Source organism: Micromonospora sp. LOL_025 (assembly GCF_048060285.1).
In the GTDB taxonomy this organism is placed as follows: domain Bacteria; phylum Actinomycetota; class Actinomycetes; order Mycobacteriales; family Micromonosporaceae; genus Micromonospora.
Genome location: NZ_JBHMIR010000003.1, coordinates 281,302 through 394,874, shown reverse-complemented (window position 1 = coordinate 394,874; position 113,573 = coordinate 281,302). Strand labels below are relative to the sequence as shown.

Sequence of the window (113,573 nt, the reverse complement as noted above, 5' to 3'; positions counted from 1 at the left end):
GTTCACCGGGTTCCAGCGCGGCATCTCGCGCAGTGCGTACGCGACGACGTCGGCGGTCAGCCGCAGCGACGCCGCCGGCGGGAAGATGTGGGTGCCCCGGGAGAGGTACTCCTTGATGATGTCGTTCTGCGTGGTGCCGGCGCAGCGGGACAGCTCCGCGCCCTGCTCCTCGCCGACGGTGCCGTAGAGGGCGAGCAGCCACATCGCCGGCGCGTTGATGGTCATGGACGTGTTCATGTCGGCCAGCGGGATGCCGTCGAAGAGGGCCCGCATGTCGCCGAGGTGCGCCACCGGCACGCCCACCCGGCCCACCTCGCCGGCGGCGAGTTCGTGGTCGGGGTCGTAGCCGGTCTGCGTCGGCAGGTCGAAGGCGACCGACAGCCCGGTCTGCCCCTTCGCCAGGTTGCGGCGGAAGAGCGCGTTGGTCGCCGCGGCCGAGCTGTGCCCGGCGTAGGTGCGCATCACCCAGGGGCGGTCGCGCTCGGGCAGCCGGCCGGGGAGAGCCTTCTCGTCCATGGCGGGAGTCTAAGTTACCGTTCAGTCACCAGAGCTGTGGAAAACCACACAGCTCCATGGAGCGGAAACCCGGGTGCGAAGCGCCCGGCATGGGCGCGACCACCACACCCCGGCCGGCCTGCCGCAACGGCCAGGTCGCACACTTGACGCATGCATGACGAGCTGGCGATCTCCGTGCGGGGGCTGCGCAAGGCGTACGGGGACAACGTCGCCGTGGCGGGCGTGGATCTCGACGTCCACCGCGGCGAGGTCTTCGCCCTCCTGGGCCCCAACGGCGCCGGCAAGACGACCACCGTGGAGATCCTGGAGGGCTACCGGCGGCGCGACGCCGGCGACGTCGACGTCCTCGGCAGCGACCCGGCGCGTCCGGCCCCGGACTGGCGGTCGCGGGTGGGCATCGTGCTCCAGGGCACCGGCGAGTTCGACGAGCTGACGGTCGCCGAGGTGGTGCGCCACTTCTCCGGCTTCTACGCCGACGCGGACGACCCGGACAAGGTCATCGAACGGGTGGGGCTGGCCGGCAAGGCGAAGGCGCGTACGCACACCCTCTCCGGCGGGCAGAAGCGCCGGCTCGACGTGGCGCTCGGCATCGTCGGCCGCCCCGAGCTGCTCTTCCTGGACGAGCCGACCACCGGTTTCGATCCGGAGGCGCGCCGGGAGTTCTGGGACCTGATCCGCGACCTGGCCGCCGCCGGCACCACCATCGTGCTCACCACCCACTACCTCGACGAGGCCGAGGCGCTCGCCGACCGGGTCGGCGTGATCGCGGGCGGCCGGGTGGTCGAGGTCGCCACCCCCGACCAGCTGGGCAACCGGCGGGAGGCCCTGGCGACGGTCTCCTGGCGTACGCCGGAGGGGACGCGGGAGACGGCGGAGAGCGCGACGCCGACGGCGCTGGTGGCGGAGCTGGCCGCGCGCTTCGGCGGCGAGGTCCCGGGCCTGACGGTGACCCGGCCGACCCTGGAGGACATCTACCTGCGGATGATCGGACACCGATGACCACCACGACGAAGCCGGCCGCGCCGGCCACCACGGCACCGGCCCGGCGGCCCGGTGCGGTCGCACTCAGCCTGCGGCAGAGCCGGCTGGAGATCACCCAGTTCCTGCGCAGCCGGGAGTCCGTCGTCTTCACGATGGGCTTCCCGGTCATCATGATCCTGATCTTCGCGGCGATCTTCGACGACGAGATCGCCCCCGGGGTCAGCTACACCCAGTACTTCATCACCGGCATGATCGCCACCGGCCTGATGACGGTGAGCTTCCAGAACCTGGGCATCTGGATCCCGATCGAGCGGGACCGGGGGGTGCTCAAGCGCTACCGGGGCACGCCGATGCCGAAGTGGGTCTGGTTCGCCGGCAAGGTGATCATGGTGGTGGCGATCGGCATCGCCGAGACGGTGCTGCTGCTCGCGGTCTCGGTGGCGCTGTTCGACCTGGAGCTGCCCGGCACCGCCGCGAAGTGGCTGACCTTCGGCTGGGTGTCGGTGCTCGGCGTCACCGCCTGCACGCTCTGCGGCATCGCCATCTCGTCGCTGGCCCGCACCGCCCGCAGCGGCTCGGCGGTGGTCACCCCGGTCGCGCTGGTGCTCCAGTTCATCTCCGGCGTGTTCTTCGTCTTCACCGAGCTGCCGACGTGGATGCAGCAGGTGGCGGCGCTCTTCCCGCTGAAGTGGATGTGCCAGGGCCTGCGCTCGGTCTTCCTGCCGGAGGCCTTCGGCGCCCGCGAGCCCGGCGGCTCGTTCGAGCTGGACCGGGTCGCCCTGGTCCTCGTCGCGTGGTGCGTGATCGGCCTGGTGCTCTGCCTGACCACGTTCCGCTGGACGACCAAGCGCGACGGCTGACCCGGACGGGGGCGGGCCACCGCCCCCGTCCGGCTGCCCGTCAGTACGTGTAGAAGCCCTTGCCGCTCTTGCGGCCGAGGTCGCCGGCGGTGACCATGCGCTGGAGCAGCTCCGGCGGGAAGAACTTCTCGTCCGCCGTGTCGGTGTAGATGTTCTTCGAGGCGTGCAGCAGCACGTCCACGCCGGTCAGGTCCGTGGTGGCCAGCGGGCCCATGGCGTGACCGAAGCCGAGCCGGCAGGCGGTGTCCAGGTCCTCGGCCGAGACCACGCCCGACTCGACGAGCTTGACCGCCTCGACGACCAGGGCCGCGATCAGCCGGGTGGTGACGAAGCCCGCGATGTCGCGGTTGACCACCACGACGGTCTTGCCGATCTCCTCGGCGAACGACTTCGCCGTGGCCAGGGTCTCGTCGCTGGTCTTGTAACCGCGCACCAGCTCACAGAGCTTCATCATCGGCACCGGCGAGAAGAAGTGCGTGCCGACGACCGCCTCGGGGCGCTCGGTCACCGCGGCGATCTGGGTCACCGGGATGGCCGAGGTGTTGGTCGCGAGCACCGCGTCGGCCTTGCAGATCTTGTCCAGCGCGCGGAACACCTCGTGCTTGATCTCCAGCCGCTCGAAGACCGCCTCGACCACGATGTCCGCGTCGGCCGCCGCCTCCAGGTCGGTGGTCGGGGTGATCCGACCCAGCGTCGCCTCGACCTCGGACGCCTCGATCCTGCCCTTCTCGGCGAACCTGGTCAGCGACTTCCGGATGCCGTCCATGCCCCGCCCGGTGGCCGCGTCGTCCAGGTCCCGCAGCGTCACCTGCCAGCCCGCCTGCGCCGCCACCTGGGCGATGCCCGAGCCCATCAGCCCGGCCCCGACGACCGCGAGTCGACCCGCCATCTGCTTCTCCCTCGCCTGATTGAGTGTCTGCCAGCACCCTAGTCGGCGAGCCTGAACGGATGCTAAGGCGTGTGGCCGAAGGTGACGGCCCCGGCGGGATCCCCGCGCCTCGGGGGCGAGGTGTCGGTCGGGCGCGGCGGGCTCAGATGGTCAGGTCCGGCTCCTCCGGTGCGGTGCCCCGCTCCACCTCGACCCCGAGCGCGCGCAGGTCGGCCGCGAAGTCCGGGTAGCCCCGGTCCACGTGGCGCACGTGAGAGACCTCGGTGACCCCGTCGGCGCAGAGCCCGGCGATGATCAGCCCGGCGCCGGCCCGGATGTCGGTGGCGCGGACGGGCGCGCCGGATAGCCGGTCCCGGCCCCGAACCACCGCGTGGTGGCCGTCGGTCTTGATGTCCGCGCCCAGCCGCATCATCTCGTTGGCGAACATGAACCGGCCGTCGAAGATGTTCTCGGTGATCAGGGAGGCCCCGTCACTGACCGCGGCCAGCCCGATCGCCATCGGCAGCAGGTCGGTGGCGAAGCCCGGGTACGGCAGCGTGACGACGTCCACGGCCTTCGGCCGGTCGTCCATCCGGATCCGGAACGCGTCGCCCCGGGTCTCGACCAGGCCCCCGGCGGAGACCAGCTTGTCGAGCGCGACCTCCAGGAACGCCGGCTCCACCCCGGTCACGGTGACGTCCCCCCGGGTCATCGCCGCGCCGAACGCCCAGGTGCCGGCGACGATCCGGTCCCCCACCGTGGCGTGCCGCACCGGCCGCAGCCCCGGCACCCCCTCGATGTGCAGGGTGGAGGTGCCGGCGCCGGAGATCCGGGCACCCATCTGGTTCAGCATCGTGCAGATGTCGACGATCTCCGGCTCCCGGGCGGCGTTGTCGATGACGCTCGGCCCCCGGGCCAGCACCGCCGCCATGACCAGGTTCTCGGTCGCCCCGACGCTGGGGAAGTCGAGCACGATCTCCGCGCCGTGCAGCCCGTGCGGCGCCGACGCGATCACGAAGCCGTGCTCCCCGGAGATCTCGGCGCCCATCCGGGTCAGCCCGGAGACGTGCATGTCCAGGCCCCGCGAGCCGATGGCGTCGCCACCCGGGTGGGCCACCCGCACGTGCCCCCGGCGGGCCAGCAGCGGGCCCAGCACGCAGATCGAGGCGCGCAGCCGGCGTACGAGGTCGTAGTCCGCCTCGGCGCCGGGCTGCTCGGGCACGTCGATGACGACCGACCGGGACCGGGCCATCCCGCCGTACGCGACCATCGGGTCGACCGGGTCGTCGACGTCGAACCGGACGCCGCAGCCGAGCCGGCGGAGCACCTCGCCCATGATCGCGATGTCGGTGATCCGCGGCACGTTGGTGATGACGCTGCGGCCCGGCGCGAGCAGCGCGGCGGCCATCAGCTTCAGCGCCGAGTTCTTGGCGCCCACGACGTGCACCGAGCCGGCCAGGCGCGCGTCGCCGCGCACCCGGATGACGTCGAGGTCGTGGACCGCCGGGTCACCGGCGGCGCCGGGCCCCACCCCCGCCGTCCGGACGGCGGTGCCGCCCGGGCGCTCCGGGATCGTCAGGTCCGGTATCCGTAGGCTGTGCGTCATGGCCGTCCACCTCACGCGCATCTACACCAAGGCCGGCGATGCCGGCATGACCAGGCTGAGCAACAACGAGCAGGTGCCGAAGACCGATCCGCGCATCTCCGCGTACGCGGACGTCGACGAGTGCAACGCCGCGATCGGCGTGGCGCTCGCCCTGGGGCAGCTCGACGACGAGCTGCGGGCCGTCCTGGCGTCGATCCAGAACGACATGTTCGACGTGGGCGCCGACCTGGCGACCCCGGTCGAACCCGATCCGAAGTACCCGCCGCTGCGGGTCACCGAGGCGTACGTCGAGCGTCTGGAGGGCTGGTGCGACGAGTACAACGCACGCCTGAGCAAGCTCGACTCCTTCATCCTCCCCGGCGGCACCGCGGGTGCGGCGCTGCTGCACGTGGCGCGGACGGTCGCCCGACGCGCCGAGCGGGCGGCGTGGGCCCTGGTCGCGCACGACCCCGAGCGGACCAGCTCGCTCCCGGCAAAGTATCTCAACCGGCTTTCCGATCTGCTCTTTATCCTGTCAAGAACGGCAAATCCGGCCGGAGATGTGCTATGGGTGCCGGGCGGTAACCGCTGACCACGCGGCCCGGGTGCCCGCCGGAGACCCCGGTGGGCACGCTGCACCACGTCGAGGTCTGGGTGCCCGATCTGGGCGCCGCCACACGCTGCTGGGGCTGGCTGCTCGGCGAGTTGGGCTGGACGCCGTTCCAGGAGTGGCCGGGCGGCCGCTCCTGGCGGCTCGGCCCGACCTACCTGGTGCTGGAGCGGTCACCCGCGCTGCGCGGGCGACGGCACGACCGGCTCGCCCCCGGACTCAACCACCTGGCCTTCCACGCCGGCCCGCCCGCCGCCGTGGACGGGTTGGTCGAGGCCGCGCCGGCACACGGCTGGTCACTGCTCTTCCCGGACCGCCATCCGCACGCCGGCGGCCCCGGCACATACGCCGCCTACCTCACCGACAACCAGGGGTACGAGGCCGAACTGGTCGCCTCACCATCCGGGTAGTTCAGCGGGTCACCTGACGAGGCCGGTAAGGGTTCAGGTGGTGTCGGAGTGCGACGGCAGGGGTTTCGGGGAGCCTGCCCCGCGGGGGGATCAAGCCTGACCGCCCGGAGCGGGTGGGCTCCCCGAAAACCCCCAAGGACGAGGGGACGTCAGGCGGCGGGCCAGTCCTGGGAGGCCAGACGCGGCGAGACCGCCCCCGGAGGGGCGGCCTCGAGCCAGGAGAGGAACCCGGTGACGGTGGACCGGGCCATGGCGATCTCCACCGGGGCGTGGTCACTCGTACAGCGGAGGATGACCCAGTCGGCGGGCATCGAGAGGCGCTCCTGCCCCTCGGGCAGCCGCCGCCGTTCGACGGCCAACTCCTTGCGGGAGAGCACCCGCGTGGGTCGGATGGCGAAGCTGAACAGCCGGTACCAGCGGAGTTCGTCGCCGACGAAGCGACCGAAGCCGGGCGACCAGCCTCGGCCGTCGAGCATCGTGGAGGTCCGGACGCCGAGCCGGATGATGCCACCGCTACGGGTGACGACGGCCCGCCGGGCGAAGAGGATCAGGAGTGCGCCGAGGATGACGGCGACGCCGATTCCGATCCCTTCGACGATCTCCATCGGCGTTTCGGCTCAGCGGCTCTGCGCGGCGGACACCGGGGTGGCGCTCTCGGCCAGGACGGTGACGCCCTCGCCGGTCACCGACAGGAAGCCACCTGCCACCTCGTAGGAGACCTGCTCGCCGCCGGGAAGCTTGATGCGCACCTGGCCGGGCTCGGCAAGCTGGCCGAGCAGGGGCGCGTGCCCCGCCAGCACACCCAGCTCACCCTCGGTCGTGCGGGCGACGACCATCTCGGCCTCGCCGGACCAGACCTTCTCCTCGACGGCTACGAGCTCGACGTGAAGCTGCTTTGCCACGCTGTCTCCTTGCTGCGGCGGCGGATTGTCGAAAGTCTAGTCGTGCCGCCGACCCGTCCCCAACGCGGGTGGCGAGACCTGCGCCACGACTACTTCGCCTTGTTCTGGAAGTCGGGATGCTCCACCAGGAACGCGTCGAGCTGCCCCTTCTGCAGGGCCGCGAAGAAGTCGTCCACGGCGGGCTGGAACTTCTCGCCCCGGTAGTCCCCGTTCTCGATGACCGAGCCGCCCGGCAGCTTGATCATCTGAATCGTCTCCGGACGGATGTCCTTGAGGGCCAGGCCGAAGTCGACCACGCTGTTGCCCCGGCCGCTGAAGATGAGCGACTGCCCGGCCGCCCGCAGCACCCGGTCCAGCTTGACCGGGTTGGTCACCACGTCGGCGCTGAGCGCCTGACCGGCCATCGCCTTGACGAACTGCTGCTGGTGCCGCTGCCGCCCGTAGTCGCCGTCGGGGACGCCGTTCTTCGGGTAGCGCTGGCGGACGTAGTCGAGCGCCTGCCAGCCGTTGAGGTGCTGGTTGCCCTTCTTGTAGACCGCCTGCGGGCCGACGTAGCCCTCGCCGTTCGGGTTGCCCTTGCGGTGCTTGCCGTCCGGCTCGCGGTGCTCGGAGCGCACCTCGCGCTCGATGTACATGTCGACGCCGCCCATCGCGTCGACGATCTTCTTGAAGCCGTTGAAGTTGATGATCGCGCCGGCGTCGAAGCGCGTGATGCCGGTGACGTTCTGCACCGTCGTCGCCAGCAGCTCGAAGCCGCGGGCCGCGTCCGGGTTGCCGCCGGGCACCCGGCTGCCGTACGACATCGCGGCGTTGAGCCGGTCGGTGCCGCCCTTGAACTCCGCCCGGCTGAACTCGGGGATCTCCACGATGAGGTCACGCGGCATCGAGAAGAGGTAGGCCCGGTCCATCTCCACCGGCACGTGCAGCACCATCACCGAGTCGGCCAGCGGCGGCATCTCCGCGTTACGCGGGTCGATGCCCACCAGCAGGATGTTGAGCGGGCCCTTGATGTCGCTCTTACGCTCCTTCGCCCCGGCGGCCTGGTCGCCGAAGAGGTCGGCCTTGCCGACGGCGCCCTCGTAACGGGCCATCAGCGCCTCGGCACCGACCAGCACGGCCCCGCTGAGCAGCATCAGGACGGCACCGAACACGGTGCAGACCCGGGCCCAGCGCGGCACCCCCGACCACCTGGACGGCTTGCCGCCGCCCTTGTCGGCCTTACCCACGATCATCTCCGTTCGTCACGCCCACGATCAGGAGACGGGCGCATGCAGCCGATTCGTTGCGGATCGACGCCCACGTGGTGAGTGGGCGGATCGACGGTACCTCGCGTCCGGCATGATCGCCGACCACGCGGAACGGGCAGCGGTGATGATAGGGACCGAAGGTGAACGAAAGGCCGCCCCGGCATTGCCGGGACGGCCTTTCGTCAGGACCGACAGGTCAGCCCTTCATCAGCTCCGCCGCCTTGCGCTCCAGGTCCTCCAGACCACCGCACATGAAGAAGGCCTGCTCGGGGAAGTGGTCGTACTCGCCCTCGCTGATCTTCTTGAATGCCTCGATGGTCTCCTCGATCGGGACCGTCGAGCCCGGCACGCCGGTGAACTGCTCCGCCGCGTAGGTGTTCTGCGACAGGAAGCGCTCGATCCGCCGCGCGCGCTGCACGGTGATCTTGTCTTCCTCGGAGAGCTCCTCGATACCGAGGATGGCGATGATGTCCTGCAGGTCCTTGTACTTCTGCAGGATCCGCTTCACCTCGGTCGCCACCGCGAAGTGCTCGGCGCCGACGAACTCCGGGGCGAGGATCCGGGACGAGGACGCCAGCGGGTCCACGGCCGGGTAGATGCCCTTGTCGGAGATCGACCGCTCCAGGTTGGTGGTCGCGTCGAGGTGGGCGAACGTGGTGGCCGGGGCGGGGTCGGTGTAGTCGTCCGCCGGCACGTAGATCGCCTGCATCGAGGTGATGGCCTGGCCCCGGACGGAGGTGATCCGCTCCTGGAGCTCGCCCATCTCGTCGGCCAGGGTCGGCTGGTAGCCCACCGCGCTGGGCATGCGGCCGAGCAGGGTGGAGACCTCCGAACCGGCCTGGGTGAAGCGGAAGATGTTGTCGATGAAGAGCAGCACCTCCTGCTTCTTGACGTCGCGGAAGTACTCCGCCATGGTCAGCGCGGAGAGGGCGACCCGCAGCCGGGTGCCCGGCGGCTCGTCCATCTGGCCGTAGACCAGCGCGGTCTTGTCGATGACGCCGGACTCGGTCATCTCGGCGATGAGGTCGTTGCCCTCGCGGGTGCGCTCACCCACGCCGGCGAAGACCGAGGTACCACCGAAGTTCCGGGCGACACGGGTGATCATCTCCTGGATCAGCACCGTCTTGCCCACGCCGGCACCGCCGAACAGGCCGATCTTGCCGCCCTTGACGTACGGGGCGAGCAGGTCGATGACCTTGATGCCGGTCTCCAGCATCTCGGTCTTCGGCTCCAGGTCCGCGAAGGCCGGGGCCTTGCGGTGGATGCCCCAGTGGTCGTCGGGCTGGAGCGTCTCGCCCTCGGTGAGGTTGAGGCACTCGCCGATCGCGTTGAACACGTGGCCCTTGACCGTGTCGCCCACCGGGACGGTGATCGGCGAGCCGGTGTCGCGCACGTCGGTGCCGCGGACCAGACCGTCGGTCGGCTGCATCGAGATGGCGCGGACCATGTTGTCACCCAGGTGCTGGGCGACCTCCAGGGTCAGCGTCTTCTCGCCGCCGGAGAGCGTCACGTTGACGTGCAGGGCGTTGAACAGGGCCGGCATGGCGTCGCGCGGGAACTCGGCGTCGACGACCGGGCCGATGACCCGGACCACGCGACCCGTGGCCGTCTTGGTCTCTACTGGGGCAGTCATCACACTTCACTTCCCGACGCGGCGAGCGCGTTCGCGCCGCCGACGATCTCACTGATCTCCTGGGTGATCCCGGCCTGGCGGGCCGAGTTCATCTCACGCGTGTACTTCTCGATCATCTCTTCGGCGTTGTCGGTGGCGCTCTTCATCGCCCGCCGACGGGCCGCCGACTCGCTCGCCGCCGACTCCAGCAACGCCGCGTAGATCCGCGTGTTGATGTACTTCGGCAGCAGCGCGTCGAGCAGCGCCTCCGCGTCCGGCTCGAACTCGTAGGCCGGCAGCGCGCCCTCGGAGCGCGGCCGGTCCTCCACCTGCATGGGGCCCATGATCCGGGTGACCGGGGTCTGGGTCATCAGGGAGTGGAACTCGGTGTAGACGATGTGCAGCTCGTCCACCCCCAGCACCCCGTCCGCACCGGCACCGCCGTCGACGTCGTCCGCACCGGCGGTGAACGCCTTGATCAGCGTCTCACCCACGGCGCGGGCGTCGGCGAAGGTCGGCTGCTCCGAGAACCCGGTCCAGTTGGCCTCGATCGGCCGGTCGCGGAACCGGAAGAACCCCACGCCCTTACGCCCGATGACGTAGAGCACCGGCTCCTTGCCGTCGGCCCGCAGCCGGGCGATCAGTGACTCGGCCATCCTGATGGCGTTGGAGCTGTAGCCGCCGGCGAGGCCGCGGTCGGAGGTGACCAGCAGGACGCCCGCCCGCCGCACCCGCTCGCGCGGGGTGAGCAGCGGGTGGTCGATCCGCGCGTTGGACGCCAGCGCCGTGAGCACGCCGGTGACCGCCTGGGCGTACGGCAGGGACGCCTCCACCCGGGCCTGGGCCTTGGCGATCCGGCTCGTCGCCACGAGCTCCATCGCCTTGGTGATCTTCTTCATCCCCTTCGCCGAGCGGATCCGTTGGCGAAGAACGCGAACCTGGGCCGCCATGAATCAGCCCTTACCGCTTCTCGGCCGGGCTGTCGCCCGTGCCGTCGCGGAAGCGGCTCACCGTCTCGCGGCTCTCCTCGCCCTCGAGCGGCGCGGCCGGGGCATCGTTGATCCGCCGCTCGTCCTCCTTGCCGAGGAAGACCTGCTTGAAGTCGGTGATGGCGGAGTCGAGGGCGCCGATGACGTCGTCGTTCCACTGGTTGTCGGCGATGCTGGCCAGGACACCCTCGTGCTTGTGGCGCAGGTACTGCAGGAACTCCGACTCGAAGCGGCGGATCTCGCCCACCGGCACGTCGTCCAGCTTGCCCTCGGTGCCGGCCCAGACCGAGACGACCTGCTCCTGCACCGGGTACGGCGAGTAGTTCGGCTGCTTGAGCAGCTCGACCAGGCGGGAACCGCGGTCCAGCTGGGCCCGGGAGGCCCGGTCCAGGTCCGAGGCGAAGGCGGCGAACGCCTCCAGCTCACGGAACTGGGCCAGGTTGAGCCGCAGCGAGCCGGCGACCTTCTTCATCGGCTTCACCTGCGCGGCGCCACCGACCCGGGAGACCGAGGTGCCGACGTTGATGGCCGGCCGGACGCCCTGGTTGAACAGGTCGGTCTCGAGGAAGATCTGGCCGTCGGTGATGGAGATGACGTTGGTCGGGATGAAGGCCGAGATGTCGTTGGCCTTCGTCTCGATGATCGGCAGGCCGGTCATCGAGCCGCCGCCCATCTCGTCGGAGAGCTTCGCGCAGCGCTCCAGCAGGCGGGAGTGCAGGTAGAAGACGTCACCCGGGTACGCCTCGCGGCCCGGCGGGCGGCGCAGCAGCAGGGACACGGCGCGGTACGCCTCGGCCTGCTTGCTCAGGTCGTCGAAGACGATCAGGACGTGCTTGCCGCCGTACATCCAGTGCTGCCCGATGGACGAGCCGGTGTAGGGGGCGAGGTACTTGAAGCCGGCCGGGTCGGAGGCCGGGGAGGCGACGATGGTGGTGTACTCCATCGCGCCCGCCTCCTCCAGGATGCCCTTGATCGAGGCGATCGTGGAGGCCTTCTGGCCGATGGCGACGTAGATGCAGCGGACCTGCTTCTTCGGGTCGCCGGAGCGCCAGTTGTCCCGCTGGTTGAGGATGGTGTCCAGCGCGACGGTGGTCTTGCCGGTCTTCCGGTCGCCGATGATCAGCTGACGCTGACCGCGGCCGATCGGGGTCATGGCGTCGACCGCCTTGATACCGGTCTGCAGCGGCTCGTCGACGGACTGCCGGGCCATCACGTTCGGCGCCTGGAGCTCCAGCTCCCGGAAGCCCTCGTTGGCGATGTCGCCGAGCCCGTCGATCGGCTGGCCGAGCGCGTTGACCACGCGGCCGAGGAACGCGTCGCCGACCGGCACGGAGAGCACCCGGCCGGTGCGCTTGACGCGCTGCCCCTCTTCGAGCTTCGCGGAGTCACCGAGAACGACGACACCGATCTCCCGGACGTCGAGGTTCAGCGCCACACCCAGGGTGCCGTCCTCGAACTCCAGGAGCTCGTTGGTCATGGTCGAGGGGAGACCCTCGACGTGGGCGATGCCGTCGCCGGTGTCGGCGACGGTGCCGACCTCCTCGCGGGAGAGTTCGGACGAGTAGGAGGAGACGTAGCGCTCCAGGGCGCCGCGGATCTCCTCCGTCGAGATGGTCAGCTCGGCCATCCTCTGCTTCCTTAAGTATCAGGGGCCCGGGATACCTAGTACCGACCGGTCCGAATGGCGTCTATGTCACAGGCACTGGGCGGCGCTGCCGCCTCAGCGCTTCGCGAGCGCGTTGCGGCTCTCGTTGAGGCGGCGCAGGACGGTGCCGTCGTACAGGTCGGAGCCGACCCGTACGCTCACGCCACCGAGAACCGAGGGGTCCACCGTCTGCTTGACGGAAACCTCTCGACCGTATATCGCGGAGAGGCTGGCGCCCAGCCGGCGCTCCTCCTCTTCACTCAACGGGGCCGCGGCGGTCACGTACGCCACCTGCCGGTCCCGCCGCTCGGCGGCCAGCTCGACCAGCCGGCTGAGCGCACCGGAGAGGTTGCGTCCACCGAAACCGGCGAGCGCGACCCCGATGAGGTAGCCGGTGATCGGCCGGGCCTTGCCGGCGAGCAACTGGTCGACCAGCGTGGCCCGCCGGGCGGCGGGGACCGCCGAGTCGGAGAGCGCGCTGGACAACTGCGGCGAACCGGCGACGACCTGCCCGAAGCGGAACAGCTCGTCCTCGACCTCGCCCAGCTCGCCGGCGGAGTCGGCACTCGCCAGGAGCGCGTCGATGCCCAACTGCTCGGTGGCGCTGAGCAGTTCCGACGGCACCGACCAGCGGCCGGCGACCAGGGAGGCGACCAGGTCCAGCGCCTCGGCGCCGACCTTGCCGCGCAACACCTCGCCGAGCAGCCCGGCACGGTCGGCCCCGGAGCGGGCCGGGTCGGAGAGCGCGCGGCGCAGCCGCGGTTCGCGCCGCAGCAGGTCGGCGACGGAGAGGATGTCGCCGGCGGTGGTGGCCACCGCCGACGGCTCCGCGCCGCGGACGTACGCGTCGAGGTGCTCGACCGCGACCTTGTACGACTCCCGGCTGGCGGCCTGCATCAGCGGGCCCCCGCGCTCTCGAGGTTGCTCAGGAACCGGTCGACGGTGCCCTTGCGACGCGCCTCGTCGGCGAGGGACTCCCCGACGATCTTGCTGGCCAGGTCGACCGCGAGCGTGCCGACCTCCGTGCGCAGCTCGCGCACGATGGTGGCCCGCTCGGCGGCGAGCTGCTCCTTGCCGGCGGCGATGATCCGGTCGGACTCCTCCCGCGCCTTGGCGAGGATGTCCTGGCGGATGCCCTCGGCGTCGGCCCGGGCGTCGTCCCGGATCCGGGCCGCCTCGGTACGCACCTCGGCGAGCTGGGCCCGGTACTGCTCCAGCACCTGGTTCGCCTCGGCCTGGGCGGCCTCGGCCCGCTTGAGGCCACCCTCGATCGCGTCGACCCGCGCCTGGTACATCGCCTCCATGCGGGGCATGACGAACTTCAGCAGGACGAAGCAGAGCAGGGCGAAGGCGATGGTCCCGATGACCATCTCCTGCCAGATGGGCAGGATCGGGTTGTGCTCCACACCTTCTGCGGCGATGAACATGTCAGACCTCCGGGTCGGGAGAGAGCTCTCGTCAGCCCTGGACGGCGAAGGCGAGCACCAGGCCGAAGAGTGCGAGCGCCTCGACCAGGGCGAAGCCCAGGACCAGCCAGGTGCGGTTGTAGCCGGCGGACTCCGGCTGACGCGCGCTCGACTGGATGTAGGCCGCGAAGACCAGGGCGACACCGATACCGGGGCCGATGGCGGCGAGGCCGTAGCCGATGGTGTTGACGCTGCCGCCGATTTCGGCAAGAACAGTCATTGCGGGTATTCCTCCTGTTCGACGCGTGAGTTTTCACGCGTACGCGGGTCGGTACCAGAAGCTTGGTCGGGCCGGGCGGCCCGCCGAGCCCGATCAGTGCTCGTCGGCGAGCGAACTTCCGATGTAGTTCGCGCTCAGCGTGACGAAGACGTAGGCCTGCAGCACGGCGACCAGGACCTCGAAGAAGGCCATCACGATCGCCATCAGGAAGGAGAAGACCGAGGTCACCTGGATGAACAGGCTGCTCGAGTTCAGCATCACGAAGCCGCCGACGGTGAAGACCAGCAGCAGCAGGTGGCCGGCGAACAGGTTGGCGAAGAGCCGCAGGGCCAGCGTGACCGGTCGGACGATGAACGTCTGCAGGAACTCGATCGGGATCAGCAGGATGTGCATGGGCCACGGCACGCCCGGGATGATCAGGCTCATCTTGAGGTACTTGCCGAGGCCGTGCTTGCGGGCGCCGATGTAGAGGTACATCACGTAGGAGATCAGCGCGAGCACGATCGGGAAGGCGATGTGCGAGTTGGGCGAGATCTGCAGGCCGGGCACGATGGCGAAGAAGTTGGTCAGCACGATGAAGCTGAACAGCACCGTGAAGTAGGGCGCGAAACGGATGCCCGCGTTGCCCATCTGCTCGCGGGCGATGTTGTCCCGGACGAGGCCGTAGACCGACTCCGCGTACCACTGGGCCTTACCGGGGACCAGCTTGGGCTTCCGGTAGGCGAGCATGAAGAAGATGATCAGCAACGCGACCGCGAGCCAGATCATGATCCCGAACTTGGTGACCCAGGGGCCAGCCACGTCCGGCGGGTAGAAATCTCCGACGCTGGGGGGCCAGGGAAGCCCCTCGGCGGCGACGAGCTGTCCACTCACCGTGTCATCCTCCGCACTCGACAGACCCGCGCGTGCTGGCACTCAAGCACTGAGCCTCTTCATGATCAGGTAAATCGCTCCGGCCGCGCCGAAGATCATGCCGACGGCGGCCCCGACGCCGGTGGGCAGATCGAGAAGTCGCTCCGCCAACCACCCGAGGAAGCCCCACACCACGATGCCGGCGAGGAGGTAGCCCAGAACGGCCCCTGCCACGCCTTCCGACGAGTGCTCGTCGGACCTGCGGGGGTGTGGGTCTTCGGCCATGACGTGGCGAACAATATCAGCAGGGACGCGCGGGAGTGTGCGGCACCCCCCACACTGCGGACAGCGTGCGGGCCGTGGTGCGGGCGCGAAAGTCGTTGGTCAGGTTACTCCCGTGCGGCCCGCCGCGGCAGCCCGAAATGCCGGACGCAGATCCGACAGAACGCTCACTCACCGCGTCGCTCGAATGTGGGCAGCGGCGTACGCAGGGCCCACGTCAGGTGGGCGCCCGTCCAGACCACCACGGCCGCGATGATCGCCACCCCCATGTCCGGCAGGCCGGGCCAGCCGGTGGCCGCCACGGCGGCCATCACCACCCCGAGCACCACGATCTTCGTGGCGTAGGTGACCAGCCCGACCGACATGATCATCCGGGGGTTGACGGCGTCGGCCCAGGCCACCGAGACGCCGGAAACGAGGTAGCTGGCGATGACCAGCGCGATCCCGGCGGCCACCCCGGCCGCGCCCGTGGCGCCCCGCAGCACCGCCGCGGTCGGGACCGCGACCAGCGCGAGGACCGCGCAGGCCAGCAGCGGCAGGCGCAGGTGCGGCAGCCGGGCCCGGATGGCGCCCGGCTCGCCGGCGCGTGGCGCGCTCATCGGGGGTACGCCGGGAAGGCGGCGACCAGCTCGGCGACCTCGCCGGCGATCCCGGCGAGGGTGTCGGCGCCCCCGGGGGCGGCGGGATCGGTGCGCACGGCGCGGGCGATCAGCGAGGCGACCTGACGCATCTCCGGCTCGCGCATGCCCTGGGTGGTGACGCTCGGGGTGCCCACCCGGATGCCCGAGGCGACCATCGGCTTCTGCGGGTCGTACGGGATCGCGTTCTTGTTCAGGGTGATGGTGGCGGCGTCGCAGCGCGCCTCGGCGTCCGCGCCGGTCACCCCGGCCTCGCGCAGGTCGATCAGGGCGAGGTGGGTGTCGGTGCCCCCGGAGACCGGGCGCATCCCCTCGTCGGCCAGCCCGGCGGCGAGCGCCCGCGCGTTCGCCACCACCCGGTCGGCGTAGGACCGGAACTCGGGCTGGGCGGCCTCCCGCAGCGCGACCGCCTTGGCGGCGACGACGTGCATCAGCGGGCCGCCCTGGGTGAACGGGAAGACCGCCTTGTCGATGCGCTGGGCCAGCGGCTCCCGGCACAGGATCATGCCGCCGCGCGGGCCGCGCAGCACCTTGTGCGTGGTGAGGCAGACGACGTCGGCGTGCGGCACCGGCGACGGGACGGCCTTCCCGGCGACCAGCCCGATGAAGTGCGCGGCGTCGACCATCAGGTACGCGCCGACCTCGTCGGCGATCTCGCGGAACCGCGCGAAGTCGATCAACCGCGGGTACGCCGTCGCGCCACAGATGATCATCTTGGGCCGGTGCGCGAGGGCCAGGTCGCGCACCTCGTCGTAGTCGATCAGCTCGGTGTCGCGGCGGACGGTGTAGCCGACCGTGTGGAACCACTTGCCGGAGAAGTTGACCCGGCTGCCGTGGGTGAGGTGGCCGCCGTGCGGCAGGTCCATGGCGAGCACCGTGTCCCCCGGCTGGACCAGCGCGGCGTACGCGGCCAGGTTGGCGCTCGCCCCCGAGTGCGGCTGGAGGTTGGCGTGCTCGGCGCCGAAGAGTTCCTTCGCCCGCGCGATGCCGATCTCCTCGGCCCGGTCGACCTCGGCGCAGCCGCCGTAGTAGCGCCGGCCCGGGTAGCCCTCGGCGTACTTGTTGGTCAGGGTCGAGCCGAGCGCGGCCAGCACCGCGGGCGAGGTGAGGTTCTCGCTGGCGATCAGTTGCAGTCCGCCCCGGAGCCGGTCCAGCTCGCCGAGCACCACCCCGGCGATCTCCGGGTCGGTCGCGCGGAGCTGGTCGAAGTCCGGCCCCCAGAAGGTGCTCGTCTCAGTAGCCACAGCGCCAGAGTCTATTGGGCCGCACACTGGAGACCGTGAGATGCCTGGTCACCGGAGCGACGGGTTACATCGGCGGGCGCCTCGCGCCCCGGCTGCTGGCCGAGGGGCACACGGTGCGCTGCCTCGCCCGCAAGGCGGGACGGCTGCGGGACGTGCCGTGGGCGGCGCGGACCGAGATCGTCGAGGGCGACCTGCGCAGGCCGGAGACGCTGCCGGCCGCGTTCGAGGGCGTGGACGTCGCCTACTACCTGGTGCACTCGCTCGGCCAGGCCGGCTTCGAGGCCGCCGACCGGGAGGCCGCCACCCGGTTCGCCGACGCCGCGCGGGCCGCGGGCGTACGCCGGATCGTCTACCTGGGCGGGCCGGAGCCGGCGGCGGACTCGGAGGTCCCGTCGGCGCACCTGCGCTCCCGGACCGAGGTGGGGCGGATCCTGCTCGACAGCGGGGTGCCGACGGCGGTGCTGCGGGCGGCGGTGATCATCGGGTCCGGGTCGGCCTCGTTCGAGATGCTGCGCTACCTGACCGAGCGGCTGCCGGCCATGGTCACCCCCCGCTGGGTCCGCAACCGGATCCAGCCCATCGCCGTCCGGGACGTGCTGCGCTACCTGGCCGGTTGCGCGGGCCTGCCGCCGGAGGTCAACCGCGCCTTCGACATCGGCGGGCCGGACATCCTCACCTTCGAGGACATGATGCAGCGGTACGCGCGGGTGGCCGGGCTGCGCCGACGGACCATCGTGCCGGTGCGACCGCTGACGCCGTCGCTCTCCTCGCACTGGGTCGGGCTCGTCACGCCGGTGCCCAACGCGATCGCCCGGCCGCTGGTGGAGAGCCTGGTCCACGAGGCCGTCGCCCACGAGCACGACATCGCCGCCTACGTGCCGGACCCGCCGGAGGGGCTGACCGGCTTCGACCAGGCGGTCGCGGCGGCCCTGACGAAGGTCCGCGACGGCGAGGTGGAGACCCGCTGGTCGACCGCGAGCGGCCCCGACGCGCCGGCCGAGCCGCTGCCCAGCGACCCGGAGTGGTCGGGCGGGACCGCCTACACCGACGTCCGCGAGCGGGCGGTGCACGCACCGCCGGAGGAGCTGTGGCGGGTCGTCGAGGGCGTCGGCGGTGAGCACGGCTGGTACTCGTTCCCGCTGGCCTGGTCGGTGCGCGGCTGGCTGGACCGGCTGATCGGCGGCGTGGGGCTGCGCCGCGGCCGGCGCGACCCGCACCGCCTCCAGGTCGGCGAGGCGCTGGACTTCTGGCGGGTGGAGGAGATCGTGCCCGGCGAGCTGCTGCGGCTGCGCGCCGAGATGCGGCTGCCGGGCCGGGCCTGGCTGGAGATGCGGGTCGTCCGGGTGGACGGCGAGGGCAGCCGCTACCAGCAGCGGGCGGTGTTCCTGCCGCGCGGGCTGCCCGGGCACGCGTACTGGGGTGCGGTGGCGCCCTTCCACGCGGTGGTCTTCGGCGGGATGGCCCGCAACATCGCCCGCCAGGCCGAGCAGGCGGCCCGCCGGCCCGTAGCCGCGTCCCCGCGCCGCTGAGGCACGCGGCCCCGGTCGCCCGGCGCGGGGATCACCTACCGGCGCGGGCGCCGGTGCCGGCCCCGGGGTCAGTTGCCGGCGCGGGCGCCGGTGAGTTGGAAGGCGGTCGCCTCGCTGGGCGGCACGAAGTCACGGACCGGCTCGTCGCGCAGCGCGAAGGCGAGCACCTCCCCCACCGCCTCGACCAGCTGCCGCTGCACCCGCTGGCCGACCGCGTCGCGCGGGTCGTCGGGGTTGGCGGCGATCGAGGCGACCGCCAGCTGCGGGGTGAAGGCGACCACGGTCTCCGTCGCGTACCCGTCCGAGCTGCCCGTCTTGCCCGCCACCGGCCGGCCGAGCTGCCGGCGCAGGCCCTCCGCGGTGCCGCCGTCGCACTCCCGGTACATCGACTGGTCGCCGACCGCGCAGCGGGCCGCGTCGGCCGCCGCCCGGGCCACGTCCGCGTCCACCGCCTGTCGGCAGTGCGGCCGCGCGGCGGCCACCGGGCGGCCGGCGGCGTCGGCGATCGAGACGACCGGCAGCGGCGCGCACCACGAGCCCTCGGCCGCCACGGCGGCGTACGCGCCGGCCAGGTCGAGCGGGGTGGTGGCGGAGACGCCGAGGGTGAACGGCCCCCACTCGCGCGCGCCGTGGCGGGCCAGCCGCGCGTCGTCCTCGGAGCGGAAGACGATGCCGAGCCGCTCGGCCATCTCCACCACCCGGTCCGCGCCGACCCGCTCGGTCAGCCAGGCGAAGTACGTGTTGACCGACTCGCCGAAGGCGGTCCACATGGTGTGCGGACCGTCCATGGAGGCGCTGGCGTTGCGCGGGCACCAGTACCCGTCGCAGCTCGCCGTCGCCTCGGTCACCGAGTAGTCGGTCATGATCCGCTCCGGCGCGTCGAACTCCGTGCTCAGCGGCAGCCCGGACTCCAGCGCGGCCAGCATCGTGAAGACCTTGAACGTGGAGCCGGCCTGGTAGCCCTCGATCGCCCCGCCCCCGGCGACCAGCTGGTTGACCGTGTTCGGGTGGTTCTTCTGCCCGGCCGGGTTGGCGGCCACGCCGTAGTTCCGGTTCACCGCCATCGCGAGCACCCGGCCCGTGCCGGGCTGGACCACCGCCGTCGGCGCCGCCCGGCGGTCGTCCACCGAGTAGATCCGGCGGATCTGCTCGGTGGTGGCGCGCTGCACCGCCGGGTCGAGCGAGGAGACGATGGAGAACCCGCCCCGGCGCAACGTGAGCTGCCGCTCGTCGACCGTCGCGCCGAACGCCGGCTGGGCGTTCCACCAGCGGGTGAACCAGTCGCAGAAGAAGCCCCAGTCGTTGTGCTCCGCCGGCACCGCCGTGCAGTCGTTCGGCGTCTGGCTGGGGCGCAGCTTCAACGGCTCGGCCCTGGCCCGGTCCGCCGCCTCGGCCGGGACCTGCCCGGACTCCACCAGCCGGTCCAGCACGTACGCCCGGCGGGCGAGCGCGGCGTCCGCGTCGCCGTTGATCGGGTCGTCGGTGTGCGGGGAGCGGACCAGGCCGGCCAGCAGCGCCGCCTCGGCCAGGGTGAGCTCCGCCGGCAGCTTCGAGAAGTAGCGGCGGCTCGCGGCGGCCACCCCGTACGCGCCCGCGCCGAAGTAGGCGATGTTGAGGTAGCGGGCGAGGATCTCGTCCTTGGTCAGCTCCCGCTCCAGGGCCAGCGCGTACCGCATCTCCTGGATCTTGCGCGCGGTGGTCAGCTCGGTGGCGGCGGCGCGCTGCCGCTCGCTCAGCCGGGGGTCGTTGCTGAGCACGTTGCGGACGTACTGCATGGTCAGCGTGGACGCGCCCTGCCGGGTCTCCCCGGCCCCCCGGTTGACGGTGAAGGCCCGCACCACGCCGCGCAGGTCGACCCCGCTGTGCTCGTGGAACCGGGCGTCCTCGGCGGCGATGACCGCCTGCCGCATCACCGGCGCCACGTCGGCCAGCGGGACGTCCACCCGGTCCTCCTGGTAGAAGGAGGTGATCAGCGTGGTGCCGTCGTTGGCGTAGAGGTTCGAACGCTGGGGCGTGGGCGGCGTGCGCAGCGTGTTCGGCAGTTCCGAGTACGGCGCGGCGAGCGCCGAGAACCCGATGCCGAAGACCAGCGCGGCCGGAAGGGCCGCCACCGCGAGCGCCAGCCCGGCCAGCACGCCGGCGATCAGTACGGTGAACAGTTTGTCGAGGCGTGCCCGGGTCATCAGCTCTCCCCGCAGGAGCCGGTCAGGACCCACCCAGAATGACCCGAAAGTCCCTCTTGACCGCCCCTTTCCCCCAAACCCGCAGGAAACTCACGCGGGCGGGTACCTCGGGCGGGTTACGGCAGGAGCACGGCGGCGAGGGGGTGGACGCTCTCCTCGATCTCGTCGGCGATCCGGCTGAAGCACTGGTCGCCGCGCCCCCACGGATCGTCGAGGTCGTCCGTGGGCAGCGAGGTGGTGCCCAGGCGGGCGGCGTGGGCGGCCTCCACCAGGGCCACGCCGCGCGCGTACACCGCGTCGGGGGTCGCCTCGGCCGCCGGCAGCGCGGCGGCGTCCACCCCGGCGAGCAGCCGGCCGAACTCGCCCAGCACGAACGTGCGCGACGCGGCGTCGGGCCGCAGCGCCACCACGTACTCCTGCTGGTCGGCGGTGGCGGTGAGGACGAGGTCGGCGGCGTCGATGTGGTCCGACCGCAGCTTGCGCGCGGCGAAGCCGGCGACGCTGCCGCCCCGGGACGTCACCTGGCGCGACGCCGGCGGGTTCATCTCCTCGCCGGCGTGCCAGCCGCCGGTGCCGGCGCTGTGGCTGTGCAGCAGCTCGTCGGCGCGGTCCGGGTCGACCTCGCGGCGGGCCAGCCGTTCCCGGACGGCGAGGGCCAGCAGCCGCTCGGCCATCGGGGACCGGCAGATGTTGCCCATGCACACGTGCAGCACGGTGAACGGAGGCACTCAGACCCCCTGGCCGACGAGGATGTCGGGCACCACGTCGCGGAGCTTCTCCAGCCCGACGGCGCCCTGGCGGAGGACCTGCGGCACCTCGCCGGTGAGGTCCACGATCGTGCTCGGCACCGGATCCGGGCAGGGCCCGGCCTCCAGGTAGGCCCGCACCGAGTAGGAGAGCTGGTCGCGGGCCTCCTCGGCGGTGAGGGCGGCCGGCTGGCCGGTCTTGTTGGCCGAGGCGACCGCCATCGGGCCGGTCTCGCGCAGCACCTCCAGCGCCACCGGGTGCAGCGGCATCCGCACCGCCACCGTCCCGGAGGAGTCGCCGAGGTCCCAGCGCAGGCTGGGCGAGTGCGCCACGATGATGGTCAGCGCCCCGGGCCAGAACGCCTCGACGAGGTCCCGGGCCGCCTGGGGCAGCGAGTAGACCAGGCCGTCGAGGGTGTGCCGGGAGCCGATCAGCACGGGCGGCGGCACCTGACGGCCGCCCTTGGCGTCCAGCAGGGCCTTGACCGCGTACGGGGTGAACGCGTCCGCGCCGATCCCGTAGACGGTGTCGGTCGGCAGGACGACCAGCTCGCCGTTCTTGACCGCCTCGATGGCAGCGGCGATGCCGCGGTCCCGGTCGGCGGGCGACCGGCAGTCGTAGAGCATCACGAGGAGTCAGTCTGCCACGTCGCGGCGGCGGCGGCGTGCTGGCCGTCCGTCCGCCGGGACGCGGTCGCGAAGCGGGGCCGTCCGGTCAGGTCCGGGTGGTCGGCGACCATCTCGAACCGGCCGTCCGCGGCGAGCAGGTCGGGCACCGCCGTACCGTGCGTGTCGTCGTGCTCCACCCCGAGCACCCCGCCCGGGCGCAGCAGCGCCGCCGCCCGGGCGATCACCGGGCGGATCACCGCGAGGCCGTCCGCGCCGCCGAAGACCGCGTTCGCCGGATCGTGCCGCCCCACCTCCGGGGGTACGGCCACGCCCGACGGCACGTACGGCGGGTTGCAGAGCAGCACGTCGACCCGGCCCACCAGGTCGGCGAGCAGGTCGGCGGCGGTGACGTCCGCCGCCACCACCTCGATCGGCCGGTCCCCCGCGGCGGCCCGGGCCGCCGCGTTGCGCCGCAGCCAGGGCAGCGCCGCCGCCGACCGTTCCACCGCCACCACCCGGGCCGCCGGCAGCTCCTGGGCCACCGAGAGCGCGATCGCCCCCGAGCCGCTGCACAGGTCCACCACCAGCGCGGCGCCCAGGCGTCGGCCCTGCGTGATCCCCCAGCCGGCGAGCAGCTCGGTCTCCGGCCGGGGCACGAAGACGCCCGGCCCGACGGCCAGTTCCAGGTGCCGGAAGCCGGCGCTGCCCGTGAGATGCTGCAACGGTTCCCGCCCGGCCCGCCGCGCGACCAGCTCGTCGAACCGGTCGAGCTGGTCGGCCGTGAAGTCGTCGGCCAGCGCCAGCCGCCCGCGGGGCACCGCCAGCACGTACGCGGCCAACTGCTCCGCCTCGGCGCGGGCCGAGGCGACCCCGGCGTCGGCGAGGGCCCGGGACGCCCGGGCCAACGCCACGGAAGGGCGCTGCCGTCTCGTCCCTTCGGACGGGTGTTGCGGCACGGTGGTCACGAGATAATCATGGGGCGTCGCGCCGGACATCACGAGCGGATGCGTCCGGACGCACACCGACAGGAGGTCGCGGTGGGTTGGCTCGACCGGGTCACCGACCAGGTTGACGCCCTGTCGCGGGCGCGGGCCCTCCAGGAGTCCAGCCGGTCCGCCGAGGCGTACGCGATCCTCGACCGGGTCGCCGCCACCACCACCGACCCGTACGCGCGGGCCGACGCCCTGGTGCAGCGCCTCTCCGCGGTGATCAACCTCGGGCGGACGGCGGAGTACACCCGGGCCGTCGAGGAGGCCTCCACCGCCGTCCGCGACCTCGCCGAGCCCTACCTGCTCGGGCACCTCAACGCGCTGGCCGCCCTCGCCGCACACCACCAGGGGGCGCTGGACCGCTGCGTCACCCACCTGGTGAAGGCCGCCCGGGCGCTGGGCGCGGTGGAGGACCCCGACCGGGACACCGCGTGGGGCTGGCACGACCTGGCGATGGCCTACTCGTACCTCAGCTTCCACGGCTACGCCCTGGGCGCGATCGAACGGGCCCGGCAGCTCGGCAGCGCCGCCGAGATCCCGGAGGAGACCTTCGCCGCCCCCGGGATCCGGCTGCGCAACGCCGTGGCGCTGGACCACAACGGCGACAGCGACGGCTGCCTGCGGGTGCTGCGGGACGTCGCCGCCGACCTGGACCGGTTCCGGCGCAGCGGGCGGGCCGGGAAACTGCGCCCGAGCAGCCTGGCCGCGTACGGCTACGCCGCCGCCCGGCGGGCGGCCCTCGGCGACCGGTGGGACGTCGACACGCAGGCCGCCCCCGCCCGGCTGCTCGGCCACGGCGGCGACAGCGCCCGGGCCCGCGACATGCGCCAGCTCGGCCAGGTCTGCCTGGCCGTCGCCGAGGGACGGCCGATCGAGGCCGTCACCCGGCTGGACACCGTCCAGGTCTCCACCGAGACGCTGGGCGCGGCCGAACCGGCCCGGCTGCGCAGCATCGCCCTGGCCCGCGCCGGCGACCACGCGGGCGCGCACCGGGCCGACCGGCTGGCGTTCCGGCTGGCCGCCCAGCGCAACGACCGGCTGCGGGACGTCTACATCGACGGGATCGCCGCGCGCATCGACCACGAGGAGATGCGCCGCGAGGCGGCCCGCTTCGAGGGCGAGGCGTTGACCGACCCGCTGACCGGGCTGCCCAACCGGCGGCGGCTGGAGCGCTACATCGCCACCCTGGTCGCCCACGGCGACCGGGTGGTGATCGGCGTCTGCGACCTGGACGGCTTCAAGGCCGTCAACACCCGGCACGGGCACCACTCCGGCGACCTGGTGCTCCAGCGCATCGCCGGGGTGATCAACCGGGTGATGCGCCGGGGCGACTTCGTGGCCCGCTACGGCGGGGACGAGTTCGTGGTGGTGCTGCCCGGCGCCGGGATGACCGAGGCCGCCGAGGTGGGCCGCCGCATCGACGCCGCGGTGCGCACGGAGGACTGGGAGTCGCTGGTGCCCGGCACCCCGGTCGGGGTCAGCGTCGGCTTCGCCGAGGTGGGCGCCACCGGTCCGGGCCTGCGCGACGCCCTCGGCACCGCCTTCGAGGCCGCCGACCGCGCGATGCTCCGCGCGAAGTCCCGCCCCCGCGCCTCCTGACCCCGGGCGCTTCGTCGGCCCCCGAGGGGCGGGTCAGCGGCGGGTCAGCTCGGTGTCGCCGGCGAGGCGGGCGGCGCGGTCGGCCTCGACGAGGGCGTCGAGGACCCCGTCCAGGTCGCCGGCGAGCGCCAGGTCGAGGTTGTACGCGGTGTAGCCGATCCGGTGGTCGGTGATCCGGTTCTGCGGAAAGTTGTAGGTGCGGATCCGCTCGGAGCGGTCCACGGTGCGCACCTGCGCCTTGCGGGCGTCCGAGGCGGCCGCGTCGGCCTGCTCCTGGGCCGCCGCCAGCAGCCGGGCGCGCAGGATCCGCATCGCCTGCTCCCGGTTCTGCAACTGGGACTTCTCGTTCTGGCAGGAGACCACGATGCCGGTCGGCACGTGCGTGATCCGTACCGCCGAGTCGGTGGTGTTCACCGACTGGCCGCCGGGCCCCGACGAGCGGAACACGTCGATCCGCAGGTCGTTCGGGTCGATGGTGACGTCGACGTCCTCGGCCTCCGGCAGCACCAGCACCCCGGCGGCGCTCGTGTGGATGCGGCCCTGCGACTCGGTGACCGGTACGCGCTGCACCCGGTGCACGCCGCCCTCCCACTTGAGCCGGGACCACACGCCGTTGCCGCCCTCGGGCACGCCCTTGGTCTTGATCGCCAGCGAGACGTCCTTCACCCCGCCCAGGTCCGAGTCCTGGGCGTCGAGCACCTCGGTGACCCAGCCGCGCCGCTCGGCGTAGCGGGTGTACATCCGCAGCAGGTCGCCGGCGAAGAGCGCGGACTCCTCACCGCCCTCGCCCGCCTTGATCTCGACGATCACGTCCTTGGCGTCGTGCGGGTCGCGCGGGATGAGCAACTCCGACAGCCGCTGCTCCAGCGCCGGCAGGCCCGCCGCGATCGACTCGGCCTCGGCGGCGAAGGACGCGTCCTCGGCGGCCAGTTCCCGGGCGGCGGCGAGGTCGGCGCGGGCCTGCTCCAGCTCCCCGGCCGCCTTGTGCAGCGGGACCAGCTCGGCGTACCGACGGCCGACCCGGCGGGCGGTGCCCTGGTCGGCGTGGATGGCCGGGTCCGCCAGCCGCTTCTCCAACTCGGCGTACTCGTCGAGGAGGGCGGCCAGGCGCTCGCTGCTCATGCGGGGGAGGCTCCTTCGACGACGAGGACGGGACCAGGGGAATACGGACGACGCCCGCGTCCGGCACGAAACCGGGCGCGGGCGCCGAACGAGGAGCTACTTGGCCTTCTTGGCCTGAACCTTGGCGTACTTCTGCTGGAACTTGGCCACCCGGCCCGCGGTGTCCAGGACGCGCTGCTTGCCGGTGTAGAACGGGTGGCAGGCGCTGCAGGTCTCGACGTGGATCGAGCCGCCCTTGGCGGTGCTGCGGGTGGTGAACGTGTTGCCGCAGGAGCAGCTGACCTCGGTGGTCACGTACTCCGGGTGGATGTTGGACTTCATCTCGCCTCGGTCCTCTCGTGGATGGTCGCCGGGTCGCCGTCGGTGTCCGTCGCGGCGCGCGACGGGCTCGGGCGTGAACCGGAACCGGTGGCCGATTGACCAGTGTGCCATGGGCGTACGCCGACCCGGCAGTCGGGCCGCACGGCTGGTCCGGCATCGACAACGCACGCCCCACCTCCCGCATTCCCGACGCCTGGCCGGGCATTCATCCCGGCACGGCCGCCGTCGGCGTCGTGCCCCGCCCGGGGCACGCAGCCGCGGGCGGCGGGACCGCCGACGACGTACGACACGGAGGACCTGATGGCCCGCCTGATCGCCACCCGGGGACTGCCCGCCTCCGGCAAGACCACGTTCGCCCGGACGCTCCAGCCGTCCGTGGTCCGGGTCAACCGGGACGACCTGCGCCGGATGCTGCACGGCGAGCGGCTGTTCACCCAGTGGGCGGAGTGGCAGGTCACCGTCGTGCAGCGGGCGCAGGTCGAGGCGCTGCTGCGGGCCCGTGCCGACGTCTGCGTCGACGACACCAACCTGCGGTCGCGGACCCTGCGCGACTGGGCCGACCTGGCCGCCCGGCACGGCGCCGAGTTCGAGGTGCACGATTTCACCGACGTGCCGCTCGTGGAGTGCCTGCGCCGCGACGCCGCCCGCCCCGAGGCCGACCGGGTCGGCGAGGCGTGGATCCGCCGGCTGCACGAGCGCTACCTGGAGGGTCGTACGCTGCCGCTGCCCGTGCCGCAGGCCCGCACGGGGCGGCCCGCCACGGTGCACGCCCCGTCGACCGGGCCGCCGGAGATCGTCCTGGTCGACATCGACGGCACGGTCGCGCTGAACGTCTCGCGCAGCCCGTACGACATGACCCGCGTCGCCGAGGACGAGCCCAACCCGGCGGTGATCGCGGCGGTCCGGGCGATGCACGCCGCCGGGTACGGGGTGGTGTTCTGCTCGGGCCGGGACGCCACCGCCCGCGCCGCCACGGAGGCGTGGCTGGCCCGGCACGTCCGGGTTCCCTACCTCGGGCTGCACCTGCGCGCCGTCGGCGACAGCCGGAAGGACTCCGTGGTCAAGCGGGAGATCTACGAACGCGAGATCGCCGACCGTTACCGGGTGGTCGGCGTCTTCGACGACCGCCAGCAGGTGGTGCGGATGTGGCGCGCCCTCGGCCTCACCGTCTTCCAGGTGGCCGAGGGCGACTTCTAGGGCCGCACCGGCGTCGGAAAGGGCCCCTCCCCCCACGCGCCAGGCGTCGGGGAAGGGGCCCTTCCGCACCTCCCGCTAGGCGGCGGGGGCCGCGGCGGCGGCCGTCAGGGTGACGGTCGCCTCGGCGCGTGCGCCGTTGACGTCGACGGCGAGCTTGACCTGCGCGCCGGGGCGCAGGGCGGTGAGCTTGCCGGTGGCCGGGTCGAGGCGGGCCACGTGCCAGGGCTTCAGCCCGAGGATCGAGCCGACGTGCACGTTCGGTGAGGCGGACCAGTCCGCGCTCACCGGCGCCGCCACCGGCACCGTACGCCCGCCGGGCTGGGTCACCGCGGCGGTGACCGTCGCCGGGGCGCCGACCGCGACGCTGGCCGGGGCGGCGAGCGCGAGCGCGTCGACGTGCGCGTGGAACTCGGCGGCGACCCAGCGGGGGCCCTCGACGAGGGGGTTGCGCCGGGCCCGGTCGGCCTCGGCCGGGCTCACCGGGTCCACCCCGAACTCCGTCCACCCCGTGAAGCCGCCCTGGTCGGCGGGGGCGGAGGGGTTCTTGCCCGAGTTGCCGTTGATCAGGTACGGCACCCCGTCGACCCGGTCGGCGTGGAAGGTGCCGACGTGCCCGCCGACGAAGGCCGCACCCTTGCCGGTGCGGTGCTGGAAGTCGGCCAGCCACTGCTCCAGCAGCGCCGCCTCCTTCCGGTCGCCGAGCTGGCTGGCCTTGGCCGGGCTCGGGTCGCGCGGCGGGTGGTGGTGCAGCACGACCACCGAGCCGACGGCCGGGTCACCGGCCGCCGAGTCGAGCGCCTCGCGCAGCATCCGCACCTGGTCGAAGCCGCCGCCGCGCAGCGAGCCGGTCGACGAGTTCAGCGTGACGAACCGGGTGCCCTTGTGGTCGAAGGTCCGCTCGGTGTCGCCGAAGGCGGCCCGGAAGTTGGCGATCGGCGCGCCCATGATCTCGTGGTTGCCGGGCACGTAGTAGTACGGCAGTTCCCCGCCGAGTTCCTCGTCCAGCAGCCGCTTGGCCAGCGCGAAGTCGGCCGGGTAGGCGGTGTCCACGAAGTCGCCGTTGATCACCAGAAAGTCCGGCTTCGCGGCCTTGACCTCGCGCAGCGTACGGCGGGCCTGGGCGACCAGGTCGCTGTCCGGGTTCGCCGCGACGAACTGCGCGTCGGACAGGACGGCGAAGCGCCAGGGCGCCCCGTCCACCGTGCCGTCACGCAGCACCACCCGGTCGGTACGCGGCTTCTCGGCCGGCGCGTCGACCGTCGGCGGCACCTTCGCCACCAGGTCGTCGATGACCACCTCGCTGCGGTACTGCGCGGCGGCGTTGGTCTCCGCCACGTAGAACCGGCGGACCCGCACCGGGTACTGCACCCCGGCGGGCACGGCGAACTCGACGTACTTCCAGCCCGTCCAGGTGATCAGCGGGCCGCGCAGCACGTGCTGGGTGTCCTGCGCGTCGTGCAGGTGCAGGCTGGGCCACTCCCCCGTGCCGTTGCCGTGGATCCACATGCCGAACGCCTGCGGCTGGCCGGCGACCGTGATCCAGGCCGGCGGGTCGGCGTACGCGGCCCGGGTGCCGGTGGACTGGCTGAAGTCGTACGTCATCTTCAGGCCCGTGCCGGTGCGGCCCGGCGCGGGCGCGACCGCGCCGCTGGCCCGGGCCTGGCTGAACTTCCAGGCCGCCGCGTCGTCGAAGCCGGCCACCGGCACGTCGGTGAGCCCGACGGTGACCGGCAGGACGGTGCTGCTCCGGCCGACGTGGACGGTGACCAGCGCCGAGCCGGTGTCCCGCAGGGCGGTGACGGCGAGGTTGCCGTCGGCGGTCGGGGCGATCTTCAGCAGGTCCCTGTCGTAGTCGAGCTTCAGGTCGGCCGGCTCGATCGGGGCCGTGTTGCCCTCGGCGTCGTAGCCGACGACGCCGAACAGCGCACTGCCCTGCGCGCCGGTCAGGCCGACCCGGTCCGCCGTGGAGTCGATCCGGGCCAGCGGCCCGAGCACGGTCAGGTCGAGGGTGCCACGGGCCGCGCCCCGCGAGGCGGTGACCGTGGTGCTGCCGGGCAGCAGGGCCCGGAAGCGGCCCTTGCCGTCGACGACGCCGTGCACCGCCGGGTTGGCCCGCCACGTCGGGGCGCCGGCCGCCGGGCCGTACGTCTCGTCGTGGCCGGCGGCGGTGAGTTGCCTGGTCAGGCCGGGGAAGACGCGGTCGGGCCGGCCGCCGCGCACGGGCGCGACGCCGGGGGCGCTGGTCGGGTCGCTGGCGGTCTCCAGCCAGTACCCGGTGAGCCGGCCGCTGCCCTTGGGCGCGTAGATGGCCAGGCCGTTGGGCACGGCGCGCTCACTGCCGTCGGACGGGCTGTTCTCCACCTGCACCGCTGCCGCGCCCGGCTCCCGGGCGAGCAGCGTCGAGGAGCCGCCGCCGTCGAGGTTGAGCGCGTGGTGCGCGCCGAGTTCGGCCATCATGCGGCCCATCTCGGTCTGGGTGACGCCGCGGCTGTCGACCTGCCGGCCGTCCACGGTCAGCATGATCATGCGGCGGCCGTCGGCGGAGAAGCCGACGGACGTGCGCGGGGCCAGCGACGCGTCGGCGATGCTCTGCACCACTCCGTCGCGGACCAGCACGTTGCCGCCGCCGACGGCCGCGTGCAGGGTGCTGCCGTCCGCCGCCTTGGGCTGGTAGGCGACCGTCACCGGGTCGCCGGGGCGCAGCCCGGCGAGGGCGTCCGCGCCGGCGTCACGGCCGAGCAGCACGGTGGTGCCGGCCGGGACCGCCCCGCTTCCGGCCGTGCCGCCGACGGTGGCGACGCGGCCGTCGACCACCGTGACCTCCGTGACGCGGGTGGCGCCCTCGACCGCACGTTGCCGGGTGTACGACCCCCAGAGCGCGGTGAACACGCCGATCCCGTTCGCCTGGATCATGTTGTTGAACTGGGTAAGCGTCACCGGACCGGTGGGCAGGGTCGCGGTGCCGTCGAAGTTCACCTCGATGACCCGGCCGAGCCCCTCGGTGGTGATCGCGACGGCGTTGCGGTGCCCGTTGACCGCGGACTGGACCAGCTGGCCGTCGCGGACGCCGACGCCCTGGGCGGCACCGGAGTTGTTGATGTCGAAGAAGTCACCGTTGACGGCGGCGACCGCACGGGCCGCGTCGACGGCGCCGCGCAGCGGCTCGGCCCGGCTGACCGCGCCGGAGTTGACGTAGTCCACGGTCAGGCCGCCGGTGAGGTCGGCGGTCAGCGCGTCCGCGCGCAGCCAGCCGTCGGCGTCGTACCGGTCGAAGGAGGTCAGTTTGAGGCCCGGGGCGACCGGACGGGTGGTCTTCGCGGTCTCCAGCCCGCCGGCCGGCTCCACGCCGGTCGGGGCCGCGGCGGCCGACATGCTCGCAGCCGGGTCGCCGGCGAGCGTCACGGAGCCCGTGGAGTACGAGGAGGCACGCGGTGCGTCCTCGGCCGCGGTGAGGGACGGGTCGGTGGCCGGCGCCGGCGCACCGGCGTTCGCCGGCACGGTGCCGGCCAGGGTGAGCAGCGGCGTCAGCAGCAGGACGCCTGCGAGCCGGGCGGATCGTCTGCGAGTACGCATGGGCGACAGTCAACCGGACGGTGAATAGAAGTTTCAATAGCTGCCGGCTAAAGCGAAGGAAAACTCCACCCTTCCGGCTGCCGTCCTCGCTGCCGTCCTCGCGCTGCCGGCACCGCCCTCCGGCTGGCGGCACCCGCACCACGCCTTCCCCTGCGCCGCGCAGGCGGGGCCGCGTCCCGGCAGGACCGGCCGCCGCACCCGCGCCGCACCGCCGCGCATGCCGCACCCGCATGCCGCACACCGCCGCACCCGCATGCCGCACCCCCCGCCCCGCGCCCCGCCGTAGCGGACGCTCGCGGCCGCGGGCACCACATTGGGTCACGGAGAGTGGGCGACCGTGGACCTCGCCCACTCCCGCTCCGTCCCCTTTGCTCTGCAGCCATCACCGCACCGCACACTGCGAGTAAGCGTTGCTTATGCGAATGCAGAGCAAAGGGAGCCGGGGGATGGTGCGACAGGAGCGGGCCTTGCGACAGAGTGCCTGGTCAGAAGGCCGCAACGGTGGCGGCCGAGCGGGGAAGCTCTTCGCACGACCAGGTTCGACCACGCAGAGTCACTTCGGAGCCGCTCCGAGACAGACGTCACCGATCGTCACCAACCCGGGCCGGCAAGGCGGATCGCTCCGGGCGGCCCGTCTGTGGACGCGGCACCGGAGCACTGGACGGAACCGGAGGCAGGGACGCGAGAAGGGCACGGCCTCGTGGCCGTGCCCTTCTCGCTGTCTCACCCGGGGAGGGTCACTCCCCCGGCGTCGACTTGGCGATCTGCATCAGGAACTCGATGTTGGTGCGGGTCTGCTTGAGCTTGTCCAGCAGCAGGTCCAGCGCCGCCTGCGAGTCCAGCGAGTGCAGGACCTTCCGGAGCTTGTGGATGATGGCCAGTTCCTCCGGCGCGAGCAGGATCTCCTCCTTGCGCGTACCGGACGGGTGGATGTCGATGGCCGGGAAGATGCGCTTGTCGGCGATCTTCCGGTCCAGCTTCAGCTCCGCGTTGCCGGTGCCCTTGAACTCCTCGAAGATGACCGTGTCCGCCATGGACCCGGTCTCCACCAGCGCGGTGGCGAGGATGGTCAGCGAGCCGCCGTTCTCGATGTTGCGGGCCGCACCCAGGAAGCGCTTGGGCGGGTAGAGCGCGGTCGAGTCGATACCACCCGACATGATCCGGCCGCTGGCCGGCGCCGCCAGGTTGTACGAGCGACCGAGGCGGGTCACCGAGTCGAGCAGCACGACCACGTCGTGGCCCAGCTCGACCAGGCGCTTCGCCCGCTCGATCGCCAGCTCGGCCACCGTGGTGTGGTCCTGCGGCGGACGGTCGAACGTCGCCGCGATGACCTCACCCTTCACCGACCGCTGCATGTCGGTGACCTCTTCGGGCCGCTCGTCCACCAGCACCACCATCAGGTGGCACTCCGGGTTGTTGTGCGTGATCGCGTTCGCGATGGCCTGGAGCACCATCGTCTTACCCGCCTTCGGCGGCGACACGATCAGCGCGCGCTGGCCCTTGCCGAGCGGCATGACCAGGTCGATGACCCGGGTGGTGAGGATGTGCGGCTCGGTCTCCAGCCGCAGGCGCTCCTGCGGGTAGAGCGGGGTGAGCTTGTAGAACTCCGGCCGGCGCCTCGCCTCGTCCGGCTCCATCCCGTTGATGGTGTCCAGCCGCACCAGCGGGTTGTACTTGTCCCGCCGCTGCTCGCCGTCGCGCGAGGCGCGCACCGCACCGGTGATGGCGTCGCCGCGCCGCAGGCCGTACTTCTTGATCTGCGACATGGAGACGTAGACGTCGTTCGGGCCGGCCAGGTAGCCGGTGGTCCGCACGAACGCGTAGTTGTCGAGCACGTCGATGATGCCGGCCACCGGGACGAGCACGTCGTCCTCGCCGACCTGCGGCTCGCGCCCGCCGTCGCGCCCACCGTCGCCGCCGCCCTCGGCCCGCTCGCCGCGGCCACGGCGGCGGTCCCGGAAGCGGCTGCGCCGGCCACGCCGGCCACCGCTCTCGTCGTCGTCGTCGTTGTCACGCTCGACGCGCTGACCCCGGTCGCCGCGCTCGTTGCGGTCGCGGTCGCCCCGCTCGGCACGCTCGTTGCGGTCACCACGCTCCGCACGCTCGCCGCGGTCACCCCGCTCGTTGCGCTCGCCGCGCTCGGCACGGTCACCACGCTCGGCACGGTCGCCCCGCTCGGCACGGTCACCGCGCTCCACACGGTCGCCGCGCTCGGCACGGTCACCGCGCTCGGCACGGTCACCGCGCTCGGCACGGTCGCCGCGCTCGGCACGGTCACTGCGCTCGGCACGGTCGCCGCGCTCGGCACGGTCACCGCGCTCCGCACGGTCGCCCCGCTCGGCACGGTCACCGCGCTCCGCACGCTCGCCCCGCTCGGCACGGTCACCGCGCTCGCGGCCACGGTCGGCACGCTCGCCGGCCTCGGCCTCGTCCGCACGCGTCTCCGCCGGACGGGCCTCCACCGGGCGGGTGGCCTCCGCCGGACGGGCCTCCGCCGGACGGGCCTCCGCGGCCCGCGCCTCGGAGGTGGCGGCCCGGCTGCGCCGGGTCCGGCCACGGGGCTCGGTCTCGGCCGCCGCAGGCTCCGCCGGAGCCTGCGCCGCGGTGCGCCGCCCGGCCGCCGGCCGCTCGGTGGTCTCGCGGACCTCGGCGTGGGCCTCTTCACGGGCGGGAGCGGCAGCGGCCTCGGCCCGCGGTCGAGGGGTCCCGGCGGCGGCGCCGCCCTGCCGCTCGGAGATCGCGCTGATCAGCTCGCCCTTGCGCATGCGGGCCGTGCCCGAGATGCCGAGCGACGCGGCCAGGCTCTGCAGCTCCGGCAGCAGCATCGCCGACAGGCCGGTGCCGCTGCGCCGACGACGGGCGGGGGCGGCGGCGGTGGTGGCATCGCCAGCGACGTTGGAAACATCCGACGTCACGTCGGTGGTGTCGCTCAATGGATTCCTTCCCTCGATAGGCCGGGACTGCCCGGAGTCGAAAAGCAAGGTGGCCGGGCGGCCTCGGTGCACCCGCCTCGCATGGACGCGTCGCGGGAGTCTGTAGCACAGCAGCCGGTCGGTTTCCCGACTCACCGGACGTCGGTGAGCAGGTCTCGCCGTCTGCGGCGACCTGTGAAGACTGCGGTGCGGCGTGGGCCTAGGCAGGGGTGACGGGCTGACCGCCGAAAGCTTCGGGGGTGCGCCGACCCGCAGGGAGATCGCATGCTTCGCGGCTGTGCTAAGTCTAGAGCGTAATCAACTCTTCCGACCTGCGGCAACAGGGTCCCGCTCTGCGTGTCCCAGTCTACCCCGGGCAACCTGTGCTCCGCGCCCGTCTGGATCCAACCGCCAGACCTCCCAACCTGTTCCCGGGTCGAAGCCCTCGGGCGGGGCGGTCAGGGCCAGGACGGTCGGGCCCGCACCACTGATCACGGCGGCCACACCGGCCTCACGCAGCGCTTCTACCAAAGCGGCACTGCCCGGCATGCCGTCGGCGCGGTAGTCCTGGTGCAGCCGGTCGACCGTGGCCGGCAGGAGCAGACCCGGGTCGGCGGTCAGCGCGTGCACCAGCAGCGCGGCGCGGCCGGCGTTCAGCGCCGCGTCGCCGTGGGGCACGGTGGCCGGCAGCGCGGCCCGCGCGGTCGCCGTCAGGCCGCGCTCCGCCGGCACGAAGACCGTCGGTCGTACGCCGTCGGCGACCGGCAGCGACACCGCCCGGGCACCGGAGGGCTCCGTCCAGGCCAGGGTGAAGCCGCCGAGCAGGCACGGCGCCACGTTGTCCGGATGGCCCTCGATCTCGGCGGCGAGGCGCAGCGCGGCGGCGTCGTCGAGCCGGGCCTCCCCGTCGGTGACCAGCGCGCGGGCCAGCAGCACGCCGGCGACGATCGCCGCGGACGAGGAACCCAGCCCACGGGCCTGCGGGATGCGGTTCACGCACTCCACCGCCAGCCCGGGCGGCTGCCCGCCGAGCCCGTCGAAGGCCGCCCGCATGGCCCGGACGACCAGGTGCCGGTCGTCGGCCGGCAGCTCCCCGGCCCCCTGCCCGGCCACGGTCACCGTGACGCCCCCCGCCGTCACCTCGGCGGCCACGTCGTCGTGCAGCGCCAGGGCGAGCCCCAGGGCGTCGAAACCCGGCCCCAGGTTGGCGCTGGTGGCGGAGACCCGGACCCGGACCGGGCCGGAGATGAAGTTCGTCGGCACGGGCTCATGGTAGGGCCGCGTACCGACGGGGCCGATCTCCGCCCGCCGGATGGGACCGGGCCGGACGGCCTCGTCACCGGGCGGTGGTGGCACCGCCGGTCCGTTAGCCTGGCCCGACCGACGGCGGCTGGAGGCAGGGATGCGCGAACTCGGGTACGTGGCGACGGCGGTCGTCTTCGAGGCGCCCACGGTGCTGGTGCTGCTGGCCGGCCTCGTACTGGCCGCGACGGCCGGGCAGCGACTGCCCCGGAAGCCCCGGCTGCTGGCGCTGTCCGGGCTCGGCGTGCTGCTGTTCAGCGCGCTGCTCAACATGGCCTGGTCCCTGCTGCTCCCCCGCGCGTTCAGCTTCGACTGGGGGTACTCGAACTTCCGGCTGATGAACCTGGCCTACGGCGGGGTGCAGGCCCTGGCGTACCCGATCGGGACGGGTCTGCTGATCGCGGCGGTGCTGGTCGGGCGGCGGGCGGGCGGCGCGGAGGCCGGCCCGTTCGGCGGACGACCGCTCGCCGACGACGGTCCGGTGCCGACCACCGCGCCGGCGCCCGCCGCCCAGCCGGCGCCGCCGACGGGCCCGGGGTGGACCGTGGAGGGCGGCGCCGACGTGCCGGCGCAGTGGGGCGGCCGGTCCCGGCCGGACGCGCCGACGGGCGCCGGCACGGGTCGACCCTGATCCCCGGCGGGTCCGCGGGCGGCTTGCGGGCGCGCGGCGCCCAGACTGGCCGCCGCCGGGTCAGCGGGCGGCGATCGGGGCCGGCTGCGCGGCCGGGTCCGTGAGCGAGAGCCGGCGGGTGGCGATCCGCCAGCCGATCGCGTAGACCACCGTGACCAGGCCGCAGCTGGCCAGCACCACCCGCTCGTCCACGGTGTCCACCACGGCGGCCACGGCGAGCTGGCTGACCGAGACGGCCAGGGTCGCCAGCATCATGTCGGTGGCGAAGACCCGGCCCCGCAGCCGGTCCGGCACCTCGCCCTGGAGGGCGAAGTTCGACATCACCCAGTTGCTGCCGCCCGCGAAGTGGGCGACGAAGACCAGGGCCAGCACCAGCGGGAACCAGTTGGCGACCGAGGTGCCGAGGTAGGCCAGGCCGTAGAGGGACATCGACAGCGCCAGCCCGGGCAGCAGCCAGGCCCGGTTGGTCAGCACCCGGCGCATCAGGATCGGCCCGACCAGCGCCCCCGCTCCGCGGACCGCGAAGAGCAGCCCGGTGCCGACAGGGCCCACGCCGTACACCGCCGCGAGCAGCGGGAACACCGTCAGCACGCCGTTGCCGAGGCCGACCGCCGACTTCACGGTGACCAGCGCCAGCACCCTCGGCCGGTGCCCGATGTAGCCCAGCGCCTCCCGGATCGCCGGCCAGGTGCGCTGCGCCGGCACGGCCGCGTCGCGGGGGGCCTGCAACGGCCGGCGGATCAGCGTGGCCAGGCCCGCGGCGACCACCAGGCCCACCGCCGCCACCCAGAAGCAGGCGTACGGGCCGACGGCGGCGCTGAGCACGCCGCCCAGGGAGGCGCCGACGACGGTCATGGTGCCCCAGGCCGACCCCGCGACGGCGTTGCCGGCGGCCAGTTCGTCCGGGTCGAGCACGTTGGGCAGGGCCGCCTGGGCAGCCGGGGAGTAGAACGCCTTGGCGACCGCCACCACACCGATCCCGGCCATCGCCAACCAGGCGGTCCCGGCGCTGCGCACCCCGAGCAGCAGCAGCACGCCGAGCAGGGCCGCGACGTTCGAGATGATCATGATCTTGCGTCGGTCGAACCGGTCGGCGATCGTGCCCGTGTACGGCAGCAGCAGCGCCACGATCCCCGTGTCGACGGCGAGCACCAGCGCGCCCCACACGCCACTGCCGGTCAGGTCCGGCAGCAGCACGAGCAGCGGCACCATGACGAACCAGTCGGCGCCGAAGACCACCAGCTCAGCCAGGAAGAGATTGCGGAAGTTCCGGTTGCGGGTGAGAACCGAGACGGTGGACGGCACGTCCGGATACCCTACCCGGCGCCGACCGGCGGGCCGGGCGTACGGCGGGTACCTGACCGAACGCGAACGCCCCCGGCGGGTGGGACCCGTCGAGGGCGTTCGCGGACGTACCGCTACTCGGTCGGCGGCAGCGGGGACGTGCGGCTCTTCGGCAGCCGCAGCACCTCGAACTGGTCGGTGCCGTCCACCAGCGCGCCCGACGGCGTCGGCCGGGACGCCGGGGCGCCGGCGGCGTCCGCGCCGGCGGTGGACGGGGCACCCGCGGCGGGCACCGGGACCGGCTCGGCGGCGGGCGCCCCGCCGTCGTCGCCGGCCGGCCCGCCGTCGCCCGTGCCGGTGGCCGGGGCCACCCCGCCGGAGCGGCGGGCCCGCCGGGAGCGGAACGACTCCTTGGTGTTCTCCGCCATGGCGTAGAGCGTCGGCACCAGGATCAGGGTGAGCAGGGTCGAGCTGAGCAGCCCGCCGATCACCACGATCGCCAGCGGCTTGGAGATGAAGCCGCCCTCCCCCGTGAGGCCGAGCGCCATCGGCAGCAGCGCGAAGATGGTGGCGACCGCGGTCATCAGGATCGGTCGCAGCCGGCGCCGACCGCCCTCGACCACCGCCTCCTGGACCCCCATGCCCTGGGCCCGGTACTGGTTGACCAGGTCCAGCAGCACGATCGCGTTGGTCACCACGATGCCGACCAGCATGAGCACGCCGATCAACGCCGGCACGCCCAGCGGGGTGCCGGTGGCGAGCAGCAGGCCGATCGCGCCGGTCGCCGCGAACGGGATGGAGATCAGCAGGATCAGCGCCTGGACCAGGCTCCGGAACGTCGCCACCATGATCAGGAAGACGATCGCGATGGCGGCGAGCACGGCCAGGCCCAGGTCGGCGAAGGCCTCCTCCTGGTCGGCACTGACGCCGCCGATGGCGAAGGTCGCCCCCGGCACGTCGATGCCGTCCAGCTTCTTCTGCAGCTCCTGCGTGATGGCACCCAGGTTCGAGCCGGTGGCCGTACCGGTGACGGAGACGCTGCGCTCGCCGTCGATCCGGCTCACCTGCTGCGGGCCCTCGGTCTGGGTGACGTCGGCGATGTCGTCGAGCTTCACCGGCCCGACCGGCATCGCGCGCAGCTCCTCCACCGTGGTCGGCGGCTTGCCCGCGAACCGCAGCACCACGTCCCGCTGCCCGTCGCCGAGCGTGACCTGCCCCAGGGGCGAGCCCCGGAACGCCTGGGCCACCACCTGGCCGACGGCGGCCTCGGTGAGCCCGACCCGACCGGCGGCGACCCGGTCGACGGTGACGTCGACGCGCGGCACCCGGGTGGCGAGGCTGGTGGAGACGTCCTCGACGCCCGCCAGCCCGGCCATCGCCGACCGGACCTCCTCGGCGGCCCGGGTCAGCGCCTCCGGGTCGGCGCCCTGCACGACCACCTCGATCTGGTTGGCCGCCGCCCCGCCCTGACCGGCGCCGAAGCTGACCTCACCGACGGCCGGGCCCAGCGCGTCGAACTCCCGGCGCAGCTTCTCCCGCATCTCCTGGGCGTCGGTGCCGTCGCCGAGGGCCAGCGACCAGTTGGCGACGTTGTTGCCGCCGCCGCCGAACGGGTTGTCCCCGCCGCCGGCCGTGACCTGGTACGTCTCGACGTCCTCGGTGCGCTCCAGCACCGCCTCGATCTGCTTGGCCGCCGCGTCGGTGCCGACCAGGCCGGTGCCCGCCGGCAGCTCCTGGGTGATGCTCAGGGTGTCCTGGCCGGAGTCGTCGAGGAAGTTGGTCTCCAGCTGCCGGGACAGGCCGAAGGTGCCGAACAACACGAGCACGCCCAGCCCCAGCGTGATCCACCGGGTGGCCCGCTTGCGGGTGGCGAACCCGATCACCGGCAGGTACGCCCGCTGCAACGGGCTGCGCAGCTCCTTGTCCTCCGCCGCCCGGCGCAGCGCGGCGTCGTCCGACGTGCCGCTCGGAGGCTTCAGGAACCAGTACGCGAGCACCGGGATGACGGTCAGCGAGACCAGCAGCGAGGCGAGCAGGGCCACCGTGACGGTGATCGCGAACGGCGCGAAGAGCTGCCCGACGAAGCCGCCCACCAGCGCGATCGGCGCGAAGACGGCCACCGTGGTGAGGGTGGACGCGGTCACCGCCCCGGCCACCTCGCGGACGGCGGCGAGGATCGCCTCCCGCTTCGGCTCGCCGTACTCCAGGTGTCTCTTGATGTTCTCCAGCACGACGATCGAGTCGTCGACCACCCGGCCGACCGCGATGGTGAGCGCGCCGAGGGTGAGCAGGTTGAGCGAGTAGTCGCCGATCCAGAGGGCGATCAGCGCGACCACCACCGAGAGCGGGATGGAGACCGCGGTGACCACCGTGGAGCGGATCGACAGCAGGAAGACCAGGATGACCACGACGGCCATGACCAGGCCCAGCAGGCCCTCGGTGGTCAGGGTCTCGATCGACTTCTCGACGAACGGCGCCTGGTCGAAGACGACGGTCAGCTCGGCGCCGGAGGCCTCCCGCAGCTCGGCGAGGCGGTCACGGATCTCGTGGGAGATCTCCACCGCGTTGCCGTCCGGGGAGGCGGTGATCGCGATGCCCAGGCTGTCCTTGCCGTTGGTGCGGGTGATCGCGGTGGCCGGGGCGAGCTGCTGCTCGACGGTGGCCACGTCGCCGAGGCGGACCGGGGCCGACCGGCCCGTCGCCGGCGCGACGACGACGCCCCGCAGGTCGTCCAGCGTGGCGAGCCGGGTACCGACCTGCACCGGGAGGGCGCGGGTGCCATCGGTCACGGCACCGGCCGGCACCGTCACGCCATTGGTCTTCAACGCCGCGCCGAGAGCGGTCGGCTGGAGCTTCGCCGCCGCCAGCTTGGCCGGGTCCGGGGTGACCACCACGACGTCGTCGCGGGCGCCGGTCAGGTCGACCGTCCGCACCCCCTCGATCGCCTCCAGCTCGGGCACCACCGTGGCGCGCAGCTTCTCCGCGAGGACGCGCTGGTCGTCACCGCCGGAGGCGGCGAGCACCACCGCGGGCAGGTCGTCGGTGCTGCCGGCGATGACCTGCGGGTCGACCCCCTCGGGCAGCTGCGCGTCGATCCGGTTGAGCGCGGTCTGCATCTTGTTGACCACGTCGTCCAGGTCGGTGCCGAACTCGTACTGGACCTGGACGGTCGTGGAGCCCTCGCGGGAGGTCGAGGTGACCTGGTCCAGCCCGGGGATGCCCTGGAGGGCGTTCTCGATCGGCTCGGTGACCTGCGACTCGACGACCTCGGGCCCGGCACCGGGGTAGACCGCCACGATGAAGGCCGCCGGGAACTCCAGCGACGGCAGGAGCTGCTGCTTCAGTGACGGTACGGCGAACGCCCCGAACAGCGTGGTCACCACCGCGATGAGGGCGATCAGCCCTCGGTTGGCGAGGCTGAATCTGGCGAGCAGCGACATCGGCGTGACTCACTCCTGGAAAAGGCGATTGGCGGGGGTACGGATTCTCCCCCACCCGGCCGGACCGGCCCCGGCCGGCCCTGCCTGAGTCCGATGCACAGGACTCGCCTCCGCCGCGCCGGTTTCCCCCGTCGACCTCGGCCGGCGGAGCCCGACCACCGACCGGCTCACGGTCGGCTACGACGCCTGACCGGTCCGCCCGATCCGCCGGCGACTCAGGCGAGGTCGAGGCAGCGGGCGGCGGCCAGGGGATCGTTGGCGATGGTGGTGGGCACGGGCGCGGTGGAGATGGCCCACTCCGGGTCCTTCAGGCCGTGGCCGGTGACCGTGCAGACCACCGTCGAGCCGGCCGGGACCCGACCGGCGGCGGCCTGCTGGAGCAGGCCGGCCACGCTGGCCGCGCTGCCCAGCTCGACGAAGACCCCGACCTCGCGGGCCAGCAGCCGGTACGCGGCCAGGATCTCCCGGTCGGTCACGGCGGCGATCAGCCCGCCCGAGGAGTCCCGGGCGTCGAGCGCCCTCGTCCAGCTCGCCGGGTTGCCGATCCGGATGGCGGTGGCGATCGTGGACGGCTCGCGGACCACCTGCCCGGTGACGATCGGGGCGGCGCCGGCCGCCTGGAAGCCGTACATCTTCGGGGCCCGGGTGGCGTTGCCGTCCCGCTGCTCCTCCGAGTAGCCCATCCAGTAGGCGGAGACGTTGCCGGCGTTGCCGACCGGCAGGCAGTGGATGTCGGGGGCGTCGCCCAACGCCTCGACGATCTCGAACGCGGCCGTCTTCTGGCCGTGCAGCCGGTCGATGTTGACCGAGTTGACCAGGGCGACCGGGTAGTCCTGGGCGAGCTTGGCGGCCAGCGACAGGCAGTCGTCGAAGTTGCCGGTGACCTGGAGCAGCTTCGCCCCGTGCACGAGCGCCTGGGCCAGCTTGCCCAGCGCGATCTTGCCCTGCGGCACGAGCACCGCGCAGGTCAGGCCGGCGCGGGCCGCGTACGCCGCCGCGGAGGCGCTGGTGTTGCCGGTGGAGGCGCAGATGATCGCCTTGTTGCCGGCCTCGACCGCCTTGGAGACCGCGAGCGTCATGCCCCGGTCCTTGAACGAGCCGGTCGGGTTGGCGCCCTCCACCTTCAGGTGCACGTCGCAGCCGAGCCGGGCGGAGAGCACCGGCGCGGGCAGCAGCGGGGTGTTCCCCTCGTGCAGGGTCACGACCGGGGTGGCGTCGGTGACCGGCAGCCGGTCCCGGTACGCGTCGATCAGACCCCGCCACATGTCGTTCTCCCTCGCCTCTACCGCCCCGCCGAGTCGGGCACGCCTCCAGCCTGGACCAGTCTCGCCTCGTCGCCGCCGCCGCACCCGCAGTTAACCATCAGGCGAGACGCGGACGCGGACGCCCCGCCGGGGCCGCACCACGGGCCCCGCACCGACCGGTGCGTGCCACGCAGCCGACCCGGCACCGCCCGGCTCCCGACGCCTGCGGTCGCGAGCCGACCCGCTCCCGCGAGCGGACCGCTCAGAGCCCGCCCTCGACCCGCAGCACGCTCGCCACCGAGCGGACGATGTCCAGCCCGCGCAGCTCCCCCACGGTGGCGGCGAGCGCCGCGTCCGGCGCCACGTGGGTGACGATGACCAGGTCGGCGTCCTCGCCCCGGCCCGCCGCGCCGCCGCCCGCCGGGCCCTGCCGCACGGTGGCGATCGACACGTCGTGCCGGGCGAACACCCCGGCCACCGCCGCCAGCACACCCGGCCGGTCGGCCACGTCGAGGCTGATGTGGTAGCGGGTCAGCGCCTCCCCCATCGGCCGCACCGCCAGGTCGGCGTACGCGCTCTCGCTGGCCGACCGCACCCCGGCGAGCCGGTTGCGGGAGACCGCCACCACGTCGCCCAGCACCGCGCTGGCCGTCGGCGCGCCGCCCGCGCCCCGGCCGTAGAACATCAGCGGCCCGGCCGCCTCGGCCTCGACGAAGACCGCGTTGAACGCGTCGCCGACGCTGGCCAGCGGGTGGCCCAGCGGGATCATCGCCGGGTGCACCCGCACGCTGACCGTCTCCCGGCCGGCGGCGTCGGCACCCCGGGCGGCGATGCAGAGCAGCTTGATGGTGCACCCCATCGCCTTGGCGCTGGCCACGTCGGCCGCGGTGACCTCGGTGATGCCCTCCCGGTGCACGTCGGCCGCGCCGACCCGGGTGTGGAACGCCAGCGAGGCGAGGATGGCCGCCTTGGCCGCCGCGTCGAAGCCCTCCACGTCGGCGGTGGGGTCGGCCTCGGCGTAGCCCAGCTCGGTGGCCTCCTCCAGCGCCTCCGCGAAGCCGGCGCCGGTGGCGTCCATGGCGGAGAGGATGAAGTTGGTGGTGCCGTTGACGATGCCGGTGACCCGGTTGATCCGGTCGCCGTGCAGCGACTCGCGCAGCGGGCGGAGCAGCGGGATCGCCCCCGCCACGGACGCCTCGTAGTAGAGGTCGCCGCCGCCCTCGGCCGCCGCGTCGTGCAGGGCGGCGCCGTCCTCGGCGAGCAGCGCCTTGTTGGCCGTGACCACGCTCTTGCCGGCCCGCAGCGCCTCCACCAGCCAGCCCCGCGCCGGCTCGATGCCGCCGACCACCTCGACGACCACGTCCACGTCGTCGCGCTTGATCAGGCCGAGCGCGTCGGTGGTGAACAGGGTCGGGTCGACGGGCAGGTCGCCCCGGTCGCGGCCGAGACGGCGTACGGCGATGCCGGCGATCTCCAGCGGGGCGCCGATCCGGGCGGCGAGGTCGGCCGCCTGCTCGTGCAGCAGCCGGACCACCTCGCTACCGACCGTGCCGCAGCCGAGCAGCGCCAGGCGCACAGGTGACGTCATCCCACATCCAATGCCAGCAGGTCCTCTTCGGTCTCCCGCCGGACGATCAGGCGCGCCTGGCCGTCCCGCACCGCGACCACCGGGGGGCGGGGCACGTGGTTGTAGTTGCTGGCCATGCTCCGGCAGTAGGCGCCGGTGCCCGGCACCGCGACAAGATCTCCGGGCTGCACGTCGGCGGGCAGGAATTCATCCTTCACCACGATGTCCCCGGACTCACAGTGCTTTCCCACCACGCGGGCGAGCAGCGGCTCGGCGGCCGACGCCCGGGACGCCAGCGTCGCGGAGTAGGACGCGTCGTAGAGCGCGGTACGGATGTTGTCGCTCATCCCGCCGTCGACGCTCACGTACGTCCGGATCCCGTCCACGTCCTTGACCGTGCCGACCTCGTAGAGGGTGAACACGGCCGGCCCGACGACCGCCCGGCCCGGCTCGATCGACAGGTGCGGCACCGCCAGCCGCTCGGCGGCGCACTCGGCCTCGACGATCCGGCGCAGCCGCTTCGCCAGGTCCTGCGGGGCGGCCGGGTCGTCCTGGGTCGTGTATGCGATGCCGAAGCCACCGCCGAGGTCCAGCTCGGGCAGCTCCACCCCGCGCGCGTCACGGATCTGCGCCTGGAGGCCGAGCACCCGGCGGGCGGAGACCTCGAAGCCGCTGGCGTCGAAGATCTGCGAGCCGATGTGCGAGTGCAGGCCACGCAGCTCCAGCACGCCCTCGTCGAGCACCCGGAACGCCGCCTCGGCCGCCGCCCCGCCCGCGAGCGAGAAGCCGAACTTCTGGTCCTCGTGCGCGGTGGCGATGAACTCGTGGGTGTGCGCCTCGACGCCGACCGTGACCCGGATCATCACCCGGGGGCGGACGCCCCGCTCGCGGGCGAGCGCGGTGAGCCGGCCGATCTCGTCGAACGAGTCGAGGATGATCCGGCCGACCCCGGCGTCCAGCGCCCGGCTCAGCTCGGTCACCGACTTGTTGTTGCCGTGGAAGCCGATCCGCTCGGGCGGCATCCCGGCCGACAGCGCGGTGGCCAGCTCGCCCCCGGTGCACACGTCGAGGTGCAGGCCCTCCTCGGCGATCATCCGGACCACGGCCCGGCAGAGGAACGCCTTGCCGGCGTAGTAGACGTCGACGCCGTCGAAGGCGGCGCGGAAGTCCCGGGCGCGCGACCGCAGGTCGTCCTCGTCGAGGACGTACACCGGGGTGCCGAACTCGGCCGCGATGTCGCGGACGCCGAGGCCGGCCACGGCGAGCACGCCGTCGCCGCCGCGCATGACGTTGCGCGGCCACAGCTGCGGCACCAGGGCGTTGACGTCGGCCGGGGGGCGCAGCCACGCGGGCCCCCGGACGCCGATGTCACCGTGCAGCGCACCGGCCTCGTGAGCACGCATCTCAGCTGTCTCCGCTTCGCGACTGCGGGGCTCGCAAGCTCACTCCTCGCGCTCGCACCTGGTCTCCGCTTCGCGACTGCGGGGCTCGCAAGCTCACTCCTCGCGCTCGCACGGCGCTCACATCCTCTCCGGGGCCGAGACGCCCAGCAGGCGCAGGCCGTTGGCGATCACGGTGCGGGTGGCGTCGTTGAGCCAGAGCCGGGCCCGGTGCAGGTCGGTGGTCTCCTCGTCGCCGCGCGGCAGGATCCGGCACTCGTCGTAGAACCGGTGGTAGGCCCCGGACAGCTCCTCCAGGTAGCGGGCCACCCGGTGCGGGCCGCGCAGCTCCGCCGCCGTGGCGACCACGGCGGGGAACTCGGCGAGCGCCTTGAGCAGCTCGTTCTCCTTCTCGTGCCCGAGCAGCTCCGGCCGGAACGCCTCGGCGTCGCCCCGGGTCAGCCCCACCTCGGCGGCGTTGCGGCCCACGCTGGCCGTCCGGGCCGCCACGTACTGCACGTAGTAGACCGGGTTGTCGCGGGTGGCCCGGGTCCACAGCTCGACGTCGATGTCGATCGGGGAGTCGCTGGAGTAGCGGGCCAGCGCGTACCGGGAGGCGTCCACGCCGATGGCGTCGACCAGGTCCTCCAGGGTCACCACGGTGCCGGCCCGCTTGCTCATCCGGACCGGTGCGCCGTCGCGGACCAGGTTGACCATCTGGCCGATCAGGATCTCCAGGCTGCGCTCCGGGTCGTCGCCGAAGCAGGCGGCCATCGCCTTCATCCGGCCGATGTAGCCGTGGTGGTCGGCGCCCAGCATGATCACGACCCGCTCGAAGCCGCGCTCCCGCTTGTCCAGGTAGTAGGCGCAGTCGGCGGCGAAGTAGGTCCACTCGCCGTTGGACTTGCGCAGCACCCGGTCCTTGTCGTCGCCGAAGTCGGTGGTGCGCAGCCAGGTCGCGCCGTCGGACTCGAACACCCGGCCCTGCTCGCGCAGCCGATCGAGGGCCAGGTCCAGCTCGCCCCGGTCGTGCAGGTCCTTCTCGTTGAAGTAGGTGTCGAACTCGACCCCGAAGCCGCGCAGCGAGGACTTGATCTCGGCGAACATGAGCTGCACGCCCTCGACCCGGAAGACCTCCTGGGCGGCGGCGTCGTCCAGCTCCAGCACGTCGGGGCGGACACCCCGGACGGCGTCGGCGATCTCGGTGATGTACGCCCCGGCGTACCCGTCCTCGGGGGCGGGCTCGCCCTTCGCGGCGGCCAGCAGCGACCGGGCGAACCGGTCGATCTGGGAGCCCGCGTCGTTGAAGTAGTACTCCGTGCCGACCTCGGCGCCGGTGGCGCGCAGGAGCCGGCTCAGCGCGTCGCCGACGGCCGCCCAGCGGACGCCGCCGATGTGCACCGGGCCGGTCGGGTTCGCCGAGACGAACTCCAGGTTCATCTTCTGCCCGGCGAGCCGGTCGCTGCGCCCGTACGCCTCGCCCGCCTCGACGATCACCCGGGCGAGCTGCCCGGCGGCGGCCGCGTCGAGGCGGATGTTGAGGAAGCCCGGACCGGCGATCTCCACCGACTTGACCCCCGGGGCCCGGCCGAGCTGCTCGGCGAGGGCCGTGGCCAGCTCGCGCGGCGGGACGCCCACCTTCTTGCTGAGCTGGAGGGCCAGCGTGGAGGCGTAGTCGCCGTGCTCGGGGCTGCGGGGTCGCTCGACCGCCGTCCGCTCCGGCAGGGCGGAGCGGTCCAGGCCACGCTCGGTGAAGACGGCGTGGGCTGCGGCGAGGACGACCTCGGCGAGTTCTGCGGGAGTCACCGATCCATGTTATCGGGGGTAGACTCGGCACCCGCGGCGGCGACCCAGTGTGTGAGACCGGCCCGCCGGATCCCCTGACCGACCGACCTGACGAGGCACGATGAGCATCAGCACACCGGGTGGCGGCCCCGAGCGGCGCCCGAACGTGGTCAGCACCGGCAAGAAGCCGGCGGCGGGCCGGCCGGCAGCAGGCGCCAAGGCCGGGTCCGGCGGCGCCAAGCCCGGGTCCACCGGCGCGAAGACCGGGTCCGGCAAGCCCACGGGCCCCCGCCCCGGCGCCGGGGGCAAGGGCCGCAAGCCCGTCACCCCGGTGAAGGTGAGCCAGGGCCGCTCCTGGGGCCCCATCGCCCTCTTCGTCGCCGTGGGTGTGCTGGCCGTGGCGATCATCGGCTACGGCGCCTGGGCGACGTTCCAGGGCGCCAAGCCCTGGGAGGACCGGGCGGACGCGATCGATGGCATCGTCAACTACCGCGAGAAGGACAAGGACCTCGTGGCCGGCGGAAACCACAAGACCGGGCCCATCACCTACACGGTGCTGCCGCCCGTGGCCGGCCCGCACAACGCGGCCTGGCAGAACTGCATGGGCGACGTCTACCCGGCCCAGATCGCCAACGAGCACGCGGTGCACAGCCTGGAGCACGGCACGGTCTGGATCACCTACCGCCCCGACCTGCCCGCCGATCAGGTGACGAAGCTCGCCGACAAGGTGCGGGGCAAGGAGAAGCTGATGCTCAGCCCGTTCGAGGGGCTGGACAAGCCGATCTCGCTCCAGGCCTGGGGCTACCAGCTCAAGGTCGACAACGCCGACGACGGCCGGATCGACGAGTTCATCAAGACGCTGAAGGTCAACGCCTCGGTGGAGGGCCCGACCGCGCTGTGCAGCCAGGGCATCACCGCCACCGGCACCGCGCCGCGTGACGACGCCCAGCAGATGCCGCAGGGCTGAGGAGAGCGATGAGCATCCCGACCATGACCGCGACCAGCGAGCCGGCCAGCCCGGCTCCGGAGGAGCGGCGGTCGCCGGCCCGCTGGGGCACGGCCGCGCTGGCCCTGGCCGTCGTGGTCGGGCTGCTCCTCGGGTACGCCGGTGGCCTGTTGACGCCCCGGCTCACCCGGCCGGGCGACGCCTCGGCGGAGGCGGGCTTCGCCCGGGATATGCTGACCCACCACGCGCAGGCGGTGGAGATGGGCCTGGTCGCCTTCGACGAGGGCAGCGACCCGGAGGTCCGCAGCATCGGCGGCGACATCGCCACCGCCCAGCAGGGCGAGATCGGCACCATGCACACGTGGCTGCGCTCGTGGGGGCTCGACCCGGCGGGCAGCGAGCCGTCGATGTCGTGGATGTCCGACGGCGCCGGCCTGGTCCGGAACGGCCTGATGCCGGGCATGGCCACCCCCGAGGAGATGGCGAAGCTGCACGCGGCCGAGGGCCGGGAGCTGGACGTCCTCTTCCTGCAACTGATGATCAAGCATCACCTGGGCGGCATCCACATGATCGACGGGATCCTCGAGGTCAGCGACGAGCCCGACGTCGTCAGGACCGCGCAGACCATGAAGAACACCCAGCGCAACGACCTCACCAATCTCCAGAACGCGCTGAAGCGGCTGGGCGGCTGATCCCGCGTCCACCGCACCGCTGTCCGTCGAGAGGTCCGCGTCGCCGCCGGCTCGCCCCGGCCGCCGCGGACCTCTCGCCGTTCCGCCCCGAGGCCGAAGCGGGCCGGCTCGGCGCCCGGCCGGTGCGGGGCGGCGTCGGAAGCGGCCCGCACCTCTGTCCGTTTTGAGAGGTAAGAAACCGTAGGCGTCATCCGACCGATTCCGACACTAAGAGAGTTTTCTCCACACATATCGTGACCAGTTGCGATTCGGGCTCGTTGCGCAGGACGTGGGGGTTGCACTGAGAGACGCACGGCGCTCGGTCACCAGCTGGTGCCGGCGCCACACCATCGGCGGTGACGGGGCGGTGGCAGCCGTCCGTCGCGGACAGCGGCAGGGCGAGCCGGGAACGCTCAGCCGCGAACAGGAGCTCGAACTCATCGACGTCCTGCGGGGCGTCTACCCCGACGAGCTGGGCCTGGACGAGGAGCTGTGGACGCGGCAGAGCCTGCACGCCCTCATCCAGCACCGCTTCGAGGCGCCCATGGACGCCGGGGCGGTCGGGGCGTACCTGCGGGCCTGGGGGCTGGGCCCACGGGAGCCCCGGGAACGGGCCTGCGGTCTCTGCGTCGGCGCGGTGGAGCGCTGGGTGCGCAGCGAGTACCCGGCCATCACCCGGGCGGCACAGGAACACCTCGCCGAGGTCTACTGGATCGGCCGCGTACGCCTGCGGGGCACGATGCCCGCGGCGGACGTCATCTCCGCCGTCTCCTCCCGCGGGCGCGTGCGCTTCATGATCACCACCCCGTCGGTCGACCCGCCGCTCCCCCGCGACTTCGTGCTGCGGCTCAGCGGCGAGGAGCAGCGGACCGTGCACCTGATCGTCGACGGCTCCTGGCCCCGCAACGAGTGGCCCCGCCGCCTGCCCCGGCGCATCGTGCTGCACCCGCTGCCGAGCTGCGGCCGCGCCGTCGCCGCCTGACCCCACCCACAGCGCCGGCGCCCGCACCACACGCCCGACATCGCGTGCGACGGCCCGGGCCGGGGCCGGCCCGCCCCGGCGCGACGGCCGAAGCGGCCGCCAGGCAACGACGGGTGGAACGCCATGGTCGCCTCGGACGACGGGACACCACCGTGAGGTTCCACTCGTGCCGCCCGAGGACGTCCGCCCTCACCTTGGAGCGGCGTGCGGCGCAGGCGGCACCGGGCAGGGCGACACGAGGGCGGGCACCGGATACCGATTCGGCGTTCGGGGAAGACGTTTGCTAGTCTTCTCCAGTCGCTGAGCCCCCGTAGCTCAGGGGATAGAGCACCGCCCTCCGGAGGCGGGGGCGCAGGTTCGAATCCTGCCGGGGGCACCACACCATCACCACCTCGCCGGTCGGCGCGTCGCCCACCCGAGGTCGACCGTTCTCCCCGCCGGTTTCTCGACTCCGACGACCACGCAAACGCCCGACGACAGGTGTCGTCGGGCGTCGCGCTGTTCGGAAGCAGGGCGAGGGCGTTCGCCGCAGTGGTGCGGCGGCCCGAGCCACACGCTGTCGAGCCCGGCCGGCGCCCCGTCCGAACACCGAGCCGCGCGGCGCCCCCGTTCGCGAACACCGACCGGGCGGCGCCCCCGTCCCGCCCGCGAACACCGAACGCGCGGTGCCCGCGCGGCAGGGCCGACATGGGCGCGTACCGCTGGGGCCCGGGTGTGACGCTGCCACCCGGGCCGCCCCGCGTTCGCATCCGCCGCCCGTACGGCTGCCCTGCCGGTGGCGGTGCCGCGCCGCCACCGTGGGTCAGTCGGCGGCGACGCCGTGCAGGAAGCCGTCCTGGTCGCCGACCAGCAGCAGGTCGCCGATGACGACCGGTGGGCTGTAGCAGTAGGCGCTGGTGGTGAGCTGCAACCGGGAGCGGACGGCCCCGGTGGCGACGTCGAGCCCGACCAGCAGGCCGGTGGTGGTGGGGGTCCACGCGACGCCGTCGTGGATCGCCGCGCCGGTGCTGACCGGGCGAGCCCCCAGCCCGGCCGTCCAGCGGGCCTGGCCGGTGGCCGGGTCCACCCGGGAGGCGGTGCGACCGCCGTCGTCGAACATCAGCACGTCGCCGTCGTCCAGCAGGAGCTTCGGGGCGTAGACGTAGGAGCCGGCCACGGACCAGCGGGGCTCCCCGGTCGCCGGGTCCAGCGCGAACGCGTTGGCCACGGTGGACACCAGGACCAGCCCGTTGGGCAGCACCTCCAGGTTGTCCGCCCAGGGACCGTAGATGAGCCGGCTGTAGGCGGTGGTGCGGGTGGTGGTGGAGAACGACCACCGTACGGCACCGGTGCGGGCGTCGTGGGCGTAGACGTTGCCGTCGCCCGCACCGGCGTAGACCCGGGTGCCGTCGCTCGCGGCGCGCCCGGCGAACATGCCCTTCCCTGCCACCCGCCAGACGGTGTCGCCCGTACGGGCGTCGACGGCCTGCCGGGTCTCACCGGCGGCGATCACCACCACGGTACGACCGTCGACCGTGGTGACCAGCGGGCTGCCGAGCACCGGAGCGCCGGCGTCATGGGTGAACCGGCGCCGGCCGGTGGCCGGGTCGAGGGCGTGGAGGCGGTGGTCGTCGGAGGGGACGTAGACGGTCCTGCCGTCGGGGGCGAACGCCGGCCGGCCGTGCACCGCGCCGATGCGCGTCTGCCAGCGCCGGGACAGTCCCCGGCGGGCGGGTCGGGCGCCGACGACGTCCCCGCCGGTGGTCGCCGCGATCAGCAGGCCGTCGCGGGCCGCCAGGCCGGCCTGCACCGGCGCGCCGAGCTGCTCGCTCCAGCGCAGCCGACGGGCGGTGTCGGGGAGACCGAAGGTGCGGGTCTGCTCGTGCCAGGCGCCGTCGGCGTCGGTGACTCGTACGGTCATCCGGTGCTCGCCGGGCGGCAGCGACGTGAGGTCCAGCCCACCGGTGTAGCGGCGGCCGGCGCCGTCGGAGGCCAGGTTGCGCCACTGGCCGGGGTCCTTGAGCCCGTAGGTGTGCTGCGGATAGAGCTGGGCCTTCACGTTGGCGGCGCGGGCGTGCGGGGCGAGCCGCACGGACACCGCCAGCGTGGCGCCCGCCGGGTCGAGCGAGACCGCCTGCGGTCGCTGCGCGGCGGCGGTACGCGGGCCGGCGAGCGGGATGTCCAGCACCGGCCGGGACTCGGCGCTGCCGTCGGCGGCCCGCTGCACGGCCGTGACCTTCAGCAGCGGGCCGTCGGGCCCGTCGGCGCGCCGCACCCAGTAGTAGATCGCCGAGCCCCGGGTGTCGTCGACCGCCAACTGGGTCACCCCGTTGAACCGCTGCACCTGCTCGGCGTGCACGTGCCCGGCGAACATGGCCCGCACGTCGTAGCGGTCGAGCAGCCGCAGCAGCCGCTCCTGGTCGGAGACGTAGTAGTTGTCGCCGCCGAACGGAAAGTGGCAGAGCATGACGATCGGCACGCCGCGCGGCACCCGGTCCAGGTCGCGGGTCAGCCACCTGATGCCGGACTCGCCGAACCCGCCCGGCTCCTGGAGCAGGTGGCTGGGGTCCAGCGCGACGAAGTGCAGGCCGTCGTGGTCGAACGAGTACCGGCTCGGCCCGAACAGCGACCCGTACCGCTCGCCGGCGGTGCTGTCCCACCGCCAGTCGTGGTTGCCCGGCACGTGGCGGATCCGGGGTCGCAGCGCCACCGGGATGGTGTCGAGGTAGGTGTCGTACTCGGCCACCGAACCGTGCTCGACGATGTCCCCGACGTGGCAGACGATCTCCGGGTTCCGGGCGGCGATCTGCTCGTACGTCCAGCGCACGCCCTCGGTCCGCTCGGGCAGGTCCACGTCGATCTGCGTGTCGCCGAGCAGCGCGAACCCCGGCGACCACGGCCCGCCGGGCCGGGGCCCGGGGCGGCCGGCGGTCGCGGGCGCGGCGCCGGCCGCCGCGCCGGTGGCCGCCGCGGTGACCGCGCCGACGCCCAGGCCGAGCAGCCGGCGGCGGTCCATCGGGAGACGTGCAGGTTCGTTGGCGGTCGGCGATGGCATGGGGATCCGGTCCTTCCGACAGGCGGGGGAATGCCGGAGAGTGTGGCATGGCCCCGACCGCCGAACCAGCGTTCTCCTGCACATCTCGCCGGGTTCTGCAGGGGATCGTCAACATCGCCGCAGAAATGTTCGCTTCCTTGCAGGAGCGCGGGTCACGCCATCTGGTCGGCCGGGCCCGTGGCGCGCCGCCCCGCCGGGTCGGCCGGGCCCGTGCCGCGGCGCCCCGCCCACCGCAGCAGCGCGGTGAACGCCAGCGCGGCGGTCACCGCCCCGCCCACCAGGCGCACCCGGTGCCCGGCGACGAACTCGGCCGCGACCTGACGCAGGTACTCCGGGGAGTGCGTGCCGACCGGGTCGACGAACATGATCTCGTTGCGCGGCCAGAAGAAGAACACGGAGAACAGGAACTCGCAGGCGACGAAGACCACGGCCGCGCCGGCGACCCACCACCGTAGCCGCCGGTCGCGCCAGGTCAGCACCGCCGCCGCGAGACAGGCGAGCACGACTGTCGCACCGAGCGGCGGGAAGTAGTCACTCGGGCCGCCCGCCACCAGGAACTCGCGGGCCCGGTCCAGCGACGCCGGCGGGTTCCCGAAGATGTTCGGATAGAGCATCACGGTCTCGGCGGCGACGCCGCCGAACGACATCATCGCCGTCCACACCAGAACGACGAGCACCGTCCAGGTCAGCCTGTCGCGGGTCATGGGTCCTCCTGCCGATCCTCGACGCCGTCCCGACGCCGCCCGCCGGGTCGCCCCGGCGTCGTCCGCTGGGTCGTCGTGGACGCTAGGTCGGCCGCCGTCGCCCGTCTGCCGTCCGGCGGCGCGAACGCGGGGTCGCCTCGGGGCGTACGGGGGCGCGGACCGGTCGCCCGCCCGCGCGGTCGGGCGTCGCCTCCCGGCGTAGCCCACGGTCGCCGACGGACGACGGATGACGACGGCGACGAGCGGTGGTCCGGGGGCGGTGGCCGACGGGCGGACGACCGGCAGGGGGACGGTGCGGGTACGTCAGCCGGCGGCGCGGCGGGCGCGGGCCCGGCGCTTGCCCTCGTGCATGGCCTGCACCCGGGCGACCGGGATGGTGTGCCCCTCGGCGACCAGGTCCGCCGGGAGCCGCTGCGGCGCGGGCAGCCGCTCGGCCCAGGGGTCGCACCCGGCGATCAACGCCGGGGCGGTGCGGATGGTGAAGTCCGCCGGGGTCACGTCGCCCAGGTCGGCCCAGTCGACCGGGAAGGAGACCGGCACGCCCGGCCGCAGCCGGGGACTGTAGGCGGCCACCACGGTCGCCCCGCCGGCCCGGGTCGAGTCGACGAACACCTTGCCGCCCCGGTCCTCGCGGATGAAGGCGGTGGTGGCCAGCGCCGGGTCCAGCCGTTCGGCGCGGGCCGCCACCGCCCGGGTCGCGGCGGCCATGTCCTCCACCGTGGCGCCCTCCGCCACCGGCACGAAGACGTGCACGCCCTTGGCCCCGCTGGTCTTGACCGCGCCGGCGAGCCCCGCGTCAGTGAGCGCCTGCCGGACCAGCCGTGCGGCGGCGACCGCCAGCGCGAAGGAGTCCCCCTCCGGCGGATCGAGGTCCAGCACCAGGTGGGTGGGGCGGTGCAGGTCGTCGACCGTGGCCAGGGTGGGGTGGTACTCCACCGCACGCTGGTTGGCGAACCAGAGCAGGGTGCGCCGGTCGTCGCAGAGCGCGTACGAGATCTCGCGGTGCGACGCCTCCGCCCAGACCCGCGTGCGGGGCACCCAGTCCGGGGTGTACTTCGGCAGGTTCTTCTGCATGAACGGCGGCTGCCCGGGCCGCACCCGGATCACCGACAGCGGCCGGCCGCGCAGCTGCGGCAGGATCCGCTCGTGCACCGCGTCGAGGTAGTCGACCAGGTCCCGCTTGGTCGCGTCGGCACCGTCGAACAACGGCTGGTCGAGGTTGGTCAGCGACACCCCGTCCCGGGTCTCGTCAGCGCCACTCATCCGACCACCTTCGCGGCCCGGGGGCCGGCGGTCAACCGGACGCGGCGGGGCGGACCGCGGCGAACGGATCGCCGCCGGCCCGGACGACGTCGAGCAGCCGCTGCGTGTGCCCGTGGGCGGCGGCGTACAGGCCCCCGCCGTAGCTGACCCGGGCCACCCCGAGCGCGGCCAGCTCCGACACCGTCGGGGCGCCGGGGCGGGCGAGCGCGTTCACCGCCCCGGGCACGGCCGCCACCAGCTCGGACAGGACCGCCGGGTCGGCGAGCAGGATCGGGTAGACGCAGTCCGCGCCGGCGGCGAGGTAGCGGGTGGCCCGGCGGACCGCCTCCGGGAGCCGGGCGGCGGGGTCGCCGCCCCCGGCGAGGAAGACGTCGATCCGGGCGTTGAGCACCACCGGCACCCCGGCCGCGCCGGCCGCCGCCCGGACCTCGGCCAGCAGGTCGGCCTGCGCCCCGGCGTCGACCAACCGGCCGGTACGCGGGTCGGAGTCCTCCAGGTTGAGCCCGACCGCCCCGGCGTCGAGCAGGCGCTCCACCAGCTCGGCGGGGCGCAGTCCGTACCCCCGCTCCAGGTCGGCGGTGACGGGGACGGCGACGGCGCGGGCGACGCGGGCCACGGCGGCGAACATCTCCCCGGGCGGGGTGGCCTCGCCGTCGGCGTGGCCGAGCGATTCGGCGACGGCGCTGCTGCTGGTGGCCACGGCCGGAAAGCCGGCGGCGGCGACCTGGCGGGCGGAGCCGGCGTCCCAGGCGTTGGGCAGGACGAGCGGGTCACCGGGCCGGTGCAAGGTGCGCAGCGTCGCCGCCCGGTCGGCGATATCGTCGGTCATACGCCGATTCTCGACGGGCCGAGGCTCGGCTCTAGGCTCCAATCCCGTACCGCTGGACTGGCCCGCTCCCGGCGTCGACCGCATCCTGAGCCGGATCCGTCGGCCGACCGCCGGGCGGATCCGTCGGCCGACCGCCGGACGGGCCGGGTCGGGCGCTGCGCGACGCGACCCGGGACGAGCCGCCCCGCCTTGTCGCCGAGGGGCGACGGAGCGTGAGGAGGCACTGCGTGTCCCAGGGAAACAGCGATGTCACCGCCGGGCGGGAGTCCCCGGCGTGCGGGGCGGCCGACGAGCCCTCCGCCCCCGGTCAGGCCCGGGCGTGCACGGTCCGCGAGGTGCTCGACCGGGTCGGCGGCAAGTGGAGCATCGGCATCCTCGTGGCCGCGTCCCAGGGCCCGGTGCGCTTCACGGAGCTGGAGCGCCGCGTGGCGGGGATCAGCCGCCGGATGCTCACCCTGACCCTGCGCAACCTGGAACGCGACGGGCTGCTGCACCGGAGGGTCCATCCGACCGTCCCGCCGAAGGTGGAGTACACCGCCACCCCGATCGCGCTGGAGCTCTACGAGTCGCTGGTGGCCCTGACCGACTGGGCGGAGCGGCACCGCAGCGCGATCGCCGACGCCCGGGCCACGTACGACCGGGCGCACGGCCCGGCCGACCGGCCGCTCCCGCACACCCCGGAGGGGTAAACCTCGACCGCGTGTGGGGAACACCACGCCCTCGATCTGACCGATCGGTCAGGGTCTGACCGATCGGTCAGGCATGCTGGTCGGGGAGGTGGGCCGGCATGGCGCGGATGGTTCCGGAGACGCACGACGAGATCCTTTCGGCGGCGGCCCGACGCTTCGCGACGACCGGCTACCGGGGCACCTCGTTGCAGGACATCGCCCGCGAGGTGGGCTGTTCCAAGGCGGCGGTGCTCTACCACTTCGCCAACAAGGAGGCCATCCTCACCGAGCTGATGGCCCCGGCGATCGACGTCCTCCAGGCGCTCGACGAGCGGATCTCCGCGCATCGCGGCGCGGACGCCCAGCGGGTCGCCGCCGAGGGCTTCGTCGACCTCGCGGTCCGTTTCCGTCGCGAGATCGCCCTGCTCCGGGGAGAGTTCCCGGAGCTGCTCAAGCAACCCGCCTTCGCGCACATCCAGCGGATGTCGGAGCGACTGGTCGACGCGCTCGCCGGGCACCCGGCACGCCCGTCCGCCCGGATCGCGGCGCTGGTGCTGCTCGCCGGCATCTCCGAGACCTGCGGGGAGTTCGTCGAAGTACCCGACGAGGAGCTGCGCGCCGCCCTGCTGGCACTCGCCCGGCGGGCACTGGAGCCCGTCGACTGATCCGTACCCAACCATCCACGACCGAGGACAAGGAACTCATGGCCACCCTGCTCTACCGGCTCGGCCGGGGCTCGATGCGCCGGCGGCGACTCGTCGCGGCGATCTGGCTCGTCGTACTCGTCGGTCTCGGCCTCGCCGCCGCGACCCTGCGCGGCCCGATAGCCGACAACTTCACCATGCCCGGCACGGAGTCGCAGCGCGCCCTGGACCTGCTCGCCGAGCAGTTCCCGGCGGCGAGCGGCGCGACCGGCACGATCGCGGTCAAGGCGCCGGCCGACGGCGCGCTCGCCGGCCCGCAGGGGCAGGCCGTGGTGAAGGAACTCACCCAGGAGGCCGCCACCCTGCCCGGCGTCGTCGGCGCCGTCGACCCGTTCCAGGTGGGGGCGGTCTCCCCGGACGGCCGGTACGCGCTGGTCCAGGTCCAGTTCGCCACCGGCGCCGACGAGGTGACCGACGCCCAACGCGACGCGTACGAGAAGGTGGGCGAGCGGGCCGAGGCCCAGGGCTGGGAGGTCGCGCCCGGCGGCGAGGTGCTCAGCAGCGTGCCGGAGGTCGGCTCGACCGAGGCGATCGGTGTGGCGGTCGCCGCGATCGTCCTGGTGGTCACCTTCGGTTCGCTGGTGGCGGCCGGGATGACGATGCTCAACGCGCTGATCGGCGTGGGCGTCGGCATGGCGGGTCTGTTCACGATCAGCAGCGTGGTCGACCTGAGCAGCACCGCGCCGATCCTCGCCCTGATGCTCGGCCTCGCGGTCGGCATCGACTACTCGCTCTTCATCACCTCCCGCTACCGGCAGAACCTGATGGAGGGCCTGCCACCGGACGAGGCGGTGGGCCGCGCTGTCGGCACCGCCGGCTCGGCCGTGGTCTTCGCCGGCGCCACCGTGGTCATCGCGCTGGCCGGGCTGGCCGTGGTGAACATCCCGTTCCTGACGGTGATGGGCCTGGCCGCCGCCGGCACGGTCACCGTCGCGGTGCTGGTCGCGATCACGCTCCAGCCGGCCCTGCTCGGCTTCGCCGGCCGCCGGGTGCTGCCCCGCAAGCTGCGCACCACCGCGCCGGCCGGGGACCGGGCGGCCGACGCCGCCGACGCGGGCACCCCGGCGGCCGAGGACCGGTCGGGCTTCGGGTTCCGCTGGGCGCATTTCGTCACCCGGTTCCGGATTCCGGTCATCCTGGTCGGGCTGATCGGGCTGGGGCTGCTCGCGCTGCCCGCGCCCGACATGCGGCTCGCGCTGCCCGACGCGGGCACCGCGCCGGTCGGCACGCCCGCCCGTGAGTCGAACGACGTGATCACCGAGGGCTTCGGGCCGGGCTTCACCGGCCGGCTCGCGGTGGTGGTCGCCGGGGACACCCCGGAGGCGACCTCGGCCGCCATCCCGCAGGTCACCGCGCTGGTCCAGCGCACCGAGAACGTCCTCGCGGTGGCCCCGCCGCAGCTCAGCCCGGACGGCCGCACCGCGCTGCTCGGGGTGGTGCCGAAGACCGGCCCGACCGAGGAGGCCACCGAGACCCTGGTCAACGACATCCGCGCGGCCGTGGGCGAGTTCCGCGACGTCGACGTGCTGCTGACCGGGGCGACCGCGATCGGCATCGACGTCTCCGAGAAGCTCTCCGACGCCCTGCCGGTCTACCTGCTGCTGGTGGTGGGCCTCTCGGTCCTGCTGCTGATGCTGGTCTTCCGCTCGCTGCTGGTGCCGGTCAAGGCGGCGCTGGGCTTCCTGCTCACCGTCGCCGCCACCTTCGGCATCACCGTGGCGGTGTTCCAGCAGGGCCACCTCGCCGACCTGGTCGGCCTGGACACGCCCGGCCCGCTGGTCAGCTTCCTGCCGATCCTGCTGATCGGCATCCTGTTCGGCCTGGCGATGGACTACGAGGTCTTCCTGGTCTCCCGGATGCGGGAGGACTTCGTGCACGGCGACACCGCGCAGCAGGCGACCATCAACGGGATGGGGCACGGCGCCCGGGTGGTGACCGCCGCCGCGCTGATCATGATCTCGGTGTTCGGCGGCTTCGTGTTCCTCGACGACCCGGTCATCAAGTCGATGGGCTTCGCGCTCGCCATCGGCGTCGCCATCGACGCGTTCGTGGTCCGGATGACCATCGTGCCGGCCGTGATGTCGCTGCTCGGCAAGCGGGCCTGGTGGCTCCCCCGCTGGCTGGACAAGATCCTGCCCAACGTCGACATCGAGGGCGAGGGCCTGCGCGCCCACCTGGACGACAGGTCCCCCGCCCACACCTGACCCGCCCACCGCTCGATGGATCATGCAGTCGTGGTGCCCCGCACAGCCGGCGAAACCGGCTGGAACGGGCACCACGACTGCATGATCAGCGGGGTCGGAGCGGGGGCGCGGGTCAGACGCCGGCCGGGTAGGTCTCCATCTCGCCCGGGGTGGTCAGGGCCGGGAGGGGGTGCAGGGCCGTCGTCTCGTCGCACCAGACGAAGGCGTCGTAGCGCTCCCCCAGCCGGGTCGGCACGTAGTTGCCCCACGACTCGAAGGACGGGTCGTAGACCACCCCGATCGCCCGGTGGTCGGCGGTCCCGGTGACCCAGCCCGGCTGGTCGTCGCCGCCGAAGACCAGCACGGCCCGCTCGGGCATCAGCTCGTGCAGCCGGTGCTCGACGGAGCCGGGGCGGGCCGGCGGCACCACCATGGCCTCCGCCGGCGATCCCCAGCGGGGCGCGGCGATCACCGTGCCCCGGTAGCCGCCGAAGCCGACCAGGACCACCTCGTCGGCGCCGTGCCGCTCGCGGGCCAGCTGGCCGATGTTGACCATCCCGTCGCCGGCCATGTCGGTGGCCCGGGCGTCGCCGACGTGCGTGTTGTGCGCCCAGACGACGCCCCGCGCGCCCGCGCCGTAGCGCTCCAGCAGCCGGTCCAGGGTGTCCGCCATGTGCGTGTCCCGGATGTTCCACGACTCCGGCCCGCCGCGCACCATCGACCGGTAGTAGCGCTCCGCGCCGGCCACCACCTCCGCGTTCTGCCAGGCAGAGAAGCTGTCCGGGCCGTCCCCGGCGGCCTGTTCGCGGGTACGCGCCAGCAGCCGCACGACCTCCTCCTCGCAGCGGGCGGAGACGAACCGGCTCGCCATCCCGTACTCCTCGACCCGCTTGCCGTACGGCTCGAAGCAGCGGTACGCGTCCTGCGCCGCCTCCAGCGATCCCGGGTCCTCCTCGCCGAGGTAGTCGAAGATCGCCTGCATGGACTCCCAGAGGCTGTAGACGTCCAGGCCGTGGAAGCCGGCCCGGGTGTCCTGGGGCCGCTCCACGTTCCACGCCCGCAACCAGGAGCAGAAGCGGGCCACCTCGGCGTTCGCCCACATCCAGGTCGGCCAGCGCTCGAATCGCTCCAGCGCGACGCGCGGGTCCGCGGCCCCGCCCGGTGCGGCGGTCACCGAGCGGTGCACCCGGTCACAGTCGGGCCAGTCCCCCTCCACGGCCACGAAGGAGAACCCGCACTCGGCGATCAGCCGGCGGGTGAGCTGTTCGCGCAGCCGGTAGTAGTCGTGGTTGCCGTGCGTCGCCTCACCGATCATCACGATCCGGGCGTCCCGGACGCGCTCCAGCAACGGGTCGAAGTCGCTCGGCGCGCCGAGCCGCTGAACCAGCATGTCGGCGGCTACCCGGCGCGCCACCGGGGCAAACCGCCGATCGTCGATCGGCGGGCGTGTGCCGGCGGGCTGAACGGGTAGCCCGCCGGCATGACCGTCACCGGCGTGCAGTTGCAGGAGTACCTGGCCGGGCTCGACTACCCGGTCTCCCGGGAGGACCTCGTCCGCTGGGGCCAGGAGAACGGGGTCAGCACGGCGATGCTCCAGACGCTCCGGGCCCTGCCGGCGGAGGAGTTCGACTCCCCCGCCGAGCTGAGCGAGGCCCTGAACACGCTGGCCTGACCCCTCAGCGGGCGTGCAGCAGCCGGAACAGCACCAGCCACTGCTCGGGCCAGACGTGCCCGACCGGGGTGGCCGGGTCGAGCCGGGTCGCCCGCAGCGCCGCCGCCAGCCGCGCCCGCGGGTGGTGCCGGGCCAGCGAGGCCGCCAGCGAGCCGCCGACCCCGTCGAAGCCGACCTTAACCATCCGGCGGTACGCGGGCAGCGCCGACGCGGCCAGCAGCGGCTCCGGCCGCCGCTCGACGCGCAGGATGCCGGCGTCCACCCCCGGCACGGGGCGGAACGCGGTGCGGGGCACCCGCCCGGCGAGCCGCCAGCCGAACTCCGGCCAGGTCAGCACGGTCAGCCTGGTCCACCGGCCGTAGTCGCCGCTGCGCCGGCGGGCGTACTCCAACTGGGTGAGCAGGGTGGCCGCGCGCAGGCCGGGCGCGGCCAGGCACCACCGCACCACGGCCGAGGTCAGCGACCAGGGGATGTTGCCGACCACGTCGAACTCCTCCGGCGGCGGGGTGACGGTGAGGAAGTCGACCTGCCGGTGCGTCACGTTCGGCAGGGCCGCGCAGACCCGGGCCAGCTCGGCTCCGGCGGCCGGGTCCACCTCGTACGCCGTCAGGTGCCCGCAGCGGGCCGCGAGCGGCCGGGTGAGCTGGCCCCGGCCGGCGCCCACCTCCAGCAGGAGCCGGTCGGGCCCGGGGCGGGCGGCGTGCACCATCCGGGCGATGGCGGCCGGGTCGGCGAGGAAGTTCTGGGAGAGTACGCGACGGGACCGGTCGCGTTCGGTGGCTCGGGTACGGCGAGGCGCCACGGGTCGTCGTCCTGTCTGTCGCCGGGCGGCGACGGAGCGGACAGGCAGCCGCGAGCGGGGCCTGTCCGAGTGGGTTCGGGGACTCGGACGGCCCTGTGCGGGACGCGGAACGCGGGATCGGCGGCGCACGGCGTGGCGCCACGTCGGGGGCGACCACCGGGGTGGCGCCGACGGGCGGCACTCAGCCCCGGGACGGCACCCGGATGCGTGGCGGGGGCGGCGCCGCGCCCGGGAATGCCCGGGCGGGGGCGCCGCGTGTGCGGTGCGGGGTCAGTCGCGGGTCGCGCCGGCCAGGGCCGGACGCCGGACTCGCAGGCGGGCCGCCAGCAGCGACCCGAGGACGGCCGGCGTACCGACCCCCTCGATCAGAGCGTGCGCGGACATGCGGCGACCCTAGCCGCGCCCGTCCCCGGAGGCGACCGCTTTTCCGCCTCCGCGCTGCACCCTCAGCCCGGCAGGTCGACGGTGCGGCCCTCGACGCGGGCGGTCTCAGCGGCGGCGAGCACGGCGACGACCTCGCGGCCGAACCGCACGTCGCAGCGGTGGTCCCGGGTGCCCGAGCCGATCTCCTCCAGCAACTGGTCGATCGCCACCCCGAACGCGGTCGCCGAGTCGCCCTCGCCGGCCGGAACGCTCTCGACGCCGTTCTCGCCGTAGAAGACGAACTCCCGGCTCACCGCCTCCTGCGGGGCGTCCAGGGTCAGCGACACCGTGCTGGTCGCGCCGCCGTCGTGGGTGAGGAGCAGGTGGACGAGCCCACGCGGCCCGTCCATGGCGGCGACGCGGGTGACCCGGCCGAGCACCGGCAGGATGAGCGACAGCGCGTGCGGGCCGATGTCCCACAGCGCGCCGTGCTCCCGCCGCCAGGGCGAGGCCCCGTAGGGGCTGCCGGGCTGGAAGATGGAGCCGAACCGGATCGCCTTGGCGGTGTGCCACCCGCCGACGGCCGCCGTCGAGGCGAGGAAACCGGCGACGTCGGGCTGGTAGCGGCCGGTGAAGAAGACCACCGAGGCGACGCCCGCCGCCTGCGCGGCGTCGACCACCCGGTCGGCGTCGGCGACGCTCAACGCGAGCGGCTTGTCCAGCAGCAGGTGCCGGCCGGCGGTGGCCGCGCGGACCGCGATGCCGGCCTGGACGTCCGGCGGGAGGGCCACGGCGACCGCGTCGCAGGCGTCGATGAGCGCGTCGGCGTCGTCGAAGGCCGGCACCCCGTAGCGCTCGGCCAGGGCGGCGGCCTTGCGCGGGTCCCGGCCCCACACGCCGGCGAAAGCGACCCCCGGGTGGGCGTGCAGCGCCGCAGCGTGCGTCTCCGCCGCCCAGTGACCGGTGCCGAACAACCCGAACCGCACCACGAGCACCTCCACCGTCGTCGTCACACCACGGTACCCGCGGCCACGAGCCGCGCCGGGCCCTGTGCCGGATGTCGCCGGTGCGCCCGTCCTTCCGGGATCGGCCGTCATGGTCGCGGCTTAGTCCGACCGCCCGCCTTCCCCGCCCGATGCTGCCCGGCCGGCACGTGCCCCGCTCACCCTCACCCGCTGGTCGTCGCGGACGATCCGGCGGTGACCGGGTGCTCAGGCCCGCAGGGTGGCGGTCAACCGCTCCGCGGCGGCCTGGGCTCCGTCGGTGCTGATGGTGGCGGCGAACGCGCGGGCGCGGGCGACCGTCTCGGGCCGCAACGCGGCGCCGAGGGCCGCGGTCAGCGACTCGACGGTCGGCACCGCGCCGGGGTGTGCGCCGCCGATGCCGAGCGCGGACACGCGTCGCGCGAAGTAGTGCTGGTCGTAGACCTGCGGGATGACGACCTGCGGGGTCCCGGCCCGCGCGGCCGTGGTCGTGGTGCCCGAGCCGCCGTGGTGGACCACCGCGGCCACCTCCCTGAACAGCGCCTGCTGGTTCACCTCGCCGACGACCAGGCAGTCGGGCGCCCGGCCGGCCATCGAGAGGGGTGCCCAGCCCCGGGAGACGACCAGGCGGCAGCCGACCGCGCGCACCGCCTGGATGGCCGTCTCCAGCACGCCCGGGGGTGCGGCGACACTGCCGAATCCGACGTAGACGCAGGGCTCGTCGCTGGCGTTCAGGAAGGTCGTCAGCTCGGCCGGCAGGGCCCGCTCGTCCGGCAGCAGCCAGGCGCCCGGTTGGTAGACGGCCGGGTCGGCGGTGTCCGGCCAGGGTGCCAGCGTCCGGTCGGCCGCCAGCCACGGCTGGTCGGTGTGGATGTGGTCGCTGACGTCGTCGACCGGGACCAGGCCCATCGTCGCCCGGAGCGCGTTGAGCGGCGCGCCGAAGGTGTCGTTGACGTGCCGCTGGTTGGCGGCCCACAACTCGCGGTTGTCGGCCGACGCGGGCGCGGGCACCTCCCCGAGGGCCGGCAGCGGTAGCGGAGGGTGGTGCGGTGAGGGAAGGGCCGCCGGGCAGAACGCCGTGAAGACGTACGGAATGCCCCGCTTCTCCGCCACGGTGCGGGCGGCGATCTGGAGGCCGGTCGACGCCACGATGGCGTCACAGTCCCGGGCCGCCTTCGACAGCACCTCGAACTGGATGCCGACCGAGGACTCGGCCAGCTGACGCACCTGCGCCGGCGAGGGGCGGGGCACGGCGGCCCGCGGCCTGGGCGCCGCCGACCTGCGCCAGTGCGGGCCGACGGGCACGAAGGGAATCTTGAAGGTGGCCACCCACCGGGCGAAGTCCGGTGGGGCGCAGAGGCGCACCTGCAGACCGAGAGCCTTCAACCGCGATGCCAGCGCCACCAGTGGTTGGACGTCGCCGCGCGACCCGAGGGTCGACAACAGTACGCGCATGATGCTCGCCTTTCCGTCTGTAGCGGCGGATCCGGGCGCGGTGGAGCGAGCCGGGACCCCGCACGTCGGGTCCGGCCGCACCGTCGATCTGCTAGCCCGTCGGAGGGCGGCCCGGCGCCATTGCCGTGGGTCGCGTCCTGGTGGTCACCTGGCCGGGCACCCGGCGCGCGGCGCCGGTCACGGGCTGGCGGGCCCGTAGCGTCAACACGTCGCCGAGTCCCTCGACCGCGCGCAGCTCGGCCACGTACTCGGCGGCCTGTGCCTGGCGCAGGTAGTCCAGCGTCTGCGCGTCGGCGGCGCACATCCCCGGCGTCGCGTCGGCGGTGGCGACCAGGTGGACCTCGCCGGCCAGCTGCACCGAGGCGGAGATGAACTGGCAGAGCTCCGGCCACAGCAGGTACCGCCAGAAGTCGACGCTGACCACCGCGTCCAGACTGCCCGCCGGCATGGGCGGGGCGACGCCGAGCAGGTGGAAGTTGGTCGGGCCGATGGGTGCGGAGTAGTCGAAGGTGAGCGCCGTGGCGGGCAGCCTCGCCTCGGCGCGGCCGGTGCCGATCCAGAGCGCCCTGGGTCCCCGCAACTTGCCGGCGAGGCGCGCGGCGGCGGGCCCGATGGCGCAGGCCGACCGCTCGACGCACTCCTCGACGAGCGACCGGTAGTACAGGATCCGCCGGACCGCCTCGTATCCCATGACCGCGGTGAGGAACTCCCACTCCAGGCAGGGGTACAACCTGGCGGCCTGCTGGAAGTTGGCCTTCATCTCCATCCAGTTGCGGGTGATGTTCTTGTGGTGCGGCAGGTGGACGACCCGGGCCTCGTCGTCGTAGCCGAAGTTGACGCCGTCCGGCAGGCTCTGGTCCACGCGGTAGAACAGCTCGACGTCCTCCACGCCGTAGCTGAGACCGAACGCCTCGCGGTAGCCGCCGACCTTCGCGAAGAGCGAGGTGGCGAGCGAGATGTTGTGCGTGTAGGCGATCACCCAGCCGGCCCTCAGCCAGTCGCCGCCGTCGTCCGGGAGTCCCGTCGCGAACCGCAGGTCGCCACCGTGCGGGAAGCTACGCGCGATCGTGTCCGACTCCCCGGACAGCACGGCGGGGAGGTCCGCGAGACCGATCTCGTCCCGCCGGCCGATCAGCACCGCCGCGTTGCCTGGCGTGCTGTGCCACGTCAGGTGCCTCTCCAGCAGGTCGGGCACGGCCCACGAGTCGGCGTCGAGGAACACGAGCAGGGGTGCGGTGGCGTGCCGCGCCCCTTCGTTGCGGGCGACGGAGCGGCCCTTGCGCCGGGGGAGTTCCACCACCCGCAGGCGGAGACCGGCGCCTTCGGCGAGAGCCTCGGCGTACCTGTCGGACGAACCACCGTCCCGGACCACGATCACTTCGAAGCGTTCCGGCGGCAGCGTCTGCCGGGTCAGCGCCCGGAGGGTCAGCGCGAGGCACTGCGGATCCTGGTACGTCGGCATCACCACGCTCAGCGCCGGGGGGATGGTGGGCAAGGACATGGGGATCCTCTCCGTCAGACGAACGTGCCGTCGGAGGTGGCGACGATGACGAGAGAATAACGTTGCGCGACGTTCTGCTTACCGGTGAGTAGGGGTCGATAGGGGTACCCCACCGTCCTCTGACGACATTCGTCGCCGCCTCGGCCGGACTCGCTCCCACGCCCGCCGGTCCGACGCCGTCGGACCCCCGGGAGCCGGGCCGGGCGGGCGGCGGCCCCCTGAGGAGGGGCGGCGGGTGACGGGGTGTACTACGCCGGTTAGTAGGCTGTGCCGGTGACCGAACCACGCCCCGGACGGCCCCGATGACCAGCGCAGCGTCGGCGGGTTCGCCGGTGGACGGGCTCCTCGCGACCGCCTCGATCGTGCTGTCGCTCCTCGTCGCCGCCTGGGCGCTGGTGGCGACGCTGCGGCACCGCGCGCCGGACCGGGCGCAGTTCGCCGGCCTGGCCGTGCTGGAGGTGGCGCTGCTCGTGCTGGCGGCGGTGGCGCTGGTCGCACTCGGCGGCGGCGAGCGGCCGGACGAGCCGGGCGCCTTCTTCGGCTACCTCGCGACGGTGGTCTGCCTGCCGCCGCTGGCCTGGGTGCTGGCCCGGATGGAGCCGACGCGCTGGGGCTCGGCGATCGTCTGCGCGGTCTGCCTGGTCACCCCGGTGGTCGTCGTACGGCTCCAGCAGACCTGGGAGGTGCTGGGTGGCTGACGTACGCGCCCCGGGGGTGAAGCGGACCAACGCCGGCCCGGGGCGGCTGCTGATCGCGGTCTACCTGCTCTTCGCGATCGCCGCGACGAGCCGCGCCGGCCTCCAGATCGTCACGAAGTTCGACGAGGCGCCCGTGGCGTACCTGCTCTCGGCCCTCGCCGCGGCCATCTACATCGTCGCGGCGGTGGGGCTGGCCCGCGCCGGCGCCGCCGGCCGCCGCGTGGCGCTCGCGTGCTGCGCCGTGGAGCTGGTCGGGGTGCTCGGCGTCGGGGCCCTCAGCCTCGCCGACCCGGAACTCTTCCCCGACGAGACGGTCTGGTCGCAGTTCGGCAGCGGGTACGGCTACATCCCGCTGGTCCTGCCGGTGCTCGGCCTGCTCTGGCTCTGGCGCACCCGCCCCACCACCCCCTGACCCACCCACCCGCCCCCGCCCGAAGACGAGCGCGATCATGCAGTTGTGGTGCCCGACGTGACCGGATTCGCCGGTCTTGCGGGGCACCACAACTGCATGATCGACGTTCCGGGAGGGGGGAGGGAGGCGGGGGAGGGAGGGCGGGGGGAGGCGGGGGGTGGGAGGGAGGGGGTCAGGACTTGGGGCCGCCGGCCACGTAGATGACCTGGCCGGAGACGAACGAGGCGCCCTCGCTGGCCAGGAACGAGATGGTGTGCGCGACGTCCTCGGGGCGGCCGACCCGGCGTACCGCGATCTCCGACTCGGCGTGCTTCTGGAGCGCCTCGAAGTCGACCTTCATCCGGGCGGCCGTGGCGGCGGTCATGTCGGTGACGATGAAGCCGGGCGCGACCGCGTTGACGGTCACCCCGAACGGGCCCAGCTCGATGGCGAGGGTCTTGGTGAGGCCCTGGAGGCCGGCCTTCGCCGCGGCGTAGTTCGCCTGGCCCCGGTTGCCCAGCGCCGAGGTGCTGGACAGGTTCACGATCCGGCCCCACTTCGCCTCGACCATGTGCTTCTGGGCGGCCTGGCTGAACAGGAACGCGCCGCGCAGGTGCACCCCCATGACCGTGTCCCAGTCGGCGTCGGTCATCTTGAACAGCAGGTTGTCGCGGAGCACGCCGGCGTTGTTGACCAGCACCGTCGGGGCGCCCAGCTCGGCGGCGACCCGCGCCACGGCCGCCTCGACCTGGGCCCGGTCGGACACGTCCGCGCCGACGCCGAGCGCCCGGCCGCCGGCCGCCGCGACGGCGTCCACGGTCTCCTTCGTCGCCGACTCCTCGATGTCGACCACGGCGACCGCGAGGCCGTCGGCCGCCAGCCGCCGGGCGGTGGCCGCCCCGATCCCCCGCGCCGCGCCCGTGACGATGGCGACCCGCTGCTCCTCCGACATGCCTACCTCCCGGTAACTTACGCTCGATCGAAGGAGCTTAACCCAGCCGTACGCCGACGCCGGCCCCGCGCGGGACGCCGCTCACGAGCATCGCCCGGCTACTCTCGCCGCCGTGGAGGCAGTGGAGATCGAAGCACCCGTCGTCGGTGTCACCGTCTACCCGGACCGCGCCCGGGTCACCCGCCGGGGCAGCACCCGGTTGGCCGCCGGTGAGCACCGCGTACGCGTCGCACCGTTGCCGCTGGGCCTGCGGCGGGACTCGCTGCGGGTCGGCGGCCGGGGCGCGGCCACCGTGCTCGGCGTGGACGTCACGACGTGGCGGCAGGCGCGCAGCACCGACGGGCAGGTTCGCGAGCTGGAGCAGCGGAGCCGGGAGCTGGCCGACGAACTGGTCGAGGTCGACGACGCGGGCGAGGTCGAGACGCAGCGGGGGCAGTTCCTCACCCGGCTGGCCGACCGGGCCGGCGGCACGTACGCCCGCGCGCTGGCCTCCGGTGACGCCGCCCCGACCGACGTGGCCGCCTTCGCCGACTCGGTGGCCGGTCAGCTCGCCGACTCGCAGCGCCGCCGTCGCGCGTTGGACCGGCGGCGTGCCGACCTCACCGAGGAGCTGGCGGCCGTCGAGCGGCAACTGGACGCCACGCGCGGCAAGCGGGAACCGGACCAGCTGGTCGCCGAGGTGACCGTGTCGGTGGACGCCGACGACGACGAGCTGGACCTGGAGCTGAGCTACCTGGTCGACGGGGCCCGCTGGCAGCCCTCCTACGACCTGCGGCTGGTCGACGACACCATGACCGTCACCTGGTTCGGGCTGGTCAGCCAGGGCACCGGCGAGGACTGGCCGGAGTGCGTGCTCGAACTCTCGACGGCTCGGCCGGCGACGGCGACCCGCGTACCCGAACTGTCGCCCTGGTACCTCGACCGGGTCCGGCCGGTGCCGCCGCCGATGCCGATGGCGCCGGCGAGCTTCGGCGCGATGCCGGCGCCCGCGGCCCCCGGCGCGGCGCCCGCCGGCGCGGTGGCCCGCTCCGCCGCGCCGCGCCCCGAGGTGCGGGAGAGCGTCGCCACCGTCGAGCAGGGCGTCACCGCGGCCACCTACCGGCCGGCGCGCCCGGTCGCGGTGCCGGCCGACGGCAGCGCCCACCGGGCCACCATCGCCGTGCTGGAACTGCCGGCCCGGTTGGACCACGTGACCGTGCCGGTCCGCGCGGCCGAGGCGCACCTGCGGGCGACGGTCCGCAACACCTCGTCGCACACGCTGCTCCCCGGCCCGGCGGCGGTCTTCCACGGCGCCGACTTCGTCGCTGCCACCCGGCTGCCGGTGTGGGCGCCCGGTGAGGAGACCGAGCTGGCGCTCGGCGTGGACGACCGGGTGCGGGTGGAACGGAAGCTGGGCCGGCGCGCCGACACCCGGGCCACGCTCGGCTCGACCCGGCGGCGGGACGTGGAGTACCGGATCAGCGTGGCCAACCACACGCCCCGGCCGGCGAGCGTGGAGGTGCGCGACCAGCTGCCGGTCTCCCGCGACGAGGCGGTGGTCGTGCGGGAGTCCACCCTCGTCCCGCCCCCGGCCGAGCGCACCGAGCTGGGCGAGCTGACCTGGCGGCTGCGGCTCGGGCCGGGGGAGAGCGGCGAGATCACCCTGGGCTTCCGGGTGGAGCTGGCCAAGGGGGTCGAACTGGCCGGCTGGCGGGAGTGACCGGTCAGAGGCCACGACCACGGCAGAGGCGGATCCACCGGTAGCCGTAGCCGGCGACCTTCAGGCCGTCCAGCTTGCCGACCTCGCCGTAGTTGCGGTCGGCGAGGACGTCGATGGGCAGGTCCGCCTCCGGCTCCAGCGAGCTGAGGTCCACCTCGGCGTCGGTGGTGCCGAGGTTGTGCACGAAGACCATCGTGCCGGTCCGCCCGTCGGCCCGGTGCGCCAGCACTCCCGGCGGCATCGCCACGTCGATGTGGGTGGTCGAGCCCGAGCCCACCTCGGGGGCCTCGCGCAGCGTACGGATCATCCGCTCGAACCAGGCGAGCAGCGACTTCTGGTCGCTGCGCTGGGCGGTCACGTTGACCTTCTCGTACGAGTAGTCGCCCTTGTCGATCACCGGGCGGACGAGCTTCTCCGGGTCGGCGGTGGAGAAGCCGGCGTTCGGCTGGTACGACCACTGCATCGGGGTGCGGATCGCCTCCCGGCCGGGCAGCGACAGGTCCTCCCCCATGCCGATCTCCTCGCCGTAGCGCAGCACCGGCGTGCCGCGCAGCGAGAACTGCAACGCGTACGCCAGCTCGAGGCGGCGGCGGTCGTTGCCGAGCATCGGGGCGAGCCGGCGGCGGATGCCCCGGTCGTAGATGCGCATGTTCTCGTCGGGGCCGAACTCCGCGTACACCTGGTTGCGCTGCTCGGCGGTGAGCCGGGAGAGGTCGATCTCGTCGTGGTTGCGCAGGAAGGTGGCCCACTGCCCGCCCTCGGGCAGCGCCGGGGTGTCCCGCAGCGCCTCGATGATCGGCTCCGGGTCCTGCCGCGCCAGGGCCAGCATCAGCCGCCCGTTGAGCATGAAGTCGAAGAGCATGTGCAGGCGGTTGCCCGAGCCGCCGCTGTCGGCGAAGAAGGTCGGCAGCTGGTCGGGCTCGACGTTGGCCTCGGCGAGCAGGACGGCGTCGCCCCGGCGCCACTGCACGTGCTGGCGCAGCTCGGTGAGGAACTCGAAGTCCTTCGGCGAGTTCGGGTTGCCCGGCTCGGTCAGCTCGATGATGAACGGCACCGCGTCCATGCGGAAGCCGGAGACGCCGAGCTGGAGCCAGAACGAGACGATCTTCTTGATCTCCTCGCGGACCGCCGGGTTCGTGAAGTTCAGGTCCGGCTGGAACTTGTAGAACCGGTGGTAGTACCAGGCCTTGGCGGTGCGGTCGTAGCTCCACGTCTCGTGCTGCTCGCCGGGGAAGACCATGCCCTGGTGCCGGTCGACCGGCTCGTGGTCGGACCAGACGTACCAGTCCCGGTACGGCGAGTCCGGCGAGGAACGGGCGGACTGGAACCACGGGTGCTCGTTCGAGGTGTGGTTCACGACCAGGTCGATGATCACCCGGATGCCGCGGTTCTGCGCCTGGTGCAGCAGCTCCGCGAAGTCGCCGAGGGTGCCGAAGCGCGGGTCGATGTTGTAGAAGTCGGTCGCGTCGTAGCCGTCGTCCCGGTTGGGTGACGGGTGGATGGGGTGCAGCCAGAGGCAGGTCACGCCCAGCCGGGCGAGGTAGTCCAGCCGGCCGATGAGCCCCCGGATGTCACCGACCCCGTCGCCGTCGGAGTCCGCGTACGTGTCGATGTCGAGGCAGTAGACGACCGCCTCCGAGTACCACCTGTCAGCCATGCCTGGCTAATGTCTCCGATCCCGGCGCCCGGCAAACGCGGACGGCCCGCACGCGCTCCCCGCCCGTGTCGGTGCCGCCCGTCAGGTGGTGACGGCGATGCCGCTCACCTGCCCGCCACCGCTCATGGTCAGCCACGAAGCGTAGGCGCCCTGCGTGGCGAGGAGTTCCCGCCGCCGACTTCTCGCGATCTTCCCGGCATCGGGACAACGCCGTGGATATAGCCGAGCCTCCCCGTCGATCCACGGCCGTCGCCTCCGGGCGTCCACCGGCGGTACCGTCGCCGGCATGGGTGACGCGCAGCGGCCGGTCGACTGGGCCGAGGGTGAGTGGTGCAACGAGCCGGTGCGGGTCGAGAACGGGCCGGCGGGCGAGCTGCTGGTGCAGCCGGCCGAGGGCAGCGACCTGTGGCGGCACACGTCCTACGGCTTCGTCCACGACGACGCCCCGGCGCTGCTCGCGCCGCTGCCCGTCGGCGAGGCCGTGGAGGTGGCCTTCGTCCTCGACTACGGCGAGCAGTTCGACCAGGCCGGCGTGCTGGTGCGGGTGGACGAGCGGAACTGGGTCAAGGCCGGGGTGGAGGTCAGCGACGGCCAGCCGCAGGTCGGTGCCGTGGTGACCCGGGAGGTCTCCGACTGGTCGGTAGCCCCCGTGCCGATGTGGGCGGGGCGGGAGGTGATCGTCCGGGTCAGCCGCGACCGGGACGCGCTCACCGTACGGGCCCGGTCCGACGACGAGCCGTGGCGGCTGGTCCGGCTCGCCCCGCTGGCCCCGGAGGCGGTGGCGGCGGCGGGGCCGTACTGCTGCTCCCCCACCCGGGCGGGCCTGCGGGTCCGGTTCACCGGCTGGCGGCGGGGGCCCGCCGACGCGGCGCTGCACCCGGAGGGCTGAACCGGGTGGCCCGACTCACGGGCAGGTGTGGCGGCCGGGGCACGGGGTAGAGAAGTGTGATCTGGACCTGGCCGAAAGGATCGCGATGGCACTCGCCGAGAACGTCGACCCGACCGAACTCGGCGGCCTGACCGGATGGGTGGCGGGGGTGATCGACGCCGCCGGTGCCGTCGGGGTGGCCCTGCTGGTCGCCCTGGAGAGCATCATCCCGCCGATCCCGAGCGAGATCGTCCTGGCGATGGCCGGCTACCTGGCCAGCGAGGGACGGTTCAACGTGGTCCTGGTGGGGCTCGCCGCCACCGCCGGTTCCCTGGGCGGGGCGCTCGTCCTCTACTGGCTGGGCGCGGCTGCCGGCGAGGACCGGCTCAAGCGCTGGCTCGACCGGCTGCCCCTGGTCGACCTCGACGACCTGGAGAAGGCCGACCGCTGGTTCGAGCGGCACGGCCGGTGGGCGGTGCTCTTCGGCCGGATGATGCCGGTGGTACGCAGCCTGATCTCCATCCCCGCCGGGGCCAACCGGATGCCGCTGCCGGAGTTCATCGCGTTCACCACGCTGGGCAGCGGCATCTGGAACGCGCTCTTCGTCGGCCTGGGATACGCGCTCGGCTCCCGCTGGCAGCAGATCGAGCAGTACAGCAAGTGGTTCGACTACGGCATCATCGCCGTCTTCGTCGTGATGATCGCCTGGTGGGTGATCAAAAAGACCCGCCGCCGCCGCGCCCACGCCGACGCCACCCCCTGACTCCCCCTCCCCCTCCTCTTCCCCCTCCCTCCCACCCACCCACCCACCCCACCCCACCCACCGCGTCGATCATGCAGTTGTGGTGCCGGGTTCGGCCGCGTATGCGGCTTCTGCGGGCCACCACAACTGCATGATCGACGCTGGTTTCGTGGGTCAGGGGAGGGTGTCGAGGTGGGGGGCCACCGTGCGGGCGAAGGTGTTGCCGTTGCTCACGTCCCAGTTGACCGACCAGGTCATCGCGCCGCGGATGCCCGGGTAGGTGCGCGGCGGGCGGAAGCTGCCGCAGTTGGTGCCGCGGGCCAGGCAGTCCAGCGCCGCGTTCACCACGCTGGGCGCGACGATGCCGCCGCCGGCCGCGCCGGGACCGGCCGGCAGGCCGAGGCCGACCTGGTCCGGGCGGAGCCCGGCCTCCAGCTGGATGCAGGCCAGCGCGACGATGAAGTTCACCGTCCCCTGCGCGTACGCGGCGTTGCGGTCGCAGCCGAGCATCGCCCCCGAGTTGTAGAACTGGGTGTTCACGACGGTGAGGATGTCCTTGATGTCGAGCGCCAGCTTGAAGTAGCTGGTCTCCGGGGACTGCATGTCGATCGTCTGCGGGGCCATCGCGATGATCAGCCCGGAGCCCACCTTGGCCCGCAGCGAGCGCAGCGCCTGGGCCATGTAGGTCGGGTTGAGCCCGTTCTCCAGGTCGATGTCGACGCCGTCGAAGCCGTACCGCTGGATCAACGCGTGGACGCTGGCGCTGAACGCCGCGGCGGAGGCGGCGTCGTTGACCGCGACCCGGCCCGTCTCGCCGCCCACCGAGATGATCACCTTCTTGCCCCGGGACTGGAGGGTGCGCACGTCGGCGGAGAAGTCGGCGTCGGTGTAGCCGCCGAGCGCGGTCGACAGGCCGGGGTCGATGGCGAAGGTGACCTGGCCGGGAGTGGCGGTGGCCTCGGCGAAGGCGACCGCGACGACGTCGTACTCGGCCGGCACGTCACGCAGCCGCAGCTCGACCGCCGGGTTGTCGAAGTTGTGCCAGTACCCGGTGAGGATGTGCTTCGGCAGGCCGGTGTTCGGCGGCGGGCTCGTCGGGGGCGGCGTGGTCGGGGGCGGCGTGGTGGGGGGTGCGGTCGTCGGGGGTGCGGTGGTGGGCGGCGCGGTGGTGGGGTTGGTGCCGCCGCCGCACGCCGTACCGTTGAGCTGGCAGTTGGTGGGCGCACCCGGCCCGGAGCCGAGGAAGCCGAACGAGACGGAGGCGCCCGGGGCGAGGCGACCGTTCCAGGACCGGTTGGTGAAGGTGTGCCGCTGGCCCGACGAGGTCAGCAGCGCGTCCCAGTAGCTGCCGAGGGTGGTGCCGGCCGGCAGGTCGAAGGCGACGGTCCAGCCGTCGACCGTGGACCCGCCGCCGTTCGTGATCGTGTACTTCCCCTCCCAGCCCGAGCCCCAGTCGGACGTCTTGACGAAGCCGGCGGTCACCCCGGCGGCGAACGCGGGCATCGCCACCCACACCGCGCCGAGCGCCGCTACCACGGCTGTGACCAGCGAGAACACCAGAGATCTGGATCGTTTCACGACACCCTCCACACCCGGACGCCATCCATCGGCATCGACATTGACGCCCATTATTAGGAGTGTTAACTGTTTCTGTCCAGAGCAGGGCGGCGGGAGCCCCCGGCGACGGCCGGGGGCTCCACGGGACTCAGGGCCCGAAGGGCTCAGGGCTCAGCGGCGGAAGGTGAACCAGTTGACGTTGACGAAGTCGGCGGGCTGCCCGCTGCTGAAGGTCAGGTAGACCGTCCGGCGGCCGGTCGGGCCGGCGACGTTGCCGGGGACCGAGCGCCAGTTCTGCCAGCCGCCGGTGTTCCCGATCGCGAAGCTGCCGATCGGCGGGCTGGTCGGGCTGTCCAGCCGCACCTCCACCAGCCCACTGGCCCCACCCGCCGCGCCGGAGGCGACGCGGGCGACGAAGTCGCGTGGCGGCGTGGCGCCGAACTCGACGTTGTCGAACCGCACCCAGTCGCCGTTGCGCAGCGCGCCGATGTTCTGCCCGCCCTCGGCGCACGCCTCGACGAGCACGCCGTTCTGCGCGTTGAACGACTCCGCCTGGATCGTCGCGTACGCGTCCCGCACCCCGCCGGGCGGCGGCGTCGTCGGCGGCGGGGTCGTGGGCGGAGGCGTGCTGCCGCCGCCCCGGCTGTACACCGCCACGTAGTCGACCAGCATGGGCCGACCGGGGGCGGTGGCGGCGGTCGGCGTGGCGCCACCGGCCACCCCGTTCGGGAAGGCCCCGCCCATCGCCACGTTCAGCAGCAGGAAGTAGCCGGCGTGGCTGGTCATCTGCGACCAGTACGGCTCGCCGACCCGGGACTGGCTGACGGAGTGGTAGAGCTGGCCGTCGACGTACCAGCGCAGCTGCTGCGGGCTGGCCGAGGCGTCCCACTCGAACCGGTAGGTGTGGAAGGCCGACTGGCAGGTGCTGCCGGGGCAGGCCCGGGACGCGCCGATGCCGTTGAACTCGTCGCACGGCCCGCCCGGGGCCACGCCGCAGTGCAGCACGCCCCAGACCGAGTTGAGGCCGTTGACGTTCTCCATCACGTCGAACTCGCCGATGCCCGGCCAGTTCTGGTAGTTGCCCCGGTACGGCGAGCCGAGCGCCCAGAACGCCGGCCAGTAGCCGGACGCCTGGGCCCCGGTGACGTTGGGCATCTGGATGCGGCCCTCGATGGCCAGCACGCCGCCGGACGGGGGCTTGAAGTTGCTGCGTACGGTCTCGATCCGGGCCGAGGTCCAGCGGCCCGAGGCGTCGCGCAGCGGGGTGATCCGCAGGTTGCCGCCCCCGTCGTGACTGACGTTGGCGGTGCTGTTGGTGTACGTCTGGATCTCCCCGGTGCCCCAGTTCGGCGGGCCGCCGGGATAGCTGGTGCCGGTGTCGATGATCCAGTTGCCGGCGGACGGCAGCGTGCCGGCCGCGCCGGTGAAGTCGTCGCTCCACACCAGACTCCAGCCGGGCGCGGGCGCCGGGACGGCGGCGTTCGCGGTCACGGTCGTGCCGACCAGTGCGGTCGCGGCGGCGGTGAGGAGGGTCAACGCCAGGGTCAGCCGGCGTCGCGGGGGCGGGGCGGCAGGTGCCGCCGGGGCAGGTGTCATTGACGTACCTCTCTGCGGGAGACGGTCGAGAGAGCGCTCTCTCACGAGTTGTACGTGCCACTTCCGCAGATGTCAACGCCCATCGATGCCAGCCGGCTCGGGCCGCGGGCGGCGCAGCACCGCCTGCTCCCCCGCCGACCAGGCGGTGGTGGTGACCAGGTAGATCACCGCGGCGAGCGGCAGCACCAGCGCCACCAGCACCGTCGTGTACGGCAGCAGCGGCAGCAGCCGGCCGAGCACCGCCGCGCCGGGCCCCTCGGTCGGCGTACCGGCCACCGTTCCGGTCGCCGCCGCCGCGCGCCGCATCCGCCGCGACGTCCACCAGGCGAGCGCGAGCAGGGCCGCCAGCAGGGCGCCGAACAGCGGCAGCGCGCCGCCGACCACCCCGTCGCCGAGGTGGTGCCCCAGCGGCACACCGGCCAGGCGCTCGGTCAGCAGCCCCGTGCCGCCCTCGGCGGTGGTGAAGAGCCGGTACATCACCAGCAGGAACGGGGCCTGGAGCAGCAGCGGCAGGCAGCCGGACACCGGGCTGGCGCCGTTGGCCCGGTAGAGCGCGAACAGTTCGCCCTGCAACCGGGCGGGGTCGTCCGCGTACCGCCGCTGAAGCTCGCGGACCTCGGGGGCGAGCGCCGCGCGGCGCCGCTCCCCGCGGACCTGCGCGAGGGTCAGCGGCGAGATCACCAACCGGACGACGACGGTGAGGACGACGACGGCGGCGGCCGTGGCCGCGTCGCCGGCCAGCGGTTCGAGCAGGGTGGTGAACCAGGCGAGCGCGCGGCCGGCGGCGCCGACGGCGTCGTGCAGAGGTGCGAAGGCGAGCATGGGTGACCCCTCGGTCCGATTCCGGGTGCCGGTCCGGCGGGAAGGCGGTCGCCGGGCGGGCGGATGGCGGCGGAATCGGCCGCGCGGCGGTGCTACGCGGCCGAGGGGTGCGGCCCGGGCGCCCGGGGACGGGGACGCCCGGCGGCGTCCGGGTCGACCTGCCGGGGCACCCGGCGGTGGCGGGCCCGCGCGCGCAGGGCGGCGGCGCGGCCGGCCCGGGGCGCGTTGACGACGCCGGCCGCGTGTGCCGCGAGCGCGACGGCGAGCAGCGCCACCGCCGCGAGCGCGGCCCCGGCGAGCAGCCCGGCCGGGCGGTCGGCGAGCAGGGTCAGGTGGACGAGGGCGTACGCCCACGTCCCCAGCACGATCCCCACCGGCCCCGGCACGCCGACCAGCCTAGGACCCGTTGTCACGCCATCCGGCCCGTTCACGCGACAAGCCCGCCACATCCGCGCTGACCTGCGCTTATACGACAGGTCCGGGGTGGACGGAGGCGCGGCGGAAGTGGTACGACTTGGTGCGTCGACAGCCAACGTCGGTATGTCGTCCTCTTCGGCCGCCGGTGTGCCTCCGCGTCGTCGGGGATGCCGCGCCGACCCGGGCGATGGGAGCGGGCCCTCCCGGTACACCGTCGGCACCGGGCGCCCGCCCCGGCCGACGGCCGGCTCGACGAGTGGCGGGCCACCGTAAGGAGCCGCCGTGCCCCACAACCGAATCCGCTCCAGGCACCAGCCCTTCGAGATCGCCATCATGGCGACCGCCCCGGTGTGCGGGGTCCTCCTGATCGTCCTCGACGTCCGGCCGCAGTCGGTGGAGATGGCGATGCCGGGGCCCATCCAGGCGGGGTGGGAGTCGGGCCTCATCGTGGCCGGCGTCGCCGGGCTGCTGGGCGTGCTCTGGCCGGGCCGGCTCTCCACCGGCCTCGGGATCGAACTCGCGTCGGTGCTCATGCTGGGCACGATCACCGGCATGTACGCCGTCGCCCTGGCGGTGGTCACCGGCCCGCAGGGGGTCGCGGCGATGTCGTTCGTCGTCGCGGTGGCCGGCGGCTCCGGGTGGCGTGCCGTCCAGATCGCGCTCGACCTGCGCCGGCTCACCCGGGCGGGCCAGGCCGCCCAACTCGCCGGGGTGGCCGTCGGTGGCACCCTCTCCGCCAGGGGTGGGACGTGACCACTTCGGCACCGTCCGCCCCGCACTGGGTGCAGGTCCTGCTCTCCGTCCTCGGCGTGCTCGGGGGCACCGGCGGTCTCGCCGTCATCGCCACCGTCATCGTGCAGCGGGGCAAGTTCAAGGCGGACGCCGCCGACACCCTCACCGACGCCGCCCTCACGCTGGTGCAGCCGCTGCGCACCCGGGTCGCCGAGCTGGAGGAGGCCGCGCTGCTCACCCGGGCGCAGCTCGACTCGGCCCGCGAGCAGGAACGGCAGCTGCGGGCGACGGTCTGGGACCTGCGCCGGACCCTGGAGCGGTGGCGGGAGGCCATCCTGGCCCCCGACGCCACGCTGCGCCGCATCCGCGCCCTGGTGCGCGACGGCGAGGAGCGCGGGCTGCGGTGACCTGCGGGTCACGCGCGGTGTGCTCTCCCGTGCCGGCACACGACGGCGACACGCCGGGGCCGCGTTTCTCCGCCTGCGTACGGTGGGTAACCACTGACCGACCCGGCGCGGACGGACCGCTACCGGGCGTGAACGGACGGTGGTGGCGATGACCGGCCAGGTGGCGGAGATTCCGAGCGGGACGGCCGAGGGGACCGACCTGCTCACGGTGGGTGTCGAGGAGGAGTTCCTGCTCGTCGACCCGCACACCGGGGCCGCGGTGCCCGCTGTCGACCTCGTCATGGAGCAGGTGCCGCCCGAGCTGCGCGGTCAGGTGGAGCGGGAGTTCCAGACCAGCCAGATCGAGATCGGCAGCCCGCCCGGCCTGGAACTCTCCTCGATCCGGCACTCCCTCGGCGTGCTGCGGGCCGCGCTCGCCGACGCGGCCGAGCGGGCCGGCGTACGGCTGCTCGCCATCGGCACCGGGCCGGTCGACGGTCCGGTGCCCCCGGTGGTCGACAAGCCCCGCTTCGACCGGATGATCGAACGGTTCCGCCTGCTGGTCCCCGGCCCCGGCAACAACGGCATGCACGTGCACGTCGGGGTGCCCGACCCGGAGACCGGCGTGCAGGTGCTCAACCACGTCCGGCCCTGGCTGCCGGTGCTGCACGCCGTCACCACCAACTCCCCCTTCGCCAGGGGCGAGGACACCGGGTACGCGAGCTGGCGGTCGGTGGAGTGGGAGCGCTGGCCGTCGGTGGCGCCCACCCCGTACCTGGAGTCCCACGAGCACTACGAACGGCTGATCCGGCAGCTGATCGCCAGCGGCGTCATGCTCGACGAGGGGATGCTCTACTGGTACGCCCGCCTGTCGGCCAAGTACCCGACGGTGGAGATCCGCATCGGCGACGTCTGCCCGTCGGTGGACGACGCGGTGCTCGTCGCCGCGCTGGTCCGGGCCATGGTGGCGACCGCGAGGGACGACATGGCAGCCGGCCGGCCCGCCCTGCGCACCGATCACCACCTGCTGGTCGCCGCGCACTGGCGGGCGGCCCACGACGGGTTGGAGGGCGACGGCGTCGACCTGACCGACGGCGAGCTGCGGCCGGCCTGGGAGCTGTTCGGTCAGCTGATCGAGCGGCTGCGCCCGGCGCTGGAACGGCACGGCGACCTCGACGAGGTGACCGACCTCGTCGCGGGGCTGCGCCGGCACGGCAGCGGGGCGGCCCGGCAGCGCGCCGTCTTCGCGCGTACCGGCAAGCTCGTGGACGTGGTGGAGGACGTCGCACGGCAGACCCGTGGCGCGAGCCGGTCGTGACAGGATGGTGACCGTGGCGCAACGGTTGATCGTCATCGGTGGGGACGCCGCGGGGATGGCGGCGGCGTCCCAGGCGCGACGCCGGCGGGACCGCGGCGACCTGGAGATCGTCGCCTTCGAGCGGGGGCACTTCACGTCGTACTCGGCGTGCGGCATCCCGTACTGGATCAGCGGGCTGGTGCCCGAGCGGGACCAGTTGATCGCCCGCGACCCGGAGACGTTCCGGGAGAAGTTCGACATCGACGTCCGGCTCCGGCACGAGGTGACCGCCATCGACCTCGACCGGCGCGAGGTCACCGCACGGGACCTCGACGGCGGCGGCGAGGTCCGGGAGCGCTTCGACACCCTGATGTACGCCACCGGGGCACTGCCGAAGAAGCCCGGCTGGGCGGACACCGACGCCGGCGGGGTCTTCGGCATGCAGACCCTCGACGACGGCGCCGCGCTGCGCGACTGGCTGGACGCCGAGCCCCGGCCGCGCCGGGCGGTGGTGATCGGCGGCGGCTACATCGGCGTGGAGATGGCCGAGGCACTGATCCAGCGCGGGCTCGCCGTCACCCTGGTCGAGCAGGCCGAGCAGCCGATGGCCACCGTGGACCCGGACATGGCCGAGCTGGTCACGGACGCGATGCGGGGCATCGGCGTCACCATCCGCACCGGCCTCGGGGTGACCGGGCTGGAGGAGACCGACGGCCGGGTGTCCGCGGTGGTCACCGCCGAGGGGCCCATCCCCGCCGACGTGGTCGTCCTGGGTCTGGGCGTACGCCCCAACACCGCGCTCGCGGAGGCCGCCGGCCTGCCGTTGGGCGACACCGGTGGGATCCGGGTGGACCGCCGCATGCGGGTGCAGGGGGTGCCCGACGTCTGGGCCGCCGGCGACTGCGTGGAGACCGTGCACCGGGTCACCGGGCTGCCGGTGCACGTGCCGCTGGGCACCCACGCCAACAAGCAGGGCCGGGTCGCCGGCATCAACATCGGCGGCGGGTACGCCACCTTCGCGGGGGTGATCGGCACGGCCGTCACCAAGGTCTGCGAGTTGGAGGTCGGGCGCACCGGGCTGCGCGAGAAGGACGCCGCGGCGGCGGGGTTCGAGTTCGTCTCGGTGATCGCCGAGTCCACCAACCGCGCCGGCTACTACCCGGGCGCCCGGCCGATGACGGTGAAGCTGATCGCGGAGAAGCCCAGCGGGCGGCTGCTCGGTGCGCAGATCGTGGGCTGGTCCGAGGCGGCCAAGCGGATCGACACCCTCGCGGTGGCGCTGTGGAACGGCATGACGGTGGACGACATGACCGCGCTCGACCTGGGCTACGCCCCGCCGTACGCCCCGGTCTGGGACCCGGTGCTGATCGCCGCCCGCAAGGCCGTCGACGCCCTGGCCGCCGTCGGCCGGTAGCCCCCACCCGCGGCGCCGGCCTGGTCGGGGCCGGGGCCGCGGGTGGTCTCAGCGCAGCTTGCGGAAGAACTCGCGGACGTCGCCGACGAGCAGGTCGGGGGCCTCCATGGCGGCGAAGTGGCCGCCGCGCCCGTACTCGGACCAGTGCACGACGGTGTGTTCGAGCTCGACGGTGCGCCGGATCGACACGTCCATGGGGAACACCGCGACCCCGGTGGGCACCGGGGAACGCTCGCTCGCGCCCCAGGCTCCGGCGTGCGCGGTCTCGTAGTAGCTGTTGGCGGAGGACCCGGCGGTGCCGGTCAGCCAGTAGAGCATCACGTTGGTCAGCAGGCGATCGCGGTCCACCGCGTCCTCGGGCAGTTCGGCGGCCGGATCGGTCCACTCCTTGAACTTCTCCACGATCCAGGCCAACTGCCCGACCGGGGAGTCGTGCAGCCCGTGGGCCAGGGTCTGCGGCCGGCTGATCTGGATCATGGCGTAGCCGGACTGCTCGGTGTTCAGGTACGCCAGGTGCTCCAGCCGCGCCCGCTCGGCGTCCGTCAGCTCCCCCACCTCGTCCGGGTCGACCTCGGTGAACGCGGACAGCCCGTTCGCGTGCACGCCGACGACCCGGTCGGGGTTGAGCCGACCCAGCCCCGGGGAGACGATCGCGCCGGTGTCGCCGCCCTGCGCGCCGTAGCGGTCGTAGCCGAGCCGGTCCATCAGCTCGGCGAACGCCCGGGTCACCCGGTTGGTGTCCCAGCCGGCCTCGCCGGTCGGCCCGGAGAACCCGCTGCCGGGGATCGACGGGATCACCAGGTGGAACGCGTCCGCCGGGTCGCCGCCGTGCGCCCCCGGGTCGGTCAGCGGGCCGATGACGTCCAGGAACTCCACGATCGAGCCGGGCCAGCCGTGGGTCAGGATCAGCGGCAGCGCGTCCGGCTCGGGCGAGCGGACGTGCAGGAAGTGGATGTTCTGCCCGTCGATCTCGGTGGTGAACTGGGGATACCTGTTCAGCTCCCGCTCGTGGACGCGCCAGTCGTAGCCGTCGCGCCAGTATTCGGCCAGCCCCTTGAGGTAACTCACCGGCACCCCGCGGCTCCAGCCGACACCGGGCAGGTCCGCGGCCCACCGGGTCCTGGCGAGCCGGTCCCGCAGGTCGTTCAGGTCAGCCTGGGGAATGTCGATCGTGAAGGGCCGGATCTCGCTGTTGTTCGCCATGTCCGGAAGCCTAGGTACCGGTTAGGTCAACTTCGGTCCTAACCGGGTGGCAGACTTCCGGACCATGTGGGAAACCTCGGCGCGGCTGCTGCGACTGCTCTCGCTCCTGCAGACCCGACGCGACTGGTCCGGCGCCGAGCTGGCCGAGCGGCTGGCGGTCACCCCGCGCACCGTGCGCCGCGACATCGACCGGCTGCGCGGCCTCGGCTACCCCGTGCTGTCCACCGCGGGCACCGCCGGCTACCGGCTGGGCGCCGGCGCGGACGTGCCGCCGCTGCTGCTCGACGACGACGAGGCCGTCGCGGTCGCGATGGGCCTGCGCACGGCCGCCGGCGGTTCGATCACCGGCATCGAGGAGACCTCCGTGCGGGCCCTGGCCAAGCTCGAACGGGTACTGCCGTCCCGGCTGCGCCACCGGATCAACGCGCTCCAGTCGGTGACGGTGCCGATGGCCAACGCCGGCCCCACCGTGGACCCGGGCACCCTCACCGCCATCGCCGCCGCCTGCCGCGACTCGCTGCGCCTGCGCTTCGACTACCGCACCCACGACGGGACCAGCAGCGTCCGCACGACCGAGCCGCACCGGCTGGTGCACACGGGCCGGCGCTGGTACCTCGTCGGCTGGGACGTCGACCGCCAGGACTGGCGCACCTACCGGGTGGACCGCCTCGACCCACGTACGCCCACCGGCCCCCGGTTCGCCCCGCGCACTGCGCCGGACCCCGACGTCAGCGGCTACACCTCGCGGGCGATCTCCACGTCGGCCTACCGCTACCAGGCCCGGTTCACCCTGCACGTCAGCGCCGAGACCGCGGCGGAGCGGATCGCCCCCACCATCGGAGTGCTGGAGCCGATCGACGAGCACAGCTGCACCCTGCGAACCGGGTCCGACTCGCTGGACGAGTTGGCCGTCCACGTGGCGACCAAGGGGTTCGACTTCCAGGTGCACGAACCCCCGGAGCTCGTCGAGCAGGTCAGGACGCTGGCAGCCCGGCTCGCCGCCGCGACGCCCCGGTGACGGCCGCACGCCCCCGGTGGGCTTTGTCGGGGGCGGCGGTTAGCGTGTGCCCGCTGTCGCCGCGCCGGCCACGTCAGGCCGGTCGCTGACCCCCTCGGAGGGCCCCATGTCGCAGGAGACGACCTACCTCGAACTGTCCGAAGCGGACGGTGCGCACAAGTTCTACGAGGTCGTCGTCGACGACTCCACGCTGACTGTCCGCTACGGCCGGATCGGCGACCAGGGCCAGGTCAAGACCACGGCCTTCGCCGACAACGCCAAGGCCCGCGCGGCGGCGGCGAAGAAGATCGGCGAGAAGGTCCGCAAGGGGTACGCCCCGGCCGTACCCGGCGTGCGGCAGAAGCGCGCCGTCTCCCGGCGGCCGATCGTCAGCACCCGCTCCACCGCCCGCACCGCCCCGGTGCTCTGGCGCTACGACTCGGGCGCCCCGGCCTTCGGCATCTTCGTCGACGGGCAGAGCTGCATGGTCGGCAACGAGCGCGGGGTCATCACCACGCTCGGCCACGACGCCCGGGTGCTCAACCAGGTCCGCCTCCCCGAGGGGGTGAAGTGCATCGTCGCCGACGACGCCTGGATCTACGCGGGCTGCGACGACGGCAACGTCTACGACCTGTCCGGCAAGGTGCCCCGGGTGGCGTACGAGATCGCGCCGGAGATCGACATCTACTGGCTGGACATCCACGACGGGGTGCTGGGCGTCTCCGACGCGGGGGGCGGCATCGTCGCCGTCGACCACGAGGACGAGTTCCTCTGGCGCCGGCAGGGCCGCGGCCGGTCGGCGTGGATGGTGCGCTGCGACGCCGACGCGCTCTACCACGGCCACTCCCAGGGCGTGACCGGCTACGACTGGCGGACCGGCCAGGAGCTGTGGCACACCCGTACCGGCTCGGTGCTCTTCGGCTGGCAGGAGCCCGGCGCGGTGTTCGCGGGCACCGCCACCCGCGAGGTGGTGCGCCTGGCGAAGGACGGCCGCGCCGAGCGCACCTACCGTTGCGACGCCCCGGTCTTCTCCTGCGCCACGGCCGAGGGCGGCCGGTACGTCTTCGCCGGCGACAGCCAGTCCTCGATCTACTGCTTCGACGCGGCCGGCAACCGGCTGTGGAAGCTCGGCACCGGCTGCGGCTCGGCCTACTCGATGCAGTACCACGAGGATCGGCTCTACGTCGTCACCACCGGCGGCCACCTGGCCTGCATCGACGCCAGCGAGCCGGCGATCCGGGCGGCGGAGGCCGGCGACGTGCCGGAGGTGGTCGACGTCAAGGCCCCGTCCCGGATGCCGGAGCCGGCGGCCTGGACGACGGTCGAGGTGACCAGCGACGTCGACGGCGGCGTGGTCGTGCAGTGCGTCGAGGACCGGGGCCGGCTGCGGGTGCACGTGGTCTCCCCCGGCTACCACCGGGACTGGTCCGTGCAGTTCCCCAAGGGCATCCGCGAGCCGGGCGCGCGCTATCTGGTCACCCAGGTCCGCGAGTCCGGCCGGGGCGGCTTCTACCGCGCCCACGGCGACATCCGCCGCCTCCGCTGACGCCCCACCCCCACCCCGCTCACCCGCCCCTCCCCCGGCGGGTTGATCAGGAGGTTTGCGTCCGGTTCGATCTCCGTGGTGGACCTGAACCTCTTGATCACCGCGACCGGCGGGTGGGCGGGGGCAGGGGAATCGTGGTGCGGGGTGGGCGGGCGCCGGTCCAGGATGGCCGGATGGATTCCGAACTGCTGATCCCTGAGGGGCTGGGCTGGGTGCGGGACGTGCCGGCCGGGCGGGAGTGGCTGGCCGCCCTGCCGGAGCGCCTGGCCGCCTGCACCGCGCGCTGGTCGCTGCGGCTCGGGCCGCCCTTCCCGTACGCGTTCGCGTCGCTGGCCCTGCCGGCGGAGCTGCCCGACGGCACCCCGGCGGTGCTCAAGCTCCAGTACCCGGACCCCGACAGCGCGCACGAGGCGACGGCACTGGAGCACTGGGCCGGGGCGGGGGCGGCCCGGTTGCTCGGGCACGACCCGCAGCGGCGGGCGCTGCTGGTCGAGCGGTGCGTGCCCGGCACGCCGCTGCACGCGCTGCCCGCCGACGCGGCGCTGGACGTGGCGGTCGGACTGCTGCCCCGGCTGTGGCGGCCGGCCGGCCCGCCGTTCACCCCGCTCGCCGACGAGGCCGCCGGCTGGCTGGAGCGGCTGCCGGCGAAGTGGGAGCGGGCCGGCCGGCCGTACGAGCGGCGGCTGCTCGACGCGGCGCTGGGGCTGCTGACGGACCTGGCCGGCAGCCAGGGCGAGCAGGTGCTGGTCAACCAGGACCTGCACGCCGGCAACGTGCTGCGGGCGACCCGGGAGCCGTGGCTGCTCATCGACCCGAAGCCGCTGACCGGCGAGCGCGAGTTCGGCGTGGTACCGCTGGTGCGCGGCCCGGAGCTGGGGCACTCGCCGGAGGCTGTCCGGCACCGGCTGGACCGGCTCACCGCGGAGCTGGGGCTCGACCGGGAGCGGGTACGCGGCTGGACGATCGGGCAGACGCTGGCCTGGAGCATCGGCGAGGGGAAGGTCTTCCCCCACCAGGTGGAGGTGGTCCGCTGGCTGCTCGCGGCCGGGTGAGCCCTGCGGCGGCGGAGCCTGCTCCGCCCGGCGGGCTGAGAACGGCGCGGGATCCGCGCGGCGGCGGAGACGCGGTCAGCGCGGCGGGCGCAGGCCCGGCGCGGATTCGGCGCGGCGCGGCCGAGGGGGGTCAGCTCCGCTGGCAGGTGGGGCACCAGTAGAGGTTGCGGCCGGCCAGCCCGCCCCGGCTGACCGGCGTGGCGCAGACGTGGCAGGGCTCGCCGGGGCGGCGGTAGACGTACACCTCGCCGCCGTGCCGGTCGACGCGGGCGGGGCGACCCATCGCCTCGGGCAGGTGCGCGTCGCGGACGGTGTCGATGCGGCCGCGTACGACGGCGAGCCGCATCAGCGCCACCAGGTCCACCCAGAGCGCGTCCCAGCCGGCGCGGGCCAGCCGCCGGCCGGGGAGCGTCGGCGGCAGCCCGGCCCGGAACAGCGCCTCGGTGACGAAGATCAGCCCGGTGCCGGCCACCACCGACTGGTCCAGCAGCAGCGCGGCCAGCGGCGTCGGGCTGCGGGAGATCCGGGCGTACGCCCGGTCGGGGTCGGCGTCGGCGCGCAGCGGATCGGGGCCGAGCCGGGCGCGCAGCGCCGCCACCTCGGGCGGGGTGAGCAGCTCGCAGGCGGTGGGGCCGCGCAGGTCGAGCCAGTGCCGGTCGCTGGTCAGCCGCAGCCGCACCTGGCCGACCGGCTCCGGGGGCTCCCCGGCGCCGTCGGCGAATTTGCCGTAGAGCCCGAGGTGCACGTGCACGGTCAGCTCGTCGGCGTGGTGGTGCAGCAGGTGCTTGCCGTACGCCTCGGTGGCCTCCAGGAAGGTGCCGGAGAGGCGGGCCGCGCCCTCGGCGAAGCGGCCCTGCGGGCTGGCGGCGTGCAGCTTGTCCCCGCCGAACAGCTCGGCGTGCCGCGCCGCCAGGCGGTGGATGGTGTGTCCCTCTGGCACGGGTGCCAAGGATAGCCAGCGCGCCCGGGGGCGGACGTCGCGCGGGACTGTTACCGGCCGGTTCGTGCACGTTCGCACATCGCCCCCACCGCCGCGCGAGAGGAAGACACCCGATGTCCACCACCCTCGTACCCGCCTCGGCGGGTCAGCGCCGACGAGCCCGGCGCCGAGTCGCGTCCGCAGGCCTGCTCGCGCTCTGCACCGCCGTGGCCGCCGCCACGGTCACGCTCCCGGCGCCGGCGTCCGCCGCCAACGAGCCCGTGAACGTCTGGCTGACCACCACCACGGACAACGGTGGCCGCCAGGTGAGCCGGGGTCTCCAGCAGCAGGCACCGCTCGCCTTCGCCCCCTCCAGCGGCGGCGCGACGCACACCATCACCGTCAACGAGAACACCCGCTACCAGCAGTTCGAGGGCGGCGGCGCGTCGATCACGGACACCACCGCGTACCTGTTCCGGGGCGGGCCGATCAGCGCGGCCACCCGCGACGCCGTGATGCGCAAGCTCTTCTCCCCCACCGACGGCATCGGGCTCTCCTTCGTCCGCAACCCCATCGGCGCCTCGGACCTCTCCCGCCCGGGCAACGTCTCCCTCGACGACACCTGCTGCGACCTCAACGACTTCTACAACAACGGCTACGACACCAACGTGCGGCTGCTCACCGCCCAGGCCCGGTCGCTCAACCCGGAGCTGCGGGTGAAGGGGGTGCCGTGGAGCGCCCCCGGCTGGATGAAGGACAACGGCCGGATGGACCAGATGGGCTGGCTCAAGTGGGAGTACTACCCGATGTACGCCCAGTACCTGGTCAGGTACGTGCAGACCTACCAGGCCGCCGGCATCCCGGTGAACTACCTGTCGGTGCAGAACGAGCCGAACTGCTGCAAGCCTGCCGCGCCGACCGAGATGAACTACCCGGGCATGAGCTGGAACGGGGCGGGGCTTGTCGAGTTCACCAAGAATCACCTCTACCCCGCCCTGCGCGCCGCCGGCCTCAGCACCAAGGTCCTCGTGCACGACTGGAACTACGGCGACTACTCCGGCTTCGGGGCGGTGCTGCTGGCCGACCCGGGCATCCGCAACGACCCGCTCTTCGGCGGCATCGCCTGGCACGGCTACTTCGGTGAGCCGTCGGTGGGCACCCAGGTGCGCAACCAGTACCCGTCGGTGCGCCAGTTCAGCACCGAGCACTCGGGCGGCACCTGGATCGGCAACCAGCACAACGAGGACCTGGCCGACATCGTCAACTACGCCCGCAACCACAGCAGCAGCCTGGTCAAGTGGAGCCTGGCCCTCAACCAGAACATGGGCCCGCACAAGGGCGGCTGCGACGTCTGCACCGGCCTGGTCACCGTCCAGGAGGGCGGCCCCCGGGCCGGCCAGGTCGACTACACCGTCGAGTACTACACCACCGGGCACCTGACGAAGTTCGTCCGGCCCGGCGCGTACCGGATCGACTCGACCGCCAACGGCACGGTGCAGAACGTGGCGTACGTGAACCCGGACGGGTCCAAGGCGCTCATCGCGCACAACGGCGGCACCGGCAGCCAGTCGGTCAAGGTGGTGTGGGGCGGGCAGTCCTTCACGTACTCGCTGCCGGCCCGGACCACCGCCACGTTCACCTGGTCGGGCAGCCAGTCCGGCGGCGGCGGGCGGACCGGCCCGATCGTCGGCCTGGCCGGCAGGTGCCTCGACGTCGCCGGGGCCAACAGCGCCGACGGCACCGCCGTCCAGTTGTACGACTGCAACGGCAGCGCCGCGCAGCAGTGGACGCTCGGCGGCGACGGCACCGTACGGGCCCTGGGCAAGTGCCTGGACGTACGGGCCAACGCCACCGCCGACGGCACCCGGACCCAGCTGTGGACCTGCACCGGCGCGGCGAACCAGCGGTGGACCGCGACCGCGGCCCGCGACCTGGTCAGCGCCAGTGCGAACAAGTGCCTGGACGTGCTCGACAACAGCTCGGCCAACGCGACACCGACCCAGATCTGGACGTGCACCGGCGGCGCGAACCAGAAGTGGACGGTTCCCGCCTGACGCGCCTCGACCCGGCGTGGGGGTGCTGCCCGGCTGACGGCCGGGCAGCACCCCTCGTTTCGGTCGACCCGCTGCCGGGAAGAGGTCGGGACAGGCCGACACAGGGAGGCACCACGATGGATCACCGCACCCCCCGGCGCCCCGACACCAGACTGCGGCGATCCACCGCCCTCGGTGTGTCGTTGCTCGGTGCCATCGGCCTCGGCGGTGGCTGCACCGCCCCGGCCGACGATCAGGGTCGGAGCCCGGCACCCACCCCCTCGGCGACCGTGTCGACGCCCACCGCGACGGCTCCGCCTCCCTCGCCCACCGGGAGGACGCCGGTGACCATTCCCACCTCAGCCTTCCTCGAACTGCCCCCGGAGCATCGGAAGTCGCCCCGGACGACGACGCCCGCCGCGAACGCCCTGCCCAAGCTGTGCGGCGAGGAGTTCGGCACCGGGGGTCGGGCGGTGACCGCGAGCGCCGCGATGATGAGCACCTACAAGCAGATCGAGGACCCGCCCGAGAACGTCCCGTACGGCATGATCACGCAGACCATCTTCACCTTCGAGGGCGAGGGCGCCTCGGACTACCTGGGGCGGCTGCGCGGCTCGCTCGACTCGTGCCCGTCCTTCCGCCGGTCGGGGGCCACCGTCGAGGTCCGGACCCGCCCGCTGCCCGGCGTCGGCGACGAGGCCCTGCTCGTGACCCAGACCTGGCCGCAGACGGACCTGCAGGGCAACCGCACCGGCGGCGACGCGGTCAGCCAGATCGCCGTGATCCGCGTCGACGACGTCACGACGGTCCTCCACGACCAGGGCTGGGAGGGCACCAGCAGCAGCCCGGACCTCATGGACGACTTCACCCGCGCCGCCGTCCGCGCCCTCGACACGTGGCAGCGGTAGGACGCCGCGCCCGGCGGCACACGTAGACCGCGACGCCGGCTGCACGCGTAGCCCGGAACGTCCTCCGCACCGATCCGGCCCACCGCCACGCGCACCCGGTGTCGCCGAGCGACCGCCTGGGTATTGCAGAGACGTACCGCGTGGGCGGCGTCGTTGCATCGGCCACCACGCATTTATGAGGAGGTGTGTGGTGGTGAAGATTCCCTCGCTGTCCCGCCGGTCGGAAGAGGCACCGACACGGGACGAGAACCTCGACGGCCGCGTCGACGGCCGCGACGCTGCCGCCGGCACCGGCCGGGACGACGCGACGCGGGCCGACGCGGACGGCGGCAACGGGCCCAGCCGTCCGGTGGTCACCGACCGGGACGGCGAGCAGACGACCTACCGCAGCAGCGCCGCGCCCGACGGCGCCGGGCGGGACGCCGCCGCCGAGCGGCGGGCGGCCGAGCGGGCGGCCGTGGCCCGGGCGGCCACGGCCAGGCCCATCGACGACGACCACCGGCGCGCCCCCCGGACCACCGAGCCCGACCCGGCGCTCGAACGGACCCTCGACGGTCGGACGACCGATCTGGACCGGAACGCGGCGCTGGGCGCCCGGACGGACCGGGACCGCGCCGGGGAGCGCCCGCTCGACGGGGACACCGTGGAGCGGCCCGTCGACCGGGACCGCACCGTGGAGCGGCCCGTCGACCGCGACGGCGACGGCGTCCCCGACCGCGAGCCGGAGCGCCCGGTGGTCGCCGGCCCGAAGCCCCGGGCCAGCATCCTCGCCACGCTGGGTCTGATCGTCGGCGTCGCCGGGGCGCTCTTCGTGCTCACCGGCACCCTCGCCGGGTACGGCATCGGGCTCGGCGCCCTCGGCGCGGTCCTCGCGGTGCTGGGCCTGATGGCCACCCGCCGCCGGCACATCGCCGGCAAGACCGACGCGCTGCTCGGGGTCGCCCTGGGCCTCGGCGCGGTGGTGCTCGGCGTGCTGGCGATGACCGGCCAGTTCGACTGGCCGACCACCGACGGGGACTGGGTGCAGCGGTTCCGCGAGTGGCTTGACTCACAGTTTGTGGACCGCTTCTAGCGGGCACTGTTCGGCTCGCCGGCGGTGCGCCGGCAGCGCCGGTGGTTCACCGGCGACGCCCGACCAGCCTGGTGGTTCACCAGCCGGGCAACCCTTTTCGGGGGCGGCGGTTCGCCGCCCCCGAAGTGTTTCCCCAGGTCGCCGGCCTGTTCACGGTGGCGCTGCTGCGGGGCGGCACGACGGCGACGACGGCCGCCCCCAACCGACGGTCGCCCGGCCACCGGGCGCGATCCGGCGGCCGGGGCCGGATCAGAGTTCCGGGGCGCCGGGGGTCACGCCCTCCCGCGCGTCGAGCAACTCGTCCCAGTGCCGGCGGGTCCACTTGCACGCCACGTCCATCGGCCCGAGCAGACTGCGTCCGAGCGGGGTCAGCGCGTACTCGACCCGCCGGACCGACCCGGTGTGGACGGTCCGGCCGACCAGACCGTCCTCCTCCAGGGTCCGCAGCGACCGGGTGAGCACCTTCGCGGTGATGCCGCGTAGCGGGACGCGCAGCTCCGAGAAGCGCCGGGGACCGGCCTCCAGGCAACGAATGATCATGCCCGCCCACTTGTCGCGGAACCGGATCGGGGACAGGTCCGACGGGCAGACCGGGTCGAACATCTCCGGGTCGAGCGACGTGGCCATGCCCGCCACAGTAGTTGGTATCCCATTGGTAACCACCGTGCCGACTAGCGTCCGTCGCGGTTCCGGCGACCGGCCGGGACGACGGGCGTGAGGGGGTACGACGATGGGCAGGATCATTGTCTTCGGAGCCGGTGGGCGGGCCGGCCGGGCGGCGGTGCGGGAGGCGCGGGCCCGGGGCCACCAGGTCACCGCGGTCGTCCGGGACCCGGGCCGGCATCCCGATCTGGCCTCGACCGACGCCGTGCGGGTGGCGGGCGGCGACGTCACCGACGCCGACCGCGTCGGCGCACTGGCCGTCGGGCACGACGCCGCCATCCACGCCGCCGCCGACCTGGCCGCACCGCCGGACGTCTTCTTCCCCGCCGCCGCCCGGGCGCTGACCGCCGGGCTGGCGTCGGCCGGGACCCGCCGACTGGTGGTCGTCGGGCTGGCCTCGGTGCTGCCGACGGAGGGCGGTGACCTGCTCATGGACACGACGGGCTATCCGCAGGAGTACCGCTCCTTCTACCTGGGACACGCGGCCGGGATGGAGACGCTGCGCCACGCCGGGCCGGAACTCGACTGGCTGGTGCTCAGCCCGGCCGGCGACTTCGACCACGCCGGCACCGGCGTCGGCCGCTACCGGTGGGCGACGGCCGACGCGGCGAGCCGGATCCCGTACGCCGACTTCGCCGTCGCGCTGCTGGACGAGATCGAGTCGCCCCGGCACCGGCAGGTTCACCTCGGGGTGGAGCAGGGCTGATGCAGCGCATCGCCGCCGTCCGGGTGCCACGCCGCAACAGATCGCCTTCCCCAGGTTCGGATACGCAACGATCAGCCGTTCGACGCAAGCATCGCCGGTGGATTGTGTCGCCCCCGGCCGCATAACGTTGAGCAACGGCGCCAGCCCGTGGGCCGAAGGTGGCCGGGCGCGCCCGACCCCTGGGAGCAGGACAATGACGATGGACGCCACCAGCCAGCGCTTCCTGATGTGCCGGCCGACGTACTTCGCCGTCGACTACGCCATCAACCCGTGGATGGACCCGACCGCGCCGGTCGACGCCGACCTCGCCGTCCGGCAGTGGGAGCAGCTGCGCCAGACATACCGGGACCTGGGCCACACCGTCGAGGAGATCACTCCGGTGCCCGGCCTGCCCGACATGGTGTTCGCCGCCAACGGCGGCACGGTGATCGACGGCAGGGCGATGGCCGTGCAGTTCCGCGACCCGCAGCGCGCCGACGAGGCCCCCGCCTACCGCGCCTGGTTCGAGGCCGCCGGCTTCGAGATGTACGACCCGAAGCACGTCAACGAGGGCGAGGGCGACATCCTGCTGGCCGGCGACTTCCTGCTGGCCGGCACCGGCTTCCGCACCGCGCACGCCTCGCACGCGCAGCTGCAGGAGGTGTTCGGCTACCCGGTGGTGACCATGCAGCTGGTCGACCCGCGCTTCTACCACCTGGACACCGCGCTGACCGTGCTCGACGAGCGGACGGTGGCGTACCTGCCGGAGGCGTTCTCGCCGGGCAGCCGGGCGGTGCTGCGCCGGCTCTTCCCGGACGCGGTGCACGCCACCCTCGCCGACGCCGAGGTCTTCGGGCTGAACGCGGTCAGCGACGGCCGGCACGTGGTGCTGCCGGCGCAGGCCACCGGCCTGGCCGCGAAGCTGCGTGACCGGGGCTACGAGACGATCGGTGTCGACCTCTCCGAGCTGCGCAAGGCCGGCGGCGGACCGAAGTGCTGCACGTTGCGACTCCGTCAGGGAAAGGCGAGCCAGTGATCGACGACATGCTGCGGACGCCGGAGGCGATCCGCGACGCGGAGCGGTGGACCGCGCACAACTACCACCCGCTGCCGGTGGTCGTCTCCTCCGCCGAGGGCTCCTGGCTGACCGACGTGGACGGCCGCCGCTACCTCGACTGCCTGGCCGGCTACTCGGCGCTGAACTTCGGCCACCGTCACCCGACGCTGATCGCCGCCGCGCACGCGCAGCTCGACCGGCTGACCCTCACCAGCCGGGCGTTCATCCACGACCAGTTCGCCGATTTCTGCCGCGAGCTGGCCGAGCTGTGCCGCAAGGACCTCGTGCTGCCGATGAACACCGGCGCCGAGGCCGTGGAGACCGGGATCAAGGTCGCCCGCAAGTGGGGCTACCAGGTCAAGGGCGTCGCGCCGGGGCAGGCCAACATCGTGGTGGCCGAGGGGAACTTCCACGGCCGGACGACCACCATCGTCAGCTTCTCCACCGACCCCGACGCGCGGGCCGACTTCGGCCCGTACACCCCGGGGTTCACGGTGGTCCCCTACGGCGACCTGGCGGCGCTGGCCGCCGCCATCGACGAGAACACCGTCGCGGTGCTGCTCGAACCGATCCAGGGCGAGCAGGGCGTCGTCGTGCCGCCGGAGGGCTACCTGCCGGGCGTACGCCGGGTCTGCACCGAGCGGAACGTGCTCTTCATCGCCGACGAGATCCAGTCCGGCCTCGGCCGGACCGGGGACACCTTCGCCTGCGACCACGAGGGCGTCACGCCCGACATGTACCTGCTGGGCAAGGCGCTCGGCGGCGGCATCGTGCCGGTCTCCGCGGTGGCGGCGAACGTCGACGTGCTGGGCGTGCTCAGGCCGGGCCAGCACGGCTCCACGTTCGGCGGCAACCCGCTGGCCTGCGCCGTCGCGACCGAGGTCGTCCGGCTGCTGGCCACCGGCGAGTTCCAGCGCCGCTCGACCGAGCTGGGCGCCCGGCTGCACGCCGGTCTCCGGTCGCTGGTCGGCAGGGGCCTGCTCGCGGTGCGGGGCCGGGGCCTGTGGGCCGGCCTCGACATCGACCCGACGCTGATGAGCGGCCGGGAGGCGTGCGAGCGGCTCGCCGAGCGCGGGGTGCTCGCCAAGGACACCCACGGCGCCACCATCCGGCTCGCCCCGCCGCTGGTGATCACCGAGGAGGAGATCGACCACGCGGTCGCCCAGCTCGCCGCCGTGCTGGCCGGCTGAGCCCCGTACGACACGGGCGGGCGTCGGGACCACGGTCCCGGCGCCCGCCGTCGTCTCCCGGCGGATCAGCGGGGCAGGCGCATCGCCATCGTGGGGGCCTCGGCCATGACCGACGTCGGCGTGTAGGGGGCGCCGGTGGGAAGCTCGTCGGGCCGGCCGATCTGCACCCCGGGGTAGAGCTCCACCATGTCGCCCTCGGCCAGCACCCGGGACTGCTGCGGCGCCAGCGGGACCCGGTCGGCCTCCGCCATCGACCCGCCCGGGCGGATGCCCGAGCCGTTGGTGCTCACGTCGGTCACGATCACCTCGCCGACCCGCAGCTCGAACCGGACGTGGCTGCGGCTGATCCAGCGGCGCGCCTCGTCGTTGAGCCACTGCCCGAGCGTGATCCCGCCGGCCTGGTCGGGCGCGCGGCCGACCACCGCCGGCTCCTCCTCGGTGAGCACGAAGCGGCGGCGGATCAGCCCGCCCACCCGCACGGCCAGGACGGCGCTACGCGGTCGCGGACCGGCGTCGCCGAGCCGGGTGCCGTGCCGGGGGCAGGTCGGCACGCCGCCGCGCAGCGTGGGCGGCGGCTGGCCGGCCGGGCTGCGCTCCACGACCCGGGACAGATCGGCGAAGGCCCCGCCGCCACCGCCGCCCCCGCCGAAGAGCGCGCAGCCGGGCTCCGCGCAGCGCCACCGCCGGGTGAGCAGCTTCAGGCCGGCCGGTGACCGGTCACCGGCGACGGGCGTGTGCCCGCCGCCGACGTGGGCGATGAAGACCGGCCCGCCGGCGCCGGGCACCGGGGCGAGCACCCGGCCCGCCTGCTCGACCAGCCACGGGTAGCGTCCGCGCAGGCCGTCGGCCCGCACCCGGGTGAGCACGGGCAGCCCGAGCAGGTCCGCCACCTCCAGCATCCGGTCGCCCGGGTTGTCGAGCACCTCGACCAGCCCGTCGTCGGCCCACCGGCGGACCACCATGCGCTCGTTGGAGGTGAGGTCGGCGTCGGAGAGCAGGGCCCGGTGGACCACCGCGTAGACCGGGACGCTGTCCTCCTCCAACTCGCGGGCGAGGGCGTCGATCACCATGCCGAGGCGGAGCAGGCTCGCCGGCCGTCCGCCGTCGAGGTCCTGGTAGCGGATCACCTCGGCCAGGTCGACGACGGCCCGGGCCAGCGACGGGTCGGTGCTGACCCGGCCCTCGATGGCGTCCAGCACCTTGCTGATCTCGAACCTCATCCGACGCTCCCCACGATCTCGTCGATCCGCCGAGCCAGTTCCAGGTCACGCCGGGTGACCCCGCCCGCCGAGTGCGTGACGCACCGGAAGGTCAGGGCCCGCCAGCGGATGTCGATGTCGGGGTGGTGGTCCAGCTCCTCCGCCGTCACGGCGACCCGGTCGACCACCGCGATGGCCTCCGGGAAGCTGGCCAGCTCCACGGTGCGGGTGATCCCTGCGGGGTCTCCCGACCAGCCCGCCAGCCCACCCAGCTCGTCTCGCACCGCCTCGGCGGTGAGCACGTCTGCCATGGGGAGACCCTACCGGGACCGGGCGCGACGACGCCGACCAGCGGCGGGAGGTGTGGCCGACCCGGCAGCACGGCGGCCCGGGGACCGCCACGGTATAGATGGGCGACTGTGGACCGGCGGGGTTAGGCTGACCGGCGGCCCGGCCGGGGCCCGCGACCGGCGTCGCCCCGGTCCACCCTGCGTGAGGAGATTTCCACCATGAACACTCGACGGCTGGCGACCACGGGGGTCGCGCTCGTCGCCGCGCTCGCCCTCGGTCTCACCGGGTGCGGCACGGACGCCGACGCTCCGGCCGGCAACGGCGGCGCCACCACCGGCGCGGCACCGGCCAGCAGCGCCCCCGCCGACGCCCGCGCCGAGCTGACCGCCGCCGCGAAGAAGCTGAACCAGCAGAGCGTCAAGATGCAGCTCACGTCGCCGGTCATCAACGGCAGCGGCGTGATGGACCCGGCCACCAAGACCGGCGACATGACGCTGAAGATGGGCGCGGAGGGCACCTTCCGGATCCTGATGCTCGGCAACGACGTCTACCTGAAGGTCACCGGCATGCAGGGGATGCCGAAGAAGTGGATGCACATGGACGCCACCAAGCTCGGCAAGAGCGGCCAGCTCAACCTGATGCCCGACGGCGACCCGGGCGGCGCGAAGCAGATGGTCGACAGCGTGGTGGACGTCGAGAGCACCGCCCCGGGCAGCTACTCCGGCACCCTCGACTACACCCGCACCAAGCCCGACGACAAGGCCATCCAGGCCCTCGGTGACAAGGCCAAGGCCGTCCCGTTCACCGCCAGGGTCGACGACCAGGGCCGGCTCGTCGAGTTCGCCATCGACACCCAGGTGCTGCACGAGTCGCTGGGCACCATGATCACCAACTACTCGGACTTCGGCGCCCCGGTCTCGGTGAAGAAGCCCGCCGCGAGCGACACGCAGGAGGCCCCGCAGGAGCTGATCGAGTCCATGGGCTCCTGAGCCCGACCGCACGCGAAACGGGGGCGGCGCCGGTCGGCGCCGCCCCCGTTCGCGCGTGTCTCAGCCGCGCAGCGGCCGGCCCACCTCGTGCAGGTGCGCGAGCGCCTGACGGTACGACTCCACCAGTCCGGTCTCGGCGTACGGGATGCCCTGCTCGGCGCAGTAGGCGCGGACGATCGGCCGGGCCCGGCGCAGGTTGGCCCGGGGCATGTTCGGGAACAGGTGGTGCTCGATCTGGTAGTTGAGCCCGCCCAGGGCGACGTCGACGAGCCGGCCGCCCCGCACGTTGCGCGCGGTGAGCACCTGCTTACGCAGGAAGTCCAGGTCGTCGTCGGCGGTGGGCATCGGCATGCCCTTGTGGTTCGGGGCGAACGAGCAGCCCATGTAGAAGCCCCACAGTCCCTGGTGGACGGCGACGAAGAGCAGCGCCTTCACCGGCGACATCACCAGCAGCAGCGCGCCCAGGTAGCCCACGGCGTGCAGGACCAGCAGCAGCGCCTCGACCCGCCGGTGCCGCATCGGGGTGCGGAACCGGCCATCGGAGTCCCGCCCCACGATCGCCTGCACGCTCGCCACGTGCAGGGCGATCCCCTCCAGCAGCAGCATCGGGAAGAACAGCCACGCCTGCCGGCGGGCCAGCCGGCGACCGAACCCGCGCGTCGCGGCGGCCTGCTCGTACGTCCAGACCAGCGCGCCGGCCCCGACGTCGGGGTCCTCGTCGGTGTGGTTGGGGTTGGCGTGGTGCCGGTTGTGCTTGTCGACCCACCAGCCGTAGCTGAGCCCGACCGACAGGTTGCCGGTGAGCAGGCCGATGGCCTCGCTCGGCCCGCGCCGCCGGAACATCTGCCGGTGGCCGGCGTCGTGGCCGAGGAACGCGACCTGGGTGGTGGCGACGGCGAGGAGGACGGCGACCAGGAGCTGCGCCCACGAGTCGCCGACCAGGCCGACGGCCGCCCAGCCCGCCGCGAAGACGCCCAGCGTGAGCACGATCCGGGTCACGTACCGTCCCGGGCGTCGCTCCAGCAGGCCCGCCCCGCTGATCCGCCGGGACAACTGCGCGTAGTCACTGCCCCGCCGTACCGGCGGGTCCGTCACCGCTCCGAGCACCATTGCGGCTCCCGTTCCCGTTCCTCGATCCCGGAGCGCGCCGGTCGGCGCGTCCCTGCTCCCAGTCTCCGGCGAACGGTTGCGCTGAGTAACCCTGCCCACCCCCGGGTCGGGGGTAGGGCTCGCCCTACCCCCGACGCCCGTGACCGGGGTCGGTCAGCCCATCCTCCCGACGGCGGCCCGCAGGCGGGCCAGGTCCCGGCGGCGTCGCTCGTAGGTCGTGGCGAGCCCGATCAGCGCGAACCCGCCGACGGCCAGGAAGATCCACCGGGGCAGCAGGTCCCAGCCGCGGACCAGCTCGTGCAGCGCGAGCAGCGCCAGGGTCACCCCGCCCAGCAGCACGGGCGCCTGCCAGCGACGGGTCGCACCGGCGAGCACCGCGCCGAGCGCGGCGACGCCCACCAGCAGTCGCCGCCACGGCTGGGGGTCCGGAGCCACCAGCACCGACACCAGGCTCGGCAGCAACCCGGCCGCGAGCCCCGGGCCCAGCGCCAGCCAGCTGTTCAGCCCGGGCCGGGTACGCAGCGCCACCACGCCCGCCACGAGCGCCAGCGCCGCCGCCGGCACCGTGTACGCCTCCAGCACCGCCACGTCCCCGGCGGCCAGCAGCAGCCAGCCGCCGAGCAGCTCACTGCCGCCGGCGATGCCCGCGAAGACCCACCGCCGGCCCACCGACTCGTCCCGGCGCAGCACCCGCAGCGCGACGGCGGCGCCCCACAGCACGCAGACCGCCGCGGCGTGGCGGACCGATCCCACCGCGAGCAGCAGCGCGACCAGCGCCACCGCCTGGGCCGCCGCGTCCAACGCCGCCGCCGTGGCCCGTCCCCGGCGGACCGGACCGGCCGCCGCCCCGGCCGGCCCGAGCACCGCCGCGGCGGCCAGGGTGAGCACCGCGACGGCGAGCACGCTGAACGCGGCCGTCCGCACCGGCAGCCCGCCGGCCAGCGGCGCGACGACGGCGAGGCCGGTCGCGGCGGCCACCGCGACCAGGGCGCCACCCAGGCGGGCGTCGTCCCGGCGGGCCGCCACCCCGGCCACCGTCGCCGCCACCACGAGCACGCCGAGGCCGACGACCGTGCCCGTCCGGGTGGCCAGCAGCCCGAGCAGCCCGGACGCCACCAGCACCAGGCCCACCGGCAACCCGACCGGGGCGAGCAGCGGGCGCGGCGCGGCCAGCACGGCGAGCAGCACCAGGGCCACCCCGCCGAGCAGCGTGCCGACCGGCAGCACCGGCCACGGCACGCCTGCGGCCACCAGCAGCACGGGCAGCGCGGTCGCGACGAACGGCACCGCGACCAGCGCGGCCCGCCACCAGCCGGCGCCCCCCGACGGGACGGCGTCCGCGCCGGTGGGGCCGGCCCGCACGGCACCCCGGTCCTGCCGGCCGGCCAGCACCCCGGCCACCGCCAGCACGGCCAACGCCAGGCCCACCGGAAGCGCCCCCGGATCGGCCCGGACCGTGGGCGCCCCGGACCAGGGCGACACCCCGCCGTACGGGGCGAGGAGCGCCGTCAGCGCCACCGGCACGGCGGCGGCGACCGAGACCACGAGCAGGCCGATGCCGGCCACCCGCAGGACGACGTCGGTGCGCGCCGCACCGCCCAGCGCCACCAGCAGGACCGCCACGGCGGCGTAGAGCGTCACCGGTTCGTCGACCGGTACGACCACCGGCGCCAAGCCGACCGCCGTGACCGCCACGGCGACCCCCACGGAGGCGTACGCCCGCAGGTCGGGCCAGTGCCGGCGGACCGCGAGCAGCCCGACGGGCAGCAGCGCGACGGCGGCGAGCGCCGCCCGCGCCTGCCACCAGGCCGGCGCACCGGCGGCGAGGAGGGCGACGACCGCGCCGGCCGGCACCGCGAGCGGCACGACGGCCAACGCCGCCCCGGCCACCCCGCGCTGCGCGACCGTGCCGCGCCGGCCGGCCAGCGCCACGGCGGTCCCGGCGACCAGCACCACCGCGAGCGCCGCGCCCGCACCCGCCGGCGCGGCGAACCCGACGACCAGGCCGTGCCCGAGCAGGACGGTCCCGGTCACCGCCGCGGCCAGGACCGTCCAGGGCCGGACGCCCGGACGCCCCACCGCGGCGGCCAGCAGCCCCACCGCCGCCACCAGGTCGAGCGCCACCACCGCGGGCCAGGGCGACGGCCAGGCGGCCGGCACCGCCAGCACGACGGCTGCCGCACCGATCGCGGCCAGCGCCGGCCGGGCGGCCCTGGGCAGCAACAGCCCGAGGGCGGCCGCGGTCAGCGCGATCACCACCGGCAGCTGCCATCCCCGGTCGACGCCGGGCCCGGCGGCGGCCCCCTGCCACGGCGGCAGCGACCGGCCGGCGGTGGCGCCGGCGAGCGCGACGGCCAGCAGCACGGCGAACTGCGCCGTCCCGCCGGCCACCAGCAGCGCGCCGGCCCGGGGACCGGGCCGCCACCCGGCGGGCAGCAGCCGTACCGCGCCGGCCAGCGCCACCACGACCAGCCCCGTGAGCAGCAGCGACAGGTCCAGCTCCACGATCGGGCGGATCACCGCGCCGGCCAGCACCGGCACCAGCAGCGCGGCGGCCACGGCGCGGAACACCGTCCCGCCGGTGAGCAGCGCGGTGCCGAGCAGCGTCAGCGCCACCAGCAGCAGCGGCGCCCCGGCCAGCAGCGGAACGCCGGCGGCCTGGCCGAGGGCCAGCGGTACGAGCGCGCAGAACGCGGCCACGAAGAGCGCGCCCGCGTGCCCCACCCAGGCGAGGACACGCCCGGCGAGGACCGTCGGACGCTCGTCGGACGTCGCGGGCGCCGCACCGGCCGGGGCCACGGCACCGGCGACCGGACCGTCCACGGTCGGGCCGCCCACGGTCGGGCCGTCGGTCGCCGGAACCCCGACCGCCTCGGCACCGGTCGCCGGGGCGCCCCGGCGGCGCAGCGCGACCAGCACCGCCAGGTCGAGCAGCGCCACCCCCAGGAAGGCCATCGCCCAGCCGGCGGCGTCCGGCCGGGCGTCGGCGACGAGCAGGGGCAGCACCGGCTGCGCGGTCACCAGGGCCGCGAACCACGGCACGGTCAGTTTGCTGAGCCGGGCGTACCCGGCGGCGACCGCCGCGCCGGCCCCCCCGACCAGCGCGGCGTACCGGGTGGCGGGCCAGTCCGCCACCCCCGCCAGGCCCACCGACCAGGCGGCGTACCCGTCGAGGAGCACCAGCAGCAGCCCGACGGCGGCAAAGGTCTCCGCGGTGCCGCGCAGCCCGCGCCGCACCGCCACCAGCGGCGCGGCCAGGGCGAGCGCGGTGAACGCGAACAGGATCAGGGCCCGACCGGCGACCCCCACCGCCGCCCAGGCGACCGCCGTGAAGACCACCGCGGCGGTGCCCAGCAGCAGCCCACCGAGGACGAAGAGCAGGCCCTGCACCGTACGGGTGGAGGTCTCCGCCCCGCCGACGCCCGCACGGACCGGCGCGGGGACCGGCGCGACCGGCCCCCGGCCCGGCCATGCCGGCACCGGCGTCACGGCCGGCGGCGGGGTCACGCCCGGGCGGACCGGCACCGGGGGCGCGACGGACGCGGGGCGCACCGGCACCGGGGTCGCGGGGGCCGCCGGGCGCGGCACGGGGAACTCCGCCCGTACCGCGGCGGCCAGCGCCGCCCGACGTCGTCGGGTCGCGCCCAGCCGGTCGGCGAGCCCCTGGTACGCCGCGCGGGCCCGCTCGACCTCGCCGCCGAGCGCGGCGATCTCCCGGTCGAGCCGGACCACCTCGGCGGCGGCCGGGTACGGCGGCCGGCCGCAGCCGGAGCAGCCGGAGCCGAGGTCGGCCGGCGCGCCGCAGGCGGGACAGGGATAGCCGGTGTTCTGCACCCGGCCATCATGGTGGCCGGGAGATCACCTGACCAGAGTGCGGGTACTCAGGGTCGGCTGTGCTCGTGCACCCAGGCGGCGTAGGCGGGGTCGCCGCTGTCCACCAGGGTCACCAGGATCTCCGGCACCTCGTACGGGTGGCTGGCCCGGATCTGCTCCACCAACGCGGCGGCCCGGTCCGGCGCCGTCTTGAACTGCACCGACCACTCGGTGCTGGTCTCGACCCCGGAACGCCACCAGTAGGTGCTGTCCACCTGGCCGCCCACCTGCGCACAGGCCGCGAGCCGACCGGCGACGGCCGCGGCCGCCAGCACGTCAGCGACCGAGCGGGCGTCCACCACAGTCGTCACCACGCAGATCTGGTCCACCAGCGCACCCTACGCGGCACCGTCCCGATTGGCCGCGATCCACTCGTCGATCCGGGCCCACCAGTCGAAAAGCCAGTCGATCCGCTCCTGCCGACCGGCCGGCACCTCCTCCGGCGGCACCGACCAGAAGCGCATGGTGATCCGCTTGTCCATCGGCAGTTCCCGCCACACGTCGCCGACGCTGAGCAGCCGGTCCAGGCCGGTGTGGGCCACGAAGATCACCCCGGCGTCGGGCGCGGCGTCCAGCGCCGCGAGCAGCCCACCCGGTTGCGGGGCGAGGACGTGCCGCATCCGCTCCGCGCGCCGCGCCATGCGTTCGAGGCCGAGGCCGCGCAGCTTCTCGATGGCCCGCAGCCGGCGGCCGGGGGTGAAGTTGCCGCCCTCCGGGAAGATCACGAATGCGTCGTCGTCGTCCAGGCCGTGGGCCAGGTGCCCGATCTGCTCGGTCACCGACCCCCGGCCCTCCGGGCCCGGCGCGAGGAAGCGGTTCGGCAGCCGGTTGAGCAGCACGTCGACCGCCGGGTCCCACTGGAGGCTGTCCTTCAGCACGATCCGCGGCTCCCGGTTGAACCAGTTGACCAGGGCGTGGATCAGGATGAACGAGTCGCCCGGCCCGGCGTGCCGGCACAGCACCAGCTCGGGCCGGCCGGGCAGGGCGGTGTCGGGGTCGGTGCCCACCACGTCGATGCTCAGGTGCAGCGCCCAGCGGGCGTGCCAGAAGAGTGCCCGCAGGAACCAGCCGGCGAGCACGTAGTGCGCCCGCTGGAAGCCGGGCGAGCGGACCCGCCAGCCGAAGCCGGAGGCGACCCAGAGCACGAAGAGCGCGAGCAGCGCCGTCGCGTCCCAGACCAGGTAGACGCAGCCGAGCCAGAGCAGGCGCAGCGGCCGCAGCCGGCCCGGGACCAGCGGCGAGGCGGCAGCCGCGAGCAGCGCCCAGACCGGCAGGGTGGTCACCACCAGGAGGGCGAGCAGCACCACGCCGGGGGCAAGGAGCAGCCGGCGTACCCACCGCGGCGGCAGGGGCATCAGTGTTCCAACTGCGTCGCCAGGTAGCGCCGGGAGGCCGTGTAGGCGCGGCTGATCCGCCGCCCCACCGCCGCCATGTCCCGGTACGCCCACGGCGTGTCGTCGCGCGGCTCCAGCCCGCCGGTGGGCAGCACGTGCACCTCCACCCCGTCGGGCAGAGCCGCCATCTCCCGGGCGAACCGGTGCCGCCGGGCGATCTCGAACGCGACCTGGGCGATCTCCCAGGGGCGCCGGGGCGGGGTCAGGGCCCGCTCGATCCGACCCACCTGGAGTACGAAGATCCGCGTGGCGCCCACGGCGACCGCCTCGCCGATCGGGATGGAGTTCACGATCCCGCCGTCGATGTAGTGCTGGTCGTCGATGCGGGCCGGGGGCAGCAGCCCAGGCACCGAGGCGGAGGCGAGCACGGCCGGCACCAGCGGCCCGCTGTCGAACCAGTGCTCGGCGGCCCGCTCGATGTTGGCCGCGCAACAGCGGAAGGGCACCTGGAGGTCGGCGAAGGTGGTCTCCGCACCCAGCTCGGCCTCCAGCAGCTTGCGCAGCGGGCGGGGCGAGTGCAGGTGGGTACGGGCGGCGAAGCGACGCAGTTGGCGGGCCACCGAGTCGCCGTACACCTCGCTCGCCTCTGGCGAGGCCCAGAGCCGGACCAGCCGGTCGGTGACCGCCTCGGACGGTTCGGCGGCGACCAGCGCGCCGTTGACCGCCCCGATCGAGGTGCCCAGCACCACGTCGGGCCGGATGCCGGCCCGGAACAGCGCCCGCAGCATGCCCACCTCGACCGCGCCGAGGACTCCCCCGCCTCCGAGCACGAACGCCACCGGTCCCCGCGACATGGGTTCATCCTGGCACGGGCGGGAAAGTGGCCGTCCGGTGCCGGCCGGGGGCGGCCCGGGGACGGGCGGGCACGGGCCCGGCCGACGCGCTCCGCTCCCGGAAGGTAGCCGACCGTTGACAGGCCCGACACATTCGCGCAACCTGATAGCGCTCCCACAGCGAGGCAGGTGCGTTCCGTGAAGCCAGCACTGCACCCCGGCCGGTTGCTGGCCCGCCGGTACCGGCTCGTCGACCAGATCGGCGCTGGCGGCATGTCGGTGATCTGGCGGGCGCGCGACGAGGTGCTCGACCGGGTCGTGGCGCTGAAGGTGCTCGCCCCGTCGCTCGCCGCCGACGCCCGCTTCCGCGACATGGTCCGCGAGGAGGCCCGCGCCGCCGCCCAGCTCGTCCACCCGCACGTCACCTCGGTGCACGACTACGGCGAGACCGTCGCGCCCGACGGGTCGATCACCTCGTTCGTGGTGATGGAGCTGCTGGCCGGCGAGGAGCTGGAGTTCCGGCTCACCGAGGGGCCGCTGCCGTGGGCCGAAGCGGTCGAGGTCGGCGCCCAGGTGGCGGACGCGCTCGCCGCCGCGCACCGGCTCGGCATCGTGCACCGGGACATCACCCCGGCCAACGTGATGATGACCCGGGCCGGGGTCAAGGTGCTCGACTTCGGCATCGCCACCCGGATCGGCGCGCCGGACGACGACGAGGACGGGGGCACCTTCGGCACGCCCGCGTACGTGGCGCCGGAACGGCTCGACGGGGCGCCCGCGCAGCCGGCCACCGACGTGTACTCCCTCGGCGTGCTGCTCTACGAGGCGCTGACCGGTCGGGTGCCGTACCCGGCGGACACCTGGGAGCAGCTCAGCGAGGCGCTCGCCGGGGAGGGCCCGCCCCCGCTGGCCGCCATGCCGGGCCTGCCGCCGGAGGTGGCCCGCACCTGCCTGCGCTGCCTGGAGCGGGATCCGTTGGCGCGGCCCACCGCCCGCCAGGTCGCCACCCTCCTGCGCGACCAGTTGCTCCCCGCCGACCCGCAGGCCGCCACCATGCTCGCGCCGACGGTCACCCTCCCGACCCTGCCCACCCAGGCGGGCGGGACGGCGCCGGGGGACGGCGCGAGGCCGGCGGGCGAGCCGGAGCCGGGCACGGGAGGACCGGGCGGCACGGGAGGACCGGGCGACGCGAGAGAGCCGGCCGCCGGCGAGGCGGGCGGGGCGGCAGGACCGGCCGGGGCAGGGCCGGCCGGGGCGGAGCCGGGCGGCGGACCCGAGCCGCGCAGCGCCCGCCACGCCCGGGAGCGCCGTCGGCGCCGCCTGCCGCGCCCGGTGATGGTCGTGCCGGTCGTACTGCTCGTGGGGGTGGCCCTGGCCGTGCCCGCGATCCGTCAGGAGGAGTCGAGCCCGCCCCGGTCGCTGCCCACCACGGGCCTGTCCGACCCGCCGTCCTCCCCCACGCCGACGGTCGACGCCGCACCGCCCCCGGCGGCCTCCCCGACGCCGACGTCCGCCCCGCCGGTCGCGCCGCGGCCGACCCCGACGCCCCCGGAGCGCGGCGACCTCATCGAGGCGGCCAACCGGATCGACGGGCTGATCGGCGCCGGTCTCGACGACGGGGGGATCCGCCCCGACGTCGGCCTCGACTTCCGCAACGAGCTGCGAAACCTGACCGACGCGGCCCGCGCCCGGTCGGGCGACGTGGGCGAGCGGATCGCCCGGCTCCGCGAGAAGGTCGCGATCCGGCGCGGCGAGGGCGCCCTCACCGACGCGTACGCCCGCCGGCTGGACAGCGCGATCACCGCGCTCGGGGCGGCGCGGGTCTGAGCGCCGGCGGTCAGCGGGCCGGGGCCCGGACCGGCTCCCGGGTCGCCTCGGCCGGGGCCGCCTCCGCGATGAAGCGGCGGTACACCTCCTCGTAGCCGGTGGCCATCCGCCCGGTCGAGAAGTTCTTCGCCACGTGCGCCACGCAGGCCGCCGGGTCGAGGCCCGTCGCCGCTCGCAACGCGCCGGGCAGCTCGTCCTCGTGCTCGCAGATCAGGCCGGTCCGTCCCGGCCGGACCAGTTCCGGCACCGCACCCCGGTCCAGCGCCACCACCGGCGTCCCGGTCGCCATCGCCTCCACCATCACCATGCCGAACGGTTCGTCCCACTGGATCGGCATGATCAGGCACCGGGCCTCGACCAGCAGCCGCAGCGCCTCGGCCCGGTCGGCGTCGAGCACCACCCGGACGTCCTCGCCGAGCAGGGGCCGGACCACCTGGTCGTAGTAGCGGCGCTCGGCCGGCTCGTTGCACTTGCCGGCCAGCACCAGCGGCAGGCCGGCGGCCCGGCAGGCCCGGATGGCGATGTCCGGGCCCTTGTCGGGGCTGAACCGGGCCAGCCAGAGCACCGGGCCCCGCCCGGGGGCGGTCTTGTGCGGGACGCCCCCGACGTCCATCGCGTTGTGCACCGTGCCGACCCAGCGCAGCGGCGGATTGAGTCGGCGCTGGGCGTGCGAGATGGCCACCAGCCCGACCCCCCTGTCGGTCTCGCTGAGCACGTCGCCGTACTCGCCCACGGGGTTGCCGTGCACGGTGGCCACGGTGGGCACGGCCCGGTGGCCGGCGATCAGCGGGCCGATCGTGGTGTGGTCGTGGACGACGTCGAAGTCGCCCGCGTGGATCCGGTGGTTGACCCGGGCCAGGTGGGCCAGCTCGGGCAGCGCCTCGCCGAGCCGGTCGAACTGGAGTTCGGGCACCGTGGAGACGAACGCCGCCGCCGTCCCATGCTCCCGGCCGGCCCCGAACACGGTGACCGCGTGGCCCCGGTCGACCAGCGTCTCCACCAGGCCGGTCACCACCTGTTCCAGCCCGCCGTAGCCGGGCGGCGGCACCGACAACCACGGCGGCACCACCATCGCGATCCGCAACGGCCGCGTTGCCGATCGGTCGGGCGACAGATGGTTCACGGCCACGGAATCCTCCCCCTCGGTCACTGCTGTGGCATCGCCGGGCCGGCCTCGCCGCGACCGGTCCCCGCTGGGCGGGCGGGATCGACGACGGTTTCCCGGGGGCGGCGCCACTAAACGGGACGATCCGGGCGGTCACCCGCCCACGAGGAGCCGTTCCCGCACCGCCCGCACCCCCTCGGCGGACCAGGCCACCCGCTCCGCCTCGTCCCGTTCCCACCAGGAGCGCACGACTCCGGTGAGCACGACCGTGTCCCCGTCCACCTCGACGGTCACCCGCTCCGTGCCGATGCCGCGCCTCAGCGCACGCTGGAGGTCGCGCCGGGTCCGCTCGCTGTCGGGACGGGTGGCGGGCCGCACCTCGACGAGGTTGGTCACCCCGCGTACGCCCCGCAGCCGGCGCAGCTCCCGCTCGGCGGTACGCCGCTGCCAGCCGAACTCCACCTCGCCACGGAGCATCACCCAGCCGTTGGCCACGGTGACGTCCAGCCGCTCCGCGGGGACGAAGCTGTCCCACTCCAGCGCCCGGCCCGCCGCGACGGCGATCTCGGCGTCCGTACGCCCCGGCTCGCCGGGCAGGCGCACCTCGACGTCGTCGGCGACCGCCCGCACCCCCCGTACGCGCTGCGCACAGCGCCGCGCCGCCCACTTCCGCGCGTACCCGTCGACCCAGCCGGTCAGGGTGACCACGCCCTCGTGGACGGTCACCCCGATCTCGTTCGGCTGCACCTGGGCGTCCCACGCCAGTTCGTCGAGCACGTCCCGCTGGATCCGCTCGTCCGTCCGAACGGCTGCCGTGGTCATCGCACCCCTCCGTACGCTCCGCCGGTCCTGACTGCCGACGATCCCGGCGCGACGGGTGACGGCGGCTCACCCGCACCGGGTGAACCGCCGTCGGAGGGAGCGACGGGTGACGGAGCCAACCCCCTTGGCCCCGCCACCCGCCGCCCGGAGGGAGGAGGAATGTCTTCGGTACCGGTTACGACGTCTCGGCGAGCGTCACGGTTGCCCTGGATTCGGTGCCGTTGCGCTTGTAGGTCACCTCGACCCGGTCGCCGACCTTGCCGGCCTGCACGGCGCCGACCAGGTCGTCCGAGTCGTTGACCACCTTGTCGCCGAACCGGGTGACCACGTCGCCACGCTGCAACCCGGCCTTCTCGGCGGGGCTGCCCGGGGTGACGGCGGCGACCAGTGCCCCACCGCCCTCGGCGGCGGTCACGCTGACCCCGAGCGACGGGTGGCTGACCTTCTCGCCCCGCTGGAGCTTGCCGGCCACGTCCTTGGCCTTGTTGCTGGGGATCGCGAAGCCGACGCCGATGTTGCCGCTGCTGCCCTGCCCGGCGGTGGCGATGGCGGTGTTGATGCCGATCACCTCGCCCCGGGTGTTGACGAGGGCGCCGCCGGAGTTGCCCGGGTTGATCGGCGCGTCGGTCTGGAGCAGCCCGGCGATCGAGCTGGCCCCCTGGGCCGGCTCCTGCCGCTGTTCGCCGCTGCCCGCCTGGATGGTGCGGTCCCGGGCGCTGAGGATGCCGGCGGTGACCGAGCCCTGTAGGCCCAGCGGGCTGCCGAGGGCGAGCACCTGGTCGCCGACCTGCATGGCGTCGCTGTCGCCGAAGGTGGCCGCCTTCAGGCCGCTGACGCCGTTGGCCTTCACCACCGCCAGGTCGGTCTTCGGGTCGGTGCCACGGACCTGGGCCTGGGCGGTCTTGCCGTCGGCGAAGGTCACCACCACGCGGCCGTCCGTGGCGGAGGCGACCACGTGGTTGTTGGTGAGCACGAAGCCGTCGGCGGTGAGGATCACGCCGGAGCCCTCGCCGTTGTCCGTCGCGATCGAGACGACGCTGGGCTGCACGGCGGCGGCGATCCGGGGCAGGTCGGCGCCGTTGATGACCGGCGCTGCGGAGTAGGTGCGGGTGATGCCCGAGTCGCCGTCGACGGCGAGCGCGAGCGCCCCGCCGGCGACGCCCGAGCCGAGCATCAGCGCGAAGACCGCCACCCCGGCGCCGGCGAACTTGGCGATCCGGCCGGGCCGGGGGGCTGCCGTCTGCGGGGCCGCCCAGGGCGGCAGCGGCTGGCCGGAGGGGTGCGGCTGGTGACCGTACGGCTGTCCCGGCTGGCCCCCGCCGCTCCAGCCGGACTGCTGGCCGTACCAGGGCGCGCCGGGGTGGCCGGCGGCCTGCGGGTAGCCGGACTGGCCCGCGGCCTGCGGGTAGCCGGGCTGACCCGCCGCGTGCTGCGGGTGACCGGGCTGGCCGGCGGCGTGCGGATGCTGGGGCTGGCCGGCGACCGGGTACTGCGGAACGGCCGGGGCGGGCGCGAAGGGGCCGGGCGGGGTGGGTCGGTCGACCGGACCGGCGCCCTCGGGGGCGCGGGCCGGCTCGGCGGCACGCGGGCCGTCGAGGGCCGGGCCCGGCTCGGCGGTACGCGACGCCCCGCCGCCCACCGGGGCGACGCCACCGGCGGCCGGGGCGGCGTCGCCGCCGGGCACGGGGGCGAAGCCGACGGTCGGGGCGGAGTCGCCGGAAGCCGGGGCGGTGTCGCCGCCGGGGGCCGTGCTGAACCCGACGGTCGGGGCGGAGTCACCGGCGGGGGCGGAGTCGGACTGCGTGCGCTCGGCGCGCGGCAGCTCGGCGGTGGGGAGCGACGGCTCGGCGTCGGTGGGGGCCGGCCGGCGCTGCGGGTCGGACTCGTGCTCGGTCATGCGTCCACCTTGACGCGCGGCACTGCGATCCGCCTGGATCGCACCTGAATGTTGGCTGAAAGTCACTCGCCATCGCCCTCGGCGTCCGGCACGAGCGGGAGTCGGACCCGGAAGGTCGCTCCCCCGCCGGAGGTCTCGGCCACCTCGACGGTGCCGTGGTGGGCCCGCACCAGCGCCGCGACGATGGCCAGGCCGAGCCCGGTGCCGGTGTTGCCGCCGGCCCGCCGGGTACGCGCCGCGTCCACCCGGTAGAAGCGCTCGAAGACCCGCTCCGCCTGCTCACGGGTGAGCCCGGGACCGGTGTCCGCCACCTCCACCACGGCCAGGTTCCCGGGCTCGGCCCGCAGCCGCAGGGTCACCGAGGCATCCGGCGGGGTGTGCGTGAGCGCGTTGGTCATCAGATTGCCCATGATCTGACGCAGCCGGGCGTCGTCGCCGTAGACCACCAGCGGACCGGAGCCGGGCGCGACCTCCAGCTCGATCCGGCGCTCCGGCGCCACCGCCCGGGCCGCCTCGACCGCCTCGCTGGCCAGCACGGGCAGCTCCACCGGGGCGAGCGACAGCGGTCGCTCCCGGTCCAGCCGGGCCAGCAGCAGCAGGTCCTCCACCAGCAGCCCCATCCGGGCCGCCTCCTGCTCGATGCGGCGCAGCAGGTCGGCGGTCTGCTCCGGCGCGCTTGCCGCGCCCTGCCGGTACAGCTCGGCGAAGCCCCGGATGGTGGTCAGCGGCGTCCGCAGCTCGTGCGAGGCGTCCGCGACGAACTGCCGCATCCGCTCCTCGGAGCGCCGGGCGCGCGCCTCGGAGGCTAGCGCCGAGTCGGCCGCGTCCCGGGCGGTGGCCTCGGCGGACCGGGCGGCCAGCTCCGAGGCGGCCCGGGCGGTGAAGGCGACCTCGATCTGGTTCAGCATGGCGTTCAACGCGCGGGAGAGCCGGCCCAGCTCCGAGGTCGGGACGGGCTGCCCCTCCTCCGGGTCGGGCACCCGCCGGGTGAGGTCGCCACCGGCGATGGCGGCGGCCGTACGTTCTATCTCCACCAGCGGCTTCAGGCTGGTCCGGACGATCGCCGCGCCGATGGAGGCGAGCAGGATCAGCACCGCGGTGCCGGCGAGCACGTCGATCCAGACCAGGCGCTTGACCGCCAGGTCCACGTCGGTGAGGTGGTGCGCGACCGCGGCCATCTGGCCGTTCGGCAGCTCCGTGTAGAGCATCCGCCAGCGGCTGTGACCGTCGCGGGCACGGACGGTGAAGGGGTCGCCGACCAGGTCCGCGAAGCCCTGCTCCGTCGTCGGCCACGGCGGCAGGTCCTCCGGGCGGAGGTTCGGATTGAAGTAGCTCGCTTTGGGCTCGCCGTCGACGACCGCCAGCACGATGAACTCGCTGGGCATGCCGAACTCGATCTGCCTGCCCTGCATGAGCAGGTCGACCGCCCGGGACAACGTGCCCTTGGCGAGCCGCAGGTCGTCGTCGACCTGGGCTTCGAGGTAGCTGCGGAGGAAGAACGTGGTCGACACGCTGATCACCACCAGCGCTCCGGTGACCAGGGCGAGGACGGACGCCACCAGCTTGACCCGGAGCGGGACGCCGCGCAGCTGCGCCTTTCCCTGGTCGAGCGGGTTCACGCCGCCGGCTTGCGCAGGACGTAACCGACGCCCCGCAGGGTGTGGATCAGCCGGGGCTGGGTGTTGTCCACCTTGCGGCGCAGGTAGGAGATGTAGGACTCGACGATGTTGTCGTCGCCCCGGAAGTCGTAGTTCCACACGTGGTCGAGGATCTGCGCCTTGGACAGCACCCGGTTGGCGTTCAGCATCAGGTAGCGCAGCAGCTTGAACTCGGTCGGCGAGAGCTGCACCCGCTGGCCGGCCCGGTGCACCTCGTGGGTCTCCTCGTCCAGCTCCAGGTCGGCGAAGGTGAGCCGGGAGGGCGCCTGCTCGCCGCTGCTGGTGCGCCGCAGCACCGCCCGGATCCGGGCGGTCAGCTCCTCCAGGCTGAACGGCTTGGTGACGTAGTCGTCCCCGCCCAGGGTCAGCCCGCGGATCTTGTCGTCGGTCGCGTCGCGGGCGGTGAGGAAGACCACCGGCGTACGGGTGCCGCCCTCGCGCAGCATGCGGATGACCTCGAAGCCGTCCAGGTCGGGCAGCATCACGTCGAGCACCACCAGGTCCGGCCGGTGGTCCTTCGCGGCGTTGAGGGCGGCGCTGCCGCTCGTCGCGGTGGCCACGTCGAAGCCCGCGAAGCGCAGGCTCGCGGAGAGCAGTTCGAGGATGTTGGGATCGTCCTCGACGACGAGCAGTCGCGCCTCGGTCTGGGTAGCGGCCATGCCGCCCATCATCCGTGCTCTCGCTGCGTCCGCGCTGGGCAGTCGCTGGAAAGAACCTGTGAGGCGACCGGCGCTCAGCGCAGCAGCCGACGCAGCCCGTCCAGGGCGCCGTCGAGCAACCGGATGGCCGTACGCAGCTGCGAGTCGCTCGGCCGACGGGCGCGGACCAGGGCGCCCACCTCGACGGCGAAGGCGGCCAGCCGCTGGTCGAACTCGTCCAGCGGCGTCGACCCGGGGCCGGGCGCCGGCGCCGGACCGGTGGGGGGTGCGGGCGAAGGGCCGGGCGAGGGGGCGGGCGTCGGGCCGGAGCCGGGGGGCGCCCAGCGGGTGCCCCGGGTCTGCCGGGCCGCCTCGCGCAGCTCCCGCTTCAGGTCGCGGACGGAGCCGCGTACCTCGTTGCGGATCTCCCCGGCCAGGGCGGACAGGTCCTCCACCGAGGCGGCGATGTCCGCCTCCAGGGCGGTCAGCTCGCCGGCCCGCTGGCGCAGCTCGGCCCGGCCCGCCTCGGTGATCTCGTAGACCTTGCGGCCGCCGACGGCGGTGTGGGTGACCAGCCCGTCGGCCTCCAGCCGCTGCAACCGCGGATAGATGGTGCCGGCGCTGGGCGCGTAGAGGCCGAGGAAGCGCTCCTCCAGCAGGCGGATCAGCTCGTAGCCGTGCTTCGGGCCGTCGTCGAGGAGCTTGAGCAGGTAGAGCCGGAGCCGCCCGTGACTGAACACGGCGGTCACGGCAACTCCTCCTCGTCGTGGCCCACCGGCCGGGCGAGCAGCGCGATGCTGCCCGAGGTGGCGGACGCGGAGAGCTTACCCTCACCCGTGCCGAGCACGCCCTCGCTGTCGACGCCGGCTCCCGGCCCGGCGCCGCTCCGCACCTGCGGGAAGGCGCTGGTGATCCGGCCCGACGTGGTGTGCAGGCGGACGGCCAGGTCGCTGTCCTCGCGGACCCGGACGGTGACGCCGCCGGAGATCGTGCTGAGCCGGATGTCGCTGCGCCGGGGATTGTCCAGGTCGCAGGTGATGGCCCCGGAGGCCGTGTGGGCCCGGACCCGGCCCGCCGCGCTGTCGGCGAGGGTCACCTCGCCCGAGACCGTCTCCAGGTCGAGGTCGCCGGCCACGCCCAGCGCCTCGACCGGACCTGCGGTGATCTTCGCCGACGTCCGGCCGCGCAGCCCCATCAGGGTGATCTGGCCGGCGGTCACCTCCACCCGGGTCTCGCCGCGCAGGCCCGACGCGACCAGCCTGCCCTGCACCAGCTCCAGGTCGGCGAGCACGTCGGCGGGGACCGCGACGGAGACGTCGACCCTGGGCAGTCGGGACAGCGGCCCCATCCAGAAGACGAAGTCCGAGAGCCGCCGGCGCCGCTGCTGGCGTACGGAGAGCCGGCCGTCACGGTGCCGCACCACGACCGGCCGGCGCCCGACCCTGATGATGTCGACCCGGGGCGGGCCGTCGGTGGCCACCACGTTGAGCCGGCCGCTGAGCAGGTGGACGTCGAGTCGGGCGATCGGCCCGTCCAGGGTGATCCGCTGCGGGGTGTGCACGGTCCAGTCGGTCATCGGTCCTCCCTCCGCGACACGCCGCGTCGTCGGCGCGTCGGATGGCAGGACACTAACGCGATACATCGCGATATTACAAGCGCGGACGCGACAACCTCACGGCACCGGTTCCACGAGCGGCCGGCGGTACGGCCCCCAGGCCACGAAGCGGTCGAACATGGCCCGAGGGCTGGGACCGCCGCGCGGGTCGAGGTGGTAGAGGTCGCGCATCGCCTCGTACATGAGGCCCGCCAGGTAGATCGACAGGCTGTGCTGCTCGCCCTCGTACTCGGCCTTGAGCAAGAGTCGCGCGGTCGCGCAGGGCCACGGCTGACCGCACGAGCGACAACCCCAGTGCGGTCGCAGCGGCGTGTGCGGCGGCCGGCCCTCGATGCGGTGGCGGGGGCGCCCGGGACGCGGTCCGGGGCCGGGCTGCGGGAGCCGGGTGGAGAGCAGGGGCCTCACCAGCGCCCCCCGTTCAACCGGCGCGCCCGCCCGGCGGCGGCCAGGTCGGCCGCGCCGTACCACAGGATCTCGGTCGCGTCGTTCGCCCTCGGCCCGACCGGAGGCGGCACGAAGGGTCCGATCGGGCCGGGGAGGTACGGAGCCGGCCGGCCCGGGCGGGGCGGCGGGGGCGGCGCCGGAGCGGGCTTCGGCCGCCGGCTCCGGATCTCCCGCCGCTCCGCGCAGTTCGGGCACGCGCAGTGCCGTCCGCACCGACTCCGGTGCCAGCCTCCACGGTGACCCACTTCTCCCCCACCCCCGTTGTCGAGGTGGGCCGCCCCGCCAC

The 113,573-nt window shown here is 74.0% G+C and carries 99 protein-coding genes and 1 tRNA gene (1 of these 100 running past the window's edge); 36 read left to right on the top strand and 64 right to left on the bottom strand.

The window, feature by feature from the left end:
* Positions 1-516, bottom strand: the 5' end (the start) of a protein-coding gene (locus ACFHW0_RS06745; RefSeq protein WP_416606137.1) for a protein meaA. 1,491 nt of this gene lie to the left of the window's left edge; the window shows 516 of its 2,007 coding nt (coding positions 1-516); the start codon lies at positions 514-516; its stop codon lies off the left edge, out of view.
* Positions 517-666: 150 nt separating this feature from the next.
* Here ACFHW0_RS06745 and ACFHW0_RS06740 point away from each other — a divergent pair, with 150 nt between their 5' ends.
* Positions 667-1,515, top strand: coding sequence for an ABC transporter ATP-binding protein (locus tag ACFHW0_RS06740; RefSeq protein WP_416606136.1), 849 nt, complete (start codon positions 667-669; stop codon positions 1,513-1,515).
* Positions 1,512-2,357: an ABC transporter permease gene (locus tag ACFHW0_RS06735; protein WP_416606134.1), complete on the top strand. Its 846-nt coding sequence runs from the start codon at positions 1,512-1,514 to the stop codon at positions 2,355-2,357. The genes ACFHW0_RS06740 and ACFHW0_RS06735 overlap by 4 nt, the downstream gene beginning before the upstream one ends.
* Before the next feature lie 40 nt (positions 2,358-2,397).
* On the opposite strand, the gene ACFHW0_RS06730 is transcribed toward ACFHW0_RS06735, so the two are convergent.
* Both ACFHW0_RS06730 and murA read right to left on the bottom strand, forming a co-directional pair.
* Positions 2,398-3,246 (bottom strand): 3-hydroxyacyl-CoA dehydrogenase family protein, encoded by an 849-nt coding sequence (locus tag ACFHW0_RS06730; RefSeq protein ID WP_416606133.1) that lies wholly within the window; start codon positions 3,244-3,246, stop codon positions 2,398-2,400.
* Between the two features lie 142 nt (positions 3,247-3,388).
* On the bottom strand, positions 3,389-4,831 hold the full coding sequence (gene murA / locus ACFHW0_RS06725; protein ID WP_416606132.1) for a UDP-N-acetylglucosamine 1-carboxyvinyltransferase: 1,443 nt from the start codon (positions 4,829-4,831) through the stop codon (positions 3,389-3,391).
* On the opposite strand from murA, the gene ACFHW0_RS06720 reads away from it, so the two are divergent.
* Positions 4,830-5,402 (top strand): cob(I)yrinic acid a,c-diamide adenosyltransferase, encoded by a 573-nt coding sequence (locus ACFHW0_RS06720; protein WP_416606131.1) that lies wholly within the window; start codon positions 4,830-4,832, stop codon positions 5,400-5,402. The genes murA and ACFHW0_RS06720 overlap by 2 nt on opposite strands.
* A gap of 32 nt (positions 5,403-5,434) precedes the next feature.
* Positions 5,435-5,830: a VOC family protein gene (locus tag ACFHW0_RS06715; RefSeq protein ID WP_416606130.1), complete on the top strand. Its 396-nt coding sequence runs from the start codon at positions 5,435-5,437 to the stop codon at positions 5,828-5,830.
* 149 nt (positions 5,831-5,979) lie between these two features.
* On the opposite strand, the gene ACFHW0_RS06710 is transcribed toward ACFHW0_RS06715, so the two are convergent.
* From ACFHW0_RS06710 to glyA, 13 genes are all read right to left on the bottom strand, one after another.
* On the bottom strand, positions 5,980-6,435 hold the full coding sequence (locus tag ACFHW0_RS06710; protein ID WP_121399586.1) for a DUF2550 domain-containing protein: 456 nt from the start codon (positions 6,433-6,435) through the stop codon (positions 5,980-5,982).
* Positions 6,436-6,447: 12 nt separating this feature from the next.
* Positions 6,448-6,732, bottom strand: coding sequence for a F0F1 ATP synthase subunit epsilon (locus ACFHW0_RS06705; protein WP_121399587.1), 285 nt, complete (start codon positions 6,730-6,732; stop codon positions 6,448-6,450).
* Positions 6,733-6,821: 89 nt separating this feature from the next.
* A complete protein-coding gene (locus ACFHW0_RS06700; RefSeq protein WP_416606127.1) occupies positions 6,822-7,964 on the bottom strand; it encodes an LCP family protein in 1,143 nt (380 codons plus the stop codon).
* Between the two features lie 211 nt (positions 7,965-8,175).
* The gene (gene atpD / locus ACFHW0_RS06695) at positions 8,176-9,612 is read right to left on the bottom strand and encodes a F0F1 ATP synthase subunit beta (RefSeq protein ID WP_416606126.1); all 1,437 of its coding nucleotides are present in this window, start codon (positions 9,610-9,612) and stop codon (positions 8,176-8,178) included.
* Positions 9,612-10,541, bottom strand: a complete 930-nt coding sequence (locus tag ACFHW0_RS06690) for a F0F1 ATP synthase subunit gamma (protein WP_334564291.1) — start codon at positions 10,539-10,541, stop codon at positions 9,612-9,614. The genes atpD and ACFHW0_RS06690 overlap by 1 nt, the downstream gene beginning before the upstream one ends.
* Before the next feature lie 10 nt (positions 10,542-10,551).
* Complete coding sequence (gene atpA / locus ACFHW0_RS06685) at positions 10,552-12,207, bottom strand: F0F1 ATP synthase subunit alpha (RefSeq protein WP_416606124.1); 1,656 nt, start codon at positions 12,205-12,207, stop codon at positions 10,552-10,554.
* A 93-nt stretch (positions 12,208-12,300) separates the two neighbouring features.
* Entirely contained in the window at positions 12,301-13,122 is an 822-nt protein-coding gene (locus ACFHW0_RS06680; RefSeq protein ID WP_416606122.1) for a F0F1 ATP synthase subunit delta, read from the bottom strand.
* Positions 13,122-13,652, bottom strand: a complete 531-nt coding sequence (locus ACFHW0_RS06675) for a F0F1 ATP synthase subunit B (RefSeq protein ID WP_121399593.1) — start codon at positions 13,650-13,652, stop codon at positions 13,122-13,124. Before ACFHW0_RS06675 ends, ACFHW0_RS06680 begins: the two co-directional genes overlap by 1 nt.
* Positions 13,653-13,683: 31 nt before the next feature.
* A complete protein-coding gene (atpE, locus tag ACFHW0_RS06670) occupies positions 13,684-13,911 on the bottom strand; it encodes an ATP synthase F0 subunit C (protein ID WP_121399594.1) in 228 nt (75 codons plus the stop codon).
* A gap of 93 nt (positions 13,912-14,004) precedes the next feature.
* A complete protein-coding gene (atpB, locus tag ACFHW0_RS06665; protein WP_121399595.1) occupies positions 14,005-14,826 on the bottom strand; it encodes a F0F1 ATP synthase subunit A in 822 nt (273 codons plus the stop codon).
* Positions 14,827-15,048, bottom strand: a complete 222-nt coding sequence (locus ACFHW0_RS06660; RefSeq protein ID WP_121399596.1) for a hypothetical protein — start codon at positions 15,046-15,048, stop codon at positions 14,827-14,829.
* Between the two features lie 164 nt (positions 15,049-15,212).
* The gene (locus tag ACFHW0_RS06655; RefSeq protein ID WP_121399597.1) at positions 15,213-15,644 is read right to left on the bottom strand and encodes a hypothetical protein; all 432 of its coding nucleotides are present in this window, start codon (positions 15,642-15,644) and stop codon (positions 15,213-15,215) included.
* Complete coding sequence (gene glyA, locus ACFHW0_RS06650) at positions 15,641-16,927, bottom strand: serine hydroxymethyltransferase (protein ID WP_416606121.1); 1,287 nt, start codon at positions 16,925-16,927, stop codon at positions 15,641-15,643. The genes ACFHW0_RS06655 and glyA overlap by 4 nt, the downstream gene beginning before the upstream one ends.
* 35 nt (positions 16,928-16,962) lie before the next feature.
* On the opposite strand from glyA, the gene ACFHW0_RS06645 reads away from it, so the two are divergent.
* Entirely contained in the window at positions 16,963-18,456 is a 1,494-nt protein-coding gene (locus tag ACFHW0_RS06645) for an SDR family oxidoreductase (RefSeq protein WP_416606120.1), read from the top strand.
* Positions 18,457-18,524: 68 nt separating this feature from the next.
* Here the strand turns inward: ACFHW0_RS06645 and ACFHW0_RS06640 are convergent, their stop codons facing one another.
* From ACFHW0_RS06640 to prmC, 4 genes are all read right to left on the bottom strand, one after another.
* Entirely contained in the window at positions 18,525-20,639 is a 2,115-nt protein-coding gene (locus ACFHW0_RS06640; protein ID WP_416606119.1) for a transglycosylase domain-containing protein, read from the bottom strand.
* A 116-nt stretch (positions 20,640-20,755) separates the two neighbouring features.
* The gene (locus ACFHW0_RS06635; RefSeq protein WP_416606118.1) at positions 20,756-21,367 is read right to left on the bottom strand and encodes a phosphotyrosine protein phosphatase; all 612 of its coding nucleotides are present in this window, start codon (positions 21,365-21,367) and stop codon (positions 20,756-20,758) included.
* Positions 21,368-22,012: an L-threonylcarbamoyladenylate synthase gene (locus ACFHW0_RS06630; RefSeq protein WP_416606175.1), complete on the bottom strand. Its 645-nt coding sequence runs from the start codon at positions 22,010-22,012 to the stop codon at positions 21,368-21,370. It lies immediately after the preceding gene.
* Positions 22,012-22,950 (bottom strand): peptide chain release factor N(5)-glutamine methyltransferase, encoded by a 939-nt coding sequence (gene prmC / locus ACFHW0_RS06625; protein ID WP_416606173.1) that lies wholly within the window; start codon positions 22,948-22,950, stop codon positions 22,012-22,014. The genes ACFHW0_RS06630 and prmC overlap by 1 nt, the downstream gene beginning before the upstream one ends.
* A gap of 81 nt (positions 22,951-23,031) precedes the next feature.
* On the opposite strand from prmC, the gene ACFHW0_RS06620 reads away from it, so the two are divergent.
* Positions 23,032-24,582, top strand: coding sequence for a GGDEF domain-containing protein (locus ACFHW0_RS06620; protein WP_416606172.1), 1,551 nt, complete (start codon positions 23,032-23,034; stop codon positions 24,580-24,582).
* Positions 24,583-24,615: 33 nt separating this feature from the next.
* On the opposite strand, the gene prfA is transcribed toward ACFHW0_RS06620, so the two are convergent.
* Entirely contained in the window at positions 24,616-25,704 is a 1,089-nt protein-coding gene (prfA, locus tag ACFHW0_RS06615; RefSeq protein WP_416606116.1) for a peptide chain release factor 1, read from the bottom strand.
* Between the two features lie 96 nt (positions 25,705-25,800).
* Entirely contained in the window at positions 25,801-26,025 is a 225-nt protein-coding gene (gene rpmE, locus ACFHW0_RS06610; RefSeq protein WP_088998650.1) for a 50S ribosomal protein L31, read from the bottom strand.
* 300 nt (positions 26,026-26,325) lie between these two features.
* Between rpmE and ACFHW0_RS06605 the strand changes: the two genes are divergently transcribed.
* Complete coding sequence (locus ACFHW0_RS06605; RefSeq protein ID WP_416606114.1) at positions 26,326-27,222, top strand: AAA family ATPase; 897 nt, start codon at positions 26,326-26,328, stop codon at positions 27,220-27,222.
* A gap of 75 nt (positions 27,223-27,297) precedes the next feature.
* Here ACFHW0_RS06605 and ACFHW0_RS06600 read toward each other — a convergent pair whose 3' ends face one another.
* From ACFHW0_RS06600 to thrB, 3 genes are all read right to left on the bottom strand, one after another.
* Positions 27,298-30,795, bottom strand: coding sequence for a phosphodiester glycosidase family protein (locus ACFHW0_RS06600; RefSeq protein ID WP_416606112.1), 3,498 nt, complete (start codon positions 30,793-30,795; stop codon positions 27,298-27,300).
* Between the two features lie 737 nt (positions 30,796-31,532).
* Positions 31,533-33,728 carry a transcription termination factor Rho gene (rho, locus tag ACFHW0_RS06595; RefSeq protein ID WP_416606111.1) on the bottom strand — a complete coding sequence of 732 codons (2,196 nt, stop codon included), beginning with the start codon at positions 33,726-33,728 and terminating at the stop codon, positions 31,533-31,535.
* Positions 33,729-34,025: 297 nt separating this feature from the next.
* Entirely contained in the window at positions 34,026-34,970 is a 945-nt protein-coding gene (thrB, locus tag ACFHW0_RS06590) for a homoserine kinase (RefSeq protein WP_416606109.1), read from the bottom strand.
* Between the two features lie 139 nt (positions 34,971-35,109).
* Between thrB and ACFHW0_RS06585 the strand changes: the two genes are divergently transcribed.
* Positions 35,110-35,640, top strand: a complete 531-nt coding sequence (locus ACFHW0_RS06585; protein WP_416606108.1) for a hypothetical protein — start codon at positions 35,110-35,112, stop codon at positions 35,638-35,640.
* Positions 35,641-35,700: 60 nt separating this feature from the next.
* Here the strand turns inward: ACFHW0_RS06585 and ACFHW0_RS06580 are convergent, their stop codons facing one another.
* The 6 genes from ACFHW0_RS06580 to argS form a co-directional block, all read right to left on the bottom strand.
* Positions 35,701-36,945: an MFS transporter gene (locus ACFHW0_RS06580; protein WP_416606106.1), complete on the bottom strand. Its 1,245-nt coding sequence runs from the start codon at positions 36,943-36,945 to the stop codon at positions 35,701-35,703.
* A 113-nt stretch (positions 36,946-37,058) separates the two neighbouring features.
* Positions 37,059-40,364 (bottom strand): efflux RND transporter permease subunit, encoded by a 3,306-nt coding sequence (locus ACFHW0_RS06575; RefSeq protein ID WP_416606104.1) that lies wholly within the window; start codon positions 40,362-40,364, stop codon positions 37,059-37,061.
* A gap of 215 nt (positions 40,365-40,579) precedes the next feature.
* Positions 40,580-41,629, bottom strand: coding sequence for a threonine synthase (gene thrC, locus ACFHW0_RS06570; protein WP_416606102.1), 1,050 nt, complete (start codon positions 41,627-41,629; stop codon positions 40,580-40,582).
* Between the two features lie 241 nt (positions 41,630-41,870).
* Entirely contained in the window at positions 41,871-43,184 is a 1,314-nt protein-coding gene (locus ACFHW0_RS06565; protein WP_416606171.1) for a homoserine dehydrogenase, read from the bottom strand.
* Positions 43,185-43,192: 8 nt separating this feature from the next.
* Positions 43,193-44,578, bottom strand: coding sequence for a diaminopimelate decarboxylase (gene lysA / locus ACFHW0_RS06560; protein WP_416606100.1), 1,386 nt, complete (start codon positions 44,576-44,578; stop codon positions 43,193-43,195).
* Between the two features lie 117 nt (positions 44,579-44,695).
* Positions 44,696-46,360 carry an arginine--tRNA ligase gene (gene argS, locus ACFHW0_RS06555; protein ID WP_416606099.1) on the bottom strand — a complete coding sequence of 555 codons (1,665 nt, stop codon included), beginning with the start codon at positions 46,358-46,360 and terminating at the stop codon, positions 44,696-44,698.
* A gap of 100 nt (positions 46,361-46,460) precedes the next feature.
* Between argS and ACFHW0_RS06550 the strand changes: the two genes are divergently transcribed.
* The 4 genes from ACFHW0_RS06550 (at position 46,461) to ACFHW0_RS06535 (ending at position 49,317) form a co-directional block, all read left to right on the top strand.
* Positions 46,461-47,306, top strand: a complete 846-nt coding sequence (locus tag ACFHW0_RS06550) for a DUF3105 domain-containing protein (RefSeq protein ID WP_416606098.1) — start codon at positions 46,461-46,463, stop codon at positions 47,304-47,306.
* A gap of 8 nt (positions 47,307-47,314) precedes the next feature.
* On the top strand, positions 47,315-47,977 hold the full coding sequence (locus tag ACFHW0_RS06545; RefSeq protein ID WP_416606097.1) for a DUF305 domain-containing protein: 663 nt from the start codon (positions 47,315-47,317) through the stop codon (positions 47,975-47,977).
* Positions 47,978-48,245: 268 nt separating this feature from the next.
* Entirely contained in the window at positions 48,246-48,938 is a 693-nt protein-coding gene (locus ACFHW0_RS06540; protein WP_416606170.1) for a winged helix-turn-helix domain-containing protein, read from the top strand.
* 304 nt (positions 48,939-49,242) lie between these two features.
* Positions 49,243-49,317: transfer RNA gene (locus tag ACFHW0_RS06535), tRNA-Arg, on the top strand.
* A 423-nt stretch (positions 49,318-49,740) separates the two neighbouring features.
* Here ACFHW0_RS06535 and ACFHW0_RS06530 read toward each other — a convergent pair.
* The 4 genes from ACFHW0_RS06530 to ACFHW0_RS06515 all read right to left on the bottom strand — a co-directional run bounded on the left by ACFHW0_RS06530 (position 49,741) and on the right by ACFHW0_RS06515 (position 54,768).
* A complete protein-coding gene (locus ACFHW0_RS06530) occupies positions 49,741-51,933 on the bottom strand; it encodes a PQQ-binding-like beta-propeller repeat protein (protein ID WP_416606096.1) in 2,193 nt (730 codons plus the stop codon).
* A gap of 191 nt (positions 51,934-52,124) precedes the next feature.
* Positions 52,125-52,676 carry an anthrone oxygenase family protein gene (locus ACFHW0_RS06525; RefSeq protein WP_416606095.1) on the bottom strand — a complete coding sequence of 184 codons (552 nt, stop codon included), beginning with the start codon at positions 52,674-52,676 and terminating at the stop codon, positions 52,125-52,127.
* A gap of 303 nt (positions 52,677-52,979) precedes the next feature.
* Positions 52,980-53,939 (bottom strand): non-homologous end-joining DNA ligase, encoded by a 960-nt coding sequence (gene ligD, locus ACFHW0_RS06520; protein WP_416606094.1) that lies wholly within the window; start codon positions 53,937-53,939, stop codon positions 52,980-52,982.
* Positions 53,940-53,970: 31 nt separating this feature from the next.
* Positions 53,971-54,768, bottom strand: a complete 798-nt coding sequence (locus ACFHW0_RS06515; RefSeq protein ID WP_416606092.1) for an isocitrate lyase/PEP mutase family protein — start codon at positions 54,766-54,768, stop codon at positions 53,971-53,973.
* Positions 54,769-54,995: 227 nt separating this feature from the next.
* On the opposite strand from ACFHW0_RS06515, the gene ACFHW0_RS06510 reads away from it, so the two are divergent.
* From ACFHW0_RS06510 to ACFHW0_RS06500, 3 genes are all read left to right on the top strand, one after another.
* Positions 54,996-55,457, top strand: a complete 462-nt coding sequence (locus ACFHW0_RS06510) for a winged helix-turn-helix transcriptional regulator (RefSeq protein ID WP_416606091.1) — start codon at positions 54,996-54,998, stop codon at positions 55,455-55,457.
* Between the two features lie 98 nt (positions 55,458-55,555).
* Positions 55,556-56,101, top strand: a complete 546-nt coding sequence (locus tag ACFHW0_RS06505; protein ID WP_416606090.1) for a TetR/AcrR family transcriptional regulator — start codon at positions 55,556-55,558, stop codon at positions 56,099-56,101.
* 38 nt (positions 56,102-56,139) lie between these two features.
* A complete protein-coding gene (locus ACFHW0_RS06500; protein WP_416606089.1) occupies positions 56,140-58,344 on the top strand; it encodes an MMPL family transporter in 2,205 nt (734 codons plus the stop codon).
* 112 nt (positions 58,345-58,456) lie between these two features.
* Here the strand turns inward: ACFHW0_RS06500 and ACFHW0_RS06495 are convergent, their stop codons facing one another.
* Positions 58,457-59,713: an erythromycin esterase family protein gene (locus ACFHW0_RS06495; protein WP_416606169.1), complete on the bottom strand. Its 1,257-nt coding sequence runs from the start codon at positions 59,711-59,713 to the stop codon at positions 58,457-58,459.
* A 90-nt stretch (positions 59,714-59,803) separates the two neighbouring features.
* On the opposite strand from ACFHW0_RS06495, the gene ACFHW0_RS06490 reads away from it, so the two are divergent.
* The gene (locus ACFHW0_RS06490) at positions 59,804-59,995 is read left to right on the top strand and encodes a DUF2795 domain-containing protein (RefSeq protein ID WP_132231166.1); all 192 of its coding nucleotides are present in this window, start codon (positions 59,804-59,806) and stop codon (positions 59,993-59,995) included.
* Positions 59,996-59,999: 4 nt separating this feature from the next.
* On the opposite strand, the gene erm is transcribed toward ACFHW0_RS06490, so the two are convergent.
* From erm to ACFHW0_RS06470, 4 genes are all read right to left on the bottom strand, one after another.
* The gene (gene erm, locus ACFHW0_RS06485) at positions 60,000-60,797 is read right to left on the bottom strand and encodes an ErmE/ErmH/ErmO/ErmR family 23S rRNA (adenine(2058)-N(6))-methyltransferase (protein WP_416606088.1); all 798 of its coding nucleotides are present in this window, start codon (positions 60,795-60,797) and stop codon (positions 60,000-60,002) included.
* 446 nt (positions 60,798-61,243) lie between these two features.
* Complete coding sequence (locus tag ACFHW0_RS06480; protein WP_416606168.1) at positions 61,244-62,149, bottom strand: Gfo/Idh/MocA family protein; 906 nt, start codon at positions 62,147-62,149, stop codon at positions 61,244-61,246.
* A 222-nt stretch (positions 62,150-62,371) separates the two neighbouring features.
* Positions 62,372-63,598 carry a glycosyltransferase gene (locus tag ACFHW0_RS06475; RefSeq protein ID WP_416606087.1) on the bottom strand — a complete coding sequence of 409 codons (1,227 nt, stop codon included), beginning with the start codon at positions 63,596-63,598 and terminating at the stop codon, positions 62,372-62,374.
* Positions 63,599-63,689: 91 nt separating this feature from the next.
* Positions 63,690-65,099: a glycosyltransferase family 2 protein gene (locus ACFHW0_RS06470; protein WP_416606085.1), complete on the bottom strand. Its 1,410-nt coding sequence runs from the start codon at positions 65,097-65,099 to the stop codon at positions 63,690-63,692.
* A gap of 302 nt (positions 65,100-65,401) precedes the next feature.
* Here ACFHW0_RS06470 and ACFHW0_RS06465 point away from each other — a divergent pair, with 302 nt between their 5' ends.
* A complete protein-coding gene (locus tag ACFHW0_RS06465) occupies positions 65,402-65,797 on the top strand; it encodes a hypothetical protein (protein WP_416606083.1) in 396 nt (131 codons plus the stop codon).
* Positions 65,790-66,209 (top strand): hypothetical protein, encoded by a 420-nt coding sequence (locus tag ACFHW0_RS06460; protein WP_416606082.1) that lies wholly within the window; start codon positions 65,790-65,792, stop codon positions 66,207-66,209. Before ACFHW0_RS06465 ends, ACFHW0_RS06460 begins: the two co-directional genes overlap by 8 nt.
* 172 nt (positions 66,210-66,381) lie before the next feature.
* Here ACFHW0_RS06460 and fabG read toward each other — a convergent pair whose 3' ends face one another.
* Positions 66,382-67,140 (bottom strand): 3-oxoacyl-ACP reductase FabG, encoded by a 759-nt coding sequence (fabG, locus tag ACFHW0_RS06455; protein ID WP_416606080.1) that lies wholly within the window; start codon positions 67,138-67,140, stop codon positions 66,382-66,384.
* 112 nt (positions 67,141-67,252) lie between these two features.
* Between fabG and ACFHW0_RS06450 the strand changes: the two genes are divergently transcribed.
* Positions 67,253-68,839, top strand: coding sequence for a DUF4139 domain-containing protein (locus ACFHW0_RS06450; protein WP_416606079.1), 1,587 nt, complete (start codon positions 67,253-67,255; stop codon positions 68,837-68,839).
* A gap of 4 nt (positions 68,840-68,843) precedes the next feature.
* On the opposite strand, the gene ACFHW0_RS06445 is transcribed toward ACFHW0_RS06450, so the two are convergent.
* On the bottom strand, positions 68,844-70,496 hold the full coding sequence (locus ACFHW0_RS06445; RefSeq protein WP_416606078.1) for an alpha-amylase family protein: 1,653 nt from the start codon (positions 70,494-70,496) through the stop codon (positions 68,844-68,846).
* A 286-nt stretch (positions 70,497-70,782) separates the two neighbouring features.
* On the opposite strand from ACFHW0_RS06445, the gene ACFHW0_RS06440 reads away from it, so the two are divergent.
* Together ACFHW0_RS06440 and ACFHW0_RS06435 are read left to right on the top strand one after the other, a co-directional pair.
* Positions 70,783-71,385: a DUF1349 domain-containing protein gene (locus ACFHW0_RS06440; RefSeq protein ID WP_416606076.1), complete on the top strand. Its 603-nt coding sequence runs from the start codon at positions 70,783-70,785 to the stop codon at positions 71,383-71,385.
* A gap of 85 nt (positions 71,386-71,470) precedes the next feature.
* On the top strand, positions 71,471-72,127 hold the full coding sequence (locus tag ACFHW0_RS06435) for a DedA family protein (RefSeq protein WP_121399637.1): 657 nt from the start codon (positions 71,471-71,473) through the stop codon (positions 72,125-72,127).
* Positions 72,128-72,280: 153 nt separating this feature from the next.
* Here the strand turns inward: ACFHW0_RS06435 and ACFHW0_RS06430 are convergent, their stop codons facing one another.
* The 4 genes from ACFHW0_RS06430 to ACFHW0_RS06415 all read right to left on the bottom strand — a co-directional run bounded on the left by ACFHW0_RS06430 (position 72,281) and on the right by ACFHW0_RS06415 (position 76,467).
* On the bottom strand, positions 72,281-73,684 hold the full coding sequence (locus tag ACFHW0_RS06430; RefSeq protein ID WP_416606075.1) for a chitinase: 1,404 nt from the start codon (positions 73,682-73,684) through the stop codon (positions 72,281-72,283).
* Positions 73,685-73,834: 150 nt separating this feature from the next.
* Complete coding sequence (locus tag ACFHW0_RS06425) at positions 73,835-75,259, bottom strand: carbohydrate-binding protein (protein ID WP_416606074.1); 1,425 nt, start codon at positions 75,257-75,259, stop codon at positions 73,835-73,837.
* 72 nt (positions 75,260-75,331) lie between these two features.
* Positions 75,332-76,081: a YidC/Oxa1 family membrane protein insertase gene (locus tag ACFHW0_RS06420; protein WP_416606072.1), complete on the bottom strand. Its 750-nt coding sequence runs from the start codon at positions 76,079-76,081 to the stop codon at positions 75,332-75,334.
* 92 nt (positions 76,082-76,173) lie between these two features.
* On the bottom strand, positions 76,174-76,467 hold the full coding sequence (locus ACFHW0_RS06415; RefSeq protein ID WP_416606070.1) for a DUF6412 domain-containing protein: 294 nt from the start codon (positions 76,465-76,467) through the stop codon (positions 76,174-76,176).
* 313 nt (positions 76,468-76,780) lie between these two features.
* Between ACFHW0_RS06415 and ACFHW0_RS06410 the strand changes: the two genes are divergently transcribed.
* From ACFHW0_RS06410 to ACFHW0_RS06395, 4 genes are all read left to right on the top strand, one after another.
* Entirely contained in the window at positions 76,781-77,251 is a 471-nt protein-coding gene (locus ACFHW0_RS06410; protein WP_416606069.1) for a hypothetical protein, read from the top strand.
* 38 nt (positions 77,252-77,289) lie between these two features.
* Positions 77,290-77,637 (top strand): hypothetical protein, encoded by a 348-nt coding sequence (locus tag ACFHW0_RS06405; RefSeq protein WP_416606167.1) that lies wholly within the window; start codon positions 77,290-77,292, stop codon positions 77,635-77,637.
* 148 nt (positions 77,638-77,785) lie between these two features.
* Positions 77,786-78,934 carry a carboxylate-amine ligase gene (locus tag ACFHW0_RS06400; RefSeq protein ID WP_416606068.1) on the top strand — a complete coding sequence of 383 codons (1,149 nt, stop codon included), beginning with the start codon at positions 77,786-77,788 and terminating at the stop codon, positions 78,932-78,934.
* Between the two features lie 13 nt (positions 78,935-78,947).
* A complete protein-coding gene (locus ACFHW0_RS06395) occupies positions 78,948-80,327 on the top strand; it encodes an FAD-dependent oxidoreductase (RefSeq protein WP_416606067.1) in 1,380 nt (459 codons plus the stop codon).
* Between the two features lie 48 nt (positions 80,328-80,375).
* On the opposite strand, the gene ACFHW0_RS06390 is transcribed toward ACFHW0_RS06395, so the two are convergent.
* Entirely contained in the window at positions 80,376-81,530 is a 1,155-nt protein-coding gene (locus ACFHW0_RS06390) for an epoxide hydrolase family protein (RefSeq protein ID WP_416606066.1), read from the bottom strand.
* A 64-nt stretch (positions 81,531-81,594) separates the two neighbouring features.
* Between ACFHW0_RS06390 and ACFHW0_RS06385 the strand changes: the two genes are divergently transcribed.
* The 3 genes from ACFHW0_RS06385 to ACFHW0_RS06375 all read left to right on the top strand — a co-directional run bounded on the left by ACFHW0_RS06385 (position 81,595) and on the right by ACFHW0_RS06375 (position 85,125).
* Positions 81,595-82,548: a helix-turn-helix transcriptional regulator gene (locus ACFHW0_RS06385; protein WP_416606065.1), complete on the top strand. Its 954-nt coding sequence runs from the start codon at positions 81,595-81,597 to the stop codon at positions 82,546-82,548.
* A gap of 106 nt (positions 82,549-82,654) precedes the next feature.
* The gene (locus ACFHW0_RS06380; RefSeq protein ID WP_416606063.1) at positions 82,655-84,073 is read left to right on the top strand and encodes a WGR domain-containing protein; all 1,419 of its coding nucleotides are present in this window, start codon (positions 82,655-82,657) and stop codon (positions 84,071-84,073) included.
* 173 nt (positions 84,074-84,246) lie between these two features.
* The gene (locus ACFHW0_RS06375; RefSeq protein ID WP_416606061.1) at positions 84,247-85,125 is read left to right on the top strand and encodes an aminoglycoside phosphotransferase family protein; all 879 of its coding nucleotides are present in this window, start codon (positions 84,247-84,249) and stop codon (positions 85,123-85,125) included.
* A 130-nt stretch (positions 85,126-85,255) separates the two neighbouring features.
* Here ACFHW0_RS06375 and ACFHW0_RS06370 read toward each other — a convergent pair whose 3' ends face one another.
* Positions 85,256-86,065 carry an Fpg/Nei family DNA glycosylase gene (locus ACFHW0_RS06370; protein WP_416606060.1) on the bottom strand — a complete coding sequence of 270 codons (810 nt, stop codon included), beginning with the start codon at positions 86,063-86,065 and terminating at the stop codon, positions 85,256-85,258.
* Between the two features lie 113 nt (positions 86,066-86,178).
* On the opposite strand from ACFHW0_RS06370, the gene ACFHW0_RS06365 reads away from it, so the two are divergent.
* From ACFHW0_RS06365 to ACFHW0_RS06355, 3 genes are all read left to right on the top strand, one after another.
* The gene (locus tag ACFHW0_RS06365) at positions 86,179-88,098 is read left to right on the top strand and encodes a ricin-type beta-trefoil lectin domain protein (protein WP_416606059.1); all 1,920 of its coding nucleotides are present in this window, start codon (positions 86,179-86,181) and stop codon (positions 88,096-88,098) included.
* 323 nt (positions 88,099-88,421) lie between these two features.
* Positions 88,422-88,985 carry a hypothetical protein gene (locus tag ACFHW0_RS06360; protein ID WP_416606058.1) on the top strand — a complete coding sequence of 188 codons (564 nt, stop codon included), beginning with the start codon at positions 88,422-88,424 and terminating at the stop codon, positions 88,983-88,985.
* A 190-nt stretch (positions 88,986-89,175) separates the two neighbouring features.
* A complete protein-coding gene (locus ACFHW0_RS06355) occupies positions 89,176-90,057 on the top strand; it encodes a thrombospondin (RefSeq protein WP_416606056.1) in 882 nt (293 codons plus the stop codon).
* A gap of 249 nt (positions 90,058-90,306) precedes the next feature.
* On the opposite strand, the gene ACFHW0_RS06350 is transcribed toward ACFHW0_RS06355, so the two are convergent.
* Positions 90,307-90,684: a winged helix-turn-helix transcriptional regulator gene (locus tag ACFHW0_RS06350; protein WP_416606055.1), complete on the bottom strand. Its 378-nt coding sequence runs from the start codon at positions 90,682-90,684 to the stop codon at positions 90,307-90,309.
* Between the two features lie 103 nt (positions 90,685-90,787).
* On the opposite strand from ACFHW0_RS06350, the gene ACFHW0_RS06345 reads away from it, so the two are divergent.
* From ACFHW0_RS06345 to rocD, 3 genes are all read left to right on the top strand, one after another.
* A complete protein-coding gene (locus ACFHW0_RS06345) occupies positions 90,788-91,426 on the top strand; it encodes an NAD(P)-dependent oxidoreductase (RefSeq protein WP_416606054.1) in 639 nt (212 codons plus the stop codon).
* Between the two features lie 199 nt (positions 91,427-91,625).
* Positions 91,626-92,441 carry a dimethylargininase gene (gene ddaH / locus ACFHW0_RS06340; protein ID WP_210832925.1) on the top strand — a complete coding sequence of 272 codons (816 nt, stop codon included), beginning with the start codon at positions 91,626-91,628 and terminating at the stop codon, positions 92,439-92,441.
* Positions 92,438-93,652: an ornithine--oxo-acid transaminase gene (gene rocD, locus ACFHW0_RS06335; RefSeq protein WP_416606053.1), complete on the top strand. Its 1,215-nt coding sequence runs from the start codon at positions 92,438-92,440 to the stop codon at positions 93,650-93,652. Before ddaH ends, rocD begins: the two co-directional genes overlap by 4 nt.
* A gap of 65 nt (positions 93,653-93,717) precedes the next feature.
* Here the strand turns inward: rocD and ACFHW0_RS06330 are convergent, their stop codons facing one another.
* Both ACFHW0_RS06330 and ACFHW0_RS06325 read right to left on the bottom strand, forming a co-directional pair.
* Entirely contained in the window at positions 93,718-94,872 is a 1,155-nt protein-coding gene (locus tag ACFHW0_RS06330; protein ID WP_416606052.1) for an FHA domain-containing protein, read from the bottom strand.
* Positions 94,869-95,162, bottom strand: a complete 294-nt coding sequence (locus ACFHW0_RS06325; RefSeq protein WP_121399652.1) for a 4a-hydroxytetrahydrobiopterin dehydratase — start codon at positions 95,160-95,162, stop codon at positions 94,869-94,871. The genes ACFHW0_RS06330 and ACFHW0_RS06325 overlap by 4 nt, the downstream gene beginning before the upstream one ends.
* Before the next feature lie 198 nt (positions 95,163-95,360).
* Here ACFHW0_RS06325 and ACFHW0_RS06320 point away from each other — a divergent pair, with 198 nt between their 5' ends.
* Positions 95,361-96,131 (top strand): hypothetical protein, encoded by a 771-nt coding sequence (locus ACFHW0_RS06320; RefSeq protein WP_416606050.1) that lies wholly within the window; start codon positions 95,361-95,363, stop codon positions 96,129-96,131.
* A 60-nt stretch (positions 96,132-96,191) separates the two neighbouring features.
* On the opposite strand, the gene ACFHW0_RS06315 is transcribed toward ACFHW0_RS06320, so the two are convergent.
* The 5 genes from ACFHW0_RS06315 to ACFHW0_RS06295 form a co-directional block, all read right to left on the bottom strand.
* Complete coding sequence (locus ACFHW0_RS06315) at positions 96,192-97,241, bottom strand: fatty acid desaturase family protein (RefSeq protein ID WP_416606049.1); 1,050 nt, start codon at positions 97,239-97,241, stop codon at positions 96,192-96,194.
* 153 nt (positions 97,242-97,394) lie between these two features.
* Positions 97,395-101,075 carry an SCO7613 C-terminal domain-containing membrane protein gene (locus ACFHW0_RS06310; protein WP_416606048.1) on the bottom strand — a complete coding sequence of 1,227 codons (3,681 nt, stop codon included), beginning with the start codon at positions 101,073-101,075 and terminating at the stop codon, positions 97,395-97,397.
* A gap of 47 nt (positions 101,076-101,122) precedes the next feature.
* Positions 101,123-101,443: a divalent-cation tolerance protein CutA gene (cutA, locus tag ACFHW0_RS06305; RefSeq protein WP_121399656.1), complete on the bottom strand. Its 321-nt coding sequence runs from the start codon at positions 101,441-101,443 to the stop codon at positions 101,123-101,125.
* Positions 101,444-101,452: 9 nt separating this feature from the next.
* A complete protein-coding gene (locus ACFHW0_RS06300; protein WP_416606047.1) occupies positions 101,453-102,469 on the bottom strand; it encodes a 1-acyl-sn-glycerol-3-phosphate acyltransferase in 1,017 nt (338 codons plus the stop codon).
* Entirely contained in the window at positions 102,469-103,302 is an 834-nt protein-coding gene (locus tag ACFHW0_RS06295; protein WP_416606045.1) for a patatin-like phospholipase family protein, read from the bottom strand. Before ACFHW0_RS06295 ends, ACFHW0_RS06300 begins: the two co-directional genes overlap by 1 nt.
* Positions 103,303-103,479: 177 nt before the next feature.
* On the opposite strand from ACFHW0_RS06295, the gene ACFHW0_RS06290 reads away from it, so the two are divergent.
* A complete protein-coding gene (locus ACFHW0_RS06290) occupies positions 103,480-105,108 on the top strand; it encodes a serine/threonine-protein kinase (RefSeq protein ID WP_416606043.1) in 1,629 nt (542 codons plus the stop codon).
* Between the two features lie 10 nt (positions 105,109-105,118).
* Here ACFHW0_RS06290 and ACFHW0_RS06285 read toward each other — a convergent pair whose 3' ends face one another.
* From ACFHW0_RS06285 to ACFHW0_RS06250, 8 genes are all read right to left on the bottom strand, one after another.
* A complete protein-coding gene (locus ACFHW0_RS06285; protein ID WP_416606166.1) occupies positions 105,119-106,180 on the bottom strand; it encodes a glycosyltransferase family 4 protein in 1,062 nt (353 codons plus the stop codon).
* Positions 106,181-106,366: 186 nt separating this feature from the next.
* Positions 106,367-107,035, bottom strand: a complete 669-nt coding sequence (locus ACFHW0_RS06280) for a BON domain-containing protein (protein WP_416606042.1) — start codon at positions 107,033-107,035, stop codon at positions 106,367-106,369.
* 175 nt (positions 107,036-107,210) lie between these two features.
* Positions 107,211-108,932, bottom strand: a complete 1,722-nt coding sequence (locus ACFHW0_RS06275; RefSeq protein ID WP_416606041.1) for a trypsin-like peptidase domain-containing protein — start codon at positions 108,930-108,932, stop codon at positions 107,211-107,213.
* A 62-nt stretch (positions 108,933-108,994) separates the two neighbouring features.
* Positions 108,995-110,551: a sensor histidine kinase gene (locus ACFHW0_RS06270; RefSeq protein ID WP_416606040.1), complete on the bottom strand. Its 1,557-nt coding sequence runs from the start codon at positions 110,549-110,551 to the stop codon at positions 108,995-108,997.
* Positions 110,548-111,249: a response regulator transcription factor gene (locus ACFHW0_RS06265; protein ID WP_089003225.1), complete on the bottom strand. Its 702-nt coding sequence runs from the start codon at positions 111,247-111,249 to the stop codon at positions 110,548-110,550. Before ACFHW0_RS06265 ends, ACFHW0_RS06270 begins: the two co-directional genes overlap by 4 nt.
* A gap of 74 nt (positions 111,250-111,323) precedes the next feature.
* Entirely contained in the window at positions 111,324-111,977 is a 654-nt protein-coding gene (locus ACFHW0_RS06260) for a PadR family transcriptional regulator (protein WP_416606038.1), read from the bottom strand.
* Entirely contained in the window at positions 111,974-112,804 is an 831-nt protein-coding gene (locus tag ACFHW0_RS06255) for a DUF4097 family beta strand repeat-containing protein (RefSeq protein WP_416606037.1), read from the bottom strand. Before ACFHW0_RS06255 ends, ACFHW0_RS06260 begins: the two co-directional genes overlap by 4 nt.
* Before the next feature lie 96 nt (positions 112,805-112,900).
* On the bottom strand, positions 112,901-113,239 hold the full coding sequence (locus tag ACFHW0_RS06250; protein WP_416606165.1) for a hypothetical protein: 339 nt from the start codon (positions 113,237-113,239) through the stop codon (positions 112,901-112,903).
* Positions 113,240-113,573: the final 334 nt, after the last annotated feature.

Excerpts from the sequence above, each read along its gene's own strand:
- ACFHW0_RS06740 (WP_416606136.1), top strand. The coding sequence starts at position 667 with ATGCATGACGAGCTGGCGATCTCCGTGCGGGGGCTGCGCAAGGCGTAC.
- ACFHW0_RS06735 (WP_416606134.1), top strand. The coding sequence starts at position 1,512 with ATGACCACCACGACGAAGCCGGCCGCGCCGGCCACCACGGCACCGGCC.
- ACFHW0_RS06730 (WP_416606133.1), bottom strand. The coding sequence starts at position 3,246 with ATGGCGGGTCGACTCGCGGTCGTCGGGGCCGGGCTGATGGGCTCGGGC.
- ACFHW0_RS06720 (WP_416606131.1), top strand. The coding sequence starts at position 4,830 with ATGGCCGTCCACCTCACGCGCATCTACACCAAGGCCGGCGATGCCGGC.
- murA (WP_416606132.1), bottom strand. The coding sequence starts at position 4,831 with ATGACGCACAGCCTACGGATACCGGACCTGACGATCCCGGAGCGCCCG.
- ACFHW0_RS06710 (WP_121399586.1), bottom strand. The coding sequence starts at position 6,435 with ATGGAGATCGTCGAAGGGATCGGAATCGGCGTCGCCGTCATCCTCGGC.
- ACFHW0_RS06700 (WP_416606127.1), bottom strand. The coding sequence starts at position 7,964 with ATGATCGTGGGTAAGGCCGACAAGGGCGGCGGCAAGCCGTCCAGGTGG.
- atpD (WP_416606126.1), bottom strand. The coding sequence starts at position 9,612 with ATGACTGCCCCAGTAGAGACCAAGACGGCCACGGGTCGCGTGGTCCGG.
- ACFHW0_RS06690 (WP_334564291.1), bottom strand. The coding sequence starts at position 10,541 with ATGGCGGCCCAGGTTCGCGTTCTTCGCCAACGGATCCGCTCGGCGAAG.
- atpA (WP_416606124.1), bottom strand. The coding sequence starts at position 12,207 with ATGGCCGAGCTGACCATCTCGACGGAGGAGATCCGCGGCGCCCTGGAG.
- ACFHW0_RS06680 (WP_416606122.1), bottom strand. The coding sequence starts at position 13,122 with ATGCAGGCCGCCAGCCGGGAGTCGTACAAGGTCGCGGTCGAGCACCTC.
- ACFHW0_RS06675 (WP_121399593.1), bottom strand. The coding sequence starts at position 13,652 with ATGTTCATCGCCGCAGAAGGTGTGGAGCACAACCCGATCCTGCCCATC.
- atpE (WP_121399594.1), bottom strand. The coding sequence starts at position 13,911 with ATGACTGTTCTTGCCGAAATCGGCGGCAGCGTCAACACCATCGGCTAC.
- ACFHW0_RS06660 (WP_121399596.1), bottom strand. The coding sequence starts at position 15,048 with ATGGCCGAAGACCCACACCCCCGCAGGTCCGACGAGCACTCGTCGGAA.
- ACFHW0_RS06655 (WP_121399597.1), bottom strand. The coding sequence starts at position 15,644 with ATGAGCGCGCCACGCGCCGGCGAGCCGGGCGCCATCCGGGCCCGGCTG.
- ACFHW0_RS06640 (WP_416606119.1), bottom strand. The coding sequence starts at position 20,639 with ATGACCCGGGCACGCCTCGACAAACTGTTCACCGTACTGATCGCCGGC.
- ACFHW0_RS06630 (WP_416606175.1), bottom strand. The coding sequence starts at position 22,012 with ATGCTCTACGACTGCCGGTCGCCCGCCGACCGGGACCGCGGCATCGCC.
- prfA (WP_416606116.1), bottom strand. The coding sequence starts at position 25,704 with ATGAGCAGCGAGCGCCTGGCCGCCCTCCTCGACGAGTACGCCGAGTTG.
- rpmE (WP_088998650.1), bottom strand. The coding sequence starts at position 26,025 with ATGAAGTCCAACATCCACCCGGAGTACGTGACCACCGAGGTCAGCTGC.
- ACFHW0_RS06605 (WP_416606114.1), top strand. The coding sequence starts at position 26,326 with ATGGCCCGCCTGATCGCCACCCGGGGACTGCCCGCCTCCGGCAAGACC.
- ACFHW0_RS06600 (WP_416606112.1), bottom strand. The coding sequence starts at position 30,795 with ATGCGTACTCGCAGACGATCCGCCCGGCTCGCAGGCGTCCTGCTGCTG.
- ACFHW0_RS06585 (WP_416606108.1), top strand. The coding sequence starts at position 35,110 with ATGCGCGAACTCGGGTACGTGGCGACGGCGGTCGTCTTCGAGGCGCCC.
- ACFHW0_RS06575 (WP_416606104.1), bottom strand. The coding sequence starts at position 40,364 with ATGTCGCTGCTCGCCAGATTCAGCCTCGCCAACCGAGGGCTGATCGCC.
- thrC (WP_416606102.1), bottom strand. The coding sequence starts at position 41,629 with ATGTGGCGGGGTCTGATCGACGCGTACCGGGACCGGCTGCCGGTCACC.
- lysA (WP_416606100.1), bottom strand. The coding sequence starts at position 44,578 with ATGCGTGCTCACGAGGCCGGTGCGCTGCACGGTGACATCGGCGTCCGG.
- ACFHW0_RS06550 (WP_416606098.1), top strand. The coding sequence starts at position 46,461 with ATGAGCATCAGCACACCGGGTGGCGGCCCCGAGCGGCGCCCGAACGTG.
- ACFHW0_RS06545 (WP_416606097.1), top strand. The coding sequence starts at position 47,315 with ATGAGCATCCCGACCATGACCGCGACCAGCGAGCCGGCCAGCCCGGCT.
- ACFHW0_RS06530 (WP_416606096.1), bottom strand. The coding sequence starts at position 51,933 with ATGGACCGCCGCCGGCTGCTCGGCCTGGGCGTCGGCGCGGTCACCGCG.
- ACFHW0_RS06525 (WP_416606095.1), bottom strand. The coding sequence starts at position 52,676 with ATGACCCGCGACAGGCTGACCTGGACGGTGCTCGTCGTTCTGGTGTGG.
- ligD (WP_416606094.1), bottom strand. The coding sequence starts at position 53,939 with ATGAGTGGCGCTGACGAGACCCGGGACGGGGTGTCGCTGACCAACCTC.
- ACFHW0_RS06515 (WP_416606092.1), bottom strand. The coding sequence starts at position 54,768 with ATGACCGACGATATCGCCGACCGGGCGGCGACGCTGCGCACCTTGCAC.
- ACFHW0_RS06505 (WP_416606090.1), top strand. The coding sequence starts at position 55,556 with ATGGCGCGGATGGTTCCGGAGACGCACGACGAGATCCTTTCGGCGGCG.
- ACFHW0_RS06500 (WP_416606089.1), top strand. The coding sequence starts at position 56,140 with ATGGCCACCCTGCTCTACCGGCTCGGCCGGGGCTCGATGCGCCGGCGG.
- ACFHW0_RS06495 (WP_416606169.1), bottom strand. The coding sequence starts at position 59,713 with ATGCTGGTTCAGCGGCTCGGCGCGCCGAGCGACTTCGACCCGTTGCTG.
- ACFHW0_RS06490 (WP_132231166.1), top strand. The coding sequence starts at position 59,804 with ATGACCGTCACCGGCGTGCAGTTGCAGGAGTACCTGGCCGGGCTCGAC.
- ACFHW0_RS06475 (WP_416606087.1), bottom strand. The coding sequence starts at position 63,598 with ATGCGCGTACTGTTGTCGACCCTCGGGTCGCGCGGCGACGTCCAACCA.
- ACFHW0_RS06470 (WP_416606085.1), bottom strand. The coding sequence starts at position 65,099 with ATGTCCTTGCCCACCATCCCCCCGGCGCTGAGCGTGGTGATGCCGACG.
- ACFHW0_RS06465 (WP_416606083.1), top strand. The coding sequence starts at position 65,402 with ATGACCAGCGCAGCGTCGGCGGGTTCGCCGGTGGACGGGCTCCTCGCG.
- fabG (WP_416606080.1), bottom strand. The coding sequence starts at position 67,140 with ATGTCGGAGGAGCAGCGGGTCGCCATCGTCACGGGCGCGGCGCGGGGG.
- ACFHW0_RS06445 (WP_416606078.1), bottom strand. The coding sequence starts at position 70,496 with ATGGCTGACAGGTGGTACTCGGAGGCGGTCGTCTACTGCCTCGACATC.
- ACFHW0_RS06440 (WP_416606076.1), top strand. The coding sequence starts at position 70,783 with ATGGGTGACGCGCAGCGGCCGGTCGACTGGGCCGAGGGTGAGTGGTGC.
- ACFHW0_RS06435 (WP_121399637.1), top strand. The coding sequence starts at position 71,471 with ATGGCACTCGCCGAGAACGTCGACCCGACCGAACTCGGCGGCCTGACC.
- ACFHW0_RS06425 (WP_416606074.1), bottom strand. The coding sequence starts at position 75,259 with ATGACACCTGCCCCGGCGGCACCTGCCGCCCCGCCCCCGCGACGCCGG.
- ACFHW0_RS06420 (WP_416606072.1), bottom strand. The coding sequence starts at position 76,081 with ATGCTCGCCTTCGCACCTCTGCACGACGCCGTCGGCGCCGCCGGCCGC.
- ACFHW0_RS06400 (WP_416606068.1), top strand. The coding sequence starts at position 77,786 with ATGACCGGCCAGGTGGCGGAGATTCCGAGCGGGACGGCCGAGGGGACC.
- ACFHW0_RS06390 (WP_416606066.1), bottom strand. The coding sequence starts at position 81,530 with ATGGCGAACAACAGCGAGATCCGGCCCTTCACGATCGACATTCCCCAG.
- ACFHW0_RS06385 (WP_416606065.1), top strand. The coding sequence starts at position 81,595 with ATGTGGGAAACCTCGGCGCGGCTGCTGCGACTGCTCTCGCTCCTGCAG.
- ACFHW0_RS06380 (WP_416606063.1), top strand. The coding sequence starts at position 82,655 with ATGTCGCAGGAGACGACCTACCTCGAACTGTCCGAAGCGGACGGTGCG.
- ACFHW0_RS06375 (WP_416606061.1), top strand. The coding sequence starts at position 84,247 with ATGGATTCCGAACTGCTGATCCCTGAGGGGCTGGGCTGGGTGCGGGAC.
- ACFHW0_RS06365 (WP_416606059.1), top strand. The coding sequence starts at position 86,179 with ATGTCCACCACCCTCGTACCCGCCTCGGCGGGTCAGCGCCGACGAGCC.
- ACFHW0_RS06350 (WP_416606055.1), bottom strand. The coding sequence starts at position 90,684 with ATGGCCACGTCGCTCGACCCGGAGATGTTCGACCCGGTCTGCCCGTCG.
- ACFHW0_RS06345 (WP_416606054.1), top strand. The coding sequence starts at position 90,788 with ATGGGCAGGATCATTGTCTTCGGAGCCGGTGGGCGGGCCGGCCGGGCG.
- ddaH (WP_210832925.1), top strand. The coding sequence starts at position 91,626 with ATGGACGCCACCAGCCAGCGCTTCCTGATGTGCCGGCCGACGTACTTC.
- ACFHW0_RS06330 (WP_416606052.1), bottom strand. The coding sequence starts at position 94,872 with ATGAGGTTCGAGATCAGCAAGGTGCTGGACGCCATCGAGGGCCGGGTC.
- ACFHW0_RS06325 (WP_121399652.1), bottom strand. The coding sequence starts at position 95,162 with ATGGCAGACGTGCTCACCGCCGAGGCGGTGCGAGACGAGCTGGGTGGG.
- ACFHW0_RS06320 (WP_416606050.1), top strand. The coding sequence starts at position 95,361 with ATGAACACTCGACGGCTGGCGACCACGGGGGTCGCGCTCGTCGCCGCG.
- ACFHW0_RS06315 (WP_416606049.1), bottom strand. The coding sequence starts at position 97,241 with ATGGTGCTCGGAGCGGTGACGGACCCGCCGGTACGGCGGGGCAGTGAC.
- ACFHW0_RS06300 (WP_416606047.1), bottom strand. The coding sequence starts at position 102,469 with ATGCCCCTGCCGCCGCGGTGGGTACGCCGGCTGCTCCTTGCCCCCGGC.
- ACFHW0_RS06295 (WP_416606045.1), bottom strand. The coding sequence starts at position 103,302 with ATGTCGCGGGGACCGGTGGCGTTCGTGCTCGGAGGCGGGGGAGTCCTC.
- ACFHW0_RS06285 (WP_416606166.1), bottom strand. The coding sequence starts at position 106,180 with ATGGTGGTGCCGCCGTGGTTGTCGGTGCCGCCGCCCGGCTACGGCGGG.
- ACFHW0_RS06280 (WP_416606042.1), bottom strand. The coding sequence starts at position 107,035 with ATGACCACGGCAGCCGTTCGGACGGACGAGCGGATCCAGCGGGACGTG.
- ACFHW0_RS06275 (WP_416606041.1), bottom strand. The coding sequence starts at position 108,932 with ATGACCGAGCACGAGTCCGACCCGCAGCGCCGGCCGGCCCCCACCGAC.
- ACFHW0_RS06265 (WP_089003225.1), bottom strand. The coding sequence starts at position 111,249 with ATGGCCGCTACCCAGACCGAGGCGCGACTGCTCGTCGTCGAGGACGAT.
- ACFHW0_RS06255 (WP_416606037.1), bottom strand. The coding sequence starts at position 112,804 with ATGACCGACTGGACCGTGCACACCCCGCAGCGGATCACCCTGGACGGG.